Genomic DNA, 115,343 nt, shown 5'->3' on the forward strand with positions numbered 1-115,343 from the left:
AACTTTATATCAATAGAAGCAAACGCTTAATACAGGCGCTGCGGAGTTAATGCTAAGCTTTGATCATCATCATTAAGCCACATTTCGCCTTCAGAAATATTGCAGCTCAAACGCATGCTGCGTTTCACTAAACTGGCTAATAGCTGAATTTGCTCTTTAGGGAATTCCCACACTTCTAAGTTTTTATAACGACTCAAAGGCCCTTGGTTTTTCTGCCACCAGATAGGTACGCTGCGACCACCATAGGTATACAACTTAACGGTTTTGGCGCGACCACAAGCCTTCTTAATCCACTTTTCATCGGCTTCACCAAACTCAATCCAGAGTTCAATGTCACCACATAAACTTTTTTCCCATAACTCAGCTTCATCATCAACACACAAGCCTTTTGAAAAGGCTAAATGTTCTGAGGCATTCAAAGCAAAGGCAGCTAAGCGCACCATCATACGTTCATCAGTTTCAGAAGGATGCTGCGCTAAGGTCAAATGGTGAGTCTGGTAGTAAAAACGGTCCATATCTGCAATCTGCAGTTCGGTTTTAAAAATCGTGGCATTAGGTGCCATGTACAGCTCCAGCAATCAAGGTCAAACAATGAGGAGATTGCGCTGCCGCTAATGCCAAGGTATCACTATCTGCAATCAGCATAGTGCGATATCCAGCGCGTTGGCGCGAAAGCGCCGCCGATACTTCAATCAAGGCTTCGCGGTGGCAATCTCGGCGAATTAATTCATTAAGCTCCAAAGCCACCGGGGCGCGATGGAACAGGTATTCAAGCTGCTGCAGTAACGGTACGGCAGCTATAGGTAATAATTGAGGAACTAGCTGTTCATCTAATAACAATAGCGGTGGCAAAACGTAAGTCTTAGCGACCAATGCCTGTTGAAATAAGGACGGAGTATGATCATCAAACCTATCGCCATTCAGGCTAAAAAAATGCTCCCAGCAACGGCGTCTATCATCTTCATTTGAAAATGTTTGCTTCACTGCGCCGCGCTGCTCAGCCACAAAGTCTAATAACGGGGCTAACGAGGCGGGTAACGCTTGCTCTAAGCGGCTGCGAATAGTGCGCGCATACACAGGCGCCGCGCCTGCAGTACTGATGGCTACTTGTAAGCGGCCGCGATCAACTATCGCTGGAGTAATAAAACTGCACAGCGCAGGCGTGTCAACCACATTGACTAAAATCGAAAGATTGGCGGCTTTGGCGGCTAATTGCTGCTGCACTTCACTATCATCTGTGGCTAAATAAATTAGCTGATAGTGATGAGTAATATCGCCAGCCGCAGCGTGATGCGCTAACCATTGTATACGCTTGCTTGCAACTAGTTGCTCAATGGCTGGAGTAATCGCTGGCGAAATAACATCAATATTGGCCTGAGTGCGGGCAAGGAGCGTTAACTTACGTTCAGCGACGCTGCCGCCGCCCACCACTAAAATATTGAGCTGGTTAGTGTCCAGCATGATTGGGAAATACTGCATGTTTTCCTAGAGGCTAATACTGACAACAATCGTCTTAATGGTTAATCCTTAACCAGTGGCAGTTGGTGTTGCTGCCAAGCTTTGTAACCGCCAATCAGCGATGCCACATGGGTGTATCCCATTAATTGCAAATGATGGGCAGCCATGACGCTGCGATAACCGCCGCCGCAATACAGCAACAACGGCTTGCTCTTATCTGGCACTCTAGTTTCAATATCACGCTCGATAATGCCACGGCCCATATGGATGGCGCGTGGTAAATGATCGACTAACCATTCATGATCTTCGCGCACATCGACAAGTTGCCACTCATCTTCGGCCTGATATTGTTCTATGGTAATTTCTTTTACATGGGGACGAAAAAGCTCAACGATTTTTTCAAAACCTGGGTTATGTGCCATTACTCACATCCTTAGTGCGCTTCACTGCGCTCAGCACTGCATTGCCAACATAATTCAAAACTGGCATGGTTCAACTCATGACATTTTACACACTGCCATTGTGGGCGGTCAGCATCAAGATTGGCTAACTGTGATTCCGCCAATTCAAATTGCTCATGTGCAACCCATAATTCGACGGTTTGTAAGTCAACGGGTAGTTCACCAACGCCGCCCATTAAGGCTTCGCCGCGCAATTCTACCACAATCCCGGCTGACTCGAGTAATCCCTTCCAAGTGTGAGCCTGGAGTAAATTACCACCAGCAACTAAACGTTTACTTGTTTGCATTCGCCTTCCCTACTACTTATGTTGACTTCGAAGCGCATGATTGTTGCCATTAATCCGTTAACTAAACCTCAACTTCTGCCAGCATGTTGAGCGTGAAAGCAGGCGCTGTCAAGTACGAAACTTAGGCAAAAAAAAGCCGACTTAGTCAGTCGGCTTTTAATCAAATCAGCACTTAAGGCATCATAGGTGGTTGATCAGCACCTTCTTTCTCGACTTCAATTGGGAGCATATGCTCACGACTAACGCCAAGACGCATGGCTAAGTAACTCGCCACATAGATAGATGAATAAGTACCGAACAAAATACCCATTAACAGTGCAGTCGCAAAGCCATGGATCATAGTGCCGCCTTTTAAGAACAAGGCCACCACAGTGATCAAGGTAGTACCAGTAGTAATAATGGTACGACTCATAGTTTGAGTGATTGAAATATTAATCACATCATATGGCAGTAACTTACGGATTTTAATGAAGTTCTCACGGATACGGTCATACACTACGATAGTATCGTTAAGTGAATAACCCACAACCGTCAGTAAGCCTGCCAATACAGTCAGGTCAAACTCTAGTTGCAGCAGTGAGAACACCCCTAAGGTTAAAATCACGTCGTGTGCCAGTGACGCTACCGCGCCAGCGGCTAAGCGCCATTCAAAGCGGAATGATACATATACCAGAATACACAAGAGGGCCGCGATAACCGCTAAACCGCCCTGCTCTGCCAATTCTTTACCTACTTGTGGACCGACAAACTCCACTCGCTTTTGAATGACTTGGCTATCAAGTACTTGGGCTGCGCGCATGACTTCAGTCACTTGAGCATCACTTTCAATCCCTGGACGCACTTGCAAGCGCACTAAGATATCTTGTGTTGAACCGAAGTTCTGAACAATAGCACCACTGACTTTGTCATCGGTGAGCTGCGCGCGTAAATCGTTAAGATTGGCAGATTTAGAGAACTCTAACTCCACCACAGTACCACCGGTAAAATCCAATCCCCAGTTGATGCCTTTAGTACCTAAAGACACAAATGAAGCTACTACCAAAATTGCCGACATTATGCTGATCATTTTGGCATGTTTGAGGAAGTCGATAGTATTTTTAAATGCGCTAATTTGCATCATGTTAGTCGTCTCCCTTAAATCGATAATTTCTTCACACGTTTACCACCCCAGACTGCGTTCACAATAGAACGAGTACCGACGATTGCAGTAAACATGGAGGTGGCAATACCTATCATCAGGGTGACGGCAAAACCTTTAATGGCACCAGTACCCACAGCAAATAAGATTAAGGCTGTGATAAAGGTGGTTAAGTTAGCGTCAGTAATGGTTGAGAATGCGTTAGCATAACCTTCATGAATCGCTTGCTGTACACTGCGGCCAGCACGAAGTTCTTCACGAATACGCTCGTAAATCAGAACGTTACCATCAACCGCCATACCTACCGTCAGTACCATACCGGCAATACCAGGTAAGGTTAATACTGCGCCTGGGATCATAGACATAACGCCGACAATCATAATCAAGTTAGCGCATAAGGCTAAGTTGGCGATAAGGCCGAAAGCACGGTAGTAAACCATCATGAAAATCAACACGATAGCCATACCCCACACCATGGCTTGTATGCCTGATTCTATGTTCTGCGCGCCTAAGCTTGGGCCAATGGTACGTTCTTCAACAATAGAAACCGGAGCAATCAAGGCACCTGCACGCAGTAATAACGCTAGGTTTTGTGATTCGGCGTGATCAAGACCTGTGATGACGAAATTGCGTCCTAAACGGGCTTGAATGGTTGCTACCGAAATCACTTCTTCAATTTTCTTCATCTTGACGCTGCCGTCAGGATTACGCTCACCGGTATCTTTGTACTCGATAAACAAGGTAGCCATTGGCTTACCGATATTATCTTTGGTGACGTTAGAGAAAATGGTGCCGCCCTTCGCATCTAAATTAATCGCCACTTGTGGACGGCTATATTCATCAAACGTTGGCTGGGCGCCAGTGATATGGTCACCGGTCAGCATCACTTCTTTTTTCAGTACGACTGGACCACCTTCACGGCGCTGATAAATTTCACTGCCTGGTGGTACGCGGCCAGCGGCCACAGCACTAGGATCAGCTTTATCATCCACCATGTGGAATTCAATCGATGCCGTTGCCCCTAAAATTTCTTTGGCGCGGGCGGTATCTTGTACACCTGGCAATTCAACAATAATGCGCTCAGCGCCTTGACGTTGAACCACAGGCTCAGCTACCCCTAACTCGTTAACACGGTTACGTATGGTAGTGATGTTTTGCAGTAAAGCTTCTTCTTTAATCTGCTTTAAATAAGCTTCACTCATAGTCGCTAACAGGCTGAACTCGCCATTAGCAGAAGTGTCGGTGAACACCATTTCATTACTACGAGACTTTAAGAATTGTTCAGCTTTAACTAAGTTGTCTTCATCACGGAACTTAATTTCAATACCTTTGCCGGTACGGAAAATGCCCGCGTAACGAATACGCTCTTCGCGCAGTTGTGAACGGAAATCGGCAACCTTAGCTTCATCCATCTTACGAATGGCTTCATTCATGTCCACTTCCATTAAGAAGTGCACACCACCACGTAAGTCGAGACCTAATTTCATGGGTGAACCACCCACAGCCACAAGCCACTCTGGCGTCGCTGGAGCAAGGTTTAAGGCGACTGTGTATTTGTCCCCCAATTGTTTGGCAATGGCCTCTTTTGCAGCCAACTGTTGATCCGCATTGGCCACTCGTACTAAGAGTTGACCGTCGGCTAACTCAGAACGCTTAACCGCGATGCCTTCTTTGGTTAGTAAGTTGTCTACTTCAGTTTGTAACGCTGGTGTTGCGGCAACACCGCGCGTTCCTACCACCTGAACTGCGTGATCTTCGCCAAATAAATTCGGCAGCGCATAAAAAAATCCAACCGCGATGATCAAGAAGATCATCACGTTTTTCCACATTGGGTATTTGTTCAACACACAATCGCCCTCTTGGCTTATAACGACTGAATAGAGCCTTTAGGCAGTACAGCAGCAATATAATCTTTCTTGATAGTAATTTGAGTGCTGTCATTCAAGCTCAGCAGTACCATGTCACTGTCATCGGTAATTTTAGCAATCTTGCCAACAATACCGCCGCTAGTCAGAATTTCATCACCTTTGCCTAAAGAAGACATCAGGTTCTTATGCTCTTTAACACGCTTAGCTTGTGGACGATAAATCATGAAATAGAAAATCAAGCCGAAAATTACCAGCATGAAAACCAATTCCATAGTACCGCCAGTTTGGGCAGCGCCAGGGGCTGCTGCATGTGCATCTGCAATAAACATAATCTTTCTCTTCTCTAATTATCGTTAATGTTAATCAACTAACTTAGGTACTTCACGACCTTGACTGGTATAGAACTCAGTCACAAAGGCCTCTAATGTACCTGTCTCAATTGCCCCACGCAAACCTTCCATCAATTTCTGATAATAACGAAGGTTATGAATGGTATTTAGGCGAGCACCTAAAATTTCGTTACAGCGATCTAAGTGATATAGATACGCTCGTGAATAGTTTTTACAGGTGTAACAATCACACAGTGGATCCAGCGGTGCAGTGTCGTCACGATGACGCGCATTGCGGATTTTAATCACGCCTTCACTGGTAAATAAGTGACCGTTACGGGCATTACGAGTTGGCATAACGCAGTCAAACATGTCCACACCGCGGCGTACACCTTCCACTAAATCTTCTGGCTTACCAACGCCCATTAAATAGCGTGGCTTGTCAGCAGGTATTTGTGGGCACACGTGCTCAAGAATGCGGTGCATATCAGCTTTTGGCTCGCCTACGGCTAAACCACCAATGGCATAACCATCAAAGCCAATGTCAACCAAGCCATTTAAGCTCTCGTCGCGTAAATCTTCATACACGCCACCTTGGATGATACCAAACAGAGAATTTGGGTTTTCTAAACGCGCAAACTCATCTTTTGAACGCTTGGCCCAACGCAATGACATCTGCATGGATTTACGCGCTTCATCTTCTGTGGCTGGGTATGGAGTACACTCATCAAAAATCATGACCACATCAGAACCTAATGAGTTCTGAATTTGCATGGACTTTTCTGGGTCTAAGAAAATCTTTTCGCCATTGATAGGTGAACGGAAATGCACGCCGGCTTCGGTGATCTTACGAATATCACCCAGGCTGAATACTTGGAATCCGCCGGAATCGGTCAGAATTGGACGCTGCCAGTTCATAAAATCATGCAAGTCGCCATGTTTACGCATGACTTCTTCACCAGGGCGCAGCCACAAGTGAAAGGTGTTACCTAATAAAATGTCAGCGCCAGTGGCACGCACTTCTTCAGGAGTCATACCTTTAACTGTGCCGTAGGTACCTACCGGCATAAAAGCTGGGGTTTCTACTGTGCCACGATCAAAAATCAAACGACCGCGACGCGCACGACCATCAGTAGTATCTAATTCAAACTTCATAAATTACCTCGTCAGAGAAACAGTCTGACACTGGAGTTGGAAATAAATTCCTATAAGCTAGTGATATAAGAACAAATTTTATAAATTCAAGGGCATTATACAAAAATACCCACGCTCATTGAGCGCGGGTATTTTATCGCATTCTAAACCATTAAAGGGTTTTTTTAGTCACAAACATGGCATCGCCATAGCTGAAAAAGCGGTATTTTTCAGCAACTGCATGTTGATAGGCATTAATCACCTCATCAAATCCTGCAAATGCACTGACCAGCATGATCAAGGTCGATTCTGGTAAGTGGAAATTGGTAACCATGGCATCAACCACTTGGAACTGATAACCCGGGTAAATAAAGATATCTGTATCACCACTAAAAGGCGCTAACTCACCAGGGCTCGCTTTGGCCGCACTTTCCAGTGAACGTACTGAGGTAGTACCAACGGCAATAACGCGTTTACCCGCGGCTTTGGTCGCTTTCACTTTCTCAACCACATCGGCAGGTACGTTGGCCCATTCTGAATGCATTTTATGCTCAAGAATCGTTTCCACGCGCACTGGCTGGAAAGTACCCGCGCCCACATGCAAGGTCACAAAGGCCATATCCACGCCTTTGGCTTTGAGAGTGGCCAGCATAGCTTCATCAAAGTGCAAACCCGCGGTAGGTGCTGCGACTGCACCTGGATTTTGGTTGTACACGGTTTGATAACGTTCTTTATCGGCATCATCATCAGGACGGTCGATATAAGGCGGCAAAGGCATATGCCCTACGGCTTCAAGCACTTCTAAAATGGTGCTATCAGACTCAAGTGCCAACTCAAATAAGGTGTCGTGGCGAGCTACCATCATCATTTTTTCGCCGCCATCGAGAATGATCTCGCTACCTGGCTTTGGCGATTTTGAGCTGCGGACGTGGGCTAATACCCGCTTATCGTCCAACATGCGCTCAACTAAAATTTCTAATTTACCACCACTCGCTTTTTGGCCGAACAAACGCGCAGGGATCACTCGCGTATTGTTAAACACCATTAAGTCGCCTGGCTCAATATAATTGAGCAGATCAGTAAACTGCTTATCAGCCAGCGCGCCAGTGTTACCGTCTAAGGTTAACAAGCGAGAGGCGGTGCGCTCAGCCATAGGATAACGAGCGATGAGTTCATCGGGTAAATCGAAAGTAAAATCTGCGACGCGCATTCAAGCCTCTATTTGCTACCAAGATAATGCCTAGGTGAAGGCGGTATTTCGCGGCTAGTCTAGGGATTGACGGCCGTAAGATCAAGATTAGTGGTGTGAGTCACGCCCGATAAGGTAAATTTGTGGCAATGATGGGCAGATAAACTTGAGGTTAGCGCGCAAATAATCACCACATAGCAGCGACTAACCAGCTTACCTAACAAGAGCAGAAGCGGCGCCACTGTGCTGTGGCTTGGAGTCAATCGTTCACGCCAAACCAATAACCGCAGACTTATCATAAAATTAATGACCTTATATGACACAAGTTGACGTATTGAGTGTTTCTCGACAGCGAATATCATGATAACGTGAAATAAAGCCGTAGATTAAGAATCCATTATGAATTTCCTTGCTCATCTCCATCTGGCTGATTTCAGTAAAACGTCATTGGCAGCCAATTTAGCGGGCGACTTTGCTAAAGGCAACATAGCCGACCACCCTCAACATCTGCAACAAGGCATTTGGTTGCATCGCCAACTAGATACCATTACCGATGAACATGAAATCATTCATGAATTACTGGCGCAGTTTCCCAAAAGTCATCGTCGTATTGCGCCGATTTTAATCGATTTAAGTTTTGATTACTTTTTGGCTTACTACTGGGATGAGTATCATGCACTGCCGCTTAAACAGTTTTGTGACTATGCCTATCAAGAATTAGCAAACACCCCAGAACTGCCACCGGCCATGCAGGACATTTTAGTGCCAATGCAAAGCCAAGATTGGCTGGGCGCTTATCAGCATAGAGAAGGGTTAAATGCCGCTATTGCTGGCGTTGCCCGCCGATTTTCACAGCCACAACTGTTTGTGGGCGCAGAAGCCTTAGTGGAAAAAATGGATGTCCCGTTAGAAATTGCCTTCCGAACCTTGTATCCGCAATTAATGGCCTACAGTAAAATTTTAAGTCGTAAGACACCTACCGAATACTTGGATACCCGCCTTGATTAAGAAAAATGTTAACCCGTGGCGGCGCCGTGTCATTGAGTTAGGTCTGTTAGCTATCGCTATGTTTTTAATCAGCACTTATATGCAACGCCATATGATTTCAGGCGCAGCGCCTGAGTTATCGGGGCAAACTAGCTTACATGCGCCATTTATCTTGCAGAGCGACCCTGAACCGACCTTAATCTATTTTTGGGGAACTTGGTGCCCTGCGTGTCGTATGACATCTCCAGCGGTCAATGACTTAAGCAAAGATAATGCCGTCGTGAGTGTGGCTGTAAGCTCTGGCTCTAACGATGACATCAATCAATTCATGTTAAGCCATGACTATCAATTCGCTGTGATTAATGATGATGGTGAGCTATCTAAGCGCTGGGGCGCCCATGCATTACCGGCGATTTATATCGTGAAACAAGGTGAAGTGCAGTGGGTGACGTCAGGCGTTACCAGTGGCTGGGGACTAAAAGTGCGAATGTGGCTTAGCCAGTGGTTATAAGTCCTTAAGTAAAGGGTTGGATTTAGCTTGCTAGCATTAACTTAGTGTCTTCTTGAGTGCTTTAGTGGCTTATTAGCCAAGTTGTCATAGTCATACCCCCCCAAGGCTAAGATGCTTTAGCCTTGGGACAATGCTATTATGCCGTTAGCATAATTACGATCAGCCTTTATACCCATGCAAATTTTTGAATACTGCCCGCCTGCACTTCCTTGGCTAGATTTACGCTATATCGATGACGATATTATTGTTATCAATAAACCCTCTGGACTCTTATCCAACCCAGGACGCGCGGCTCACACTTATGATTGCGCTATTACTCGCCTGCAACGCCTATATCCTGAAGCGATTTTATTGCATCGCCTCGATTGCGACACCTCAGGTTTAATGGTGTTTGCCCGCAATAAAGCCACTGAGTCGCATATTAAAACGCAATTTCAAGACCGCAAAACGCAAAAGATATATGTCGCTGAAGTGATGGGAAAACTCAAAGATGCGAAGGGTTGTATTGATTTAGCCATGCGCGCCGATAAAGATAATCCCCCGTGGCAACTGATAGCCACCGATGGCAAGGCCGCCATCACCGACTGGCAAGTATTGGAGTATCGAGCGCATTCAAGCTTAGTGCAATTAATGCCGCATACCGGCAGAACTCATCAATTACGCCTACATATGCAAGCGCTTGGACATCCTATTTTAGGGGATGTGTTTTATGGTGACAGTGACTGCCAAAACGCTAGTCCAAGATTACGCTTACACGCGTGGAAGTTAGGATTTACTCATCCTCGCACTAAAGAGTGGCTGATGTTTTCCAGCCCGCAACCGTTTTAAATCTCAGGCTTGCGCCCATTAAAAAAGGCTAATCAGCAGTGTTGATTAGCCTTTTTTATAATGAGTGCTTTTATAATAAGTGCTTGATGACTTTAGGCGCGTTTTTTACTCATTGGCACTAATACCAAGCAGCCCTGCGCATCACACAGCTTTAAGTCGCCATAATCAGTCAGTAAGAAATACTCACCGAAAAAATTCGCTTCCACATCTTCTAGGCGCATATCGAAATTGATTTTAGTGGCTTTCATCTTGTCTAGACTATGACAGCCATCATCAGACCAAGTTTCAAGAAACCACTCTTCATCATTACGATACAGGCTGATTTTATCGCCAGCATCAGGACGCGGGTCAAACCATTGACCAACCAGTTGTCTTTGTTCCATCCATTGCCCCTGTATTTTCATCGCGGCTCGTTTTTGGATGGCAGGGCTATCATCTAATTGCCATTTGGCCCCCATAGAGGTTAACCACTGCCAAGGTGATGTTTTTAGCATAGATGACATAAACTCGCGATTCCTAATACTGAACGGGTAATTCGCGAAGTGTATCGATTTTAACCATAAAAAACTTGATGGACATCATGCTTTGACTAGTTTGCCATCGATTTGTGCAGTTTCTCCCATCTAGCGGTGAAGTATTGTCATTATCCAGAAAAATAACCGCGGCTGACTTCTCCCCTCCTCAAGGAGGTAGAGGATGTCAAAATAAATATTCCATTTTTAGCCACGCATTACGGCCAGGCTCATTAACTCTTGCCATCGGTAAACCTACATCATTAATCGCACCAGATTTACTGATATGCTCCGCATATTCACGATCAAACAAGTTTTCAACTCCAAAGCTAAAACGAACATGCTCACCACTGTGCCAAGCGGCATTCAATGCCAGAGTACCAAACCCAGCACTTTCAGCCAAATCTATCCCTGAAATATTTCCCTGACCAAGAGCAACACGTTTCTGATTATCCACCAATCGCCACAACAAGCCGAAGTGCCAATTTCCTACATTGTAATCCATCGTCAGACGCCCCTCTAAAGGCGAGACTTGAGCCAGCGCCATGTTATCGGTGTCATTTTTACCATGAGCATAAACAAGACTAATTTGGGAATCTAAATTCTCTGTTAGTTGCCAGGCTAAGCCTAATTCTCCGCCCCAAATCATTGCATCAATGTTGCGTGCGGTTTGGCTCTTATCGCCACTAGGAGTCTTAAATGCCTGAATCAAAATATAGTCTTTGATTTCACCGTAATAAAAGGCACTCGATAGAGTTACTACATCGTTATCATAGATCCATCCAAAATCTAACTGAGTGGTATTTTCTGGCGAAATATCAAAAGTCTTTGCTGTTGGTTGACTCAGTTTAGCTTTGGTTAATTCCCAATAATCAGGCATACGTTCAGCATGGCCTACGCCCATATAATATTGATGATAATCAAAAGCATACTCTATCCTGATAAAACCGCTGTAAAGGTCATCTTTTCGCTTCTGCTGTTGCGGCAAAAATAAGTCTGTCTGCCAGCGGTCATAACGCACCCCGGACACTAACCTTCCCTCATCCAAGAGGTATTCAAGTTCAGCAAATGATCCAAACTGCTGATAACTCAAATCATCACTTAACTTGCCCGCCATTAAGTCGTCAAGACTACTATCCAAGTTAGGCGCAACTTTAAAGATTTGATGAGTTGAATCCTGCATATCCATCCCAGTTGTCAGAGTGACATCGCCGATAGCAAACTCGCCCCACAAATGGCCACCATAAGTCGAACGGTTAACGTGAGCCCCTGAGTTATTGGGTAAATTTTTATCAAAATCATCCATCACATGATCATTGTCATTACTATAAGCTTGAAACTCTATCGACTGCAGGTAATCACCGTTAAACTCATGCTCCACCAACAAGGTGTAATTTTCATTTTCAATTTCGCGGGCTTTATAGGCACGATCTGCATACTCAGCATCACCGTCTGACTTGCCGTAGCTTACTTCAATCACAGTGTCATCTGTCGGCGTCCAACCTAAGGCCAAATCCATATTACGTCGGTCATAACTTGATTGCACAGGGTTACCGTTACCATCTTTATAATGAGAGCTAGACGATTGATTGGCATCTAAATCCATATAATAGCTTTCATCACCCGCGCGCAGGTCAACTATATAATCAAGCCGCTCAAAACTCCCCGCTGTCACACTGGCTCGCCCTGTAGGAACAGCTTCGACATACGTACGCCTATCTTTATTGAATAATACGGTTCCTGCGGAACCTACCGGGCCATGACGAACAGATTGCGGCCCTTTAATCACTTCAATACTGTCATAAGATTCGGGATAAATATAAGCGGTAGGGGGATCCATCCGTCCGCCACAAGCACCATAGGTTCTGTCTCTTCTACACAAATTATTAGCAAAAAATGGAACTTTCTTGACTGGCGATGATCAGATCATGCAAATTCACTCACTTCATCATTTTTAATGTCAATTTTTAACCCGAACAAATGGGCATATGATCACTTTCATCATGCTGAGCTAGGTGATAAACGACGAGCGGCAAGGTTAACCGTCGTCGCTGAACACATGGCGGTTGGCAGCGGTAAATCGGTTGCCAGATCTTGTAATGGTGAAGATGCCAAACTCGAAGGAGCCTATCGATTGATCCGCAATGATAATGTTAGCCCATCTATGATCAGAGCCGCCGGTTTTGCTCGCACCGCCCAAGCGATTGAAAATATAAATGAAATACTTGCTCTCGAAGACACGACAGCCCTGAGTTATAAGCACAGTGTGGCGTCTGAATTAGGGAAATTAGGCAAACCTACCGATAAGTCTCGTGGTTGGTGGGTTCATTCTGTCTTGCTACTGGATAGCCATACTTCTCGGACCTTGGGCTTGATCCACCAAGATTGGTGGTGTCGACCTGATAATCCCAACGAGGCCGATGAAAAAGAGAGCGGTAAATGGGCCGATGCATCCTATTTTACGCGGCAACGCTTGCAGGCTCACATGTCGCGAGTGATCTCAGTGTGTGATAGAGAAGCGGATATCATGCATTATTTATCGGATAAACAATCACATAGTGAACGGTTTGTGGTGCGGGCAAAACATGCAAGAAACCTAGTAGAATACGAGGCTAAGCTGTTTGAGCACATGGATAGTCATCCCGTTACCGGCGGATACACCATCGCCATCCCACAAAAAGGCATAAAGGAAGCCAGTGGGAAAAGCAAGAATCGTCCCTCGCGAACAGCCAAACTCACCCTCAAAGCCAGTGCGGTTAACATCAAACATAATCGTCAGCAGCATGCGATTAATGTGGTGTACGCACAAGAGCTCAATCCTCCCCAAGGTGAAGATGGACTATCTTGGATGCTACTGACCAGTGAGCCGATTGACACGTTGGCGCAGCAACTTCATGTGATTGATATTTATACCACTAGATGGCGCATTGAGGACTTTCATAAGGCGTGGAAAACCGGCGCGGGGGTTGAAAGGTTACGCATGACATCGCCAGACAACCTTGAGCGAGCGGCCTCGATACTTTGCTTTATTGGTGTGCGGCTACTGCAACTTCGGGAAGTGATGAGCCTGCCAATTTATCTGAGAAAAAGAGGGCAAATCGAAGCAGCGCAAAGCATGGAAAATCAAAGCTGCAGCAATGTCTTAGAGAATGATGAATGGCGAGTACTGATGCAGCTCTACAAGCCAAGGGGACATAAAGGCAAAGAAGCCCCAAATATGAAGTGGGCTTATCAATCCTTGGCCAAACTAGGAGGCTTTAATGATAGCAAGCGCACGGGAATGGCCAGCTGGTCCACGATTTGGGAGGGATGGGATGATCTTCAGGCTCAGGTAAAGGGGTATCGCTTAGCCAAAGCCCTATTTGAAGCCGGAGAAACGCTATGAGATCTGATCAAGAGACAGCCATAGGTTTGTTGACCGTCATCAACAATATTAATTCGCGAACCGCCAAGCCCTCGCAATGAAGGATCACCACCGCCTCCTCCTTTACGATTAATATTAAATCCTGGAATAGTCTTTAAAAAGCCGGCACCATCATAAGAAGGCAGTGGTAACCGCGGTTTTTTAGGATCAGTTGTCACGGTTAACGGATGGCGCATTAATTCACCTTTGACAACAATACGCTCATCACAGCCACCAAGTTTATTGCAGCCTATCTCTTCAGCAAACGAGGTCGTAGATATTCCAGCCAACACACCGGCAACAATATTGCTCAACATTTGCTTATTCATTTTTATCCTTAATGTAGAGACAATATTTCTCATAATTCTTTACCTAGACGCGGTTGTATTAATATTCCCGCATTCTATAGAGGGTGTTAATAAATGAGAAATTGAATATAATTAAGTGCGACAATAAGCATATTTCGACGATATCAAGATATTTAATTCTGAATTTATATAATAACGGCGTAAATCGAGAGTAGCATCGGTGTTGTTGTCAAAATCAAAGACGAAAGGTTCATTTATTTAGGCAACAACGCAGTTATTATTTAGTAAGGTATTTTAAGAAAAATTCTCAAAGCACCTAATCGACTAAACCAATTAATTGTTTGTAAAAAAGGCTTGATGAATTTCATCAAGCCTTTTTCGGAAAATATCAATCTAGACTACTTAGAAGAAATACCTAAATCAATCCATACGCTAGCTTTGCTAGGCTCTTCGCCTTTAGTCCACCACTTAGCCTGATACTTACGGCCTTTATGAGTGGTAATATCGTTGCCGTTATAAGCTACGCCTGCGTCCCAATCAAGCTGAACATTACTTACTAATAACCACTGTTCAGTAGTGCGTGAAGGCGCGTTACCTTGAGTCCAATACTTAGCTTTCCACAGCAAATCGTTATGGCTTACTGTTTCGCCACCATGATAAACAGTTGATGCGTTCCATTGCGGGTAATCACCAGCATCAGGATCAGTTGTGCCACCATCATCAACCACCGTCACAGTCACCGCTGTCGCAGCTTCTGCGCTTAGAGTTTCATCAGAAACTTTAACTGATACTGAAAATAACTTTTCTTTTTCAATAACTGGCGCAGTAATAGTAAGGGCGTCAGTGCCTTGACCTATCACTTTAAAACTAGTAGGGACTGTCCAATTATAAGTTAACTTGTCACCATCAGGATCGATAGCTTTAGCTTGTAAAGTAACCGTCTTACCACTTTCAACGCTAACGGTTTCAACCATAGTAACCTGTGGTGCTTGGTTAACGGCTGGCGCCTTGTTCGTGATAGTCATGGTATCAACAGCAGTTAAACCTTCAATGTCCTTAACAGTAAGGCTAAAGGTGTAAACTGTATCAAATTCAACCTCTGGAACTTCAACTATTAACACTGCCGAATCAGAGTTATTAACATCAAGAGTTATGCCGTTAATTTGCTTCCATTGATAGGTTAACTCGTCACCTTCTGGATCACGAGATTTTGAACCATCAATTTCAACAGTGACTTCGCCCTTAACCGTTAGATCTTCACCGGCATTAGCAATAGGCGCTTTGTTTGCCGGTGGGGCGATACCTTCACCGTGGCCTAAGCCTTCATGCATAGCATTAAGTAAGTCGCCGTTGTCTCCGTCAATTTCCCATGAGAAAATTCCGCCTAAGTCGTGCTTAAGAACATATTGACCTTTAGCAATAACTGACTGAGGATTATCATAAGTAATCAAGTCACCTGTTGATTTTTTAAATAGGTAAGGTGCTTCTGCTACTTCGTCATAGCCTTTTTCCCACTCTGAATCCATATGGTTATTAACGATATCACGATAATCTAATACACCATCTTCCCAAGTCCCCTTGATCTTACCTGTTGCAGTACCAGTAAAAGGGTTGCCATCTTTATAGTCATGTACTCCAGTCCAGCCACGACCATATTTGGCAACACCTAGCACTAACTTTTCAGAGTCAACGCCTTGGTTAAGTAATATTTGAGTGCCTTTATCAGCAGTGTATTTCGTGGTTTCCCAGTGACCATCATATAAAGCGGTTTGATGTCCTAAGTTAGTATTTTGCCAAGCACCGTTAAAGTCATAGCCCATCATAAAGATGTAATCCATGTACTGTTGAGCTTCGCCATAATCAACCACGGCAAGCTTATCGTAACCCACGTTAATAGCAGAAGTCAGTTGATACTTACGACCAGTTTCCTTAGATAACTGATCAAGCATTGCACGCAATTCTTTCATCAAAATAACGTAGGTTGCACCATCTTCAGGCTTACCTAAATGTATGTTTTCACCACCACCACCGGGAAATTCCCAGTCGATATCTAAACCATCGAAGAATTTCCAAGTTTTCAAAAACTCTTTAGCAGAATTAACGAAAACATCACGCTTTGTTTTGTCATCAAATTGGAAGAATGGATCTGATAATGTCCATCCACCGATAGAGGGCAGGATAACTAAGTCTGGTTGCGCTTGCTTAAGCGCCATTAACTGACCAAAGTTACCTTTATAAGGGTCGTTATAGTTCATAACTCCCCCCTGTGTCAGGATTGTTGTCACCCTTAAATAATCATTATTTTTAAAGACAGGGTGCGGCAAAAGAGAACGATATGGCTCGGTATTCACCAGAACGTAAAGAGGCGATCCTTAAAAAATTATTACCGCCTCACAATTTAACGGTCGCAGAGGTTGCTCGGGAAGAAGGCATTGCGGTGCAAACCTTGTATCATTGGCGAGATATTGTCAGAAAAGAAGGTCGCCCCGTGCCAGGTAAAACATTAACAACTGATGACTGGTCAGCTGAAGCTAAGTTTGCGGTACTCATTGAAACAGCCCCGCTATCGGAAGCCGAGTTAAGTCAGTATTGCCGTGAAAAAGGCTTGTTCCGCGAACAAGTACAGCAGTGGAAACAGGATTGTTTAGCTGGTTTTCAAACCTCAGAAGTACAAACCAAAACCATTAAACAGCAGGCCAAGGCTGACAGAGCCGAAATCAAATCATTGCAACGAGAATTGCGCTACAAGGAGAAAGCGCTGGCTGAAGCTGCTGCGTTACTGGTGCTCAGAAAAAAGCTCAATGCGCTCTGGGGGGACGACAGCGAGGAGAGCTAACTCCCTTGCCTGAGCGCATAGAATTGATTGCCTTAATTCAAGAGGCGTATACCAATGGTGCTCGCCTTTACAAGGCTTGTGCTGAAACTGGACTCAGTAAACGCACTTATCGACGTTGGTATCGAGCAGGCCAAGTGCAAGCCGATTTAAGACCAATAGCGGCTCGACCAGAACCGACAAATAAACTCGAAGCACATGAGCGACAACAGATATTAAGTGTGTGTAATCAAGAGGAATATGCCAGCTTACCACCGTCGCAAATTGTGCCGACATTATTAGATAGCGGAATTTATATCGCCTCAGAATCAAGCTTTTACAGAGTGTTAAATGCTCATGGTCAACTTAACCATCGTGGTCGCACTCAGGCTGCTGTTAATCGAAGTAAACCGTTAAGTTATCGGGCTGATGGGCCCAATCAAGTGTGGTCGTGGGACATCACTTATTTGGCTTCAACCGTCAAAGGCCAGTTTTATTATCTGTACATGTTTGAAGATATTTACAGTAGAAAAATAGTGGGTTACGAAGTTCACGAACAAGAATGCGGTGAGTACGCCGCCGCGCTAATCCAACGCTGCATGTTACGCGAGCAATGTTTTAATACGCCATTAGTGCTGCACTCTGATAATGGGGCGCCGATGAAGTCACTGGCCATGAAAGCCAAGCTAGAAGAACTCGGTATTACGGCATCATTAAGTCGGCCGCGGGTGAGTAACGACAACCCCTTTTCAGAGTCGTTATTTAAAACCTTAAAATACCGACCACAGTGGCCAAAATCGGGTTTTAGCAGTTTAGCTGGCGCAAGAGAATGGGTTGAGAAGTTTGTGAAGTGGTACAACGATGAGCATAAACACAGCCAGCTCAATTTTGTCTCACCAGGACAACGTCATGCTCAGCTAGATAACGCGATTTTAGCCAAGCGTAAGGAAGTGCTTGAAGCGGCAAAGGCAAGAAGACCGACTCGCTGGTCTAAAGACGTGAGAAATTGTGAGGCGGTTGGAGCCGTGACCCTAAACCCAGATAAAGCACCAATAGAAGGCGTAATAAATGCAGCTTAATATTTAAGCAAAGAGTGACAACTATCTTGAAAAACACCGACTCCCTCTTGTGGCTTTTGAATAGCAGCCCAAGGATCATGAATGGCTAGCTCAAAATTAGCGCGACCTTCACATGCTTTTTGCAAGGCTTGAAAGCTACCTTCAATACTTTTAAGGCTGTCATTAATGCCATCACCACCACACATAGGGGTAAAGCCATATAACAGGTGGGTTAGGTTTTTAGAAGGCATCTTATCAACTGGGAATTGGCGACCGTACACCCCCCACTCAACAAAATACGACCCAACAACCTTGTCAGTTTTATTAACGTATGGGCGGTTATTTTCAAGCATCTTAGTTTCAAGAGGCGCTAAATGGCTACCGTCAGTATCAGCAACGATAATTTCTTTAGTTTGGCTATAAGAGCAACCTTCATCATTACACAAGGCCACACGCATTTGATAGCGACCACCTTTTTTTACATCAAATGTAGCCTCACCTGCTGCGACAGAAATTCCTTTCCAAACTTCCTCACCGTCTAAGTACACCTTAGCAGTGTCACCGAGTTCACCATTCCATAAGTTCCAATTAACGGTAACTTTAGCAGCATCTTTAACCGTAACAAGTTTGTTGTAGGCGCTGGTTGATTGGTCGATATCGATGATTGCAAATTTTGTTTCACCCCAACCTAAAGTTGGCGTACCAGGCAGAGCCGCAAATGTATTTGCTGATAGCATAGAAGCAACAAAAATCGCTGCGGTGGATAGTTTAGTTTTCAAAGAATATTCCTTATTAGACAATGCAAATAAGGCAAACAAAGTGCGTAAGCAAGCAAATTAAATTGCTATGATTTTGGCGTCCCCGCTATCTTAGGTTTCCCCTTAGACCGGAAGCTTTGCGTCCCAGCCTTTCGACTGGTTTGCCTTTTTCTATAAAATCAGACATTAACGTAAGATTTGTAGCTATAGTAACATACTGTAACAGTAATATGAGAGCTTGATTTTTTTGGGAAAACAATAAATCGTGACCTACACCACAATAATAAATGACTCTCGATTTCCCAGCCCTACGTTACTAAAAATTAGGCTTTTTATCACATTGCCTGCCAATGAATCTGTTACAATTTATTTAGAGAAAATGCGTCATAATAAAGTACTGGTATTTTCATTGAATCACTTTTGGAATTGAGGAACTTTTATTGTAATTAGGCGAGATTGGTGTAACGGCTTATGAAGAACATCTCATAATTAGTTTACTGTGATTCCGATAAGTCATGGAGGCTCATTAGCCTAAAAGAAATAACAAAAGGGCTAGTCACTTAGTGACTAGCCCTTAATAAAAATAGCCGTTATGACAAACCAACCTGTATCACATCACTTAGCCTTGCTGGCGCTCTAGCGCTTCACAGGCTGCAGCGGTAAATACCACGTCAGTTGAGCTATTCAAGGCGGTTTCTGCCGCATCTTGAATAACACCTATGATAAAGCCTACAGCAACTACTTGCATGGCTACATCATTACTAATACCAAATAAGCTACAAGCTAATGGGATAAGTAGCAGCGAGCCACCCGCCACACCTGATGCGCCGCACGCCGATACTGCCGCGACCACACTTAATAACAGCGCAGTAAAGATATCAACTTGAATACCTAAGGTGTGCACTGCCGCTAAGGTCAGCACAGTAATAGTAATCGCCGCGCCGCCCATGTTAATGGTGGCACCTAATGGAATAGAGACTGAGTAAGTATCTTCATGCAGCTTAAGCTTGGAGCAAAGTGCCATGTTCACTGGAATGTTGGCCGCACTTGAGCGGGTAAAGAAGGCGGTGATACCACTTTCACGTAAGCACTGAAACACCAGTGGATAAGGGTTACGGCGAATTTTAGCAAATACGATTAATGGGTTAACTACTAATGCCATAATAGCCATCACGCCAAGTAACACAGCCAACAAATGGGCATAACCCGCTAACGCTGAAAAACCTGTTTGCGCGAAGGTGGCAGACACTAAACCAAAAATACCAAGTGGCGCTAAACGGATAATAAAACGCACCATCTGCGAAATACTGTGGCTCATATCGGCAAACACTTGTTTAGTCGACTGTGACGCTTGCGCTAAGGCAAAACCTAGACCCACACCCCAAGTAAGAATACCAATATAGTTACCAGTTAACAGTGCATTGACTGGGTTATCGACCAACTTGAACAGCAAGGTGTGCAGCACCTCACTTATGCCTTGTGGCGGCGTAGTGCCGGTTGCCGCGTTAATCAGTACTAAATCTGTTGGGAATAAAAAGCTCATTGCCACGGCAGTTAAGGCGGCGGTGAAGGTACCAAATAAATACAAGATCACAATTGGGCGCATGGCGGTTTTACTATTTTGCTTGTGGTTAGCAATCGATGCCGCCACCAAAATAAACACCAGCAAAGGAGCTATGGCTTTTAACGCGCCCACAAACAAGTCACCTAAAATAGAGGCGTGTGCCGCACCTTCTGGTGACCATGTGGCTAGCGCAACGCCGGCGATTATCCCCACTAAAATTTGCAATACCAAATTGCCATTGGCAATGCGGTAAAAAAATGAATCATTCTTATTCATGACTTAGGCCCAATCTTGTTATCGTTATGTTATTAATGTCGCGATGATAAACTGGCTTAAGCAGCAAAACGCTGCACTTTGTTTATGGCGAGTCTAGTTTTGTAACTAATGTCTTAGCCCTTGTCTAGCCTAGATCCCAATTAACTCACCATATTGCTGAAAATTAGCCGCTAGCGCCTGATTTCTGTGATATTTATCGCGGATCGCTGGTACCTAGTTAAAGATTGGTTAATGTAGCAGACCATTAACCACATAAAACCACAGTGCGCTTAGGCTAATACTTGAGACCAAGTGTTACAAAATTGTCAAAACGACGCTCACAAGAAAATATAAAGGGCACCCGATTAAGGTGCCCTTTAAGGAATACTCACAGTAAAGCTAGTTTAGATTTACATCACTGCGTTTTACATAATTGCGATTTACTGCAATTGATAAACCACATCAAAGGCAAATTGATCCCAACCATCGCGGCTAAATGCATTGGCATTGACATTGCGTACTTGGCTAATAGCGTGCACAGGCGCTGCGCCTTGCTCAATCAAGTATTGCGCCATCACTAAGCAAGTACAGTCTTGACCTGAGCCGCAGTGGATTAATACCACTAGACCATCGTCGCAAGCTTGCTTGATAAAGGCGATAACTGCTGGCAGGTGTGCCACAACATCTTCTAAATCTTGCGCGCTCGGGGTAATAGCATCCGGTAACGCAATGCACTCATAGCGAATGCCTGCGGCGCGAATACGCTCAGCGTCAGCGGCATCACCATCAATAACTGAAATAATTGCACCAATTCCGGCGTCTTTCAGTTCACCGATATTCCATGGGTTAAGGGTTGGGCCACTGCGTCCGGCAATCTGACCTTCCACTAACCAAAACATATGCAGCATAAACCACTCTGTTCAGTGAAGGAAAAACGCTACTATGCCAGCGCTTTGAAAAATCGGTTAGGATCCAGAGCGCATTTTTGGTTTCTTTTTGCGCTTTTGCGAGCTTGGAGCCACTTTTTCAGTAGGAAGCTCTGCTGCTTGCTGGTTATACAGCTCAAGACTCTTAGGGGTAAACCCCTTTAACTGCAAACGCTCAACGGCCAACTTATGCTTCTTTTCTATCACACCAAAATGCTGATATTCATCATGACAAATCAAGCTAATGGCAAGCCCCGCCTCCCCTGCTCGGCCAGTACGGCCAATACGGTGGATATAATCGGCTGGGCTTCGTGGCAATTCAAAGTTAATCACGGCCGGTAAATGCTGAATATCTAAACCGCGCGCTGCAATATCGGTGGCAATCAGTACAGGGATTTTGCCCGCCATAAAATCATCTAACGCTTGATGGCGTTTGCCTTGTGATTTATCGCCGTGGAACACTAAGCTGTCGATGCCAGCTTTTTGCAGCTTTTGCGCAAGGCGGTCACAACTTAATTTGGCATTCACAAACACTAGTACTGACGATAATTCTAAGCTCTTGAGTAAATGCGTCAGTAACGCTGACTTTTGCTCACGGTTAACTTCATACACCCGCTGCTCAATCTTGGGCTGAGATAACACAGATTCAATCTGGATATGCTTAGGCTGGTTTAACCAAGCATCTGCCAGGTGCTTAATGTCATCATCAAACGTCGCCGAAAACAGCTGTGTTTGACGCTGTTTAGGTAAGCTTGCTAACAACTGATTAAGCTCATCACTAAAGCCTAAATTTAATAAACGGTCGGCTTCATCTAACACTAAATGCTTAACTTGGCCGAGTTTTACCGCGTTGCATTCGATTAATTCCAATAAGCGACCAGGCGTAGCCACTAGAATATCGGCGCCATTGCGTAAACTTATCATCTGCGGGTTTATCGATACGCCGCCATGGGCCAAACGCACGCGCATGGCTGATTGCTGCTTATTGGCAAACTGAATACATTGAGTACTTAATTGGCGCGCGAGCTCGCGGGTTGGCGCTAAAATCAAGGCGCGGATATGATTGCCTTTTACGCCTGCGCTATGCTGTTGTAATTGTTGCAATAATGGCAGCACAAACGCTGCGGTTTTACCGCTCCCCGTCGCCGCTTGGGCAATCACATCTTGGCCAGACAAAATTAGCGGAATAACGCTGGTTTGGATGGGGGTAGGTTCAATAAATTCTGGGGCTAAATGCTTAGCAAACTCAGGCGCTATGCCTAATGATGTAAAACCGCTCAAGGGAAAATCCACAACAATAAAAGACCCGCTATCATACCTTGGATGGGCGATAGCGGCCAGTCATGTGCATGGCTAGCACTAAATTCAGCCAAGCTTGTCTGGCATAGCACCGTGAACTACTCGCAGCTAAAGCAGCGAGCTTCCAAGACAACAGCCTAAGCTGCTAACTTTTCTTTTTTGACGCTTCGTTGGACACTGCTAGTCGAGTTGTTGGCTCGGCTAGTCTTACGATTGCCTCCACGTCCACTATCTGACTTGGTTCTTAGAACCCCATCATCAGACAACACCGTTCCAGTGTCTAAAATTAGGTTAATTGCCCGTTTCTTAATGACCAGTGATGCGTTGTTATCTGCATTGTCAGTATTGCCACATTTGCCGCACACAAAGAGTTCTTGTGATTTACGGTTGTCGGGGTGAGTGTGGTCGCACTTAGCACACTCCTGACTGGTATACGGGGCGGGAATTTTGAATACAGCTTTACCCGCTTGGTAAGCTTTGTATTTGGTGTAGGTTTCTATCATGTGCCAGCCAACATTTAGGATGGACTTGTTTAGTCCGGCTTTTTGTTTGGCTTTATTTGGCAGATAGCGGCCTTGCTCGTTTTGCTTTGCCTTTGGCTTGTGCGTCATGCGTGAGGTACTTAGTGCATCGAAAACAATAACCTTTGCTTTGCTATCGACAAGCGAGCGGCTTGTCTTGTGCGCAAAATCATTGCGGATATTCGCTTTTTTAGCATGGTGAGTAGCAATACGATGCTTAGTTTTGTTGCGACGACTTGAGCCTTTTTGCTGACGTGCCAGTTTACGTTGCAGTCGTTTAATATAGCGTTCTGCTTTGGTCATGTTCTTTTTCTGATTATCGTAGAAATCGAACGTCATTGATCCAGCATGAACAGAAATTGCAATACCACGATCTACGCCGATCGTGTGTTCTTCCAGATACTCTTTTGTTGAGCCTTGCAGAAATGCTAGATGCTCAGAATTGCTAGATAGCTCCGACTCGTCTTTGCCATTCTCATAGCAGAAAGACACATAGTACTGAGGAATCCCCTGATAATTTACAAATAAATCATCAAATTAGGGTGGAAGCGCATCTTGTTGCATGATCAAATGGTTTCGTCAAAAACTACACTTGGACAACAAGATGCGCGAAGCCAATATCCTACAACATTCTTTACACCAATACTGCCCAGAACTTCACCTAAAACGATTAAACAGTTTGATGCTGGCCTCTAAGGCACTGATTGAATGTAAGACACTGACCTTGACTGAGTTAGGTCGAAATTTACCAACCACGGCTCGAACCAAGCACAACATCAAGCGCATTGATCGTTTGCTCGGCAACACGCATCTGCATCAAGAGCGGTTAGCGGTCTACCAATGGCATGCCAGCCTTATCTGTTCTGGTAACCCTATGCCGATTGTGCTCGTCGATTGGTCAGATATCCGAGAGCATAAACGCATCATGGCCCTGCGAGCCTCAATAGCCTTCAATGGCCGCTCTATTACCCTATATGAGAAATCCTATCCCCTATCAGAACAATGCTCTAAGGCCGCCCACAACGGTTTTTTAGCGGACTTAGCCAAGATTTTACCTTTGCATGTTACCCCTCTCATCGTGACTGACGCGGGGTTCAAAGTGCCTTGGTACAAAGAGGTTGAGGCACATGGTTGGTTTTGGCTAAGCCGTATTCGCGGTACAGTTCAATTTGCAGATATTGGTGCCGAAAATTGGCGTGCAGTGCGCAGTACACATGACTTGGCCAACGGTCAAGCGAAGAGCCTGGGTTGTAAGACCTTGACCAAAACTAACCCTATCAATTGCCATCTCTCGCTGTATCGTAGCAAACCTAAGGGCCGTACAAATCAGCGTTCAACCAGGACGAATTGCCACCATCCATCAGCAAAAACGTACTCAACAGCGGCGAGAGAACCTTGGGTGTTAGCCAGCAACTTACCACCAGGATCTCGGAGCCCAAAACAGCTGGTAAACCTGTACGCCAAACGTATGCAAATAGAGGAAACCTTTCGTGACCTCAAAAGCCCTGCATACGGCTTTGGCTTACGCCAAAGTCGTACCAACAGTCCAGAGCGATTCGACATCATCCTACTGATTGCGTTAATGGTTCAATGCCTGTTGTGGCTAGTTGGTTTACATGCACAGCAACAGGGCTGGGATAAGCATTTTCAGGCCAATACCATTGGGCATCGAACGGTACTCTCAACGATTCGCTTGGGATTGGAGGTACTCAGGCGGCCTGATTATCAAATCACGGAGAAAGAATTGCTGGCGGCGTGGGTATTATTCGCCAATCAGTTACTCAAATATGGCTATGCTATGGCCGATTTATGAGGGGATCCTTCAGCACATAGTATTGACCACGCTCTTTGCGCACATACAGCGAGTTCGGGATCTCGAACTTGTTATGCGCTTTAAAGGATAAGTAACCAATATTATTTGTTTTTGTGCCGATGAATAGACGCAGGTTTCCATCTTCGCAACGGTCGAAACGGAACACCTCGCGAGTTAAATGGATGCTGCCACGATCAGCCTTAGACTTGCGCTTAGGTCTCCCACACCCGCCTTTCATGAACTTCTGGTAAGTTTGATACCAGCTAACCGCACTGTTACGGATAATCTGGCTAGGGCATTTATACAGCCACGGCGTTAACTCTTTTGACTTGAATTGAGAAGCTTTCTGATCAATCGGCGCGTAAGTACCAATCGGGTAATACTTACGAGCAAACGTCCTGTAGTACCTTTCCTCATCAACTTTGGCATTCCATATACTACGCGCACAGCCCATCCACTGGCTTAATACCAGCTTTTGGTCTGATGTAGGGTTAGCGCGTAGCTTAATGCCAGTGAGCATTGCGTTTCCTTTGTTGCTTTCTGAACTCAGGCTATGACACTGCGCTTACAGTTGTCAATTCTTGATGTTGTTAAGCAGTACATAGAAAACCAGAATACGCCTTCTAGCGAAAAGGCGATTAGAACGTCCAAGTCCTTGAAAAAATTCTAGAGAAGTTACCACCCGCTAGACTCGCCCGTAAACGAGCGAGATTGCGCGGGCAACATGTTCAAGTCTCAATAAATACTCTTTGACATCAAGACCATGGGCATAGCCTGTGAGTTTACCATTACTGCCAATTACCCGATGGCAAGGGATCACTATGGCAATTTGATTGGCGCCATTGGCGGTACCGACCGCGCGAAATGCTTTGGGACGACCGACATTCACGGCTAAATCGGCATAACTGCAATAACTGCCATAAGGAATTTGCTGCAACCCTTGCCACACTTGGCGCTGAAACGTAGTGCCAGCAATATCAAGTGCGACCGTAAATTGCTGTAATTTTCCGGCAAAATAGTGGTTAAGCTCTAAGGTCAGTAAATCAAGATGCGCGGCTATCGCGCTTAAGTCATCTTGAAGATTAACATTCCAGTTGTTAGCCGCGCTGTTGACGTTAGAATGGTCAATCACTTCAGGGGTTAAGCGGCGAATACCATGCTTACTCGCTTCTGCCCACCATAGTCCCAAAGGCGTGGTTATTGGACGCGCTCTTAGCACTAACTCATTACTGTTTAAGTTAGCTTCAGCGTTATTTGTTAGGTTTTTCCTATTTTTCATGCCACATTCCCCGCTGCTAATGCCCAAATTTGGTGAGTCAAATAACTGCCCCATGGACGAATTTGCTGTTGCCATAAAGCGCTAAGCTCGGCAGGAGTAATACTTGCGTTAACCTGATGTATATCAATTTTATGCATAGCCATTGCAGCGTCATTATTGGCCGCTAACAGTGTGCTATCTTCCTCTACTGCTGCATGATCAATATTGAAGCTGCCAATATGTAAGCTGTCACCATTAACGCTCATCTTGCCACGATTAATTAATGCAGCTAGATACTTTTTAATAACGGCGTCCCCTACTAAAAATCTGTCGGTATCCCCTAATCCACGCATAGCACCATAATCACAAGTCCACGGGCCTATGCCTTTAACCTGCAGCCAATCAGCGGCTTGCGGCGCGGGACAATCAACCCATAACTGAGCTAAAGCCTGCAAACTTTGCTGGCGAGCCTTAGGGATTGGCAAAAATGATAAATCACTGGCAGCGATGGCCGTTGGCGTTGGAAAGAAACAATAACTTTCACCATTGACCTGCCAAGGTTCAGCGAATTTTGCCACTAGTAAATTAATGAGCTTCACCCCAAAACTAAGCGTCACTTGTTGCCCTAATACGGCGCGGCATAGCGCTTCAAAGGGCGTGACTGTCTGCACTAAGCGCAGCCCAGGTTTTGCGCTATGACCTAATAATTGCCGCAGGTGTTCATCAATAACATGGCTATCAGCATCCGCATCTAAAAAATGACGCGCCCATTGATGCAAAGCCAGTACAGGTAAGTGGTCACAGTCTGGATGCGGCCAAAATTTTAGTGCGAAGCGGCACTGTTCGCCTTGATGAGTGATCTCTACTAACCCTTTGATATGGTTGTTATCGATAGTGGTGGTATAGCGATTAATGCCATCACTCCTTGCCATGCCACTAATGCAGCGTTTGGCTAAAAAACTAATGGCATGCTGCCAGTCATAAGGCGGGCGATAACCCACATGAAATTGCACTAAATTGCTACAGTTATTAGGGTTAGAGATATGCTTATTTAACGCTCGGCGAATATCACTTGGGGTTTTACCGAGTTTAGTTTTGCAGGCGTCATTAAAACTGCGCATCGAATTAAAGCCGCTATAGACAGCCACTTGCTCGAAAGTTAAGTCACTGCGGTGCAACAATTGCTTAGCCATTAATAACTGCTGATGCAATCGAAATTGTGTTAATCCCATGCCTAAATATTGCTGACTTAATTGCCGTATATAGTGACTAGTGACCCCAAGTTGCTCAGCAATTTCTTCCATTCGATAAAACGCCCCTGTCACTGGAGAAACTTGTAAACATAACTGCGATGCTTGATGTAAATGTTTGGCAGATCCTAGCCATCGCAGGGATGCGGGCGCGGCGTCTGGGCAACATCGCAGGCACGGCCTAAAGCCTGCTGCCGCCGCATTAGCTGCGTGTAAAAAGTAACGCACATTGGCTTCATTAGCTGCTTTAGCTGGGCATATCGGCCGGCAATAAATACCTGTGGTAACCACGGCCACATAAAATTTACCATCAAAGCGTCTATCACGGCTTAAACGCGCACGCTGACAGAGAGTGTCACTCAGTGTTAATGGCTGACTCACACTGGCATTGCTCATAACCTCACCTTATTCGACCATATTCAATCTTAGTTATCTCATAGCGTAACCCGTTCCATGCACCAAACTAGCAAAAAACGGAACTGATACTGTTAAGTTAATGCTATCGATTAGTATCCATTTACGGTTATCTTAAAGCCATAGCTATGATGCTATCAATTACCACGATTCATCGGCACTGATGTCGGTGATTAAGCCAAGGAAAGCTATGTTCAAACTCTTCGAACATTGGACCGATCCCCTGCCCGAACAAGCTATAGAAACGCCACCCAATAGCCTACTGGCATTTTGCCGTTTTTATACCCGCGGCTTTGAAAAACCACTCATATTGATGTCAGTGCTAACGGCAATCATGGCCATGCTCGAAGTCAGTCTGTTTGGCTTTATGGGGCAATTAGTGGATTGGCTAGCGACAAGGAACCCAGATATCTTACTCAGCCAAGAAGGCGGTAAGTTATTGATAATGAGTCTAATACTCTTAGTGCTATTGCCACTAGTGACGCTATTTCATTCGTTAGTCGTGCATCAAACTCTACTTGGCAATTACCCTATGGCCATTCGGTTTTTGGCTCATAAGTATTTACTCAGACAATCGTTAGCTTTTTATCAGCAAGACTTTGCAGGCCGCGTTGCCACTAAAGTGATGCAAACTTCCCTTGCCGTGCGCGAAACCGTGATGAAGCTTCTCGATGTACTGGTGTACATCTTAGTGTACTTTTTATCTATGTTAGCCATGATAGCCAGCAGCGATTGGCGCATGGTGATCCCTATGCTGGTATGGCTTGGCGTTTATAGCCTTATTCAATGGTTTTATATTCCCAAATTAAAACAAGTGTCTGAACATCAAGCGGAAGCGCGCTCGTTAATGACAGGTCGCATCGTTGATAGTTACACCAATATTTCCATCATTAAGTTATTTGCCCATAACGAGCAAGAAGATGCCTATGCAAAGCAAGGTATGCGGGAGTTTTTAACCACTGTCTATCAGCAAATGCGTTTAGTGACTGGGCTGAATGTATTAGTGCATATCAGTAACTACTTGCTGGCATTTGCTGTCGCCGCCTTGGCCATTAGCCTGTGGATTGATAACGCCATCACCATTGGCGCTATTGCCGTGGCGATTAGTTTGGCACTGCGGCTCAACGGTATGTCGATGTGGATCATGTGGGAACTCAGCAGTCTGTTTGAAAATATGGGCACAGTCGCCGATGGCATGGCCACCTTAAGCCAAGAAACAGCAATTTGTGATAGTCCAAATGCTAAAGCACTAACGGTTAGTCAGGGGGCAATCAATTTTGAGTCGATTTACTTCAGCTATCATGCCAATTCGCTGTTTAATAATCTGAGCCTAAGCATAAAACCCGGGGAAAAAGTTGGCATAGTCGGTCGTAGCGGCGCCGGGAAATCGACCCTAGTGAATTTATTGCTGCGTTTTTACGACCTCAATCAAGGACGTATTAGCATTGATTGCCAAGATATTGCTCTGGTGCAACAAGATTCTCTGCGATCTCATATTGGCATGATCACTCAAGATACGTCCCTATTACATCGCAGCGTTCGCGACAATATCTTATATGGCAAGCCTAATGCTACCGCCGAGGAACTACAAAACGCTATGACTATGGCTCAAGTGGATGAATTTATTGATGGGTTATCGGATCCACAAGGCAACCAAGGATTAGAGGCTATGGTCGGAGAGCGCGGCGTAAAACTATCTGGCGGCCAAAGACAGCGAATTGCTATCGCGCGGGCGTTACTTAAAAATGCGCCAATTTTAGTGATGGATGAAGCCACCTCTGCGCTGGACTCAGAAGCGGAAGCCGCCATTCAACACAGCTTGACCCAATTGGTGCAAGGCAAAACGGTTATTGCTATTGCGCATCGATTATCAACCATAGCCGCTATGGATAGATTGATAGTGATAGATAATGGCGCCATTGTAGAGCAAGGCAATCATCAGCAATTACTCGCAGCCAATGGTATTTATGCCCAATTATGGGCGCATCAAACCGGTGGGTTTTTAGGAACTGATTAATGCCAGTGCTTACAAGAAATGACTTTACGATCAGTGCCGGCAAGTGACAGCCATGATTAACCTCATCAAATGGCAGATACAAAAAAACCACCGTAAGGTGGTTTAAATGTGGTATCCCCTAGGGGATTCGAACCCCTGTTACCGCCGTGAAAGGGCGGTGTCCTAGGCCTCTAGACGAAGGGGACCCTGGACTTAAGTGTTTATACTCTCTTAAACGAGTTAACATTTTCAGTTGCCTGAAAACTTGGTGGAGCTACACGGGATCGAACCGTGGACCTCTTGCATGCCATGCAAGCGCTCTCCCAGCTGAGCTATAGCCCCGAATTCTTGTCTACAACAAAAACTCAGAAATTGTGGTATCCCCTAGGGGATTCGAACCCCTGTTACCGCCGTGAAAGGGCGGTGTCCTAGGCCTCTAGACGAAGGGGACCCGGACTTAAGTATTTATACTCTTCTTAATACGAGTACAGGTTTTTTAAACACTGCAAAAATTTGGTATCCCCTAGGGGATTCGAACCCCTGTTACCGCCGTGAAAGGGCGGTGTCCTAGGCCTCTAGACGAAGGGGACCCGGACTTAAGTATTTATACTCTTCTTAAAGCGAGTACAGGTTTTTTAAACACTGCAAAAATTTGGTATCCCCTAGGGGATTCGAACCCCTGTTACCGCCGTGAAAGGGCGGTGTCCTAGGCCTCTAGACGAAGGGGACCCTGGACTTAAGTATTTATACTCTTCTTAAAGCGAGTACAGGTTTTTTAAACACTGCAAAAATTTGGTATCCCCTAGGGGATTCGAACCCCTGTTACCGCCGTGAAAGGGCGGTGTCCTAGGCCTCTAGACGAAGGGGACCCTGGACTTAAGTATTTATACTCTTCTTAAAGCGAGTACAGGTTTTTTAAACACTGCAAAAATTTGGTATCCCCTAGGGGATTCGAACCCCTGTTACCGCCGTGAAAGGGCGGTGTCCTAGGCCTCTAGACGAAGGGGACCCTGGACTTAAGTGTTTATACTCTCTTAAACGAGTTAACATTTTCAGTTGCCTGGAAAATTTGGTGGAGCTACACGGGATCGAACCGTGGACCTCTTGCATGCCATGCAAGCGCTCTCCCAGCTGAGCTATAGCCCCGAATTCTTGTCTACAACAAAAACTCAGAAATTGTGGTATCCCCTAGGGGATTCGAACCCCTGTTACCGCCGTGAAAGGGCGGTGTCCTAGGCCTCTAGACGAAGGGGACCCGGACTTAAGTATTTATACTCTTCTTAATACGAGTACAGGTTTTTTAAACACTGCAAAAACTTGGTATCCCCTAGGGGATTCGAACCCCTGTTACCGCCGTGAAAGGGCGGTGTCCTAGGCCTCTAGACGAAGGGGACCCTGGACTTAAGTATTTATACTCTTCTCAAAGCGAGTACAGGTTTTTTAAACACTGCAAAAATGTGGTATCCCCTAGGGGATTCGAACCCCTGTTACCGCCGTGAAAGGGCGGTGTCCTAGGCCTCTAGACGAAGGGGACCCTGGACTTAAGTGTTTATACTCTCTTAAACGAGTTAACATTTTCAGTTGCCTGAAAACTTGGTGGAGCTACACGGGATCGAACCGTGGACCTCTTGCATGCCATGCAAGCGCTCTCCCAGCTGAGCTATAGCCCCGAATTCTTGTCTACAACAAAAACTCAGAAATTGTGGTATCCCCTAGGGGATTCGAACCCCTGTTACCGCCGTGAAAGGGCGGTGTCCTAGGCCTCTAGACGAAGGGGACCCGGACTTAAGTATTTATACTCTTCTTAATACGAGTACAGGTTTTTTAAACACTGCAAAAATTTGGTATCCCCTAGGGGATTCGAACCCCTGTTACCGCCGTGAAAGGGCGGTGTCCTAGGCCTCTAGACGAAGGGGACCCTGGACTTAAGTATTTATACTCTTCTTAAAGCGAGTTCATCATCTCAGTTGCCTGAAAAGATGGTGGAGCTACACGGGATCGAACCGTGGACCTCTTGCATGCCATGCAAGCGCTCTCCCAGCTGAGCTATAACCCCTTAACTTTCATTACTTTTGAGTGCGCCGCTATTTACTAGCCTTGCCCTCAACTGCGAGCGCATTCTATGCAGCACACCCAAAAGTGTCAACGGGTTTTTTAGGAATTAGCTCTGTTTGCTACAAATTCCACCGCCTTGGATAATCTCTGCGCACAACGAGCCTTTCCAATCAGTAACATGGTTAAATCTAAACCAGGTGACTGCCCTGCTCCAGTCACAGCTACACGCAGTGGCATACCCACTTTACCCATACCTACGTTTAATTCAGTTGCAGTATCTTCAATAACTTGATGAATCGCTTCTTGAGTCCACTCAGTTAAGGCCGCTAATTTGGTTTGAACTAAGGTTAATGGCTCAAGCGCTACGCCACGTAAATGCTTTTTAGCAGCCGCTTCATCAAATTCCGCGAAATCTTCATAGAAGTAACGGCTAGATTGAGCTAATTCTTTCAGCGTTTTAGCACGCTCTGACAAAGCACTCACCACTTGCGCTAACTCAGGACCTTCACTCATATCAATTTGCTGATCATGCATGTGCCACAATAAGTGCTTAGCAACATACTCAGGATCCAGCGCTTTAATATAGTGCTGGTTTAACCAAATCAGTTTCTCAGTGTTAAAGGCAGAAGCGGCTTTATTGATATCGTCCAGTTTAAAGAACTCAATCATTTCAGCCATAGAGAATACTTCTTGATCGCCATGAGACCAGCCCAAACGCACTAAGTAGTTCAATAAGGCTTCTGGCAGGAAACCATCATCACGGTACTGCATCACGCTAACTGCGCCATGACGCTTAGATAACTTGGCGCCATCATCACCTAAAATCATAGCCACGTGAGCATATTCAGGGATTGGAGCACCTAACGCTTTAAGGATGTTGATTTGCTTTGGCGTGTTGTTGATATGGTCTTCACCACGAACCACACAAGTAATACCCATATCCCAATCGTCAACCACCACACAGAAGTTGTAAGTAGGAACGCCATCGGTACGCGCAATGATTAAGTCATCTAACTCTTGGTTAGCAATTTCAATGGTGCCACGAACATGGTCATCAAATATGACTGAGCCAGTTAATGGGTTTTTGAAACGCACTACAAAAGGTGAATCATCAGTGCGCGGCGCGCTGTCACGACAACAGCCATCATAACGCTGACGTTCGCCTTTAGCTGCTTGCTCTTCACGCATTAGCTCAAGACGCTCTTTCGAGCAATAACACTTATAAGCAGTTCCCTGCTCTAACATTTGCGCGATGATTTCGTTATAACGGTCAAAACGCTTGGTCTGATAGTAAGGACCTTCATCCCAAGTTAAGCCTAACCATTCCATGCCTTCTAAAATGGCATCACACGCTTCTTGGGTTGAACGTTCAATATCTGTGTCTTCAATACGCAGAACAAATTCACCTTGGTTGGCGTGTGCGTGGAGCCAAGAATACAATGCCGTACGGGCACCACCTACATGTAAGAATCCCGTTGGGCTTGGGGCGAAACGCGTTTTTGTTGTCATCGGACACTGACCTTCATTGATTAAGATTTACAGCTAAAGAGTAAAAGCTGTATCTAAACGATACTGTGGCGCCATTCTACCAGCCTAAGCTAGCACGAAAAAGGCTTGCAACCTTGCAAGCCCAAAAATAGCCTTAAAAATCTGACTTCAGGGATTTATCGCTACGACTTCCCTGCCTCATTAAGCTGACGCTCGACTTAGGTAAAATGTCATGGCGGTTTTGCACAGGTTTGATTCCTGTGCTTGACTAAGGGCATAACCCTAGTATGGAGATGCCGACATGCCTCACGTCAGTCAATCAGCCTCACTAAGCAGTATTATTGCCTACCTTAAACTAGTAAACGATTATGACGATGCCTCAGCACTCAAAGAAGCCAAAGAAGTGATGCATAACTTAATCGACATGCGCCACAAAGGTTTTATTACCGGTTGGTACTTTGATGAGCATGGCCACTTAGAATTGCTTCCCAGTGAAGCCGTGCTCAGAAAAATATCGCCACTTAAATGATTAACTCAAGCGAGTTAAGCGCAGACTCAAGAGCACTAACACGAATAAGATAGCGACAGACCCAAGTACTACCCCAAGCCAGCCCATCGCATGCCAGCAAGGCATTAATAGTGGCCCACCAGCTGCTGCGCCCAAATAGTAACTACATAAGTAGAGCGACGTTGCCTTGGCTTGATGCGATGACGCTGTCGTGACCACATAGCTATTGCACACGCTGTGAATTAAGAAAAAACCTAGGGATGAAAGCATGAATCCCAGCACTATCATTGCTATAGGGCTAAAACCACTGACACAAGTGCCAAGTAGCATAATCACCCCACCCATGGGCAGTAAGCGTTTATGGCCAAATCGATAAATGATCTTACTCGACTGAAACGACACCCAAGTCCCAGTTAAATAGCATAAGAAAATTAACGTGGTCTCAAAACGATTAAGCTCGTAAGGCGGCGCCATTAAGTGCAATTGAATAAAGCTGTATTGATTAACCATCACCATAAACGCAAGTGCGCCAATCACGTAAGTTAGCCGCAGTGACGGTTCAGATAAATGCAGCGTAAAGCCCGCCAAAGCTTTACAGGTAAATCCTCCTTTTACCGGCTTAGTAAAACTCTCAGGCAGCTTAGCTAACAGATAGATTGCCGGTAACACTAAAGCTAATGTCACCGCCACCAGCATCCTTAGTCCTTGTGACCAAGATAAGTATTGCGAAAACAACCCACCCAATAAACGGCCACTGATCCCGCCAAGGCTATTCATAGCAATATAGATAGCTGCAGCGACCAGCAATTGCTTACTGTCTAATTGCTCTTTAAATAACGCCATGGCAGTGGCTGGCAATACCGCCAACGTTAAGCCTTGCAGCAAGCGCACCAGTAATAGTGTTTCAAAGGAGTTAGCCAGCAAAAAGCATAAATCGATAAGTACCAGTAAGCCCATGCTCAGCATGATAGGTTTACGGCGACCCAACTTATCGGAAAAGACGGCGACTAACAGTAAGGAAATAGCCATGCTTAAGGTACCTACCGATAACAATAAACTGGCATGACTGGGTAATACTGAAAATTGCTCGCCAATGGCTGGCAGCATTCCTTGAAAGACATAAAGATTGATATATAAAGCTAATGAAGCAAGACTCAAGGCCAATATTAACCTTAACCCTTGCTGACCCGCCTGCTCGGCTTGATGAAATGCGCTAAACATGGTGCTTCCGACTAACAATGATAAGTAAGCCTAGCAAGCCCACAAAAATAACAATAATATATATTTACCCTGCCAAATATTGAAATTACTTATATTATGGAATTTAGACAACTGCAGCATTTTTGTAGCCTGATTCAATATGGCAGTTTTACCATGGCAGCAGAACACCTGCAGTTAGCCCAGCCCGCCTTAAGCCAAAGCTTAAAAAAACTCGAAACTGAATTGAAAGTAAAGCTGGTTAATCGCAGCGCCGGTAAATCTGATAAATCCATCAGCTTGACCGCAGAAGGTCAAGCATTGCATGAACATGCCAAGATTATTCTCGGACAAATGGAGCAAGCTCAGCGCCATATCAGCAGCATGGCATCCTTGTCATTAGGTGAAGTGCGAATTGCAGTCCCTGGCATGTTAGGTTCATTTTATTTACCTAGCCGCCTGATGGCTTTTAGGCATAATCATCCCAACATCAAATTATCCCTGTTTGAAGGCGGCACCCGCGATACCTTGCGCATGCTTAACCAAGAAGAAGTGGATATAGCCATTATCACAGCCGCAGATATGCAAGATAACTTTGATGGTCATTTTTTATTGCAAGAGCAAATGGTTGCGGCCGTGGGTTTTGATCATCCCTTGGCCGATTTTAACCAAGTGAGCCTAGCGCAATTTCTGGCCCATGACTTAGTGATGTTTAAGACTGGTTATTTCCATCGGGAGTGGTTATTAGAGCAAGCCAAAAAGCTTGAAATTAGCCCGCAGATAGCCTTTGAAACTAACTTAATCGCTTTGATTAAACAGTTAGTATCCCAAGGCTTTGCGGTAAGTAGCGTACTAAAAATGGCGGTCAATCAAGATGATAACATTCATGCTATCCCCTTCTCGCCGCCCATTAGTCTGGATTTATATATTGCCTGGAAAAAAGCCAAACCCTTAAGCTGCGCCGATACCGCCTTTGTGGAATTTTTACTTAAGCATGCTAAATAACCGCGTCGGCCTGTAATTCTGGTGCCGCCTTAATAAAGGCTGGCAGAGTTAAGCAATAATCGTTGACTCTAGTAATGTGCGGATATTCGCTCATGTCTATGCCAAAACGCAGCGCATTGTATACTTGCGGCACTAAACAAATATCAGCCAAGGTCGGGGTATCACCCACGCAGCATAGTGACAGCGAGCGGCTAAGCATCTGCTCCAGCGCGCTAAAGCCTTGCTTTACCCAAGTGTGATACCAAAGCTTACGCGCATCACTGTCTTGATTAAGCGAGTGCTCAAGGTATTGCAATACTCGTAGATTATTTAACGGGTGAATATCGCAGGCAATGAGCTGAGCTATGGCGCGCACTTGCGCGCGCTTGGCAATATCCTGCGGCAATATGGGAAGCTGTGGATAGCGCTCTTCTAAATATTCAATAATGGCCAACGATTGGGTTAATACTAAGGGGGCATTGCTGGGGCTATTGGTAGAAGTATTTATCTGACTACTCATAGCGCTATGAGTGACTTCACCATCTAAGTCATCACTTAAGCCATCATCAATTAAGGTAGGAACAAGTTGCTGCGGATTTAATGCTTTATATGCAGCCGTTTTCTGCTGGCCGCCCTCTTTGACTAAATGCACAGAAATATGCTGCGCTTGCAGCTGCTTAAGCCCTAGTGCAATCCTGACCCGATAAGCGGCGCTTGAGCGCCAATAGCCATATAAGGTTAACATCTTGCCTCCCACATTCGGGGCAATGCCCCGAATTATCCATATGTTTTACGGATGATATTGCACGATTTGCTGATCTATGGCGCCAAAAATACTGTCGCCGTTAGCATCAAGCATTTCAATGCGCACTGTGTCACCAAAGCTCATAAAAGGCGTCTGCGCTTTACCATCCGCTATCACTTCTAACATACGTTTTTCAGCTAAGCAGCTTGAACCTGCGCTTCTGTCATAGTTAGAAATAGTGCCAGAGCCAACAATGGCGCCAGCGCCTAACGGCCGAGTAAAGGCGGCGTGGGCAATAAGCTCGGCAAAACTAAAGGTCATATCGACCCCGGCATTAGGCTCACCAAATAACTCATTATTTAAATGAGTAATAAGAGGTAAATGCACTTTAGTGTCTTGCCATTTATCGGCTAATTCATCAGGAGTGATGGCAACCGGTGAGAAACTGCCTGAAGGTTTTGATTGGAAGAAGCCAAAGCCCTTGGCGAGCTCTCCAGGGATAAGATTACGCAAAGAAACGTCATTGACTAACATCAATAATTTAATGTGTTTGGCGGCATTAATGGCTAAGACGCCCATAGGCACATCATCAGTAATGACCGCTATCTCTGACTCAAAATCTATGCCCCAAGCTTCATCCGCTAAGGCAATGGGGTCGCGTGGCGCGATAAAACTATCTGAACCACCTTGATACACTAACGGGTCGGTCCAAAAGCTAGTTGGCATTTCTGCGCCACGGGCTTTACGCACTAATTCCACATGATTCACATAAGCACTGCCATCAAGCCATTGATAGGCACGAGGTAATGGCGATAAACATAACTGCTCATCAAAGGCCACTGCGTTATCCATTTTACCAGCGTTCAGCGCTTCATATAATTCGTGTAATTGCGGCGCTAATAAATCCCACTGATCCAGCAGTTGTTGTAAGGTATGAGCAATCGCTGGCACAGCAATCGCGCGGCGAAGATCGCGGCTCACCAACATCAATTGACCATCTTTACGACCGTTTCGATAACTCGCTAACTTCATAGGTACTCCTAACCTCTGCGCTCTGTCCAATAACAGGTTGAACCCTGATGGCATGACCTTAAACTTAGCTACATATCTACCTTAACTAGCAACAGATTCATATATGAGCTTGCCATTCAACGGTCAAAGCCATCACCTTATTTTCGTAAAGATAAACTTACACCTCTTGTTCTTCGGCACTTAAGCTTTCAACAGTACACCTTTAACAACCCATCTTTAAGGGCAAGCTATTAAGAACAAGATTTTTAGCAAATACGCTTTTAAAAATAACGTCTTAATACCCTTGCCATGGCTGCAACTCCCTGGCAATAGCCTTGTTTAGCAGCAACATAGGCGCGGATAGTTAACTTGATGAACTTTTAGGCTTATTAATTTGATAATCTCGTAATTTATTGGCGATGGCAGTGTGAGATACCCCCAATTTTTTAGCCAATTGCCTAGTACTCGGAAAGGCTGGATAGAGGCGCCTTAATAAATTGGCTTCAAATTGGCGCATGGCATCATCTAAGGTGCCATCAAACTCGTTATCAAAGTAGCCAAAACCTTCAGCGTAAGAAGGTAATTTAAGCTGCTCGACAGTGAGTTCTGTACTGCCATCCCACATAGATACCGCTCGAAACACCGCATTTTTAAGTTGGCGCACATTGCCAGGCCAAGCATAGGTAAGCAGATGATCGCGGCAATTGGCAGAAATTCGGCGCAGTGGGCTCGATAATTGCTGGCTATAGTGTTCTAAAAACATTTCGGTTAACGGGATAACATCCACGCGCCGCTCTCTTAACGCCGGCATATGAAAACTCAACACATGAATGCGGTAATATAAATCTTCTCGGAAACTGCCTTGCTGACATAACTCGGCTAAATTCTTTTGGGTTGAGCAGATAATTCGAACATCGACCCTCACCTCTTCATCGCCACCTATGCGTCTAAAGCAGCCATCTTGAAGGAGTCGCAATAATTTGACTTGCGCCGCCTTAGACATTTCAGCGATTTCATCCAAAAAGACAGTGCCGCCTTGAGCTTCTTCAAAAAATCCGCGTTTAACTAACTTGCCATTAGCCACAAAACCAAACAATTCTTCTTCAGCGGCGCTATCTGGCAGGGCGGCGCAGTTAATCGCAATAAACGGATAATCTCGGCGAAGACTGGCATCATGACAAGCCCTGGCCATTAACTCTTTGCCGGTACCGGTTTCCCCCGTGATCAGTAGCGGCGCGTCTAATTGCGCCATACGCCGCGCTTGATTGACCACCAGCTTCATTTTATCGCTGACGGCGAGCACAGTTTCAAAGCCTTGGGATTGATGCTGCAACGCATTAAATTGTTTGCCTAAACGGGCGAGAGATTTGAGTGACACCACAGCGCCAGTGAGAATATGCGCGTCTTGATCGTCAGGTAAATAGATGGGCAGCATTTCAGCGAGGAATTCACGTTCACCGATTTGCACGCGCGCGGTTTTAGCTAACACTTGCGGTTCACTAAGCCAGCGACTGAAGTTTTCACCTTGAACCCAATGATTTAACGGCTCTTCTAAAATTTCGGTTTCGCTCATGCCTAACGTCACTAAGGCGGACTCATTAACAATCCGGATACGGCCTTTAGCATCTAAGGAGAACACACAATCAGGTAAGGTTTTAAGCAGGGTCTTTAATGCGTAATGTTCTTGTTCTGAGGGCATAAAAGACACGGTACGGACGTCGCTGACACTATCGACTTTACGCAGTTGCGGCATAAGCGCACTTAAGGTATCAAAACTGACTTGCGCGAACTGAAGATAAAGAAAGCCTTTATTGCTGGCATCTATCGCCATTAAATTAATGCCATAACGCTCTAACACGACCAAGATATCTTTGGCTAATCCGACCCTGTCATGGCAGCTAACAACTAATCGCATGATACGCATCCTCTTGATAGCGAATTTTGCTGGCATCCGGCCAACATTCACTAGCATTTATCAGTGGTGGCTATACGTTAGAAGGTTTCGCTTAAAGTGGCAAGTATTGTTTACAGAGGTTTTTCCTAAGGCAAAAGAGGTGAGCCCTATCATTAGCCGCCCTATCATTAGCCGCCCATGAATCGGCGACTAATGATGGGTTACTAGATGTCATGTTATGGCTTGGACGTCAACACTCTTACTGCTATAGCCATATACGGTTACAGCCTTATACAGTTACAGTCAGATGCAGTTTCAGTCAGATACCGTCGTGATGAATAGCTACGAGTAATGACTCACTTCTACCCTTGAGTCAGCAAATCGGTTTTAGCCGCCATGATAAAGTCGTTTTTATGCAGGCCTTTAATGGAGTGCGACCACCAAGTGACAGTGACCTTGCCCCATTCAGTGAGAATACCTGGGTGGTGAAACTCAGCTTCAGCTAATTCAGCCACTTGATTGGTAAAGGCTAACGCTTGTTTAAAGTTTTTAAACTTATACACCCGCTCTAATTGCATAATGCCGTCACGTACTTGTACCTGCCAATCGGGAATGGCACGCACTAACTCAGCAAGCTCAGCATCGGTCACCTTAGGGGCATCGGCTTGGCAGGCTTCGCAGCCTAAAGTCGCTAATTCAGTCATAATGTTTCCTTATTATTCATGGGTTCATGTGAGCGTTAATGCCAGAAACTCTTAGTTAATGTATTGATTGAATTTGCCATTAACGCCCTAGGTAATTTTTTAGTGTGAGTTAAACCATGAGTATGGCAAACGCAGTTACACAGTTTGGCTTTTAGGGGCAAATCGCGGCGCAAACAAGCCTAATTGCCGTGCTTTAGCAACGCTTGCCATTATGTCCATCTTGCGAATTTCACCCAGAAAATCTATGTGCTCAATTTCATAATAAATCGGCTGAATAATGTCAATGCGATAGGGAGTGCGCAGCACATTAAGCAAATCAAACGGCTCGTACACAGGTTCGCCACTTAAGGCATATAAAGTTTCAGCCGGTGAGCTTAATATACCGCCGCCATAAATGCGCCTCTGCGTATCCACGCTAGGGCCTGAACTCGCACCCACATTAAGTAAACCAAACTCAACGGTAAACCAATAAAGCCTGGCTAAGTAAGGCCGCTCTTCTTTACTCGCCGCTAACCCTAATTGGCCATAATGCTCAGAAAAATCCGCAAAGGCTTGATTGGTCAATAATGGGCAATGACCAAAGATTTCATGAAAAATATCGGGCTCTTGCAAGTAGTCCATCTCTTGCTCGGTGCGAATAAAGGTCGCGACCGGAAAGCGTTTATTGGCCAGTAACTCAAAAAATCGGCCAAAAGAAATTAAGGCCGGAACCGCCGCCGTTTGCCAACCGCTAGTTCCTGCAAGCACCCGATCAATTTCAGCAAGTTGCGGAATTCTATCTTTTGGCAAGGCTAACGCATCCAGTCCTTGCATATAGGCATCACACGCTCGGCCGGGCAAGTTTACCGCTTGGCGCGCATATAAACGCTGCCATACGCTATGCTCTTGCTCTGGATAATGGATCAAGCCATCGGCATCAGCCTCTCTGGCAATATAACTCGTTGCCATCATAACCCTCGATAATTAACAGGTACGTCACATTTTCATCATCTGTTATCCGCTCGTGTTTGTTAATCATCCCCTTGATAAATAATGACTCAAAGCCTGAGCGCAAACGTCAACTTTTATTTACGAGACGGTTTTTCCCCGAATAATGGATGCGGATCCCACATCCTAATGCTAACTCGCTTGATTAATTGACCTGACAACATGCCTTTTTCAAACGGCTGCTTTACAATAGCCAAACTCATAATTGATTACGGACATCAAATGAAATCTCAAAAGATTAAAAAAGCAGTAATCCCAGTAGCAGGTTTAGGAACCAGGATGTTGCCTGCAACTAAAGCCATTCCGAAAGAAATGCTGCCCGTTGTAGATAAACCTTTGATCCAACACGTAGTCAGTGAAGCTATTGCTGCGGGTATTAAGGAAATCGTACTGGTGACTCATGCCAGTAAAAACTCCATTGAAAACCATTTTGATACCAGCTTTGAGTTAGAAGCTCAGCTTGAGCGCCGGGTTAAGCGCCAGTTACTCAATGATATTAAGTCCATCTGCCCTAAAGATGTTACTGTGATTAGCGTGCGTCAATCCCAAGCTAAGGGCTTAGGTCACGCTATTTTATGTGCTCGTTCCGTCGTCGGTAATGAACCTTTTGCGGTGTTATTACCCGATGTCATTATTGACCAAATGAGCTGCGATTTGAGCACGCAAAACTTAGCCGAAATGGTTGCGCGCTTTGATGAAGATGATTGTGGCCAAATCATGGTAGAAGGCGTCGATCACGCCTTAGTTAACCAATATGGTATTGCCAACGTTAACGGCCTGACACTCTCTCCAGGCGACTTTGCGCCCTTGGTCGAACTGGTTGAAAAACCACCATTAGATGAAGCGCCATCCAACTTAGCTGTGGTTGGCCGTTATGTGCTGCCTGCGGACATTTGGCCATTGCTGGCGAAAACACCAATAGGCGCTGGTGATGAAATTCAGCTGACCGACGCCATTGCCATGCTGATGGAGCAACAAACGGTTAATGCTTATTACATGCGCGGCAAAAGCCATGACTGCGGCAATAAACTCGGCTATATGAAAGCCAATGTTGAATATGCCTTACATCATGCAGCCATTGGTGATGAATTTAAAACTTACTTAAAACAGCTCGTCAAGGATATGGATTAATGACCATTTTAGTAACAGGTGGCGCGGGTTATATCGGTAGCCACACCTTAATTGAGTTATTAGCGGCCAACTATGATGTAGTGGTGCTTGATAACTTATCCAATTCCAGTACTGAATCCTTAAGCCGCGTTGAAGCCATTAGCGGTAAAAAAGTGAAATTCTATCAAGGGGATATTTTAGATAAACTCTTGCTGCAATCGATTTTTGGTCAACATCAGTTTACTGCTGTGATTCATTTTGCTGGTCTTAAGGCGGTGGGTGAATCTGTGGCTAAGCCGCTCAAATACTACCAGAACAATGTCACTGGCACCTTAATGCTGTGTGAAGTGATGGCAGAATATAAGGTTAAAAACCTAGTATTTAGCTCATCAGCCACTGTTTATGGCGATCCTGCGAGTTTGCCAATTACCGAAGACTTCCCGACGGGTGCCACTAACCCTTACGGTCAGTCTAAGTTAATGGTTGAAAATATCTTAGCTGACTTACACCATGCTGACCCAAGCTGGAACATAGCGCGCCTGCGTTATTTCAACCCAGTGGGCGCCCATGAAAGCGGCTTAATTGGTGAAGACCCTAACGATATTCCTAATAACCTGATGCCTTTTATTGCCCAAGTTGCCGTAGGTAAGCGCGAGTGTTTAAGTGTCTTTGGTGATGATTATGCAACGCCTGATGGCACTGGGGTGCGCGATTATATTCACGTGGTCGATTTGGCTTTAGGTCATATCAAGGCACTGGAAAAATTAGCCACCGACTGCGGTCTAGTGACGTTTAACTTAGGCACAGGTATCGGTTATAGCGTGCTTGATATGGTTAAGGCGTTTGAGAACGCCAGTGGCAAAACCATTAAGTATGCCGTTACTGCGCGCCGCCCTGGTGATATTGCAGCCTGTTATGCAGACCCAGCTAAGGCGCGTGAGCAATTAAACTGGCAAGCGCATCATACCTTGCAAGATATGGCCACCAGCAGTTGGCATTGGCAATCAAGCAATCCTAACGGTTATCCCAAGTAAGCCGTTAGCCTAAGCTTTTATAGTAAGTAGTATATTTAGGGGGCCTGTCCCCCTAATTTTTTAAAGAACACTATGGCAATTTATGGCAATTGATGCACAAAAACGGCGTTTGTTTAGACGCCAACCATCTAGCAGTATTCGCCCGCCTTATAGTCGCACTGATGCTGACTTTACCGATCTCTGTAATCGCTGCCAGCTTTGTATTCCAACCTGTGACACCGGCATTTTAATCGCGGGCGATGGCGGCTTTGTTGAAGTCGATTTTACTAAGGGCGAGTGCACCTTTTGCGGTAAGTGCCAACAAGTGTGCGAGGCGCCAGTATTTAACCCTGAGCAAGCTAAGCCTTGGTCTCATTTAGCCGTGGTTGCCCATCATTGCTTGGCCTTTGAAGGCGTAATGTGTCAAACCTGTCGCGATAATTGCGATGTCACGGCCATTCGCTTTGATTTACACGCAAAACCTGCTCCAACACCACACATTAATCCCGACTTATGCAATGGTTGCGGCGCCTGTGTGGCCAGTTGCCCGGTGCAAGCTATCACGATGAAAGTTCCGACTAGCACTGATTAACTAGGCTAGTGTTACCGCTAGTTTTGGGCCTAATGCTAGACCACAGATAAATATCGCTAGTATTTTCAGCAATTTGTATAGCAATGCAGCAAAGGGTTGCGTCACTCGCCACAGTCAATTATTTATGGTTTTAAAGCCAGCACAGACAAGGTAACATCCGCGCTCCTGTCGATAATGGTTATAAATCTATGTTCAAACGTAATAAATCCACTTCTGAGTTAACTTATATTGCCAAAAGCACTTGTATTAGCGGTGACACTGAATTTGCTGGCGATGCCTTAATCGGTGGCCAACTTAAAGGGCAAGTGATTTCTCAAGGCCAAATTACCATAGAACATGAAGGCACTATCCAAGGACAGGCGCAGTGTTATGAAATGCGTATTGCCGGTCACTTTATAGGCCAATTAAGCTGCGAAAAAGTCATCATTATGAGCACTGGCACCTTAGAGGGCGAAGTGGCGAGTAATCAGATGGAAATTCATGAAGGCGGCCAATTTATTGGCATGAGAATTAAAGAAACCGTTAACTTATTAGAAGGCACTCAGTTGTTTGATGATGAGAAGCTTAAAAAACTGCAAGAATTATCTGCCGCTTAAGCGTAAATGCCCCTCACAGCCATAGCTATCGTTGAGGTAGCTAGGCTGCAGCGCACATCGATTGCGCTTAACTCCCTTTGTTAAATATCCTACTTAGACATCTTTTACTTAAGTATTTCCTGGCTGATATGCGCTTGCTGAAATTGTCGCAGTAACTGCTTAGCCTCAGGCAGTGAGCGATCAAAGCTATCGGCCGGAATATACAAGTGATAACCCAAGATTTGATTTAGCTTTTGCGCTCTGTGGCCAAACATGGCTAACACTCCGCTATAGTGCTCAGCGCCCAAGACTAACGGCGTAAACTCAAGTGCCATTTGGTGCTCATAATCATTCAAATCTTCATCTTGGGTGGCAGCTGTCATGAGTAACGGCCGCTGCTCGGTTAACAAGCCGGTAGCGAGCCGCGGCGAAATATTATCAAGCACAGGATTTAAGTGTTTAAGCTTAATGCCAAGATAAGGCAGTTCTACTTGGTTAAAATCTTGCTCCACCCTCAAGGTATCAAGGCGCTGCACATTCGACCAGGCAATAAATACTGAGCCGCGGCGATGATAAAAGGTCAAGCCTTCACTTGTTAGCTCAAGGCTAATGTCAGGCTCCCGCCATTTAGTAACACCTATCACTAGCCCTAATACCCCTAACGTAAACAGTACCAAAGCAGGCCCAAACCATTGAGGCAGCAGTAAAAAAAGCATAAGTCCGAGCGTAAATAGCACGCCCCCCGCCACACTCATGGTAATGGCATTACGCTTAATTTGAGGACGAAGACAGACATTAGTCAGCATGAGTCAGCTCCTTGGTTGCATTGTCATTTTGCCAGTGCGATTTTAACCACCACCAACTTTTACCGACATATTCATGAATTGCGCGCTGTGAATCGAGTAAGTTATCCGCGCTTAACACCCACCAGCGCCCGCCGCGGCCATAGTAATCCGCTGGCGCCGCTACCGGATGAGTGCCTTGCCTCTCAAAAATTGCCATGGCTCGCGGCATATGTGTTGCCGAAGTCACTAGCCTAAATGGCGCGTCACCGATTTCCCAGCGTAAATGCTGCGCTTCTTCTATGGTGTCTTTGGCCAGTGGCAAGCTAATGATCCGCCCTTTCGAGAAACCTAATTCAATGGCAGCTGCCGCCATCACATCGCTATGCGGCTTTTGATTATCATCGCCCGCAAAACCACTGGTAATTAACAGGCAATCTTTACCTAATCTGGTTTGATGTAAGCCTTCATTTAAGCGCATTAAGGCGGTGGGTGATAATTGCTGCAGCGCGGTGACAGGCAAACTGTCATCATGACCACTGCCCAGCACCATCACCACGCAAGAGTCAGTAATAGCTTGCTGTTGATAAGGGTACTGCTGCTCTAATGGCTCAACTAATAAACGGCTGCCGCCCTGGCTACTAACAAACACTAGCAAGCCAATCGCGAGTCCTAAGGGCAAGCGCCATGACGCTTTATTGCGGCGCAGTAGCCAAGCTAACAAGCACAGCAATAATAAGGTTAATGGAATAGGCATGATTAACTGACTAATGATTTTTTTAAGCGTAAACATCCCTAATTTTCCTAAGCTATTTTCTAGTTATGGCCATAACCAAGCAGCACCTCTAACGCCTGATGCATTGCCATGCTGGTTCGGCACTATCTTGGTATTACATTCTCGCCCAAACACTTGGGAAGCTAAATGCGCATTGGCATATGGGTATAATTCAGCAATATCTGACATGCCGCCACCCAGCACAATAATATCTGGATCCAATACATTAACTACATGAGCTAAAGCGCGGCATAGCCTATCACAATATCGCTGAAAAACCGCTAATGCATCAGACTCTTGTAACCGCATACGGGCGATAATTTCAGGCCCAGTAAGGCGCAATCCAGTCGTTACAAAATAATCCTAACTAAAGCCAGTGCCAGAAATAAAGGTGTGAACTACTCGCAGCTAAAGCAGCGAGCTTCCAAGACAACAGCCTAAGCTGCTAACTTTTCTTTTTTGACGCTTCGTTGGACACTGCTAGTCGAGTTGTTGGCTCGGCTAGTCTTACGATTGCCTCCACGTCCACTATCTGACTTGGTTCTTAGAACCCCATCATCAGACAACACCGTTCCAGTGTCTAAAATTAGGTTAATTGCCCGTTTCTTAATGACCAGTGATGCGTTGTTATCTGCATTGTCAGTATTGCCACATTTGCCGCACACAAAGAGTTCTTGTGATTTACGGTTGTCGGGGTGAGTGTGGTCGCACTTAGCACACTCCTGACTGGTATACGGGGCGGGAATTTTGAATACAGCTTTACCCGCTTGGTAAGCTTTGTATTTGGTGTAGGTTTCTATCATGTGCCAGCCAACATTTAGGATGGACTTGTTTAGTCCGGCTTTTTGTTTGGCTTTATTTGGCAGATAGCGGCCTTGCTCGTTTTGCTTTGCCTTTGGCTTGTGCGTCATGCGTGAGGTACTTAGTGCCTCGAAAACAATAACCTTTGCTTTGCTATCGACAAGCGAGCGGCTTGTCTTGTGCGCAAAATCATTGCGGATATTCGCTTTTTTAGCATGGTGAGTAGCAATCCGATACTTAGTTTTGTTGCGACGGCTTGAGCCTTTTTGCTGACGTGCCAGTTTACGTTGCAGTCGTTTAATATAGCGTTCTGCTTTGGTCATGTTCTTTTTCTGATTATCGTAGAAATCGAACGTCATTGATCCAGCATGAACAGAAATTGCAATACCACGATCTACGCCGATCGTGTGTTCTTCCAGATACTCTTTTGTTGAGCCTTGCAGAAATGCTAGATGCTCAGAATTGCTAGATAGCTCCGACTCGTCTTTGCCATTCTCATAGCAGAAAGACACATAGTATTGACCACGCTCTTTGCGCACATACAGCGAGTTCGGGATCTCGAACTTGTTATGCGCTTTAAAGGATAAGTAACCAATATTATTTGTTTTTGTGCCGATGAATAGACGCAGGTTTCCATCTTCGCAACGGTCGAAACGGAACACCTCGCGAGTTAAATGGATGCTGCCACGATCAGCCTTAGACTTGCGCTTAGGTCTCCCACACCCGCCTTTCATGAACTTCTGGTAAGTTTGATACCAGCTAACCGCACTGTTACGGATAATCTGGCTAGGGCATTTATACAGCCACGGCGTTAACTCTTTTGACTTGAATTGAGAAGCTTTCTGATCAATCGGCGCGTAAGTACCAATCGGGTAATACTTACGAGCAAACGTCCTGTAGTACCTTTCCTCATCAACTTTGGCATTCCATATACTACGCGCACAGCCCATCCACTGGCTTAATACCAGCTTTTGGTCTGATGTAGGGTTAGCGCGTAGCTTAATGCCAGTGAGCATTGCGTTTCCTTTGTTGCTTTCTGAACTCAGGCTATGACACTGCGCTTACAGTTGTCAATTCTTGATGTTGTTAAGCAGTACATAGAAAACCAGAATACGCCTTCTAGCGAAAAGGCGATTAGAACGTCCAAGTCCTTGAAAAAATTCTAGAGAAGTTACCACCCGCTAGACTCGCCCGTAAACGAGCGAGATTGCGCGGGCAACATGTTCAATGCAATCATAACGGCCGCAGTAACAAGCGCGCTGCTGAAACTCAGCCGGTGTTAACCACGGCAGCGGATTATGACCCCATTCACCGCCAAGGCCATTGTTACCTAAGTGCACTTGCCCATTGATGACTAGCCCTGCGCCGCAGCCCGTGCCGAGAATGACGCCAAACACGACCTTTTCCCCTTGCCCTGCCCCGTCAATGGCTTCTGATAAGGCAAAGCAATTGGCATCATTGGCTACACGCACCGGCCGCTTGATAAGCGCTTGTAAATCTTGCTGCAGACCTTGGCCATTAAGCCAAGTAGAATTGGCATTTTTAATCAGACCCGTAAGGTGAGACACAGTGCCAGGAATACCTATGCCTATGCCGGTATCAGCGCTTATTGTGAGTGGCTGATGGCTGAGATCGATAGCGCCTTGGCCACTATCACTATTCTTGCCATTGTCACTGTTACTGTCATTGCCACTAACAAACTTACTGCCTAATTCACCCGCAAACTCAGCAACTAAATCACTGACGAGGGCAGCATATGTGTTCACCTTAGGCATTAGTATGTCATTCACTTGGGCTTATTTAGCTGACTTTATTTAGCCGCTGCATTTAGCTGCTTTATTTAGCGGAATGTCTTGCCAGCCACTGCGGCCCAAAAGCAATAAACTCTGGATTGCGAATACTCTCTTTCTGGTTATAGCGCAGGCTCTGCAAGGTATCTTTCACTAACACTTGTCCGCCAGCCGCTTCAAGCACGGCTTGCGCCGCGGCCGTATCCCATTCACTCGTAGGTCCAAGGCGCGGATAAATATCAGCACTACCTTCGGCTAGTAAACAAAATTTTAAGGAACTGCCGACCGCAAGGATTTGATGCTCAGAGTATTGAGCAATAAAGGTTTCAAAATCTGGGCTCGGGTGCGAGCGACTGCCAACAATAATCGGCGGACGCCCTGCAATAGCTAATGCTTGATCGGAGGCATATTGACCATGAGCGGGGTTATCACTAGCCAGTGCAAGTAAAGATAATGCTGGGTCTTCTCCGGTTTGCTTCCAAGCCCCAAGGCCTTTGGCGCCAAAGTAGCACTGACCTAACGCCGGTGCGTACACTACGCCAGCATGGGCATACCCCGCAATGATTAAGGCAATATTGACCGTAAATTCACCATTTTTTTTAATGAATTCCTTAGTGCCATCAAGGGGGTCAATTAAAAAATAGGCAGGCCAAGATTGACGTTCTTTCCAATTAGAAAGGCTAGATTCTTCAGAAATAATCGGCAATTGCGGCAAAAGGTCATTGAGGCCAGTCATCAAGTACTCATGACTGGCGAGATCGGCGGCCGTTAATGGCGAATTATCGGCTTTACTGACAAGTTGCACATCATGGCTGTGATAATGCGCCATGATGCGCTCACCTGCGCTTTTGGCTAAATCAACTAACTGCAACAAAAAGGCTTTATCTATCATATCACTTGCCATCATCTGGTGAATAAGTGGCTAAGATTATGCCATTATCCGTTTGATTTATTGATAACAAATTATCATTAGCCGCGACTAAATAGCCTAAGTGGCGTGAGTTTAAGATTACGCCTTACTGTTATTCGCGTAATGAAGCAAAGTCTTGTAAATGTTGATGCCCACGAGCCTCTAAAAAGTCCAAGATGGCATTAACGCTGCGATTAAGTAAGCGCTCTTCGGGGAAGTTTACTGCATCTAATAAGGCGCGACTTGCGGTTAAGCCACCAAGAGCCAAGGCTAAGTGCGCGTCCGAGCCCATCACTAAGGTAGCGCCTAAGTCTCTGGCACTCTCGGCTAATACTAAGCAGTTGGCTTTACTGCCGCGCCTTGACGCCAGAAAAGACGAGTTGTTAATCTCAAGCGCCACATTAAATTCTACCGCAGCTTTTACCACTTCCACTATATCTATGGGGTACACAGGGTTACCTGGGTGAGTAATCACATCCACTTGACCGCTTGCCATAGCCGCAATTAATGCCTTGGTATGAATGAGTTTATTTTGCGGCGTAAATACTGGCTCATGCAGTCCCGCCAAGATAATATCTAGTTTTTTGAGGTGGTCAGCGCCAAAATCAATCTCACCTTCAGTGTTTTTAATATTGGCCTCGATACCTCGCAAAATCCCCACACCTTGATGAATGCGCGGCAACACGCGTAAATTAACGAAGTGCCAATAATGGGGCGCATCAGCCATGGCAGGCCCATGATCTGTGGTGGCAAATAACTTCATGCCCTTATGTTTAGCGCTGGCAATATATTCTTGGATAGTGGAATAGGCATGAGTTGACGCTATGGTATGGCTGTGAATATCAACAGGGTACTGCATAGAACATCCTTGGTTCAGCTAGAATCTCTCCCAATATACTATGTAACTGACGATAATTAATGCGATTAAGCCCACTAAAACGCTAGTATTTTTATAGCGATGAGTCCAAGATAAGTGCGGTTATGTTAAGGAGACCTCTCATGATTAACGCGAGTAGATATCAGCACTTAGCGATTGCTGTGGGTTTAGGTTTCATCCTGTTGGGATGCCAACCTAAAGAAGCGCCCGTCAGCGTCACCGAAACCAGCACGCCACCACCCAAGGTTCAAGCCGACAGTAGTAAAACTGCTCTCGACTGGCCAGGACAATATTCAGGCACCCTACCTTGTGCCAGCTGCGAAGGCATTAAGACCATAATAACTCTTAACGCCAATGACCAATATGTTATCAACGCAACTTACTTAGGCAGTAATACCGAGCCATTTAGTGAGAAAGGTGAATTTAGTTGGAATGCGGCGGGTAATATCATCAAGCTTGCCAATGGCAATCAGTATCTTGTAGGCGAAAACCGCTTATTGATGCTAAATAATGACGCCAAGCAAGTGACCGGGGATTTAGCGAGCTTTTATGAGCTGAAAAAACTGACGCCTTAGACTAATGATTAGTCGTCTAAGCCAAATGGTTAACATAAGCTTTAAAAATTAGCTCTTAGCTAAATATTATAATGACACAGAGTAGTTCATCTCTCTGTGTCATTATCAATTTGCCTTTTAGTCATTAAGTTAATTTACAGGCTAGATAGTCGGTTAATGCAATAATCACTAGCGGGTTAAGATAAAAGACCTTAGTTCATCAGCACTCATTGACCGCGCATAATACCAGCCTTGATGTACATAAATACCTAATGATTGTAAAATACGAACCTGCTCTGCTGTTTCAACTCCTTCAGCTATTACACCAGCATTCATATCCCTAGCAATATCAACATAAGTAGCCACAAGCGACTCTTTACTATCGGCAGTACCTAATAAACGGACAAATGCTTGATCAATTTTAATCGTATTCAGAGGCAGTTTCTGCAAATACAGATGACTGCCATAACCAGTGCCAACATCATCAAGTTTGACCTTACACCCATAAAATTGACAAGCAGCTACAAAGGCTTGAGTTTGTGGCCAATCGGTGATGGGCAAGCGCTCTGTCAGCTCAAAGGCTATGCTTTCCAATGGGTAATCCTGATGGTGCCATTTTTCGAGTAAGTTTAGCACTAAGCCTGATTCAATATCTTTAACGCTGATATTAATGCTACACCAAGGTAATTGCCTCGATACTAATAATGATTTCAACTCTATAAACATACGTTCTAATACCCACAAGGTCACAGGGATCATCGTAGGGCTTTTTTCGAGATGATGAATGAATTCAATAGTAGGAATTTCACGCCCGTGATGATGCCAACGTAGAAAAGCTTCAACCCCCACAACCTCAGATGTACGACTATCAATGACTGGCTGGTACTCTAGTTTGAACTCTTCATTTTTCAATGCCTTTGAGAATCGATATTGCCAATATGCAGAGATAAACTTGTCTCGGGTTTGAAAACCGACCCAAGCAAGGAACGATGATATGCCTAGTAGCAAAATAAAATAAAATAACCAGAGATAATTTTGAACCAACCGACTCGAACTTAAGGTGAATGATAATGGGGTAGTATCATTATCAACGTTGACAGTTTGGCCAACATCCCTAGTCTGTCCCAGAGAAAACCAACGATTGTAACCCACCGACACAACTGTACTAGACAGGTGCCAACTACTGTCAAGTAACGATCTAAATCGTGAACTTAATGTCAAACGTCTAAGCACTGAAATGCCTTTACCATCTACCCCAACGTAAAGAGTGGTTCTATTGTGAAGATCTTTGAGTTGGTATAAGGTAACACCTTTGACATAACTAGCTACTTCGCTAACGTTTTCAGGTTTAGATACTACGCCTAGAGCAGAACAATATTGTTGTCGGCTTTTGATGTAAACAACTGGTATGTAATACTCATCTCTTTCAAATACTTTTTCTTTCAAAAAATCGACCAATTCGCTGCTACAGTATTCAGTATTTACAGTCGTCAGTTCATCAGCAAGAGTTTTTATTTGAATGTATGCTTTTTGCATATATTGTTCGTAAAACAAATCCAACTGTTCCGCTTTATTCAGCAACAATTGTGTCAAAGTGTATTTGCTAAGAAATAACGATACACCTAGTAACGTTATGAGCGACACTCCGACAACCAGTGATAAAATACTGTTTTTTTGAAAGTGAGACTGAAATTGCATCATAATTTACTTTTTAGTATAAACATAAGAAAAATCGAAACTGCAAATACATTCATAGTTAATGCCAACAAAAAAATAAAAACGTATCCACTCAACGGTTGTATTTTAAATAATTACCGTTGCGCGCATCACTTAATACTATGTTAGAATTTTAAATCGCAGCCATACATTAGTCATTCATTGTTTAGCGGGTTAAGAATGATAATCTTTAACATGATAACAGAGCTGCACGAATATAGCCATCAATGGGTCCCCGATGCTGAGGAATCCCCTGATAATTTACAAATAAATCATCAAATTAGGGTGGAAGCGCATCTTGTTGCATGATCAAATGGTTTCGTCAAAAACTACACTTGGACAACAAGATGCGCGAAGCCAATATCCTACAACATTCTTTACACCAATACTGCCCAGAACTTCACCTAAAACGATTAAACAGTTTGATGCTGGCCTCTAAGGCACTGATTGAATGTAAGACACTGACCTTGACTGAGTTAGGTCGAAATTTACCAACCACGGCTCGAACCAAGCACAACATCAAGCGCATTGATCGTTTGCTCGGCAACACGCATCTGCATCAAGAGCGGTTAGCGGTCTACCAATGGCATGCCAGCCTTATCTGTTCTGGTAACCCTATGCCGATTGTGCTCGTCGATTGGTCAGATATCCGAGAGCATAAACGCATCATGGCCCTGCGAGCCTCAATAGCCTTCAATGGCCGCTCTATTACCCTATATGAGAAATCCTATCCCCTATCAGAACAATGCTCTAAGGCCGCCCACAACGGTTTTTTAGCGGACTTAGCCAAGATTTTACCTTTGCATGTTACCCCTCTCATCGTGACTGACGCGGGGTTCAAAGTGCCTTGGTACAAAGAGGTTGAGGCACATGGTTGGTTTTGGCTAAGCCGTATTCGCGGTACAGTTCAATTTGCAGATATTGGTGCCGAAAATTGGCGTGCAGTGCGCAGTACACATGACTTGGCCAACGGTCAAGCGAAGAGCCTGGGTTGTAAGACCTTGACCAAAACTAACCCTATCAATTGCCATCTCTCGCTGTATCGTAGCAAACCTAAGGGCCGTACAAATCAGCGTTCAACCAGGACGAATTGCCACCATCCATCAGCAAAAACGTACTCAACAGCGGCGAGAGAACCTTGGGTGTTAGCCAGCAACTTACCACCAGGATCTCGGAGCCCAAAACAGCTGGTAAACCTGTACGCCAAACGTATGCAAATAGAGGAAACCTTTCGTGACCTCAAAAGCCCGGCATACGGCTTTGGCTTACGCCAAAGTCGTACCAACAGTCCAGAGCGATTCGACATCATCCTACTGATTGCGTTAATGGTTCAATGCCTGTTGTGGCTAGTTGGTTTACATGCACAGCAACAGGGCTGGGATAAGCATTTTCAGGCCAATACCATTGGGCATCGAACGGTACTCTCAACGATTCGCTTGGGATTGGAGGTACTCAGGCGGCCTGATTATCAAATCACGGAGAAAGAATTGCTGGCGGCGTGGGTATTATTCGCCAATCAGTTACTCAAATATGGCTATGCTATGGCCGATTTATGAGGGGATCCTTCAGTCCCCGATGTCGCTTAATTGGTCAGCATCAACAAAGTTTTTACATCTTCTCACAAAAATCCACAGAAAATAATCAGAAGTTGACTTCTTAGCACCTGAACTTTATCGAGACAATAACTCTAGCACCACATTTAATTACATTTCAAGTTAAAAGTAGCGCTAAAAACTCATCATTTACAACTAGATTGCAAGATCTGAATAATTAAAAAAACGGGACTTAAATTTGACTTTTATCATGAATTAAATTGATGTGGTGGTTTTTAAAATAGTAAATCCACAGCCATTTACAAAAGCCAACTTTGTGATAAAGGTTTAAATAATTGATGCTGATATTTGATTGGTTTACGTCAAGGTGTATATTGTCGAGCATCAGCATACCCACCTCCTATAATTTACTAGAGCCTTAAATGAAATTACATATACTTTTAATGTTGACAATATTAACAAATGCATGCAGTTCATTCCCAAACTCTTCCAGTAAAATTAATAACGTTCAAGAACAAGATTTAAAACATAATATTAATGCTCTCGACAAAGTATTGTCCGGTGATGAAATCACACGTTTTTTCGCAAGTTATTACAGCCTACAAAAACACATTAACAACAATCAAAAAGCAAGTGTCATGACCAACAACGATCAAACAAAATGCTGGGAACCTTTTGAAACAGCGATCAATAATCTAGCTTTGCAACGCCATAAGGACATTAAAAAAGTTTCATATGGGAACCATCCTAAAGAGGCCCTATTTATCGCATCTGATTCGTCAATAATAATTCATCAACTCAAACAAATGGCCAATGAAACATGCGGAACTGAAAAAAATATTAGTGCCATATCGAAATACCGACAACAATTATCAGCACTATCCACTCAAGTACAAAACAATAAACAAACAGCTTGCGCAGCATATTCAAACATTCGTATTCAAGAACTCACTTCACCAACTATAGATAAATTAAAAAATGAAGAGATTTTTATTTTAGAGCACTTGTGCCAGTAATATCTGTCTAACTTAAACATTAAAAATTTAGAATTCCAGACATACTAAATATTGATTAATCCAGCAAAAAATATGTAACCTTTTGCAATTAACCATCAGCATATTGCCGATATGCGCACCCTATCACTTACCATTAATTGAACAAGGCCAATAAATCACTGCGATCGCCTTGCCACAGCCCTAAATTATCTTCGGTCAATATGCTATCGGCGAGCCCTTGTTTTTGGCTTTGCATTAACTGGATTTTCTCTTCAACGGTATCTTCAGCAATTAATTTATACACAAACACAGGTTTTTCTTGGCCCATGCGATGGGCTCTATCTGTGGCTTGGCGCTCAGCGGCAGGATTCCACCAAGGATCAAAATGAATCACAGTATCGGCAGCGGTTAAATTTAACCCTGTGCCACCCGCCTTTAAGCTAATAAGAAATACTGAGCTGTCGCCCATTTGAAATTTATCTATCTCATCTTGTCTGAGTTTAGTTTTGCCAGTGAGCTTGCTATAGCGAATATCAGCCACATGTAACCAGTCTTCAATATGATCAAGCATGCTGGTAAATTGACTAAAGATAAGAATCTTACGCCCTTCTTCTATCATTTCTGGCAAGTGCTGCTGCAGCCAAGCCAACTTAGCATTAGAGTGCACCTGCTGCGCTTGCTCAAGCTTGACTAATCTTGGGTCACAGCAGGCTTGACGCAATTTAAGCAAGGCATCGAGGACTTCAATATGACTCTTAGCCATGCCCTTTTCAGCAAACAGCAATCTAACGCGCTTTTCCATCAACACACGTATGCTTTCATATAAGTTACGTTGATCTTTCTCAAGCGCTAAGTAACAAACTATCTCGGTTTTTTCAGGTAATTCACTGGCGACTTGCTGTTTAGTGCGACGCAATAAAAAGGGAGCAATACGCTGGCCTAATTGCTGCGCCCTTTGAGTGTCGCCATCTTTTTCAATGGCTTGTTTAAAGTATTGATTAAAGCTCTTAGAGTCACCCAGTAACCCTGGCAGCACAAAGTCCATTAAGGATTTAAGTTCACCTAGGTGATTTTCCATCGGCGTGCCAGATAGACACAACTTCATAGTGGCCGTCATAGCTGCTAACAACTGCGTGACTTTAGCTTTGGCATTCTTAATATGCTGCGCTTCATCTAACACTAATAAATCAAATTTTTGCTTGAGGTAAAAATCGCTATCACGCTGAATTAATGGATAACTGGTAATGATGACATCGGCATCTTCCAGATTTTCAAACTGAGCTTTGCGTTTAGTGCCATGCAGGACTAGCACTTGTAAATCCGGCGTAAAGCGCGCGGCTTCACGTTGCCAATTACCCAGCAAACTGGTTGGGCACACAATTAAAGTCTTATTAGCAGGGCTTAGTTGCTGCTCGCGATAAATAAACGCCAGCGTTTGCAAGGTTTTACCTAGCCCCATATCATCAGCCAAAATGCCGCCAAAGCCGTACTGCTTTAAAAAACACAGCCAATTTAAGCCAGCGCACTGATAATCGCGCAGTTCTGCTTGTAAGCCTAGTGGCGGCTCCACTGTTTCAATTTCTGAAAAGGTGCTGAGCTTAGTCATTAGGTCGCCAAGGCGCTCACTGTAATTAACTTGGACATTTTCAAGCGGTAATGAATTAAGCACGTTCACCCGACTAATAGGTAAGCTCACTTGCTCATCTGACTTATGCAAAAACTCCAGCATAATATTAATCAGCGGTTTCACTTGCTTAGCCGCCACTTGGAGACGCTCGCCTTCACGGGTTTCTAGCACTAACGTCTGGTTATCTTTAGGCTCACCGTATTGATTGACCCATTGCTTGATGAGTGGAATAAGATCCAGTTCAGCGCCATTAATATCGGCACTTAACGCCAGTGAAAACCAATCATTGGTGGGTTCTTCTATTTGCAATTGCAGCGTTGGTGAATACAGGTTTAAGCTGAACTCATCACTGGTCACCACTTCAAAACCAGCCTCAATTAATTCAGGCACTTGGTTATCAATAATCGCAAGCCAAGGCTCAGTAGACTTTGGCAACTCACCTAAACTGAAATTCACTTCTTTAGTGTGAAAATGTGTGTTCTCCCTAAATCCAAGCGCCAGCACTTGCTGCAGATATTCATGTTCTGCCGTGAGTTGGCGATGAATATTGGCGTGACTCTTGCCTTTAGAGATCAAAGTTATAGCTTCTGCTTTTGCGGGGTAACTAACAGCATAAGTGCCATAGATAAAATCAAGCTTAGCGACGGGGTGCAAGCTGCCATCGAGATTGGTTACCGAGGTAAAAGTTAAGCGGGGGCGCACAGCGCATGTAATCTCAGTCAACTTGATTTTGACCGGCAAATTTAGGCTAGGGAGCGGGACATAGCGGCTTAATGCTAAGCCAACCTCTGTCATCTTGTTAGTAGCCACACTTGGCATATGCAGCAGCTTTAGCAACAATTCGCCATTTATTGGGGTCGTGATTAGGCCTAACTGATTACGATTAAGATCCATATAAATAGGCGGCTCTGTGGCAATCAGCTCCCAAGACTCGCTCGCATCCAACACTAATTGCAACTGATAATCTTGATTATCAAGCATTTGCCATTGGGTCACTAACTTAGCTGGCGCACATAAGGCAAGAGGCTCGCGGCAGTTTTCCCAGAACAATCTTTGAGTCGCAATCAATTTGGGTAAGATAAATTGCCCAAGTTCGCCTTCAAGTGGTAAACGGCCTGTATGAGTGGCCGCTGACTGCAACCATTGCACTAATTGTTTATCCGCTTTAGTTAACCAATATGGCAGTGCACTTTTAAAATCTGTGAGGGTTATCTTAGTGCCCTTACCTAACACGCCTTTTTTGCCAATTTTGGTATGACGCAGCTCAACATAAGCGCCAAGCTTATCTGTGCCCAATACAAAAATGAGCTCTTTTGATAGCTCATGGCCGCGCTCAATTGCATCGACATCATCGCTGCTTAATTGCTTTAACCAGTGATCTAACGGGCTAGTTTTCACCACATTTTGCGGTGCACTGTGCTGAATTAACTGAATAATAATCGCAGCGACATGTTTACAATTATGAGCGACAGGGCAAGAGCAGTAACCATTAATGATGGGTTTATTGGCTGAGCGATATAGAGAAATTTCCTGCTCATAAGAAGAATGATGACTGCCAGAGACTATGCCAGTGATATTACTGAAATCGTTATTAGCAACGCATTCAACCACCTTGCCTAAGCGCACATATTCGTACGCCTTAACAATGGATTGCGGCGAAAACGCACCATTAAGCTGAGCGACGGTAATCGGAAACGCGGGCGAAGTTTGAGTAGCAGTATGCATGGCAGTAAACAAGGGACACCTGGATAAAACACTAACAAATAGGATTAATGCTACTGACTTATGTTTTCAAATACCAGAAATTACCGCGGATTTAGTGGTAGACGCACAAAACACCAGCTAAAACACCAACAGTAACAGGCAGATTGACTGCATTAACCAAAATACCACGCCGAAAGGTCTAATAAATCATCGTAATTGTTGAGCTTAAAATGGTCACAATTGATTGGCTTAGCATTTCATGGATTTTAAGAGAATTTTATGGCGGCAGTAAAACTCACACCATCTAAGTCTTTTTCAGATAACAAAGGTTCAGCCACTAACGGCCACTCAATCTTTACCTCTGGGTCATTCCACACAATACACTGCTCAGATTGCGGATGGTAATAGTCAGTGCACTTATACACGCATTCTGCCTGCGGGCTAAGAACATAGAAGCCATGGGCAAACCCTGGTGGGATCCACAGCTGGCGGCCATTGTCAGCTGAAATAATAACGCCAACCCACAGGCCAAAAGTGGGGGATGATTGGCGTAAATCGACAGCAACATCAAACACTTCACCCGCAATCACTCTGACTAACTTGCCTTGGCTGTGCTCTGTTTGATAATGCAATCCCCGAAGAACACCTTGGCACGAGCGCGAGTGATTATCTTGCACAAAGTGACAAGGCTTACCTGTCACGGCTTGTTCAAACTTAGCTTGATTCCATGTTTCCATAAAAAAACCACGATCATCACTGAACACCTTAGGCTCAATGATTTTCACCTCTGGAATGCGGGTATTAATAATCTTCATCGTTAATCGTATTTCATCATTAAGGGCTCTTTGCACACACACTTGCCATGCCAATTATTGTTCACACATAGCGCTCTAGGCTTTGCAACGCCACCAGCCAATCACTAGGCTCAATGCCGAAGTGAGTGCGTATGTTAGTGCTATCTAATCGTGAGTTCTTAGGCCGCTGCGCTAATGTCGGGTATTGTGCGCTGTTAAGGCGCTCAAGATGAGGCTTTACTGTGATAACCCCTTGAGCATAGGCGGCATCAAGCACTATTGCGGCAAATTCGTACCAGCTTACATAGGGCATACCTGAATAATGATACACCCCATATTCGACGGCATCACCTTTGGCTATCCGCATGGCCATGCTAATTAGCACCTGAGCAATATCCCCCGCATACGTGGGGCCACCAAACTGATCATCAACAATACTTACGCTGTCTCGACTGGCGCCTAGCCGCAGCATGGTTTTAACAAAATTATGGCCATAAATTCCAAACGCCCAAGACGTTCGCAGAATGATATGTTTAGTGCAGGCTTGCGCGACTGCCTGCTCTCCGGCCAGTTTACTGGCACCATAGACACTTAGTGGCATGGTGACATCAGTGTCGAGATATTCACCATCCTTACTGCCATCAAACACATAATCCGTTGAAATGTGTAGGATTGCCGCACCGACCTGCTGCGCGGCTTCAGCTAGGAATTTGGCACCATCGCGATTCACCGCATAAGCCAACTCACGCTCAACTTCAGCTTGATCAACCGCTGTATAGGCCGCCGCATTAATAATGATGATCGGCCTAAACTCAGCCACCACAGCGTTGACCGCACCTCTATCCGTAATATCAAGGTCATTGCGAGCCAGCGCAAATACCGTATGGTTGTGACTGGATTTCAGTTGCTCGGTGAGGTAACAACCGATTTGCCCCTGACATCCAGTGATTAATACACGCATCAATTCACAACCTTTATTTATGCTCATGCACTAAGCGCGTTAAATACTGACCGTATTCATTCTTCAGCATCGGCTGCGCGAGTGTTAGCACTTGCTCATCCGTCAACCAGCCATTGCGCCAAGCGATTTCTTCAAGGCAAGCCACTTTTAATCCTTGAACGCTTTCTATGGTTTGCACAAAACTGGAAGCTTGATGCAGGCTTTGATGAGTGCCAGTATCGAGCCAAGCAAACCCTCGACCTAACAGTTCGACTGTTAGACTGTTATCATGCAAATACAACTGATTTAGCTCTGTAATTTCAAGCTCATTCCTTGCTGATGGGGTGAGTGACTTAGCGAAATCAATGGCGCGACTATCAAAAAAGTAGAGCCCGGTAACCGCATAATTGGATTGGGGAACGGCCGGTTTTTCTTCAATGGATAGCGCGTTCATATTGAGATCAAATTGCACCACCCCAAATCGCTCAGGATCTTTCACTTGATAACCAAATATGGTCGCCCCGTGGCGTTTATTAACGGCGTTACGAAGGGTGACACTAAATGATTGACCGAAGAAAATATTATCCCCCAAAATTAAACACACATTGTCTTGGCCAATAAAATCTTCAGCAATAATCAAGGCTTGTGCAATTCCATCCGGACTTGGCTGCACAGCATACTCAAGACGGATCCCAAACTCGCTACCATCGCCTAATAATCGTTGGAAACTGGCATTATCTTCAGGAGTGGTGATGACTAAAATGTCACGAATACCCGCCAACATTAATGTTGATAATGGGTAATAAATCATCGGTTTATCATAGACGGGCAACAGCTGTTTAGAGACCCCCCGAGTTAATGGGTAAAGGCGCGTTCCTGAGCCACCAGCTAAGACAATACCTTTCATAGATTACTCAATTCAAAATTACTCGATTTTAGTGTTAAATTTTAGGTTTTAGTTTTTAAGTGTTAGGTTCTAAGCTCGAAGCATTTGCCGCAAAGGTGCCTTAAATGTCAGGCCCTAAAGCTTGCTGTTAGACAAAAACCATTAGTTAGCGCCACCAGGCTGTCGAGAGTATGAGCCATCTAATACTCGCGAGCACCATTGATGGTTACTGAGATACCATTCAACGGTTTTACGAATACCGCTATCAAAGCTTTCTACTGGCTTCCAGCCTAACTCACGTTCAATCTTAGATGCATCAATCGCATAGCGAACATCATGCCCGGGGCGATCGCCCACATAAGTGATGAGGTCAAGATACTGGTTAAAACCGGCGGGTTTGGTCGGTGCCAACTCTTCGAGCAAGCGACAAATGGTTTGCACCACCTCAATGTTAGCTTTCTCATTATGGCCGCCAATATTATAGGTTTCGCCCACAACCCCTTCGGTGGCGACTTTATACAGTGCCCGCGCATGATCGTCGACAAATAACCAGTCACGAATTTGATCACCTTTACCATAAATAGGTAACGGCTTACCTGCGAGCGCATTCAATATCACCACAGGGATGAGCTTCTCAGGAAAATGATAAGGGCCATAGTTATTAGAGCAGTTGCTGACGATTGTCGGTAAACCATAAGTGCGTTGCCAAGCCCGCACTAAGTGATCACTCGCGGCTTTAGATGCAGAATATGGGCTGCTGGGTGCGTAAGACGTGGTTTCAGTAAAGAGCGGCAGCTCAGTGGCCGAGTCGTTAGGATGAGGCAGATCCCCATACACTTCATCGGTCGAAATATGATGGAAACGAAACATAGCTTGGCGTTTAACGTCAAGCTCTCGCCAATAGTGGCGCGCGGCTTCTAATAACGTGTAAGTGCCAACTATATTTGTCTGAATGAAATCATTAGGGCCGCTAATGGAGCGATCAACATGCGACTCTGCTGCCAAATGCATTACGACATCAGGTTGATGCAGGGTAAACACCCTATCTAGCTCAGCTCGGTTAGCAATATCAACCTGCTCAAACGCGTACCGGGGATTGTTATCAACACTGATTAGCGATTCAAGATTGCCAGCATACGTCAGTTTATCAAGATTAATGACGCTATCTTGGGTATTGTGGATAATATGCCTAACGACGGCAGAGCCAATAAACCCCGCGCCACCGGTGACCAAAAATTTCATAGTTAACCTGACAATAAAATGCGAACGCAGGATATCAAGGGAGCATGTCGCGACAGTTTATCATTTGCTATGTCACAGTAACACCTCGCCGTCATCCGAGTGGCTGACTCACGACCTATGGTAAATCTGATATGAAGGCTTATAAGGATAAGCGCGCCGTATTAGCCCCTAGCCCCCACGCCAATGGCCACAGAGTGCACTGAGTGAATGGTTAATTAATCCAGATCCATGCGGGCGCCACTGGCTAGCATAATCTTTAACCACTGTGCCGCGATAACCACCCGAGCCCCTGCTCTGCAAAAACAAATAGTTTATCGCTATAACCTTGAGCTATGACACTGCGGATTATTTCAGGGTCGATATTTAAATAATCATGAACGAGTGCATTACGAAGTCCTATCACTTTACGCCAACCATTCAATTCATCAGGCGGTTGTGCCCCTCGTTGACACAAGATCTCAAATGCTTGATAGGCATCCTGCGGACTATGTCCAGCAAGTGCCTTAGCCCAATGTTTCGCAATACCGATACAGGCTTCAATTGATACCTGTAACGTCCGCTCTGCAGCACGATATTCAAGATTAGATAAAGCACGCTGACTAAGTAATTGACGCAATTCTTCAAGCTCAGCTTGATAGCAGCTAAGGCTTAAACGCAATGAGGTAATATAGGCATTATCCGGCATAATACAACCGTCCCCTTATTGGCTTTGGGCGGAATAATCGAGTTCCATTTGCGACATAATGCGAGACTCTTCTTGCATTCTTCGACCATCATCTCGACTAAAGATAAGTGTGTTTGCATTAATGATCCCGAAGGCAAGAGGGATAGGAGCAAGATTGATATCGACCACTGACAGCTTGCCTTCTGCGAGCCCCAGTGCCCTTTGCCAATCCATAGCGAGCAACTCAGGTCTAATACGAGTATCAAGCACACTGTCTGCTTTCACCGGATCGAAAGCAACGGCTAAATCCCAATCGCTATGTTCGCTAGCATTTCCTTTCGCCTGCGAACCATACAGCCATAATACTGCCACCTCTGACTGGTTTACGGCTAAGGCTTTTAGTTGTTGGAAGTGCTGGCTCTGTTCGATAGTCATGGGTTAGGCTTTAGCGTGGAGATGTCGTAAGTGTACCAATCCTGAGTCGGACTTAACAGGGTAGATTAAATACGCTTTATTGCATTCTTAAATACTTCATTACGCTCCCGCTTACCCACAGATACAACTGATACAATAATTTGCTCATCTCTAACTTCATAAACTAAGCGATAACCAGCACTACGCAGCTTGATTTTGTAGCAATTTTGCATTCCACTTAGCTTGGATGATGGCACATGTGGATTATCAAGCCTCTCTAATACTCTTTTTTTAAACTTTACTTTGATTGTTGGGTCTAGCTTTTTCCACTCTTTCTCGGCTTCAACCTTAAATACCAGCTTATAAGTCATTCAAAGAAACCTCGACCTCATCTGAATGCTGACGCTCGCGAACCAACTGAGCTAATTCAATATCTTCCAGCTTGTCCATTAACAGCTCATATGCCTCGGCAGGGACGCAATAAAAAGCTGGCTGATTTCTATTCAAAACAGCAACAGGAAAACCATCGGCACCCTCGACTACCGCCATTGGATTTTTCTTTAGCTCGCTGATGCTCGTTGCATTATCTGCAAGAATTGGACGTATCATCATAACACCTCAAACAATGACCATTTAATTGACCTATTGTAGATCACCAAAAAAAAGACCGCAATAAAGCCCTTTTAACCAGTCATTATTGCTATTGCTTATTTGCAATCGTAGTGAAAACTGTTGTAAGCGTCTAGCCAAAGACACCTAGCAATTTATCTTTGTTTGATATTCCACGGCAGTAATGAATCAACCTCACTTGGATTGCATGCCAAACTTTGCAAGCACTTGGCAATATATTCGTGCACGATAAGGTCGTTGGTTTTTGCGGTTTCGATTAGACTGTAAAGAATTGCACTGGCGCGGGCTCCCCGTGGCGTATTTGAAAATAGCCACGCCTTGCGACCTATCACAAAGGGTTTTATTGCTCTTTCAGCACGATTGTTATCTATGCTAAGGCGGCCGTCATCTAAGTAACGCCTGAATTTTTCAAATTGATTCAGTCCGTATTGGATAGCTTTACCCAACGCCATTTTCGGTGGGATTTTATCTTGACGCTGTAACAGCCATTGATGAAGTTCATTTATGATGATTTTGGATTTTTGCTGACGTATCACATATTTCTCGCCAGCAGATTTACCTTTAATTTGTTGCTCAATACCGTAAAGTTTACCGATAAGGTTCAGTGCCACATCTGCTTTGCCTGCTTTCTTATTATTCCCTTTAGCCTCGATAAACTTTCGACGAATATGCGCCAAACACGCGACCAGTGTTGCATCAGTTTGAGCATACGCTTGATAGCAGTCCATTTGCAGAAAACCTGAGAATCCCTCAAGAAAGTCAACGGCACATTGGCCTGCACGGCTGTTATGATAGTCATATAGCACAATGTTGGTGTTGCCCTTGGGGGAATCGTCACCGCAGCAGTATAGCCACATGTAGCTAGTCAGTTTATCTGCTTTCAATACCTTAAGCGGGGTCTCATCAGCATGGATAATGTCTTGCTCCAGTAAACTGACTTTCAGCCTTTGATACAAAGGCTCAAGCAAATCGGCGCAACGTACCATCCAACTCGACATGGTCTTACGATTGAGCGCAACACCTATTTCCGCAAACAAGGTTTCTTGACGATATAAAGGCAGTCCAAACTGATACTTACAGGTGATGATATGGCTGAGTAAAATCGGCGTGGCCATACTTTTGGGGATAGGCGTCGCTGGCATCGGAGCGTTTTTAATTACCGTTTCGATACCTTGCTGCTCACATTGGCGGCAAGCATATTTTGGCCGAAGGGTTTTAATGACGTTAATGTGGGCGGGAACGAATTCCAGTGTTTCACTTTCACTTTGCCCCATTTGATGTAATGGGTCTTGGCAACAGTCGCAGTATTTGTTGGCATCATCAATATCGACTGGCATTGTAGCTAACTCGGCTTCAACCTCATTAAAGACTTCTCCCGCGCCTGGCAGCTTTTCTGATTTTTTGGCAAACTCTCTCGCCAACCTCGCGTTGTATTGGGCTAATAACTCATGGATTTGCGCACTTTGCTCAGCAATCAGGGCTTCTTTTTCTGCCAATGCTTGCTGCAACTCAAGCAGCATTTGCTTGAGTTGTGCGGGGTCGTCAGGTAATTCATGAGGTAAGGTTTTCATGCCTGCAATCTATCAGAAATAGCAAGCCGAATAAGGGGTTAACGACTAATCTGTGTCACGTTTGCTGTCAACGATCCTTCACTGTAAAAAGATCGTATTGATTTAACGAAAAGACTGATAGTGTAGTGACTCATGTCCAATCACATCAAAGCCTGATAACAACCATGAGAGCTCCTGCTCAGTTAAGCAGTAAGCTTGATGGTCAACGTTACAGGGCCATTTAAATCTTTGCTTTTCTAGCCGTTTATACCAAAGAGCAAACCCCGTTTTATCCCAATACAGCAATTTGAGCTTATTTTTAGCTTTATTACAAAACACAAATAGTGCGCCAGTATAGGCATCATGTGCTAATTCAGCTTCAACAATGGTCACGAGGCCATCGATGGATTTACGAAAATCCACAGCATCACGATGCAAATAAATGGCAGGCGGTTCGATAAACATTTTCATGAGGAGAGTTCTCGCAATAATTGTGCGAGAAAACTCGGCGAGGTTGAGTGAGGTAAATGCAGTTGGGTCACTTTATGGTCGGTGACTTTGCGTTGTGAAATGTTGGCACACAGAAACGCGCTCTCAGTCGGTGCAAAGCGCTTTTTGTAAGCATAAAAGCTAGATGTCGATAATTTGTGTTTACGCCAATAAGTGCTGATATTTAAGCCACTTTGTTGCTGCGCAAGAATGAGCTCTTGCCACTGCAGCTGATCACGAAAGGTTTTCATTATGTGTCTCCAAATAAAACTTGGGAACAACATAAATCAGTCGCAGGGTGAAAGGTATGTGCCTTTGCCTAGACGCTTACGCTGAGATGGCCAGAAGCCCTAGTCAAATTGGACAGATTTGCAGTGTTAATCTTAGACGATCTAGGCTACGTGCAAAAAAGTACAGAAGAAACTAGCGTCTTGTTCGAGCTTATCGCGCATCGTTATGAAAGATATAGCCTAATAATAACCTCAAACCAATCATTCGAAGATTGGGATAAGTTATTCAGTAACACAGTGATGACCGTAGGGGCAATCGATAGGCTGATCCACCACGCGAAAATTTTGCAATGCAAAGGAGAAAGCTACAGGCGAAAAGAAGCCCAAAACAAACTAAATTAAACCGAGTCTCAACCGGCCAAGCTAATTGACGCGCTATAGGAAGCACACTACTCTCCGATTACGAATTCTTCTAACGCTCGGTTAAGGGGCAGCCAACGCCACTACCAAGCTTCCGCATAACACCGTAATCACAAAAACCAACGCATAGTAAAAATGCAACGCGTTGGCTGCCCCTCTTGAACCGTTTTTATATTCGTAGCCTATTGATTAAAAAGCTGTTCTACCGTTTTCATTGGTAAGAACATACGAATACGCCCATTATGTTCGCATAACACTTCAAAGCCGAACTTCGTATAGAACGCTTGAGCGGAATCTGTCAGACAGTCCACAACAATTGCGTATACCCTCATGTGATGATTCACTTCCCACAAGTACTTCAGCGCGCGAATTAGACTAACTTTTCCGAGCCCAGAGCCATGAAACTCTTTGTGCACAGCTAATTGAGCCAAAAGAAAAACAGGTATTGGATACCTAGGAAGTTTTTTTACTCGTTGTGTCGGCAAAGTTTCTCGACTGATTGAACTTGGTGCAACACTATAAAATGCACAAATAGCGAATTTTTTATTTAGCAGTGGTTGAGCACTAGGTAAAACCATTGTTCGGCTAATACCTGCTTGCATGTGCTTTGCAGCTTGAATTTTAATAAATGTGTTTAGCCCTTGCTCACCACAGTCAAATGAGTCGCGGTCATGCTTTGATTTACTAAATTCTACAAACTCTTTGCCCCAACTCACTTGATACCGCTCTTTTCTGTAAATTTAACAGCTTCAAGCAAAGCTTGATTCGGTGCTTTTACTTTATTACACGCAACCATAAACTCGTCAAAAAGACTGTCTTTAACCATAAGACTTTCATGCTCCTCAATAACATGAGTCGCATTTTCATCCATAAGTCTCACCACATATTCAGTGAGACTTTTTAAACCAAGTAAAGCCGATGCTTTTTCGGCTTTTGCCTTGATTTCTTCATCAAGGCGGATATCTAAACGTGCCGTTGCCATAACCCCTCCTGCGTACGGATACATTCCGCAAACTGAGAGATTATAGTCCAAACTTAAAGCACATTCAATTGTACGGAAAGTTTACGGAACGAGTGAGAATATAACGCCGCCATAAACGTAAGGGAGCACCGTATCCGGCAAGGATTAGTGGAGCAGAACCGCAGTCTGGCGGATATGAAAAAGAAGCCAACTCAGAAGCCGACCGCCCGCTGGATCTTTTTGCGCTTTGGTGGGGTGCACGAGTACCAGTTGGGAGAGGCTCCACCTAAGGTGACAGGGCTAACGGCCGACCAGCAGGTCATTTTGGAGGTATTGGGTGAGCGCTACCAGCAAATTTATTCCTAAATCAGGTGCGGAATGTCGAATCAATGACAATTTTCAGATGTTAAAATCCGCATCTTCAAGTTGATTGGGTATAAAGCGTGATTGAGTGGCGTTAGACGTTTGCTCAGGCACGCTTGGCTGGTACTGTTGCACGCGCTATTTGTAGTGCCGAAATTCATCAAGAATTTCGTCATTAAACATAGCAAGATCAAAAAAGTCGTTGAAACTCCCCAGTTGGTTACGTTGGTTCAATTCCTTTTGTATCGCTTGTACTGTTTTAATCTTAGTGACTTTTGCAAGTAACTCTGTAGTTTCAATCGTAAGCAATTCACCATAATGTGCTAACTCCTTAGCACGTGACGCTTTTGAACCACTACCAAAACGTTGCCAAATAGTACTTTTTATATCATTGCCACTCCGCATTGATTGATAATCTTGGTTTAATATATCAATTTTAACCTGCAAAGCAGCCTCAATACGTTTCATCATATCGGGATCGGCCTCAAGTTTATACTCTGGCAGATATTCAAGAGCCAACATCAGCAAGGCTACAGCATCCTTGCTTTTCTTGGCTTGAGACAGTTGCTGCATCAACTCTTTTTTCAGCGCCCTTTTAGAGGGATCAAGCTCTTTATCAGGATGAAATTGATTCGCCAATTGTCGATACAATTTGGTCATGGTTTTATCGCCAAATAGCTCAAGGCTTAATGCTTGCTCTGGTTGAGTAGATTGAAAGATAAAATCATCATCCTCATCATGTTCAAACGCATTCTCAGTGCCGTCATCATCAGAAGCTTTATTGTACTGCTCAGCCAATTTTCGCTCAAAAAATGCCTGAAACTTCGCCGGTTCATCAATAAATTCATACAGCTGCGCATTGTCTATATCTAAATCAAAGCCAAGCATAGATTCTAACTCTTCACGAAAAGCATCAAGCTCGTGCTGACCTATCTCTTGCTTAGGCAACGTGGTTTGAAAAGCAATAAGCAAGCTAGTTAAGTTATTGCGTATTTCGTTAGTATTGATAGGGTTAAACGGATTCGATTCAATAATTCTTAATTCTTCTTCGATCCATTCTAGCAACACCTCTCTTTGACGACCCTTAATAGATTTACGCGGCACAAAAGTCAATAAATGACACACCCATTTGGCTGAGGCATCACATACTAGCTGCTCTTTTTCAAGTAATTTCGAGGTGAACTCGTGGTAAAAAAGCTCTAATTTGGTTCGATATCGTTTATTCCTTAATTGTTTTTTTTCGAAGTCTTGCCACAATTTTCCTAGTTTTTCCCTACGGTTACATGATTTACTTGGAACCGAAGGATTGATAATGTTCATTAATGACATAAATATTTTCTTCTGATGAAATGTTTACAACCCAAAATGCATAAACTCGCCAAACTTGCTAAAAATGTAGACGGTTGACGGCACGTTCAATAACAGCTTTTACACTCTTGCAAATTAAAGCAATCTACCTTCAGCATCGTACGTCCCTTGCACAGAGGAAACCCTGACGATTTACCAATAAATTACCAAATTAGGGTGGAAGCACATCTTGTTGCATGAGCAAATGGTTTCGCCAAAAACTACACTTGGATAACAAGATGCGCCAAGCTAATATCCTACAACATTCTTTACACCAATTCTGCCCAGACCTTCACCTTTACTTAATCGATTTGAAAATGCGGATTTTAACATCTGAAAATTGTTGTCATTGATCCGCGAAATCCCCCTGTTTTCGGCAGTCTTTCTTTAAAAAATTGAGTCAGAGCAGCCCTAAAGTCGCGCTTAGTTTTAAAATAAACACTATTTCTGGCATGCTCATTCATCACCTTCCACGGCCTCTCTATCGGGTTCAGATTTGGGCTGTAAGGCAGAAAATGACGCAGCGCTATCATAAGCAACGCAGCCATTTCTTTGACCTTCGTTGAGCGGTGATATCCTGCGCCATCTAAATAATCGAGTTAATTCTTAAGCTCCTGTCTATGACCCCCCTCCCTCAAGTCCATGAAGTATTACAAGCAAGGTGTAATTCGCTAGTCTCTTACGGAACAAGTGTTCGGAACAAGCAGAATACGCAACGATAATATCTCGATGTGATCGCGACCTCTATGTTACATCTAGATGAATGTGCGCTGACTAACAAAAACAAATTAAATTAAACCATACCAATCAATTACATAGGCAGAGATCACCATTGACACCAGATTAATTATTCCATATATTAATCATCAGCTAAAATTGCTGACACATTGAAAAAGGCAAACCAGTTGAAAGGCTGGGACGCAAAACCACCGGTCTAAGGGGCGTTTGTACCTATGATAGCGGGGATGCCATTGGTATCAGACTTGTCGCCTTGTGCGGCAAGTCTAGTAATGCGTGTTGCCTTATTGAATTTCTATGCTCAATAAGGAAGATATATGTTTAAAACTCGTTTCTCCCCTCTCGCCTTAGTGATAGCTAGTGCATTGGTGCCGTTAGCGGCGCAGGCCGAAGTCACTATGCAGCAAGCTGCCGAACAAACGTTTAGCGTCATTAAAGCCATGAAACAGCGCGGTGAAGCTAATGATGGCGTGATTGTTGATGGTAACAAACGCTTTATTGTCTATAACGACTATCGTTTTGAACTGCATGATGATAATTACCCTAAATTTCCTTTCCCTTATGGCGGCGAAGAAGCCCTAGCCCCTTATTATGCCGCGTTCCCATTTTTAAATGATAAATGGGACATAGTGATGAATAATAACTACGGTTTTTATTTCATTCATGATGATTTTGGCAGCATGAGTAGCGACACTCAGGGTTGTTTTGTCGAATATTTTCCAGAACCCAGTTTCAGCGAAGATAAGATAATGCGCTTTGAAAAGACTGAGTGTATCAGCGCGCCTATGATTACTGACTTTGCCCTGTCTGGCATATTTGATATTGGTGCCACTGCCACTTGGCAAGGCCATGTGGAAGGTAATCACTATCAGCTGAGTTTAAGTTCACCGTCAACTAAAACGCAAATGTTTAACGCCACCGCCCCTGAGTTCTACCTAGGTAATCTGTCACCAAACACTGATTATCAATTAGCCCTGGAAGCTTGTAATACCACAGGGTGTGTAGCCGTAGAACCGATTACACTCACCACCAAAACCAGTCAAGCGGGTTTTCATGATGGTATTCGCCACTTAAATCACCTTGATGGTGAAATTGCCGCCCATGTGTCCTTGATGCAAAGTCACAGCTTAACCGCCCCCTTTGGCAATGATGAGTTAAATGCGCCGGATGTCGTGATCAACCGTGCTGCCATGCTGCTAGTGACGCCAGAGCTTAACGACATTAACCAGTTATGGGTTGAGGTGTATTTTGAAGGCGAGCTTATCGCGCGCGAAATCATGCAGTCGCCCGCCAATCAGCCCAAAACTGACCAATACGCCGTTGACGGTCGGCCAATGGTCATTTTTGGCCATGATGTCTGGAGCTTGCCGCTTCAATGGAATTGGATGACCCCAGGCTTATCCCTTAAGTTTATCGATAATCATGGCCGCAGTTCAGAATTGGCGCAGCACAGTATTACCTTTGGCGGCGCGCCTGAGTTAGTCATCCAAAACATCGACATGGGCATGTTAACTAAGCCACGTGGCCGCAATACCATGGCTAACAATACTGCTGAACATGCCAGTGATTATTTTCAAAAAATCCCAGTATCTAAATTAGTGATGGGCCAATATGCCCCTGCCCATTTTGAAACTGTCACTATGCCTAATGGCAAAGTGTACACTGAACGCAGTGACACTGATGGTGGCTGGCATAGCGGTGATATGCGCGAAGCCATTGGTAAAGCGTTAATTTCAACGGGTATTAATAATGCTAACGTCGGCATTACTACCTCAGGGGGGTATTCACAGGCCTACAATCGCCGTTTTAACCAACTGACAGCGCACACTAATGTCGGCGTTTACACCCATCCAGACAATGGCTCAAACAAAACCGTAGTGCATGGCGGTAGCGGTGGTGGTGGCATTTTAACCTTGGAAGCAACCACAGGTAATGAATGGTCTCATGAAGTGGGACATAACTTTGGCAGAAGCCACTATCCGAGCATGGCCTCAGTGCATGATATGCAAAGCGGTTGGGGCTGGGATCAGGTATTTAACCGCTTTATCGGCAATATCGATTGGCGCGGTGCGCCAGCGATATCAAGTGCGGGCGGCGAAACCTCATTACCATATTTAGAGACATTCCGCTTTTTGCATGACGCCCAAGCCGGTGGTGAAAAGCAAAAAATTGGTTTAGTCAGTAACTTTACCCTTGAACACCCAACTCAAGCACGCCGCACGCAAGCTTGGTTAAATAGTGGCTTTAACCAAACACCTGACGGTAATTATCACTATGCCACATGGGATCAAGCGCAACAAACCTATGTAGAAGCCAACACTACAGCACCAGCACCAGTAAAAACCGGCATACCTGTGACAACCTTAGTGGGTATTTACGATCCTACGGGTGTGAACCCAAGTCAGATTTATCCAGTACTTTACGGCAACTACGGAAATGTGTTTGATTTACCACCCGCAACCGATTATGAAGCACCTGACTCAGGTCCAAGCATCAAAGGCGGCTGGAATGAATATCGCGACCTAACGCCAGAACAGTTATCCTTATCTAGCTGGAAAACCATTATCGATAATGGCAGCCATAAACGTTTGTGCCAATTTAGCTTTACCACGACTACAGCAGAAACGGTTAATTTAGTTGGTCATGTCGAACCCGCCACCAATACTTGTCGTGCGAGTGATGATATGCGTTGGAACCTTGCTGGCACATGGCAGGATATGGCATCTTTAGCTGGTGATTATTCAGTACTCTACCCTTATGGCCGTGGCAATGTTGTCTATACACCGACACCTGATATCGGTGAAGTGAAACTATGCTTACTTACTGATATCAACACTCCTAGCCATAATGGCGCGGGTTTTATTCAGGGCAACAAATGTGTTCAAATACCTGGAATAACCCATAGTAACCGCAATGCGTGGAGTTATAGCCTCAGCCAGAACCGGATTGAACAGCCACAATACACTTATGTTAATGTGTGCCGACTTGATGTGATCAGTAAAAATGGTCAGAGCATGAATTATGACTTAGCCGGCAACCGCTTAGGGGCAAATGAAAGTAATAAGTTCCACATCAACTTGCCACAGCAAGAACTCAGTAATGTAACGCTAAGTTGCCAAGACGCTGAGGGTGTCACCATCCTCGATAGCTTAACGCCATCATTAACCACTGGGATTGAAGACTTACCAGAAGCAGTGATCATAGGTCAGGAACACGGCTATCAAGTATTAGATTCAGCTATTGGTAAAGGCTGGTTTGATCACTCCGATGCCATGGACTTAGATAGCTTATCAATCCGCGATAAAAATGTATTGGCCACCATGAGAGTGCGCGACCAACAACTGCCTTTATGTCGCTTTGATCTTACCATCAATGGCAAGGTAGAAACTGTGCACGGTTATGTCGAGCGACTAGTGACTAACGAGTACCGTTGTACTGGCGGCGATGATATTAGTGTGGTACAAGCGGGTAAAGAGCAGCGCCTTGAGTCCACTGTTAACCAATTCCAGTGGTTATCTTTGTGGAATCCAGAGCATACAGGTGAGCGCGTACCTGCCAAAAACAGTCATGAAAATCTATGCAGTGTGATAAGTGATAGTTTTTACGGTGCAGGCTTTATCAATGCCGGTAATCAATGCGTGCAAGTGAAAGGCATTAAATGGTCAAACGGCAATGATTGGATATTTAGTAGTAAGCATGGCCAATACTCTTATAAGTAGCCACAGATAATGCGCTCACTACGAATGTAGTAGCCAAAACTAAAGTATCATCAACGATAAACAGCCAGTGAGTAATACCACTGGCTGTTTTTTTTGCCTGCTAGGAATTGTGGCGTATTTGAAAATAGCCACGCCTTGCGACCTATCACAAAGGGGTTTATTGCTCTTTCAGCACGATTGTTATCTATGCTAAGGCGGCCGTCATCTAAGTAACGCCTGAATTTTTCAAATTGATTCAGTCCGTATTGGATAGCTTTACCCAACGCCATTTTCGGTGGGATTTTATCTTGACGCTGTAACAGCCATTGATGAAGTTCATTTATGATGATTTTGGATTTTTGCTGACGTATCACATATTTCTCGCCAGCAGATTTACCTTTAATTTGTTGCTCAATACCGTAAAGTTTACCGATAAGGTTCAGTGCCACATCTGCTTTGCCTGCTTTCTTATGATAGCCGTCCACTTGCAGAAAACCAGAGAATTCCTCAAGAAAGTCAACGGCACATTGGCCTGCACGGCTGTTATGATAGTCATATAGCACAATGTTGGTGTTGCCCTTGGTGTGGGGCGGTAATAAAGTTTCATACTGAGCTATCCAGTAGCACTTTATTTTAGGAAGCCCAAAACGCCACTAAATAATAAAGTATCATGCTGAAACGAAAAAAAGCTCCGAAGTCAATTACGTCGCCCCTAAAGGGGTGAGCTTGTAAAAGCTAAGTTGACAAGTGATTACCCATCAAACTGTATAAAAAATCGCTACCGCAAAAAAGCAAATTCCTATAGCATTATTCATACCCATTTACACGGATGTGGCAGCGGCCAAGTCCAACAAGCGATTTATGCCCAGCAAACAGCGCAGCGCATAAATACTAAGACGTTAGGCATTATGAGAAAACAGTACCACCTCAGAAACAGCAACAAAGGGCTTCAGGCCTGGGATGTTGATAATCTAATTTGCCTCACAAAAGACCTAGAGGTTACTGAGCATTTACTAAATGACATACGTGAATTAGATGAGCCCTACTGGTATAGCTTGGAAGGTGAGAAACCAACCTGCAAATCCATTGCAGATCACATCCGTCTAATTGAAGCTACTGACCTTTCCTATCCAATAATTCTCTGCCCTGACGGGCGAGTTATGGACGGTATGCACAGAGTGGTAAAAGCTTTTTTAGAGGGGCGTAAATTCTTACTTGCATATCGTCTGCCAGTTTTGCCAGAACCAGATTATGTGGGGGTTGATCCAGATGACCTGCCTTATGAATAAGCTTAACAAATGGTTCAAATCGTTCGCTTCGCTCACTGGGACGGACTAAAGCCCGCGCCTTAACCAAATGTTATCTCCATAGAAATTTTAATCCGAAACTGACAAGTTAGAGCAAAGGAGCTATCACGCTTTTGTCCAAAAATGAGCCAGTGAATCACTCTACACCAGACTGATTCAACTGTAGAAGCGATTCTGTGTGGTTGCGAATATTTCGAATGTTGACATTTTTCGAATATTGCGGATAATGACGGTTGGAACAAATTTTTCCAATATTTGAGAGATTAATTATGAACATGACTACTTTACCGAACGCAGAACAAATCGCAATGGCTCGGTTGGGCAGCCAGGAGTTATCTGCTGTTATTGAAAGTAACGGTGAGGCTCAACAAATAAGTGTAATTGATAAACAAGGTCAATCACATGATGTCATTTTACCTTCTAGCGTATTGAAAATGATGATTGAAATGTTGACGCAATTGGGACAGGGTAATTCTGTTAACATCACTCCCATACATGCCGAAATGACCACACAACAAGGCGCTGATTTTTTGAATATGTCACGACCAACATTTATCAAGTTATTAGATTCACGTGAAATATCATTTACTCGAGTCGGTAATCGAAGAAAAGTGCCATTTTCTGCGGTGATAAAATATAAGCAGCAACTGGAAATTCAACGTTTGTCAACACTTGATGAGCTTTCCAGATTAGATCAGGAATTGGGTATGGGTTACTAATGGCTTCGTATACTGTTGTTTTTGATGCGTGTGTCATGTATCCCGCGCCACTTCGTAGTTATTTGATGTATTTAGCAAATGCGGGCTTATTTAGGGCTCGCTGGACTGAGCAAATCCATGATGAATGGATGCGTAATGTATTGCTGAATAATCCACGCATCACAGAAGCAATGTTAGAACGAACGAAACAACTGATTAATGAAAATGTACCTGATTGCCTTATTGAAGGGTATGAGCCGTTAATTAAAGGATTAACACTGCCTGATATGAATGATAGGCATGTGGTTGCTGCGGCTTTAAAAGGGCACGCAGAGGCCATCATAACGTTTAATCTTAAGGATTTTCCTGAGTCAGAACTCAATATACTTGAACTATCAGCTATCCATCCTGATGAGTTTTTGTGCGACATGTTTGAGTTAGATCCAAGCTCTTGTATCAAAGCTGCTCAACAGCAAAGAAGTAGCTTAAAGAATCCCGCGATGACAGTATCAGAGTTTTTAAATTGCTTACAAAAGCAAAAATTACCGGTTTTTGTTTCGAAGCTGAGACCATTTGAATTAATGCTATGAACCTTACCCTTCGATGAATCAGACTTACCTAGTCTGATTCACGCACCAAATACTAAGATTTTGTGCAGCCTTCTTGCTAACCAATTTTTGCCCATTTCCGAGTTAACAAAATGATATGTTTTATCGCCCGAAAGAGCATTGAAATTAGCTCGGCAGATACTCAGTTAGATGCAGAATAACCTTATGCTATACCGAAAACTAGTCTCGCCGAAGGCGGTTTTGTTCCCAAAAATTAGAAAAAAATAACTAATTTATAATTACTGGGAAACAGTTTTAATATTGAACCTTCCTTCTATTTTAGGCTTTTATTATTGTGGCAATTTCTACAGGACACCCTGCTTTTCTGCACACGCCCTCATCACAAAAGCGGCAAATACGTCTGGCTTCAACAACATTGTCTGTCATTGATGAAAGGATCTTTTCTAATATAGGAACAATCGTTTCTTTTTCGTTCTCACCAAGAATATCAAGAATACTACTTGTTATTTTTTCACGTGCTAAAAGTATTTTATTTGCACGATCTCGTCCTGCATCAGTAACGCATAAAACAACAGCTCTAGCATCTATTTTACTTCGATGTCGATCTACAAACCCATCATGTACTAGATTATTCACAAGGCGAACAGATCCTGAATGAGTCAGCCCAAGCACTTTACTTAGCATCTCTATACCATCATTGGGATGATTATTAATGGCAACTAAAGCGGCTTCATGGCTTAGGCTACGCCCATCGAGCTCTGCTACTTCCATTTCTATATTAGAAGCTATTGTTGTTGCACATGCACCAAGTAGGTTCTTTAAATAATTATTATCAGTCATAGAAGTATTGTATATGACTGAGTCATAAAAAACGATAGACAAAATACAAATAGTCTGCAATACTTCCAAAAAATACATGAGTCACTCACACATTTTCGTGTGTGTTAATGATTATCTAAGAGCTATTAACTTTATTTTTATTGATAACGAGCTAATAATGAAAATTGATACTGAAGTCCTACATTATGAAAAAAAATTCAAAACCATTCTTGGTAAAAAAATGGCTTATATTGAACACGGAGTTGGTGATCCAATCGTATTTTTACATGGTAATCCAACATCTATATTTTTATGGCGAAATATTATTCCGTACCTTGAAGGCGGTGTTTTTCAAGATAGTTGTCACTCTTTGCTTAAATATTAAGCTGCATTTATTACGCCTTCTATTGGTGCTTTATCTGGGTTTAGGGTCACGGCTCCAACCGCCTCACAATTTCTCACGTCTTTAGACCAGCGAGTCGGTCTTCTTGCCTTTGCCGCTTCAAGCACTTCCTTACGCTTGGCTAAAATCGCGTTATCTAGCTGAGCATGACGTTGTCCTGGTGAGACAAAATTGAGCTGGCTGTGTTTATGCTCATCGTTGTACCACTTCACAAACTTCTCAACCCATTCTCTTGCGCCAGCTAAACTGCTAAAACCCGATTTTGGCCACTGTGGTCGGTATTTTAAGGTTTTAAATAACGACTCTGAAAAGGGGTTGTCGTTACTCACCCGCGGCCGACTTAATGATGCCGTAATACCGAGTTCTTCTAGCTTGGCTTTCATGGCCAGTGACTTCATCGGCGCCCCATTATCAGAGTGCAGCACTAATGGCGTATTAAAACATTGCTCGCGTAACATGCAGCGTTGGATTAGCGCGGCGGCGTACTCACCGCATTCTTGTTCGTGAACTTCGTAACCCACTATTTTTCTACTGTAAATATCTTCAAACATGTACAGATAATAAAACTGGCCTTTGACGGTTGAAGCCAAATAAGTGATGTCCCACGACCACACTTGATTGGGCCCATCAGCCCGATAACTTAACGGTTTACTTCGATTAACAGCAGCCTGAGTGCGACCACGATGGTTAAGTTGACCATGAGCATTTAACACTCTGTAAAAGCTTGATTCTGAGGCGATATAAATTCCGCTATCTAATAATGTCGGCACAATTTGCGACGGTGGTAAGCTGGCATATTCCTCTTGATTACACACACTTAATATCTGTTGTCGCTCATGTGCTTCGAGTTTATTTGTCGGTTCTGGTCGAGCCGCTATTGGTCTTAAATCGGCTTGCACTTGGCCTGCTCGATACCAACGTCGATAAGTGCGTTTACTGAGTCCAGTTTCAGCACAAGCCTTGTAAAGGCGAGCACCATTGGTATACGCCTCTTGAATTAAGGCAATCAATTCTATGCGCTCAGGCAAGGGAGTTAGCTCTCCTCGCTGTCGTCCCCCCAGAGCGCATTGAGCTTTTTTCTGAGCACCAGTAACGCAGCAGCTTCAGCCAGCGCTTTCTCCTTGTAGCGCAATTCTCGTTGCAATGATTTGATTTCGGCTCTGTCAGCCTTGGCCTGCTGTTTAATGGTTTTGGTTTGTACTTCTGAGGTTTGAAAACCAGCTAAACAATCCTGTTTCCACTGCTGTACTTGTTCGCGGAACAAGCCTTTTTCACGGCAATACTGACTTAACTCGGCTTCCGATAGCGGGGCTGTTTCAATGAGTACCGCAAACTTAGCTTCAGCTGACCAGTCATCAGTTGTTAATGTTTTACCTGGCACGGGGCGACCTTCTTTTCTGACAATATCTCGCCAATGATACAAGGTTTGCACCGCAATGCCTTCTTCCCGAGCAACCTCTGCGACCGTTAAATTGTGAGGCGGTAATAATTTTTTAAGGATCGCCTCTTTACGTTCTGGTGAATACCGAGCCATATCGTTCTCTTTTGCCGCACCCTGTCTTTAAAAATAATGATTATTTAAGGGTGACAACAATCCTGACACAGGGGGAAGGTCAAGGACGTTTAATTGCTATTGATATGATTGGAATGGGGGATTCAGACAAGCTTGATAACACCGAAGATGGCAGTTATTCTTTAAAAGAAAATACACGCTACACTTCAGCGTTATTGAAAGAATTAGGAGCTGTCTCTTCTACACAAATTATTAGCAAAAAATGGAACTTTCTTGACTGGCGATGATCAGATCATGCAAATTCACTCACTTCATCTTTTTTAATGTCAATTTTTAACCCGAACAAATGGGCATATGATCACTTTCATCATGCTGAGCTAGGTGATAAACGACGAGCGGCAAGGTTAACCGTCGTCGCTGAATACATGGCGGTTGGCAGCGGTAAATCGGTTGCCAGATCTTGTAATGGTGAAGATGCCAAACTCGAAGGAGCCTATCGATTGATCCGCAATGATAATGTTAGCCCATCTATGATCAGAGCCGCCGGTTTTGCTCGCACCGCCCAAGCGATTGAAAATATAAATGAAATACTTGCTCTCGAAGACACGACAGCCCTGAGTTATAAGCACAGTGTGGCGTCTGAATTAGGGAAATTAGGCAAACCTACCGATAAGTCTCGTGGTTGGTGGGTTCATTCTGTCTTGCTACTGGATAGCCATACTTCTCGGACCTTGGGCTTGATCCACCAAGATTGGTGGTGTCGACCTGATAATCCCAACGAGGCCGATGAAAAAGAGAGCGGTAAATGGGCCGATGCATCCTATTTTACGCGGCAACGCTTGCAGGCTCACATGTCGCGAGTGATCTCAGTGTGTGATAGAGAAGCGGATATCATGCATTATTTATCGGATAAACAATCACATAGTGAACGGTTTGTGGTGCGGGCAAAACATGCAAGAAACCTAGTAGAATACGAGGCTAAGCTGTTTGAGCACATGGATAGTCATCCCGTTACCGGCGGATACACCATCGCCATCCCACAAAAAGGCATAAAGGAAGCCAGTGGGAAAAGCAAGAATCGTCCCTCGCGAACAGCCAAACTCACCCTCAAAGCCAGTACGGTTAACATCAAACATAATCGTCAGCAGCATGCGATTAATGTGGTGTACGCACAAGAGCTCAATCCTCCCCAAGGTGAAGATGGACTATCTTGGATGCTACTGACCAGTGAGCCGATTGACACGTTGGCGCAGCAACTTCATGTGATTGATATTTATACCACTAGATGGCGCATTGAGGACTTTCATAAGGCGTGGAAAACCGGCGCGGGGGTTGAAAGGTTACGCATGACATCGCCAGACAACCTTGAGCGAGCGGCCTCGATACTTTGCTTTATTGGTGTGCGGCTACTGCAACTTCGGGAAGTGATGAGCCTGCCAATTTATCTGAGAAAAAGAGGGCAAATCGAAGCAGCGCAAAGCATGGAAAATCAAAGCTGCAGCAATGTCTTAGAGAATGATGAATGGCGAGTACTGATGCAGCTCTACAAGCCAAGGGGACATAAAGGCAAAGAAGCCCCAAATATGAAGTGGGCTTATCAATCCTTGGCCAAACTAGGAGGCTTTAATGATAGCAAGCGCACGGGAATGGCCAGCTGGTCCACGATTTGGGAGGGATGGGATGATCTTCAGGCTCAGGTAAAGGGGTATCGCTTAGCCAAAGCCCTATTTGAAGCCGGAGAAACGCTATGAGATCTGATCAAGAGACAGTCCTAAAGGAGGCCGCTGTGTGATAAGGCCTGATACTTGTAGACACTTAAGTTAGGCTGCAGAGTTAACAAAGTATTTAAGGTTTCAAAATACTTTTTCTAATCTGATAGAAATGAGCCGGTGAATCAGTCTGCCTCAGACTGATTCACGCCAGGCACAACAGCGCCCGATTTCACCCCGTTTTTCCTTCCAGCGGGGCGTTTTTTGCCTTACCATGAATCAAATCTCAAGAGAACTGATTTACACCTCGGTTAAAGACGCTTTTCTGCTGTTGAATACACTGCTAATCGTTCACGCTTGCCTACAGCGACTACAAACACGGTAATGCGTTCATCTTGCACTTGATATACCAAGCGATAACCTGATGTGCGCAATTTGATTTTGTAACAGTCAGGGAGATCTCTAAGTTTGTTGGCCTCGATATGAGGATGTTGTAGGATCTCGGCCAGTTTCTTTTTTAATTGCTGTCTAATGGGATCTCCGAGCTTCTTCCATTCCTTTAGTGCGCGGGGATCAAACTCTAACTTATAGATCATCGAGCGACACTTCAATCCCCCTTAGAGGGTTTGCTAAACGTTCTTTAACTAAAGCAATCAAGGCTTCATCTTCTGCGGTTAGCAGCACAGACTTGAATGGCAAAGTTTCCCTTGTGGCGACATATTCAAGCATTTGACGCAACGCCTCAGAAGGTGTGATGCCTAGTTTATCCAACGCAGCATAAGAACGCTCTTTAAGCTCATCATCTATACGAATACTAATTGTTCCCATACCAACCTCAATATGTAATGGCGTTTGTACACACATTGTAGTAAATCGGTACACTAAAGACAATAAAGTGTCAGCTTGTAACTGAACGGCCATTCTAATTGTCGCGCTATAGTAAAGGCAAAAAACGTTTACCCTCACGTGAGCCAGAGCCACTAGCCGTTCCTGTAAAGGCAAATGAATGCTGGTCAATGGATTTTATGAGCGATAACTTGTTTTCAGGAAAGTCGTTCAGAACTTTTAATGTGATTGATGACTACCATCGTGAAGCTTTAGCGATAGAAGTGGACTTAAGCTTACCAGCGCAACGGGTCATACGAGTGCTGGATAGAATCGCAGCCTATCGTGGTTACCCAAAGCGCTTAAGACAAGATAATGGGCCAGAGTTTATCTCACATGCACTTGAGATGTGGGCCGAACAACACGGTATCAAGTTAGACTTTATTAAGCCTGGTAAGCCAACTCAAAATGCATTTATTGAACGATTTAACCGGACTTATCGAAATGAAGTATTAGACTGCTATTTGTTCAATAGCTTGACTGAAGTTAGGGAAATCACAGATAGTTGGCTTGAAGAATATAATTATGATCGGCCACATGAATCACTGAACGATCTACCGCCCAAGATGTATGAGCGATTAAATGAGGAAAACTCTCTTAAAATATGATCTATATAAGGGATGGTTACAATGGATTTATATTCACGCCGGATTGTGGGGTGGCACATAGACAAACGCATGACCACGGATTTGATATCTAAGGCATTAATGAAAGCTTACAACCTGCGCCGACCGGTAAGAGGGTTGGTATTTCACAGTGACCGAGGCTCGCAATATACCAGTAAGCAATTCGGTAGGCTGCTCTCGAGTTATGGTATCCGAGCCAGCATGGGTGATGTTGGCGCGTGTTGGGATAATGCCGTTGTTGAGCGTTTCTTTGGTAGCTTAAAACACGATTGGATTTTTAAGGTTAGTCAACCAACAAATGAGTTTATGAAGTCGGATGTGGCCGCTTATATGAGGTATTACAACTTAGATCGCCTTCATTCAGCTAATAATGATTTATCACCAGTAGAGTTTGAAAATTCTCAACTAAAAGTGTCCAGTTTGAGTTGACCAGTACAAGACCAGCCCAGTGCAACAAAAACATCTGCGATCTAACCAAAAAATCCCCGCAGCTAATCATAAACTAACGGGGATGAAATTATCTAAAGAGTAGTATACAACTCTGATATTTGTTCTTACCGATTAGAAATAGCCTAAATATTGCCAATGGTGATTACTAACATCTACACCAGGACTAGAACTAGGGTGAGGAAAGTAGCTATACCACTCTGTTTTTAAGCGATAATAGTGGGTTTTTCCTCCATAATTATAATCGTAAATATCTCCGACGGTGCCGTACTTACCGTTACTGCCCCATTGGCCGAATTCATTTTGGCGGTACCAATCTAAGACATCTTGTTCAAAGGTTTGTTGATCTTTCCAAGAAGCTAATTTTGCAGTTAGTGAACTATCTGTCGCTAAGAAATACCAATCCGTATTGGACTCTTCACTAGTGGGAAATTCGCCTCCTTGACCTGCTACTTTTTGCATAAAGTATGCATGGTTACCATCCGAAAGTGTATCAACAAAAATAGCGAAAGGTTGCAAGGTCATCATACGTTGATCCCAGCTAAATAATGAATCAACACCGTAATAGCGTTTGATACGCGTAGCATGATCATTCACCTCGCGATCAAGCAAAATTGGGTTCAATTCCAAATTTACATACGTCTCAGCTGAACCTAAGTATTTCCAATCTTCGTTACTCATTTGCGCTCTTGGCAGTGCACCTGCATTCACATGCTTCATAAGAAAGTAATCACGCGAATCGGTATCAAGATTCCATTGGCTATACAAAGCGCCTACAAACCGAGCTTTTGCATGAATTCCGTCATTAATACGGTAGTTACCAGCAAACAACTGATATACCTCTAACGATAATAATCTACGCTCAAATTCATCTATCGAGGCGAAATCGCTATTTCTTAACTCAGGCACTAGATCGAACGTAGGAGAGTTTTCAACTCCTATATCGTAACCCTGTCCTTTACCAAAGGTGACGGCTCGTGCTGGATATTCATTATTCGCAGTAAAGGTTCTTGTTGCCAGTTTAACCTGTCCTAACATATCGTGACCTGGTTTTTGCTCTGACACATATTCCTCAACAAATGCATCAATATATCCGACAAATGTCCAGTCTTTATTAGACCCACCTACATCAGGGAAGTACCAATAACTGCTTCTTTCCAGACGAAACAGTTCAATACGACCATTACGATGATAAGAAAAGATGTCACCGACTGTACCCTGGCGATCATTCTCACCCCAGTCAAAGAAACGGTCTTGGTTAAAGTTCTCAAGTAACTGCTCAATGACCATATCTTGTAAAGCACGTTCAGGACAGTGGATAGACATAGATTGTGGCTTTGCAGCGCGGGCTAGGTTAATATGGAATTTATTACTGGTTCCATCATAACGCGTACCATGCAGAGCAATTTTCTGCTCTTTGCCATCAATATACGTCACAGATGCCCAACATTGACCGATTTTTGGAGACGGCAAATCATAAACTTGCCCCGAACTTCCATACATTGGCGGATAAATGTGACTCGTGTTACTATTTTGTGGATCGTAGTAACCCACCATTGTCATAACATCCACACCCTGTAGCACAGGCTTTAGCTTGGTCGTAGTTGACACTGGAGATAGCGTTTGCTGCTCAGCATCCCAACTGACGTATCCACTTGGGCTATCCATATCCAAAAAGTCATAACCTGTTAAATAATCTTGCATCACTTTAGAGGTGTAGCCGGTGAACAAAGGATAATGATTTACGCGTGAGTCAGAATCTCCTCCCGCCATTGGGTCTTTTCCAAAGCCAACAATATTAGCAAAATTTCTTTCACCCGATCCATTGTCATACCACACAACGTTATCGGTCATGCGCCCCCGATAAGCATCATAGCCCCAGCCACTTTTGGTACTATGGTAATAGACATCTGGACCACCAGGCCAATGCCACAAACTGAACGCATGACCAATTTCATGCGTAACTTCATTGCCAATTGAATCAACCAATAATGCCATGCCGTTGCCACCCGATAAACCGTGAGTGATATTTTCAATAGCACCATCCTTATTCATATAGCGACCAATAGAATGCCCGATCACGACAGAAGGATAATTTGCCGGATGCCATTGTTGCGTGCCAGCGGTACTGGTAATACCATAGTTAGCATTATTGATCCCAGTTTGGATTAATGATTTAGTGATCTCTTCACGTAGATCACCTGAGTAAACATCTGGATGTTCATAGTAACTGTATTCTTCTTCGACCTCACCGCGTGCGGTAACAACTTTGTCGAGTTGCACGGGTAAATACTGACTGATTGTCAGGGTTGAAAAAGGAAAACGTTGGAATAGTTCAGCTCCATAATTACCAACATGCGTTTCCAGTGGTTTCGACGCAGGGGGTTCTGTTAACATGCCAATACGGATCATTGGCATATCAACATGGATTGGCGCACCAAACTCTATTGAATCTGCTGATAGTTCCCCTTCGCGACCATCATAGGTCATAAAAGTAAAACTCAGCCCTTGCTCAACCCAGTGCCAGGGTAAAACGCTTGAATAAGAGCGCTTAGAAAATTGAATATCAGGACGATCATCCTGACCTACCCGGTCGGTTTTCATCAACTGAGTTGGATTAGTCAAAACACGTTTTTCAACCAACATCCCCTCTTTATATACCCGCATCACAACCGTCTTCTCATCGAGGCTGTCTTTTTCAGGGGTCAGAACAAGCAATGCTTCACGATGTGTTACTAACTTTTGCTGTGATTTATCGGCATTGCTCGTCGGTTCTGAGGTTTGATTTTGAATGAAGCGAACCTGAGCAGCAAAATTACCTACCAAATGATTTTCTACTGGTAATTCATCAATAAATCCTAAGGCATCTATCGTTCTTTTATCAATAGGCAAACAGTCTTCATTTTCAGTAAAAATTAATTGATTTGAATGGGTCGCAGCAAGATAGCGAATGTTACATTTCTTATTGTCATCGAGTGGCGTGTAGCCAAATTGGTCATGGAAAATAAATACCCCATCCCACTCATTAATCAGCCTCCATGGAGCTTTGACAAAATCAAACATGGCAGCGGCAGAATTATCGGCATATTCATCTCCAGCGATGAACGGAAAGAACATGGGATTACCATTAGGCTGTATTTCATAGCGGTATTCACCGTATTTAAGGCGTTTTTTGCCATCAACAATTTCGATATTAGTCGGATCGGCAGCCAGAGCTTTTACCTCATTTATACGCGCTTGGACTTGATCTTGCATCTGCTGCATTAGCAACTGACTGGAAGGAGAACTGGTATTAGCAATTGTACTCGCCGACATGCTCATCAGCAAACTGCTAATAGCAAGAGTTAATGGTTTTATTTTCATTGATATTCCTTAATGAGTTTAAAAACTGTCAATAAGGCAAACAAAGCGATTACAAATATCTAGTCAAGCAAAAGTCCGAAAATAAAGACACGAAGTATAAATCTAAATCTAAATCTAAACAAATATTTGCTATTTAATTATTCTGCAACTCCGCTATCTTAGGTAATCCCCTTAGACCGGAAGCTTTGCGTCTCAGTATTTCTACTGGTTTGCCATTAATTTAATTATATCTTAACTTGGAATTAAAACGCCATTTTAAATTGATCCACCCCACGCCGGTTGGTAATCCTTGTTCTGGTCTAATTCCATCGGACACTTAATTTTGAGACAGTATGGTCAATAAATTAAGAGGTCGATATGCTGTCTCTTCTACACAAATTATTAGCAAAACATGGAACTTTCTTGACTGGCGATGATCAGATCATGCAAATTCACTCACTTCATCATTTTTAATGTCAATTTTTAACCCGAACAAATGGGCATATGATCACTTTCATCATGCTGAGCTAGGTGATAAACGACGAGCGGCAAGGTTAACCGTCGTCGCTGAACACATGGCGGTTGGCAGCGGTAAATCGGTTGCCAGATCTTGTAATGGTGAAGATGCCAAACTCGAAGGAGCCTATCGATTGATCCGCAATGATAATGTTAGCCCATCTATGATCAGAGCCGCCGGTTTTGCTCGCACTGCCCAAGCGATTGAAAATATAAATGAAATACTTGCTCTCGAAGACACGACAGCCCTGAGTTATAAGCACAGTGTGGCGTCTGAATTAGGGAAATTAGGCAAACCTACCGATAAGTCTCGTGGTTGGTGGGTTCATTCTGTCTTGCTACTGGATAGCCATACTTCTCGGACCTTGGGCTTGATCCACCAAGATTGGTGGTGTCGACCTGATAATCCCAACGAGGCCGATGAAAAAGAGAGCGGTAAATGGGCCGATGCATCCTATTTTACGCGGCAACGCTTGCAGGCTCACATGTCGCGAGTGATCTCAGTGTGTGATAGAGAAGCGGATATCATGCATTATTTATCGGATAAACAATCACATAGTGAACGGTTTGTGGTGCGGGCAAAACATGCAAGAAACCTAGTAGAATACGAGGCTAAGCTGTTTGAGCACATGGATAGTCATCCCGTTACCGGCGGATACACCATCGCCATCCCACAAAAAGGCATAAAGGAAGCCAGTGGGAAAAGCAAGAATCGTCCCTCGCGAACAGCCAAACTCACCCTCAAAGCCAGTGCGGTTAACATCAAACATAATCATCAGCAGCATGCGATTAATGTGGTGTACGCACAAGAGCTCAATCCTCCCCAAGGTGAAGATGGACTATCTTGGATGCTACTGACCAGTGAGCCGATTGACACGTTGGCGCAGCAACTTCATGTGATTGATATTTATACCACTAGATGGCGCATTGAGGACTTTCATAAGGCGTGGAAAACCGGCGCGGGGGTTGAAAGGTTACGCATGACATCGCCAGACAACCTTGAGCGAGCGGCCTCGATACTTTGCTTTATTGGTGTGCGGCTACTGCAACTTCGGGAAGTGATGAGCCTGCCAATTTATCTGAGAAAAAGAGGGCAAATCGAAGCAGCGCAAAGCATGGAAAATCAAAGCTGCAGCAATGTCTTAGAGAATGATGAATGGCGAGTACTGATGCAGCTCTACAAGCCAAGGGGACATAAAGGCAAAGAAGCCCCAAATATGAAGTGGGCTTATCAATCCTTGGCCAAACTAGGAGGCTTTAATGATAGCAAGCGCACGGGAATGGCCAGCTGGTCCACGATTTGGGAGGGATGGGATGATCTTCAGGCTCAGGTAAAGGGGTATCGCTTAGCCAAAGCCCTATTTGAAGCCGGAGAAACGCTATGAGATCTGATCAAGAGACAGGTCGATATGAGTTTAAAAAAATCACATAAAAGTTATCCGCAGACATTCAAAGACGAAGCCGTCTTAATGGTGCTAGAACAGGGCTATAGTATTGCTGAGGCAGCAAAGTCTCTTGGGATTAGCACAAGCCTGCTTTATAACTGGAAGGAAAAACACCAAGCATTGCAACAGGGTATCGCCCTACAAGAATCTGAACGTGATGAGTTAAAGAGATTACGTAGAGAAAACAAAGAACTACGCATGGAGAAAGAAATTCTAAAAAAGGCAAGCGCCTTCTTTGCGAGAGAAATGAAGTAAAATTTCGCTTCATTAAACAGTTATCTAACCAGTTTCCTACTGCGCTGTTATGCCGAGTAATGAGTGTCAGTAAGTCAGGCTATTACGATTGGCATAAACGCCCTGCAAACGTGATAAGTCTTGAAACACTGAAGCTTTATCGCCTTGTTCGAAAGCTATTTAAGCAAAGTCGAGGCAGCTTAGGTAATCGTGAAATGGTGAAGAAATTGCGCAAGGAAGGCTACCAGGTTGGTCGCTATCTCGTTCGTAAAATGGTTCTGTCGCAAACTGAGATCTTGCTGTTATATTTTAAGGGCGCAGGATCTCTCAGATACAATTATGCAGCTAAAGAATAAAATTGTTCCCATGGTGTCATCTTTTCGGTGGTGTTCATTTGCCCTTGCTTAATCATGGACCAAAGTTCAACGCCAGCAAGCGTTGATTCGGCACCTTCCCAAGACTTCCAACCCAAACATTGATGCATTTTACCTTTCACTTTCCGGTGGCTTTGCTCAACAATATTATTCAGATATTTTATGGCTAAAACCTCAATCATAAACAACATGCAACCAGACAGCCAAAGACGAATATTAATGGACTCTAATGCCGCAGCATTCGCCCCACTTTGATCAATGACGACCTTTTCAGGTAAGCCATGTTGGTTGATAGCTTTATTGAAAAACACCCGAGCAGCAGGTTCATCACGGGTCTCACTCAAATAAAAATCAATAATAGTGCCGTATTTATCCACAGCGCGATAATAGTAAACCCAGCGACCTTTAATCTTTATGTAGGTTTCGTCCATTCGCCACGCCCCTGATACTCGACGCTTTCTCTTCCTGAATACGGCTTCGAGTTGCGGCGCATATTTGATAACCCAACGGTTCAGTGTTGAGTGGTCAAAATGGATATTACGTTCAGCGAACATCTCCTCAATTTCACGGTAACTTAGTTTATAGGCCTGGTAATATCGTAGGGCTTGCATGATGATATCTGTTGGGAAATGGCGTCCAGAAAAGTTTAGTGACATTGATGATGTTAGTTAAGAGAGTATCGCTCATGATAAACCTGTTCCTCAGTTTGCGACAGAACCCAAAATAGACCCCTGAGCTCAACCACGACGGATGTTAACAACATTGCCAGCGCCATTATAAGTGTGCCAATTACTTGACGATCGATGACTCTTGGCCACCAAAATAAGAGCAACTTGCAGACAAATGAATATCGCCACCAACACTCAATAACAATAAAACCCACGCCCCCCTCACAATTCACCCCTTTAGATATAAGAAGGCAGCAATGTTGTATATGACAACAACAGATGAGTAGCGAGATAATAGTATAGATTCGACACTAAATGATGATTAAATATACCAACAACAATTTTCATAATATAAATTGTTAATTATAACAACTGTATATTTACAACTAATATTTGCCACACTTGATACTAATTATTTATTAATTAGCAATTACCTTGATTAATTTAACTTAACCTTCTATCATGCCGCGCTTGATTAGCAATTCATGAACAACAATGTGTATACAAAGAATAGTAGCAGGGTTAATCGTATTGCTTAGCTTACATGTAAATGCACACAGCCAATACCCTAGTGAAATTAAACAAAATGTATTGAGTGAAATTACACAAGTAGAGAATACATTAACCAATATGTACGACAAGCCCATGTGCTACGTCAAATTACAGAATAACCAACCCACACCTGAGCGTTACTGTTTAAAAGCCCATGAATCAGTGAAACTTAAAACCTTAGTACGCAACTTAAAAGATAAGGTTGCGATCAATGAAATTTGTACTTTATCTGACAACCTTACCAATACTGTGAGAACGCAAGTTTGTACTACTGTAAAAACATATTATCCCTACTCATACTTGCAGCAAGCTTTAGCACCGCAGCCTACGACCGAGTAAGAACCGCTTCTGGCGCTGAATGTCAAAGTAATAGTAAAGGCCACATCAATCTGACCGCCGATGTCTATTCAGAAGAAAGTAATCGTTACTACGGTAATTTACCAGTTGAAGATAAAGGCGCCAAAGTCGGTATTAGCATTAACTTTGGCGGCAGTAAAAGGCTTGATTGTTCAGCCATGTATAACAATGAAGTTGAGTTTCAAAAGCTAGAACTTCAACGATTAAAAGAAGAACTCGCAATATTAAAACAACAACAAAACTTGCGTAGCTTAAATATTCCAAACCCACTCAACATCCATTAATTAGAGTAATTATCATGACTAAATCAATGCTTGCTATGCTGATCATTGCAGCCTCTTTTAACGCTGCCGCCATTAACGATACCGCGCCAGGGGCAGCCAAACCAATTGGCTCTCTAACGGTTAAACACGAAGTTCCAGAATTGTGTGGTTTTACCATGCCAGATAGCACGGCTGCATTTGTTTTCGGCAAAAACACCGCTGAAGATACTTTAGCTATCACTGCAACATCGAATTTCAATACTAATTTTAAGATCACCGTGTCAAACTCTGGCAAGGGTGCGCAAATTGAACAACAAAAAACAGTTTGGGTGGCCAACGTTAGCCAGATCACCACAGCTATCGGCGCTGACGGCATGCCAGGCTCTAACGAGGCATCCTCCGAGAAGGTCATTTTGCAAGATTCAGTAGAAGCCACCGTTGGTGGTAGTGGTGAAATTACTGGCTTAGAAATGACGTTATATCCCCATGCGCCACATGTTCTCAATGGCGCATTGATCACTGCGGGTAATTACGACATGACATCAACATTTACCATGAAGTGTGTTGGATCATCAGCCCGATAATCACCACAGTGAAGGTCGGTATTCACTGACCTTCAGTTTCCGCACTGATTAAGTGCACTGAATGGGTTGAGCATATTCGTCCTAAATATGCTTGCCGCCACTGTGATAAATCCCCTCCCCCATTAAACAGGCCCTCATGCCCGCCACGCCAATTAATAAAAGCATGAACACGGCGAGCTTGTTAGGTAATCCCCCTAAAAATAATCGCTCCTAAAAGTAGAATTTTCTCGTAAGTTAAACGCAGGAGATTCTGCCATGAAAAAATCACGATATACGGATAGCCAGATTATAACGATCCTTAAGCAATCAGAAGCTGGTACGCCTGTGCCTGAGCTTTGTCGAGAGCACGGTATCAGTAGCGCCACCTTTTATAAGTGGCGTGCTAAATACGGCGGTATGGATGCATCATTAATGGCTCGAATGAAAGAGTGATCTGATCCAATACTTTTGGACACCACGCTAAGTGAGTAAAATGACTTAACGAGGTGAATATGACAATCAAAAAACCCCGCAAGACCCACACTGCTGAATTTAAAACTGAAGCCCTGAAACTAGCCGAACGTGTCGGTGTTGCTGAAGCTGCTAGGCAGCTCAAAATCTACGAATCACAACGTTATAACTGCCGCTCTGCCATTGAGAAGAAATCGACAACTAGCCAGCGCGAAGCCGAGCTTGCTGCTGAAGTTGCCAAGTTAAAACGCCTGTTAGCCGACCAAGCTGAGGATTTAGCCATCCTAAAAAAGGCGGCCACCTACTTCGCGAAGAATCAAAAGTAGAACGATTCGAATTTATGCTCGAACACCAGCACCAGTTTCGCCTAAAGCCAATGGCGACAGTGCTTGGCGTGACGCGAAGTGGGTATTATGCCTAGCGAAAATCAAGCAAAGTGCCGAGTACACGCTTGCTCAAACAGTACAGCCGTGATGAGCAAATCAAAGCTATTTTTGTCCAGAGCAAGGAACGCTCTGGCGCTCGGCGTATTCAAGTCGACCTCGCGGAAGATTACGAGCGCGCTAATTTGAAAACCATAATGAACAGCATGACAAGACAGAATTTAGTGGCTAAAGCAGCCCGTAAATTCAAAACAACCACTGACAGCGATCACCAGCTTTCGGTAGCGCCAAATCTGCTCGAGCAGAACTTCGATGCCAGCGGCCCGAACCCAAAATGGGTCGGTGATATCACGTATCTGATGACAAGCGAAGGCTGGCTATATCTGGCGGTGATTATCGATTTGTACTCGCGCGCCGTGATTGGCTGGTCGATGAGTAATCGCATGACGGCTAAGCTGGCTTGTGACGCGCTGACAATGGCACTGTTTCGTCGTGGGTTTCCAAAAAAAGTGATTGTTCATAGTGACCGAGGCAGCCAATATTGTTCACATGCGTATCGAGATCTGATTGAAAAAAATCAGCTTATCCAAAGCATGAGCCGCAAAGCCTGCTGCTGGGACAACGCCTGTGCAGAGAGCTTCTTCCATTCATTGAAGGTTGAGGCCATTCAGTACGAGCCGATCATGGACCGGGAAACCATGAAGCACACAGTGTTTGAGTGCATAGAAGTTGATTACAACAAAACCAGAAGGTATAGTTCACTTGGCTATTTAAGCCCTGAGAATTTTGAATTGAAAATAGTGCTTAGTTAAGTGTCCAGAGTTAGCGGATCAGATCACTCCTCTTGATTACACACACTTAATATCTGTTGTCGCTCATGTGTTTCGAGTTTATTTGCCGGTTCTGGTCGAGCCGCTATTGGTCTTAAATCGGCTTGCACTTGGCCTGCTCGATACCAACGTCGATAAGTGCGTTTACTGAGTCCAGTTTCAGCACAAGCCTTGTAAAGGCGAGCACCATTGATATACGCCTCTTGAATTAAGGCAATCAATTCTATGCGCTCAGGCAAGGGAGTTAGCTCTCCTCGCTGTCGTCCCCCCAGAGCGCATTGAGCTTTTTTCTGAGCACCAGTAACGCAGCAGCTTCAGCCAGCGCTTTCTCCTTGTAGCGCAATTCTCGTTGCAATGATTTGATTTCGGCTCTGTCAGCCTTGGCCTGCTGTTTAATGGTTTTGGTTTGTACTTCTGAGGTTTGAAAACCAGCTAAACAATCCTGTTTCCACTGCTGTACTTGTTCGCGGAACAAGCCTTTTTCACGGCAATACTGACTTAACTCGGCTTCCGATAGCGGGGCTGTTTCAATGAGTACCGCAAACTTAGCTTCAGCTGACCAGTCATCAGTTGTTAATGTTTTACCTGGCACGGGTCGACCTTCTTTTCTGACAATATCTCGCCAATGATACAAGGTTTGCACCGCAATGCCTTCTTCCCGAGCAACCTCTGCGACCGTTAAATTCTGAGGCGGTTGCATGCTTCGGATGAATCCGAACACTCATTTCGGTCTAATCCGATCACTCATTTCGGTTTAATCCGATCACCTGTTTCGGTTTTATCCGATCATTTTTAGCTATTTTCCGAAATCGCTGTTCGGTTTGCCGGAACCGGTGATCGGAATGCCGAAATGCCGTTCTTTTTATAACCAAATCAACTGGTAAGCTCGTCCTAATTTTAATGTACTTAGGAAAAGCTAACCATGGCTAGAAAGAGAACAGATATGAGCAAAATTAAAGATATTTTGAGACTTCGCTTTGATGCAGGGCTCAGCTTAAGAGACATCAGTAAGTGTTGCGCTATTGGCCCCGCCACGGTCAGCGAAATCCTCTCACGCTTTGCCGCCAGCGGTTTAGGTTGGCCGTTACCCAATGACACCAGTAACACCGAACTCGAACAAGCGGTCTATAAAGGCAAAAATTCCTCTAGGCATAAGCGCCAACCTGACTACACGTTGATGCACCAGGAACTAAAGCGTAAAGGTATGACCAAACTGCTGTTATGGCAGGAATATCGGGATGTGGATACTGCCACAGCTTATGGCTATACGCAGTATTGTGAACACTATCAAACTTGGATAAAAAGTCTGAAGCGTAGTATGCGGCAGCTTCACATTGCCGGTGATAAGTTATTTATTGATTACTGTGGCCCTACTGTCGCCATTCTTAATCCTGATACTGGCGAAGTCAGATATTATGCGCAAATCTTCGTTGCTACCTTAGGGGCTTCTAATTACACCTATGTTGAGGCTGGACGCTCTCAGCAACTTGAAGACTGGATCATGGCTCACGTCCGTGCATTCGAGTTCTTGGGGGGCATTCCGCGTTTACTCGTGCCAGATAATCTGCGTTCTGCGGTAACCAAAGCACATCGTTACATGCCGGTTATCAATGAGAATTATGCCCGCATGGCTCGTCATTACAGTACCGCTATCATGCCAGCCAGGCCTTATAAACCAAAGGACAAATCAAAGGCTGAAAATGCGGTATTAATTGTTGAGCGCTGGATCCTAATGCGTTTACGCCATGAACACTTTTACACGCTTAGCAGTTTAAATCAGCGGATCCGTGAACTGTTACATGATCTTAATCATCGTCAACAACGGGTGCACCCTGGTTCTCGTTACGAGCTCTACAGCCAATTTGATAAGCCTGCCTTGATGCCGTTACCTGCTTACCCTTACGAGTACATCGATAGTAAACAAGCCCGTGTCGGGCCGGATTATCACATAGTTTATGCGAAACACGCGTACTCGGTTCCCCATAATCTAGTGAGCCATACCGTTACCATTGAGGCTACCACGCAAATCATCTGTGTGTACTACCAAGGGAATATCGTGGCACAGCACCCCAGAAAACATCAGGACGGAGGCTTCACCACCGTTAAAGAGCATATGCCTGATGCGCACACCAAACAGCGCTGGAGTAGTGAAAGGTTACTGGGTTGGGCTGACAGCATTGGTAGCGGCGTCAGAGCGGTTATCGCCTTCCAGCTTGAGCATCGTCAACATCCGGAGCAGGCAGTTAAAAGCTGCTTGGCTATCTTGAGTCTGGCCAAAAAGTACAGTAACGAACGACTCGAAGCCGCGAGCCAGATGTCGCTGCTACTGGAGCAGCCGTACCTGAAAGTGATAACAAATCTGCTTATGAATAACAAAGAGCAATGCTCAGTCGCAAGTGTTACAGATGAACAGCCTGCACTGACCCACCATAACATCCGCGGCCAACATTATTACCAATAAGGAACCCCATATGAGTTTAGCGACATTACATGAGCAACTACGCGCATTACGGCTTGGCCACTTCACCCAGGCGTTGCAGCAGCAACAATCACAACCCGATACGTACATGGATATGAGCTTTGAAGAGCGACTGAGTTTGTTGGCAACACATGAACTGCTTTGCCGTGATAACACTAAAGTACAACGGTTAACAAGGCAGGCTAAATTACGTATTGATGCACGAGCCAACCACATAGACTACCGTGCCAATCGAGGGCTGCGTAAAGATAAAATTGCCGCCTTACTCAATGGCCAATATCTGCACTACAACCAAAACATAATCCTAACAGGGGCAACTGGCTGCGGTAAAACCTATCTTGCCTGCGCACTAGCCACGCAAGCTTGTAACCAACACCAGAGCGTACGTTACTATCGGCTCGGAGAGTTATTGGATGAGCTACAACTCGGTCGGGTCGACGGTTCATACCGCCAGCAGCTTAACGCCTTGGCTAAACGCAAATTGCTAATACTGGACGACTGGGGCATGGAAGCATTAACGGCACGTCAGGCCAATGATTTATTGGACGTAATGGAAATACGTTACCAGCAATCAAGTACCATCATAGCAAGCCAAATACCGGCCAGTGAGTGGTACAAACTGATCCCGAGTCCAACTATTGCAGATGCACTATTAGATCGGTTATTACATAACAGCCACAGAATTGAATTAACAGGAGAGTCGATGAGAAAACTAGACCAATCCGATCACTTAGCGTAAAAATACAGTTATAAAAAAGACGGTTTATAGGTGATCGGATAACTCCGGAATCACTGTTCGGAATCACCGAAATACGCAGCGGTAATAATTTTTTAAGGATCGCCTCTTTACGTTCTGTTGAATACCGAGCCATATCGTTCTCTTTTGCCGCACCCTGTCTTTAAAAATAATGATTATTTAAGGGTGACAACAATCCTGACACAGGGGGGCTTGCTGCCGTTGTTATATGAAAAGCTGAAGCAGGTCGTGAAGGATGTCGTGCCACCAAGTTATGCGGCGATACTAAAGAGCTACGTAAATGTAGACCCATACGAATGTATTTTATGCGGAGGCCGCATGGTATTTAGCCGATTTGAGGCAGGAGTGAAGCTCCACAGGTTAATTTTAGGGTTGGGAGCGTTGGCAAAATTAAAACGGGTGGAAGCTTAGTAGGATAATTGCGCCTAGAATTTGAGGTTTAGAGCAAATATCACCCAATTGGTAAATGCGGATAGTTAATTGATAGCACATTATTAACTGCCGTAAGGCAAATCTAAGAAGGCTGGAGGTGGTGCCCAGGGAAAAGCTGATTATCGAAAACTTTCAAATTCTTTACCGTTGAAAAACTGCCGTTTGGCTTTGAAATAGCCCTGTTGCAATACTGAATAGGCTGCCACAGAAAACGTTCGGGTATTGTCGAGTAGTTCGCGCTCTTTAACGCTTAAGTCAAAATACAATCGACGATCGTCATCTGAGAAATGAGGTAATCTAAAAAGTTCATCTATTTCATCGGTTGACAAGATAGATAGCCGCCAAGCATTATTTTTCATGGTAACCCCCTTATTTCACGGCATCAGATAATTTCACGCTCCGCGAGATGAGCAAGTGGAACCATGCTTTTATGTAAGACCCCAAATACAACGAATTTATGCTCATGTTGGATGTAGTAGATGACATAGCTTGAATAAGGGAAACTAAATACATTCATGCGCACCTCGGATCTATTTTTCCCAAGGGTTGGTGTTTCAGCCAGCAGCTGAATCGTTTGTCTAAGTCCTGATAAATAGGTCTTCGACTGAGTCGTTCCCCATTGGGCTAACGTAAAGCGGTGAATACCTATCAGATCAGATTGTGCATCGGGCGTTAAATGATAAGTTACCGGCATTAGTCATACTGCCCTGCGGCCAGCTCATCAAAAAAGGTATTACCATCAACCAAATTGCCCATGTTGATGTCAGCCATAGCTTTCACCGCTTTGGATTGAAGCAAATGTAATTTTAGTGTCTCGATACTTTGGTACGCATCAGCTGAAATAACAACGGCCACAGGCTTGCCATTTTTATTAATTTGGATTGGAGCTTGTTGAGCTTTGAGCAACAAATCTCCAAAGTGAATTTTTGCTTCATTGGCTGAAAGAGTGTTCATTTGTCACCTTTAAACGAATCGTTCGATTTACTCAGTTTAAACCAGTTGAGAGATAAAAGTCAAAATCGCATCTCATCGAAATGTACACTATTTGACAGCGATGGATATTATCTATCAAAACTACTATCATAAATGAATTATCAAAACATTTAACGAGAAATGATAATTTATGTCCAGAGTTGGTTATGCCAGGGTAAGCTCCAGAGGTCAAAGCTTAGAGGTGCAACTCAGCAAGTTACACCAAGCTGAGTGCAACAAGATATATCAAGAAAAACGCAGTGGTAGGACAACTGAACGGTCGGAATTTCAATCTTGCATGAGTTATTTGCGTGAAGGGGATACCTTGGTGGTAACTCGACTAGATCGCCTTGCTCGCTCAGTTGTTCACTTAGCTCAGATGGCTTCGCGTTTCCAAAATGAAGGTATCGATTTACTCGTTATTGACCAGAATATTGATACCAGCACCTCAACAGGGCGACTCATGTTCAATATGTTGGCTGCGATTGCAGAGTTTGAAAATGACTTACGAACAGAAAGGCAGGCTGAAGGCATAGCAAAAGCCCATGAAAATGGTGTCAAATTTGGTAGACCTGTAAAACTCACAAACATCTTAAAACAAGCAATTTATGATAAAAGAGCTGAAGGGGCGACCATTGGCCAACTTGCCAAGGAGTATCAGCTCGGCGAAGCATCTATTTATCGCGCCATTAATTCTGTGAAGAAGACGATAACATAGCCTTCCGAAACATGTTGATATCGGTATAACTCTTTGAATACAAACCAAACACAACAAAAGGTCTTACATTGAACTCACGTGATTTTGTTGTCATTGAAGATAATGGCTCATTTAAAGCAACGAAAAATAATAATTACTGGATTGTAGAAAAAGGGGCGATGTTAGTGACCGGTACTTTTGAAGGACGTGAGTTACTTGAGTTCACATCCCGACCGATACAAACGAAATCAGCCCTGGTTGATTGGATTTTACGAGTCTATTTTTAAGATAAAACATCCCATGACGAAAAAACGCACAACAATAGAAGATGATCTGATCCGCTAACTCTGGACACTTAACTAAGCACTATTTTCAATTCAAAATTCTCAGGGCTTAAATAGCCAAGTGAACTATGCCTTCTGGTTTTGTTGTAATCAACTTCTATGCACTCAAACACGGTGTGCTTCATGGTTTCCCGGTCCATGATCGGCTCGTACTGAATGGCCTCAACCTTCAATGAATGGAAGAAGCTCTCTGCACAGGCGTTGTCCCAGCAGCAGGCTTTGCGGCTCATGCTTTGGATAAGCTGATTTTTTTCAATCAGATCTCGATACGCATGTGAACAATATTGGCTGCCTCGGTCACTATGAACAATCACTTTTTTTGGAAAACCACGACGAAACAGCGCCATTGTCAGCGCGTCACAAGCCAGCTTAGCCGTCATGCGATTACTCATCGACCAGCCAATCACGGCGCGCGAGTACAAATCGATAATCACCGCCAGATATAGCCAGCCTTCGCTTGTCATCAGATACGTGATATCACCGACCCATTTTTGGTTCGGGCCGCTGGCATCGAAGTTCTGCTCCAGCAGATTTGGCGCTACCGAAAGCTGGTGATCGCTGTCAGTGGTTGTTTTGAATTTACGGGCTGCTTTAGCCACTAAATTCTGTCTTGTCATGCTGTTCATTATGGTTTTCAAATTAGCGCGCTCGTAATCTTCCGCGAGGTCGACTTGAATACGCCGAGCGCCAGAGCGTTCCTTGCTCTGGACAAAAATAGCTTTGATTTGCTCATCACGGCTGTGCTGTTTGAGCAAGCGTGTACTCGGCTCTTTGCTTGATTTTCGCCAGGCATAATACCCACTTCGCGTCACGCCAAGCACTGTCGCCATTGGCTTTAGACGAAACTGGTGCTGGTGTTCGAGCATAAATTCGAATCGTTCTACTTTTGATTCTTCGCGAAGTAGGTGGCCGCCTTTTTTAAGATGGCTAAATCCTCAGCTTGGTCGGCTAACAGGCGTTTTAACTTGGCAACTTCAGCAGCAAGCTCGGCTTCGCGCTGGCTAGTTGTCGATTTCTTCTCAATGGCAGAGCGCCAGTTATAACGTTGTGATCCGTAGATTTTGAGCTGCCTAGCAGCTTCAGCAACACCGACACGTTCGGCTAGTTTCAGGGCTTCAGTTTTAAATTCAGCAGTGTGGGTCTTGCGGGGTTTTTTGATTGTCATATTCACCTCGTTAAGTCATTTTACTCACTTAGCGTGGTGTCCAAAAGTATTGGATCAGATCACATTGGCTTGCCGCACGTTTATGCTCAGTGAAACGTGCTTTCGCTATCAAGCGCAGTGCTGTAATGACAATGCTCTGATAGCGAATTGGCTTATTAAGCTGACCGACGATGAAAACGATTGGGGCTTCGGTCTATGCTTTGATTATTTACGTAACGTTAAAGGTAAACCATGGGATCATAAGCGGGTATACCGGATTTACTGCGAACAGGCATTGAACCTACGTATTAGCCCAGGGCAGGATTGAAGTGGTCACGAGGCCATCGATGGATTTACGAAAATCCACAGCATCACGATGCAAATAAATGGCAGGTGGTTCGATAAACATTTTAATGAGGAGAGTTCTCACAATAATTGTGCGAGAAAACTCGGCGAGGTTGAGTGAGGAAAATGCAACTTGGCATTAGCAAACTCTAACGCGATAGTTGTTTGTGGTTGCATGAGTTCGAGTTGGGTCACTTTATGCTCGGTGACTTTGCGTTGTGAAATGTTGGCACACAAACGCGCTCTGAGTCGATGCAAAGCGCTTTTTGTAAGCATAAAAGCTAGATGTCGATAATTTGTGTTTACGGCAATAAGTGCTGATATTTAAGCCACTTTGTTGCTGCGCAAGAATGAGCTCTTGCCACTGCAGCTGATCACGAAAGGTTTTCATTATGTGTCTCCAAATAAAACTTGGGAACAACATAAATCAGTCGCAGGGTGAAAGGTATGTGCCTTTGCCTAGACGCTTACAACTAACCAAGTCATTTTAATCCCCCCAGAAGTCAAGTTGACAAATTTGACACTTTTTGGTGTCATTATTGTATACTTGCACCCCGCAAAGATTAAGTCTACATTTATGACATGTTTAAGTGTCATCCTTGACAACTAGAGGCGTATTGTGAAAAAGGCTGAGGCAATTAAAAAGCTCTTAGAATATGACAAGCGTGGTCGCTGTGTTTTTACTAATTCAGATCTGGCGAAAATCTTTCATCAAGATAATGAACGAGCATTGCGTGCGGGAATTAAACGTTTGCAAGACGATGGCTTACTCACCCGAATCATTAATGGTGTGTACTTATACAATTTAGCGCAGTCGAAAGGCAGCGATACGTTGGAGCAAATTGCTAAAACCATTCGACGTGGAGAATATAACTACATTAGCCTAGAGTCTGCACTTTCTGATTTTGGAGTTATTTCGCAAATTCCAGTAGATCGCTTAACTGTTATGACAACGGGACGTTCCGGTGAATTCAAAACACCTTTGGGTACAATTGAATTTACGCATACGAAACGAGATCCAATGGATATTATAGAAAATACCAGTTTAGTCGGCAGACCACTTAGGTTAGCAACGAAACAAACTGCATACAGAGACTTAAAACGAGTTGGCAGAAATACACATTTAGTAAGCAAGGATGGGCTATATGAAAATTGATCAAGAAAATTTCGCGCAATTGGTAAATAAAGTAATGCAGGTTGAAAATGTATCTCATATGCGTTCAGTGATAGAGAAAGAGCTCTTACACTACGATATTTTATTTGCGCTAGAGAAAGGTGGACTTCTAGACAAACTAACTTTTCAAGGTGGCACGTCGTTACGACTTTGTTATGGAGGCAATCGTTTCAGCGAAGATCTGGATTTTGCTGGCGGGAAGGATTTCAGCTCAGTAATGTTGGCAGACATGAAACATTGTATAGAAAAGTACATTGGCGAACGCTACGGGCTTGAAGTGACAGTAAAAGAACCAAAGGATCTAAAGCAAGATCCTAAATATTCTGAATTGAGCATTGATAAGTGGCAAATAGCGGTAGTGACTTCTCCTGAGAGAAAAGATCTGCCAAAACAAAAAATCAAAGTAGAAGTGGCAAACATTCCAGCCTATACAAGAGAGCCCCAACCTCTTCAAATAAACTATGATTTTTTGCCTGATGGATACAGTGATATGCTAATTTTGACAGAAAGCTTGGATGAAGTCATGGCGGATAAAATCATTTCCTTGCCTGCCACGACAAAGTATGTCCGCCACCGAGATATATGGGATTTAGCTTGGTTACAGCAACAAGGCGCGACACTCAATATGGACTTAGTTAAAAACAAGGTGTCAGATTATAAACTTGAGCACTTCAACAACATGTTGGATAACTTTCTCGACCGACTTCCTGGTATTATATCGAGTGAAGCGTTCATTGCAGAAATGAAACGTTTCTTACCAACAGATGTATTTGATAGAACCCTAGCTCAGGATAAGTTTCAAGTTTACCTGCAAAATACTTTGGCGAAACTATTTAACACTGTGAGTAACGAATTACTAGGCAACGTTACTCATAATGAATTTAGAATGTAAAAAATTAGGTCCACAAAGCAGTGACTTTGTAGACCCAAACCTTTTAAAGGTCTTTATTCAGTTAATCAAGTGCCCTCTAACACGGCGCTAATTGCTGGAACAGTTGTACCAATAACTTCTTGAGTGCTGGCAACGACAGACATAACACTTTCAACGACTGTTGGCGTGTTGTAGAGACCCATACCGCCACCAATGCCCAAGGCAAAAACCATCAAGCTTTGGCGAGCGATACCGCCCACAATGCCCACCAGAACCATGGCTCCCGCTACGATCCGTCCCACAGTACCTTGGGTCCAATCGTTTAGGGTATCCCACACATCGGTGAAAGCATCACCACCGGTGCCCGCAAATCAGGGCTCCGAAATCATTAACACCATCAACCCAAGCGCACCACTGGTCATTAGGCGCTGAGTTTGAATGGTGAGGCCTATTAGGCAGCTGCCAACAAATGCCAGAATTTCCTTTTATATTTAAGGGTTTTCTGCGCCTGTCTTCGTTGGTATGAGACTGTAAATAGCCAATATTCGTGCCTGTGAGACAGAATTGTCTGCGATGAAAAAGTGACCATTGACAATGCTTAGCGTCGTCTATTGACTGTCCGCCGTGTGGTTATCCCCCCCAAAAAATAATCACGGGTAAACGTAGTCAAGCTCTGTGAGCGAAGATAAGTTGCTCGCTGGCGGTTGCTAAACGACAGCCGTATTCGTCAGTTATCACTGGCACTGGAAGCCCAACACCCCACTAATATCAGTTACATCTGAAAATCTGGTTCATTATCGTTAGCGTTAACGAGCCCTTTCTTCACCTCAAGCAAGATACCAATCATTACCGATCCATTCCCGTGTGCACTTGGAGCACAGCTCACGGCTACGCGCAGCCTATCCTTATTTGTTGGGCGTATGCTCGGCGTAAATTTATCGTAAGCGAAAAAACAGCAAGAAAAAACAGCAAGAAAAAACAAAACAGGCAAGGCAGATACGGTATTGTTCCTCATCCATGAACTGTATGCATTTAAATATTCAATAGTTGTTACCCGCACACTTTGAGAATCAAGCCATGGGCTGTATATTACACCCCAACACAATTCGTTAAACAAGAAAGCTGTTATCCAAGGTTTTCCTAATACAGCTGAAATAATAAATATCTCTTATTCGACGATATTTCCATCCGAAGGCTTGTCGATTAAATAACCCGTGAGACTATGACTGTAGTGAAATTAATGAGAATAAATAAAATGAATATCAGTAAACTTTTAAGTGTTGCCATTATTGCTGCGGCCATGACAGGCTGTGTATCTCGTGAAGTTGTATCAGTCGAGAGCTTTGAAAACCCTATCATGGCCGACGACTCTATTGCCCTGACACTAGCCAAGTTGTCTCGAAACAATCCGAAATACAAAGATTACGAGGTAGACGAAGAAGTTATACAGGGTGGCTATGGTCTGGGAGATGGGGTATTTGACTTGGCCACTGGCGCGTTGGGTGTTGGGTTATCCAATGGCATTGGATTTAGTGGCGGCTTGACCTCATTGGGTATGGGGTTATTAATGTCAAACCCTCAAGCGCCTTCTGAATATGTTGGGTTGATGGTTTTTTTGGAGGACACCCCCGACGCATCGAAACGCTACATCGATGAGTACCTGACGCCTATTTTTTCAAAGGTATTTGAGATAGGCGATATAAAGATTGAAGGTCACAAGGTCACTTTGAAGTATTTCGACAAAGACCCAGAAACTTATTGCCACAAGTCAAAGAAAGAGGACATGTGTAACTATCCTATGCGATTGATACCTAAAGTCAGAGTTTCAGGCGCACAGTTGAATTACTACTTGAAAACCGAAAAATTTGACGAAAACAAAATGTACATCAACATAGTCATTGAAGGTAGAGATGCTGCCAAAGCAAACATGATTGGCTTGAAAAACGCATACCTCTACCTACCAACCAAAAGAGGCTCTAGCCCTGTTGCCACCGAGAGCAATATGTACCGATACCAACGCGACGACCTACCGTTGTATATCGACCTTGAGAGCGGCAAAGCTTACTTACCGCTCAAGGCAAAAAAGAAGTAGCTACCAAACGCGCAATAAAAAGGGCTGAATCACTCAGCCCTTTTTTGTTGTTACTCGGAAACTATGGATTACTTGGCGAATTCAAGTCCGAAGTGCAACGCTAGGCCGCCTTTCTTAGCTCTGCAAACACCACCGAAGGTTATCTGAACCCTAGGCACTTGCTGGCCTGCTGTTCAGTGCTAACAGCTTTTCAAGTTTAGCAATACGCTGTTTAAGGGCGAGTTCATTTTTCATAGCGCCTATGTTAAGGCACAACGACAGGCTTTCCCGTGCTAACTGAACATCCTTTGATTATCATCAATTGATCGCAAATATTAACGTAGTTGCTTACCCATCACATCAATTGTGCTGTGGCCAATGACATCATAACCCCCTAATAACCCATGTAATTGCTGCTCGGTTAATGTCATGGTGGGTGACATGAGTTTGAGCCATTTGAACTTATGCTTGTCTAATCGCTTATACCACAGCGCAAAGCCGGTGTTATCCCAATAAAGTCATTTGAGTTTGTCACGGCCGTTATTGCAAAACACAAATAGTGCACCATTAAGGACGGGCAGCTCTAGCTCTGCTTCGACTTAAGCCGCCAAACCGTTAATTGATTTACGAAAATCGACAGCATCGGCACATAAATAGACGGAAGGCACATCAACAAACATCTTCATGCCATTAGCCCCTTAATGATGGTAACGATATTCATTGTTGCTAAATCAGCGGTAAGAGTGGGTTGGCCGGTTCGCGTATCAAACAGCACAGGATGTTGATGCGTTTGCGTGCAGACTTCAGTCGTGGTTTGTTTTAGTTGTATAAAGCGTGATTGAGTAGCGTTAGACGTTTGCTCTGCCACGCTTGGCTGGAACTGTTGCTTACCCAGTTAAGCGCGCTGTTTATAATAAGTGGTAATCGAGACATTATGTTGCCCCCTTAAGATATAAACACACCTTTAGCGCATAACTATATATGCGACCACATTAGATTTATTTGGGTGAATTTCGAATGATTGGATACGCTAATTTGTTCAATGAAACCTATAATGGGGCAAAACCGAGTTAGCTGAAGTATGTTCGATCTGCAATCACAAAGTCCAAAAATGGTTACTTTATCGCGGAAGAAACGCATTAAAGTAACCAAAATGGAACATTATTGGCAAAGCTATTTTAGAAGGATACGCTCAATTATTCCCCGAAATTTCTTCCGTCGCCTCCTGGCGTAATTTCTGGGCATCCATTCCGTTTAGTCGTTCAATGGCTCTATCTGCGGCACTTTGACGGTTTCCATCCACGTTTAGGGTACTTCCTGAGCGAGTGAGGCTTTCCAGATCCAGTGACGGTATTTCAGGTAGGTTGCCTGTTAACGACCTGATGGTTTTATGCTTTAGCATAATTGCCATCCCTACCCGGTATTTTGGACTGACAAGCCAATACTTTAGAGACGAGCGTGAGTGTATATTGACGATTTTCAAGACATTCATTGCCAGGATTATTCAATGTTGGCATGTAAACTATAAAAAAATCATCGACATTGCCAAAACCTCGACTACGTTATATAGAGGAGAGCTTTGTAATATGGTTTTTCTTGAGTAAAAGCTCAGATGATTTAACTATGCACTGTTGGCTTTTTATCCTGAACTCAGGATAAGTCATCATCAAGGCTAAGATATCCCTAACCAAGGAAAGAGGGGGACGCTTTATTTGGTAAACAGAAACACTAAAGAGAGGCCGCGATCTCTCCTATTACCCTTATGTGACAAGGGCGCCATAGCCTGCATGCAAACCATGCCGCTCATTGGCTCCGCGTTGATCATTTAAGCGTAAAGGAGAATACATTTGACGTCATTTAATCAGTTAGCCCAACAAAATCGTCAAAAAAACTCGGGAGGACGCTATCCCGATGCACTTGCTCACACCATCACGCTGGCAATCATGCTACGCAAAATTGCTCAAGAACCAGCTAATGAGCGGGCGGCGATGTTAATTGTGGCTCTATTTCTTTGGCTAACTCAATCTTGGAACAATATCAAAAAAGTCAGCGATATTCCGGATTTTATCAGGATTTCAGGGACAACCAAATGCCAAGAAAATGCCTTTCGAACCTATTGCGATGGTGCAAACTCTTCAGCTGAATATGCACATAATTATGGGAATGACCAAAAAAAGATTTATTTATGGCAGCCAATACCTAAGTATTTTAACGACTTTTTTCAAAACTTTATCAGTAACCAAAATTATCATACCCCTTTTCTTAATCCCAAAACAAAGAAACGCCTGCTTAACATTATGCGAAAAAAATGGAGGATGCCCCCGCCGCTAAAACTTAAGCCACGAGTTCGAAAGGACGTCTTTCATCAGTACCTGATCGATTGCGCACTAGCTGATAACACACTGACAGCGTTAATTCGGAATCAGATAGTCTCCCACAATCGAAAACATCACAAACTAGCCGACCATTACCAGAACAGCGATAGCGACCGAATGCGATATCAACTGTACAATGCATATAATCGTTATTTGTCTCGACTCATAAAAGAGGCTCGAACTGCCAACTTATACCAACACTTTGATCTCATTAATGCTAGTTTGTCCACGAACCTCATCAATGAACATTCCAAAGTCGCCAGCTACCTCATGCAAAAAGGACACATCACACAAACTGTGTTTGAAACAAGCAATGGTAGCAAACAAAGGATCTGTAGTTTACCACTGAAAATTGGGAGTAAACGTTGTTTAGATGAAGCTGCTGTCGTTCACTTTTTTTCCAAATTAGTTGACCTAGTAGGCTCAAAACCCAAACGCTCTGATGATAAAATGCTGTGGTTCTCCTACTATTGCACGGCAACCTATCGACTCGCCTTACTATTCATTTTGCTCACGGGTTGTCGCCCAACACATAGTCTTAGTATTTTAAAGTCCTATTATTGGGGTGATGACATTTTGTTTATCAAGGACAAAGGTCTGCTTAGGCAAGTGATTGTTTGTGACTATCTTCAGACTGAAATCCGCCATTATAAAAAACTGCAGTCCTCAGTCTTCGACTTGTTCGGCGTTAACGCAACTCTTGATGAACTGTGGTTTGGCATCGATGACCATGGCCAACCTTTCCGATTGTCGAATCGAATACTACGTCAATTTATGCATCAACATTGGCCAGGCGTCGTTCCTTACCAACTACGCCACTTCTTTGCGCAAAGCGCAGTCACACAAATTTCCGCGGCTCGATTATTAGATCAGGACATAGATCGCCTGATGGGACACGCGAGTATGGGTGAACACCTAGGAAGCGATCAGATGCTACCTAACACCTTTAAACTCATAAAAACTTATCTCAATGAGTATGCTGTTCGGCTAAGGTTGAAGGAGTTTACCTATGACTAGCCCTAGTACTCAAATACTGGCACATTCAGTTCAAACTCACTTTGAATCGTTAGGCTTAGAATGCGCGACTATTGAGGATCTCAATTGGGTTCTCAAACGATGGCCACTGTCAAAAGATCAAAAAAGATACATAGATATGTCTGACATTCAGCCAATTGAAAAACTAATTACAACGATATCAACTGGCAAGAAACGACTCTACCAAAGCGCACTTAACAATCTACTATATTATCTCCAAGATGCACTTCAGTGGATTATCCCCGAAGCGAAACAAACAACTCTTCGTGATACTAATTACGAATGGTTTACATCCATGGCGAGCGGGAGTCAGCATGCGAAACAATTGTTTGAACTATATCAGAGCCAAAAAGCGCACTATTTGTCTAAACGGGGGACACCTTCTCCAATATTGATAACACTGATGATCGGTTTTGAGATTGCACCACTCTCTTTAGGCCACATCAGCCAAATATTGAATAATTCAGACTCGATCCGCACAGACATGCCAAGTCTATGTCTTCGTGTACATCATCTAACCCCATCAAAGGATGGAACTCCGGTACCATTTACCCACTATCACTTACCATTGTTAGCTTATCGTCTGTTAAACGATTATTACGCGCAATCAGCCTCTAAATTGAGCACAGTAGATCTTTACCAACTGCTAAAAAATTGGTTAAACACCCATAAACTCCCCGCCATTACCCAATCGACATGGTCACTAAGGTTTCAGCTGAGTTGGTATGTCCGTCACCGCTTACCTCCTATCTTCATCAAAGATCTTGCTATTGCGGAACGCCATGTCAGCTTACCCACTGAATATAAAGCATCTTGTATCAAACAAGATGAGATTTATAAAATTGACTGGGATTTAAAATGGTTTGCACAACTGACACAATCAACCACTAACACCGATTGGCCTCATCGCAATTTAATCTCTTCTCATTATTCGTCAAAAATTAAGCCTACGGCACCGGAGGTTAATCTTAACAATCTATTACCGCGTCTTTTGTATGAATATACCGAACAGCTGCTTACTTCAGGCGGGGTAAAAAAGAACCGTTTAGCATCCAGTACTATCAAAAAATATACCAGCCTTGAAAATGAACTAGGCTCCCATCCGCTGTCGCATGCGGATGCCAGTAACGTAGATGATGCTAATCGATGGGCACAAGCTATCTATGACAGCATCACTGTTGATGCAACACGGCAAACCTTTATATATTTTTTACGTTTTCTGAATGTTCATGAGCTAACAGACGGCATTGATCTGTCTTTATTCTCCTCACCAACTATTCCTCCATCGGTCAGTCCTGGAAGGTTAGATTTGGGTCAATTGGATAAGCTCATAAATACGCTAATCACAAGCAACTCGACAAATCCTTTTCGCAGTTTATTTGCCGTTATTGCAACACTATTAGGTTTCTTTGGCATGCTAAGGCGTGGTGAAGTACTGCGACTACGACGTCGAGATCTTGAGTTTTCTCCGACAACAGGTTTACTGTCATTAACCATAATGAATACGGCCGAAGGGCGGACTAAAAACGGGCAGTCACGTTGTGTTTACACCACTATTCCTCAGTCATATCGCGAACTATTTGAGGTGTTCTTAGAAATCAAAGCAAATGCTGAAAATGATGCACCATTACTTGGTTTTGAAGGTGAAAAATATCATTCAAGACAACTCTATTATCTCTTGCCCATCACACGAGCTCTTAGAATGCATTTCGGCACACACATAAATTTCCATCACTTACGTCACAGTGGTGTCCATCTCCTGATGGTCCAAGCGTTGCATTTTTTTAGTGATACGCCACCTGATTTACGTGGTGAAAGTCCTATTGAGCTGGAAGTTATGTCTAACGAGGCTATTGCTACCCGATTTGACTACTGGTTGGAACAACGAAAGCCTAAAGACGTTAACGTAGGTATTCTCATTGATGAAATCTGTGGCCAAATTGGACATACGCATTATGCCACCACACGATGGTCTTACCTTCACGACATTGATTGGTTACTTCCTATCATCAGCACCGCACACCAAGGTTTTATCAAGAGACACTATACTCATGCTGAGTTGTGTTACTTATTTAATTTATCACCCAAATCGAATGATCTATCAAGACGACTTAAAGCATTAAGCTCTGACTACGCTCAAAAATCTCTGGGCGAAAAACGGAATCAACTAATAACGTTGACCGATACTGAACTCCGAGTCGAGATCCTAAAAAAATCAGCAAAGATAATATCGTCGACCCCTTTCAAGCATTATATCAATTGGAAAAACTCGATTAACACCAGCAGAGAAACCATACTCGGGTTTCTATTTCAATCGATGCTCGACCAAAAAACTCTGGATTTTACCGAGCTCAGTCAAATTTGGAGCCTTGGATGTCAACATGACTTTCATCCCATAAACAAAACACAACAAACGGCGCTACGCAATCTGCCAAAGATTTGCTTATCCGATCAAAAGGATTGTCTTCAGTTCAATATTGCGTGCAATTCGAAGAATGCTGACAATTTTAGAAATGCGTTTAGACACAAACAGTGGGAATGGCTCAATGTTGACTTTGTGCTAAATGCTAATAATAAACTCGACCATACCCGTCAAATGTTGATAATCAAAAATAATTACCTCGAGAATAAAGAAAACGTGGATATCAAAAAGCACCCAAAGGGTGAAACATCACTCACAATTAAATTAACGCCAAAATATCCACTGTCAAAGCAAACACTTAATTTTATTTTACAATTTGTCAATTCACTTCAGTCCATTAAGGATATCGCTTCATGAAGATCATTATTCCAGCGAATAAACGTGCCTTATTAGACGCAGTATTAAAGCGAATCAATACGAAATACCAGAATAATGCCGTCACTGTCATTATTAACAAAATCAACGGTACGATCCAGTTCATCTCTGGTCAATTCCCCTTATGTAGTGAATGCAGTTTTCCCATCAGTCAACATCTTAGCGAACTGAAAGATGTCAAACTTTCTATAGATGGCAGTTTTGCAAAACAAATAACTCATTATTTTTCGGAAGGCCAAGATATCGAACTGAAGTTTAAAAACATAGGTTCAGATCCAGTGTTCGTTGAACTTGTCGACACTACATCTATTGCTAATGATCTGGCTATTCGTAGCTGTAAATGCCAAACCGCGCAAGATATGCACATTACTTACGTCACTGATCCCCACAACCCACCTTGTATGACAGTCACCAAAACTGATGTGGAACAAATTGTTAATGCGGCAGCAAAGAACCTACCATTTGAGTTCATTGAATTTAATAAAGAAAAGAAATACATAAGAATACAAAGACAAGACACTGTCGAAGACAAACTATTGCCAGAAGAAATAACACTGCCAGGCACCTTAGTTTTTACCGCTACAATTAAGGAGCAAGTGGAGCAACTCTGCCAAATCACAAGTAGTAACCAGATTGAGATTACTCAAGAAAATGAAAATATGATTTTTAAGACACCAGAGTACTCATTAACCTGCTCACTAGCTGGTGTCCAAGAGTTCTACCGAAAAACGCCAGTCACATCCAAGATCATCAAATCTGTAGCTTTAAACTTATTCACCCTTAAAGAAGAACTCAAGCATTGCGTCGATTTATATCCACAGATCAAAACACACAATACTGTCTTATTCTATTTGAATGAGGATAACGCCGCTATTGTGGTACTGACAGATTATTACGAGTTTATACATCCTATGTATGTGTTCAAAGTAATCAATGAAGAAAAAGATTCTGGCTCATTGTTTACTTTCTCTCCGCGTGATTTTAAGGACATTCAAATTGAGAATTCGAATGAACCTCAAAAATCACGACTAGAAATATTAAAAGACTCTCACGGTAAACTGAGCCTAAGGATTTGCTGTTGGTTCAAAAAAACTCATCGTTATTACACCCTTGCTATCGAAAATGATGAACGGGAACTAGATAAAGTGAAGACTATGCTTAACGATATCAAACAAAAACAAGTACAAAAAAAATTACAAAAACAAGCAAATACAACGTCTCAAGCGCAAAAACGACAAGGCGAGCTCTTTGATTTTGGAATTTAAAACTACCTTACTTACAAATTACCCCGTCGAGATTGGCCTAGGTCAACACTAAGTTTATTAAAGGAGCAGACTATCAAAATAAACGAAATACTGGACAAATACACAGTGGTCACTATAGTGATAGGTAGTAGTTAACCAATAGTGCAGTGTTGTGGAGTATTGGTATTTAAGTAAGACGAATAGAAACTAGCAGAAAGAGGAAGTAGTGAGAAAAGCTAAACAGGTTAACTTACGCGATTAACAAGCGCTTGGTAACCACTAGGATGACAAAAAAAGCAGTTGGGGCAGAGTGGCGGCAACCACCCTACCCCGTACCGGCTGCGACGACTATTAACCCAACCCAGCCGATGAGAAATTCTAACGAATTCCATTGGTAAGGGACAGATCTATTTAATGCCCTGCAATCAATGGAGGCCGCTATGGCTCATATTCGTGTCCGTCCCAATGGACGTATTCAGTTTGACTTACACCTCTATGGCTGCCGTTTTCGTGAAGGCACCAAAATGATAGCCACACCTAAAAACCTAGCGAGCGCCAAAGCCACGCTAAAACAAATGAATGCTGAAATTGATTTAGGCAGCTTTCAATATCGAGATTATTTCCCGAAAAGTAAGAAAGTCGCCAAGTTTGAACAACTGCAGCGAGACAAATACCCCGACCGCCAATATCCATTTTTTGATACTTTTGCTAATCAATGGTTTGAGCGGCAAAAATCTAAATGGAAAAATAGTTACCGTGATACCGTGCGTCTGACACTTGATAAATACTTAATCCCGAATTTCGGTAATACCTTGGTCAATGAACTGACGCTCACACACGTTGATTTTTTCCGGCAAGGATTAGTCGAGGGGGAGAAAAGTGATGGCACGCGGCTGCTATCCAATCGACGTATCAACAATATTCTATGGCCGTTGGTCGCGATTGTGAGTCTAGCTGCAGAAGAGTGTAAGTTTGAATATCCATTGCGGCGCTACCGCTCGCTCAAAGAAGAAAAAGCGGAATCGCACCCAATGACGATTAATGAGGTACGTCAATTTCTATTGCACGTTCCCAAAGAGTGGAAGGATTATTTTATTGTCCGCTTTTGGACTGGGATGAGAAGCTGTGAAGTGCATGGATTAGAATGGCAACATATTGATTTTGACCACAGACTCATTCGTATAAGACAAAATTGGGTCAATGGCGAAACCTGCGATGTTAAAACACCAAAATCACGGCGTGAACTTAAGATGTGTGATACCGTCTTTGCGGCTTTTAAGCGGATGAAAGATGCAGGACTAGCAGAGTCGAATTTCGTGTTTAATGGCCCCTCTGGCACGCCTTTAGAAACCCACTTTGTCAGTAGGAAACTATGGTATCCAACCCTTAGAAAGGCAAAGTTAGCATTAAGACGTCCCTATGAGACACGCCATACTGCGGCGGTATTGCATATTGCCGCGCATGAAAACCCGCTATATGTGTCACAAATGCTAGGCCACAGTGATACTCGGCTACTGTTTGAGGTATATGCGCCTTATGTCGCCAATGCTTCTAGGACTGATGGTCAGGCGTTTGATTCATTGATGCAAAGTGAAGGATTGGCCTAATAAGCTAATTACGTAAGTAAATCTGTAACGCTGTTGTTAATCAGGAACAAAAACCTAAAAAAAAGCCCGATAGAAGCTATCGGGCTTTTGAGTGAAGTAACTACTTATCAAGCAATCTAAGAATGTAACTGTTGGTTCTTAATCCATCATTTAGCTTAAGATTGCAGACATCAAGCATAGTTAAATCATTGGCGTTATTGGCGTTATTGGGTTACCAGGTTTACACCTGTACTAACTTAGCCACAGCAGTTTTAAAGTCTTCTGCAAATTGTGGATGACGCAGACCATACTCAACAAACGCCGTCATATAACCAAGCTTGTCGCCACAATCATGAGATTTACCAGTCATATGGAAAGCTTCAACTGTTTCGCTCGCAATCAACATATCAATTGCATCTGTCAGTTGGATTTCATCGCCAGCACCTAAAGGTGTTTTTTCTAGCAAAGGCCAAATACTTTCAGATAATACATAGCGACCAACTACGGCTAGATTAGATGGCGCTTCATCAACCTTAGGTTTTTCAACCATGCGATGAATTTTTACTGACTCGCCACCACATAAGCCTTCGCCTTGGCAATCAGCGATACCGTATTTATTGACGTCTTGTGGAGCAACTGGTGCCACCATAATTTGACTAGCATTGGTACGCTTAAATCTTGCCAGCATTGCCGCTAAGTTTTCACTTGACTGGTTGGCTGTGTATTCATCTAAAATCACATCGGGTAACACGACGGCAAATGGCTCATTACCAATCACAGGGCGGGCACACAAAACCGCATGTCCTAACCCCTTAGCCTCACCTTGACGAACATGAATAACGGTGACGCCTTTAGGGCAAATATTTTGTACTGCATCAAGTAACTGACGCTTAACCCGCTTTTCCAACTGCGCTTCTAATTCATAAGAAGTATCAAAGTGGTTTTCAATCGAATTTTTACTGGCATGAGTTACCAATACTATTTCTTTGATCCCTGCTCGTGCACATTCATCCACTATGTATTGAATTAATGGCTTATCAACTAAAGGTAACATTTCTTTAGGTATAGCTTTGGTGGCAGGCAACATACGAGTACCAAGACCTGCAACGGGAATAACTACTTTCATTTTATATCCATTAAAATCAAAATTAACCAATGATATTGATTGACTAAGAAACCAAATTAACTACTTTAGCTATGGTTTTTTCATAGTTAAGTTTCTGTTTCCATACAAGGTCGCAGATTCCATCGGTGGGATTAAAGCCTGTAGGTGCTGCAAGTAAGATCTCACGGATTTGCTCGTGATCAAATTCATGACAAGCTGTATCAAGTTTACTTAAAATGCGTTCAAGATCAGCCCAAACTAAAAATGATTCATTAGCTGTCATGATACGTT

99 protein-coding genes, 15 tRNA genes, 17 pseudogenes and 3 riboswitches (1 of these 134 only partly in view) are annotated in these 115,343 nt (G+C 44.0%); of the genes and pseudogenes, 45 read left to right on the forward strand and 86 right to left on the reverse strand.

Annotated features, from left to right (window positions below; genetic code table 11):
- Positions 1-26: 26 nt before the first annotated feature.
- The 9 genes from FJQ87_RS13345 to queA form a co-directional block, all read right to left on the reverse strand.
- On the reverse strand, positions 27-563 hold the full coding sequence (locus FJQ87_RS13345; RefSeq protein WP_140933057.1) for a YaeQ family protein: 537 nt from the start codon (positions 561-563) through the stop codon (positions 27-29).
- Positions 553-1,479, reverse strand: coding sequence for a bifunctional precorrin-2 dehydrogenase/sirohydrochlorin ferrochelatase (locus FJQ87_RS13350; RefSeq protein WP_140933058.1), 927 nt, complete (start codon positions 1,477-1,479; stop codon positions 553-555). Before FJQ87_RS13350 ends, FJQ87_RS13345 begins: the two co-directional genes overlap by 11 nt.
- Before the next feature lie 41 nt (positions 1,480-1,520).
- Positions 1,521-1,880, reverse strand: a complete 360-nt coding sequence (locus tag FJQ87_RS13355; RefSeq protein ID WP_140933059.1) for a rhodanese-like domain-containing protein — start codon at positions 1,878-1,880, stop codon at positions 1,521-1,523.
- An 11-nt stretch (positions 1,881-1,891) separates the two neighbouring features.
- Positions 1,892-2,206, reverse strand: coding sequence for a DUF2007 domain-containing protein (locus FJQ87_RS13360; RefSeq protein ID WP_140933060.1), 315 nt, complete (start codon positions 2,204-2,206; stop codon positions 1,892-1,894).
- A gap of 172 nt (positions 2,207-2,378) precedes the next feature.
- Positions 2,379-3,326, reverse strand: coding sequence for a protein translocase subunit SecF (gene secF, locus FJQ87_RS13365; RefSeq protein WP_140933061.1), 948 nt, complete (start codon positions 3,324-3,326; stop codon positions 2,379-2,381).
- A gap of 14 nt (positions 3,327-3,340) precedes the next feature.
- Positions 3,341-5,191 (reverse strand): protein translocase subunit SecD, encoded by a 1,851-nt coding sequence (secD, locus tag FJQ87_RS13370; RefSeq protein ID WP_140933062.1) that lies wholly within the window; start codon positions 5,189-5,191, stop codon positions 3,341-3,343.
- Between the two features lie 17 nt (positions 5,192-5,208).
- The gene (yajC, locus tag FJQ87_RS13375) at positions 5,209-5,541 is read right to left on the reverse strand and encodes a preprotein translocase subunit YajC (RefSeq protein ID WP_140933063.1); all 333 of its coding nucleotides are present in this window, start codon (positions 5,539-5,541) and stop codon (positions 5,209-5,211) included.
- Between the two features lie 30 nt (positions 5,542-5,571).
- Complete coding sequence (gene tgt, locus FJQ87_RS13380; protein ID WP_140933064.1) at positions 5,572-6,696, reverse strand: tRNA guanosine(34) transglycosylase Tgt; 1,125 nt, start codon at positions 6,694-6,696, stop codon at positions 5,572-5,574.
- Between the two features lie 151 nt (positions 6,697-6,847).
- Positions 6,848-7,885 carry a tRNA preQ1(34) S-adenosylmethionine ribosyltransferase-isomerase QueA gene (gene queA / locus FJQ87_RS13385; RefSeq protein ID WP_140933065.1) on the reverse strand — a complete coding sequence of 346 codons (1,038 nt, stop codon included), beginning with the start codon at positions 7,883-7,885 and terminating at the stop codon, positions 6,848-6,850.
- A 378-nt stretch (positions 7,886-8,263) separates the two neighbouring features.
- Between queA and FJQ87_RS13395 the strand changes: the two genes are divergently transcribed.
- The 3 genes from FJQ87_RS13395 (at position 8,264) to FJQ87_RS13405 (ending at position 10,190) form a co-directional block, all read left to right on the forward strand.
- Positions 8,264-8,872: an ACP phosphodiesterase gene (locus FJQ87_RS13395; protein WP_140933067.1), complete on the forward strand. Its 609-nt coding sequence runs from the start codon at positions 8,264-8,266 to the stop codon at positions 8,870-8,872.
- Positions 8,865-9,362: a protein disulfide oxidoreductase gene (locus tag FJQ87_RS13400; protein ID WP_240778723.1), complete on the forward strand. Its 498-nt coding sequence runs from the start codon at positions 8,865-8,867 to the stop codon at positions 9,360-9,362. The genes FJQ87_RS13395 and FJQ87_RS13400 overlap by 8 nt, the downstream gene beginning before the upstream one ends.
- A gap of 174 nt (positions 9,363-9,536) precedes the next feature.
- A complete protein-coding gene (locus FJQ87_RS13405) occupies positions 9,537-10,190 on the forward strand; it encodes an RluA family pseudouridine synthase (protein ID WP_140933068.1) in 654 nt (217 codons plus the stop codon).
- Positions 10,191-10,282: 92 nt separating this feature from the next.
- On the opposite strand, the gene FJQ87_RS13410 is transcribed toward FJQ87_RS13405, so the two are convergent.
- Entirely contained in the window at positions 10,283-10,693 is a 411-nt protein-coding gene (locus tag FJQ87_RS13410) for a hypothetical protein (protein ID WP_140933069.1), read from the reverse strand.
- 196 nt (positions 10,694-10,889) lie between these two features.
- The gene (locus tag FJQ87_RS13415) at positions 10,890-12,584 is read right to left on the reverse strand and encodes a TonB-dependent copper receptor (RefSeq protein ID WP_276613143.1); all 1,695 of its coding nucleotides are present in this window, start codon (positions 12,582-12,584) and stop codon (positions 10,890-10,892) included.
- Positions 12,585-12,659: 75 nt separating this feature from the next.
- Here FJQ87_RS13415 and FJQ87_RS13420 point away from each other — a divergent pair, with 75 nt between their 5' ends.
- Positions 12,660-14,087, forward strand: coding sequence for an IS4 family transposase (locus FJQ87_RS13420; RefSeq protein WP_140930426.1), 1,428 nt, complete (start codon positions 12,660-12,662; stop codon positions 14,085-14,087).
- On the opposite strand, the gene FJQ87_RS13425 is transcribed toward FJQ87_RS13420, so the two are convergent.
- The gene (locus FJQ87_RS13425; protein WP_240778725.1) at positions 14,030-14,467 is read right to left on the reverse strand and encodes a TonB-dependent receptor plug domain-containing protein; all 438 of its coding nucleotides are present in this window, start codon (positions 14,465-14,467) and stop codon (positions 14,030-14,032) included. The two genes, FJQ87_RS13420 and FJQ87_RS13425, sit on opposite strands and share 58 nt — an antisense overlap.
- A gap of 344 nt (positions 14,468-14,811) precedes the next feature.
- Positions 14,812-16,674: pseudogene (locus tag FJQ87_RS13430) on the reverse strand (glycosyl hydrolase family 18 protein); the annotation flags it as partial.
- A gap of 74 nt (positions 16,675-16,748) precedes the next feature.
- On the opposite strand from FJQ87_RS13430, the gene FJQ87_RS13435 reads away from it, so the two are divergent.
- Positions 16,749-18,304 (forward strand): IS3 family transposase gene (locus tag FJQ87_RS13435; RefSeq protein WP_140933072.1). Its coding sequence is split into 2 segments (ribosomal slippage): positions 16,749-17,211 and positions 17,211-18,304, totalling 1,557 coding nucleotides; the frame shifts between segments, so codons are not numbered across the junction.
- Between the two features lie 2 nt (positions 18,305-18,306).
- Here FJQ87_RS13435 and FJQ87_RS13440 read toward each other — a convergent pair.
- From FJQ87_RS13440 to FJQ87_RS13460, 5 genes and pseudogenes are all read right to left on the reverse strand, one after another.
- Positions 18,307-19,020 (reverse strand): annotated as a pseudogene (locus tag FJQ87_RS13440) (chitinase N-terminal domain-containing protein); the annotation flags it as partial.
- Between the two features lie 114 nt (positions 19,021-19,134).
- Positions 19,135-19,217: riboswitch (cyclic di-GMP riboswitch) on the reverse strand.
- A 443-nt stretch (positions 19,218-19,660) separates the two neighbouring features.
- Complete coding sequence (gene sstT / locus FJQ87_RS13445) at positions 19,661-20,881, reverse strand: serine/threonine transporter SstT (protein WP_140933073.1); 1,221 nt, start codon at positions 20,879-20,881, stop codon at positions 19,661-19,663.
- 419 nt (positions 20,882-21,300) lie between these two features.
- Positions 21,301-21,768, reverse strand: a complete 468-nt coding sequence (locus FJQ87_RS13450) for a dual specificity protein phosphatase family protein (protein WP_140933074.1) — start codon at positions 21,766-21,768, stop codon at positions 21,301-21,303.
- A gap of 57 nt (positions 21,769-21,825) precedes the next feature.
- Entirely contained in the window at positions 21,826-23,067 is a 1,242-nt protein-coding gene (locus FJQ87_RS13455) for a DEAD/DEAH box helicase (protein ID WP_140933075.1), read from the reverse strand.
- Between the two features lie 155 nt (positions 23,068-23,222).
- Positions 23,223-24,098: a transposase gene (locus FJQ87_RS13460; RefSeq protein ID WP_240778729.1), complete on the reverse strand. Its 876-nt coding sequence runs from the start codon at positions 24,096-24,098 to the stop codon at positions 23,223-23,225.
- 112 nt (positions 24,099-24,210) lie between these two features.
- On the opposite strand from FJQ87_RS13460, the gene FJQ87_RS13465 reads away from it, so the two are divergent.
- Complete coding sequence (locus FJQ87_RS13465) at positions 24,211-25,419, forward strand: IS4-like element IS10A family transposase (protein WP_206194401.1); 1,209 nt, start codon at positions 24,211-24,213, stop codon at positions 25,417-25,419.
- Here the strand turns inward: FJQ87_RS13465 and FJQ87_RS13470 are convergent.
- From FJQ87_RS13470 to FJQ87_RS13480, 3 genes are all read right to left on the reverse strand, one after another.
- Positions 25,403-25,939, reverse strand: coding sequence for a helix-turn-helix domain-containing protein (locus FJQ87_RS13470; RefSeq protein ID WP_240778730.1), 537 nt, complete (start codon positions 25,937-25,939; stop codon positions 25,403-25,405). The genes FJQ87_RS13465 and FJQ87_RS13470 overlap by 17 nt on opposite strands.
- 165 nt (positions 25,940-26,104) lie before the next feature.
- Complete coding sequence (locus FJQ87_RS13475; RefSeq protein ID WP_140933077.1) at positions 26,105-26,698, reverse strand: methylated-DNA--[protein]-cysteine S-methyltransferase; 594 nt, start codon at positions 26,696-26,698, stop codon at positions 26,105-26,107.
- Entirely contained in the window at positions 26,695-28,323 is a 1,629-nt protein-coding gene (locus FJQ87_RS13480) for an Ada metal-binding domain-containing protein (RefSeq protein ID WP_140933078.1), read from the reverse strand. Before FJQ87_RS13480 ends, FJQ87_RS13475 begins: the two co-directional genes overlap by 4 nt.
- Positions 28,324-28,531: 208 nt before the next feature.
- Here FJQ87_RS13480 and FJQ87_RS13485 point away from each other — a divergent pair, with 208 nt between their 5' ends.
- Positions 28,532-30,358, forward strand: coding sequence for an ABC transporter ATP-binding protein (locus FJQ87_RS13485; protein ID WP_140933079.1), 1,827 nt, complete (start codon positions 28,532-28,534; stop codon positions 30,356-30,358).
- Between the two features lie 109 nt (positions 30,359-30,467).
- Here FJQ87_RS13485 and FJQ87_RS13490 read toward each other — a convergent pair.
- The 16 genes from FJQ87_RS13490 to gltX all read right to left on the reverse strand — a co-directional run bounded on the left by FJQ87_RS13490 (position 30,468) and on the right by gltX (position 33,901).
- Positions 30,468-30,543 (reverse strand) — tRNA-Glu (locus tag FJQ87_RS13490).
- 60 nt (positions 30,544-30,603) lie between these two features.
- Positions 30,604-30,679: transfer RNA gene (locus tag FJQ87_RS13495), tRNA-Ala, on the reverse strand.
- Positions 30,680-30,712: 33 nt separating this feature from the next.
- Positions 30,713-30,788 (reverse strand) — tRNA-Glu (locus tag FJQ87_RS13500).
- A gap of 63 nt (positions 30,789-30,851) precedes the next feature.
- A tRNA-Glu gene (locus FJQ87_RS13505) sits at positions 30,852-30,927 on the reverse strand.
- Positions 30,928-30,990: 63 nt separating this feature from the next.
- Positions 30,991-31,066, reverse strand: a tRNA-Glu gene (locus FJQ87_RS13510).
- A gap of 64 nt (positions 31,067-31,130) precedes the next feature.
- Positions 31,131-31,206: transfer RNA gene (locus FJQ87_RS13515), tRNA-Glu, on the reverse strand.
- Between the two features lie 64 nt (positions 31,207-31,270).
- A tRNA-Glu gene (locus FJQ87_RS13520) sits at positions 31,271-31,346 on the reverse strand.
- 61 nt (positions 31,347-31,407) lie between these two features.
- Positions 31,408-31,483, reverse strand: a tRNA-Ala gene (locus FJQ87_RS13525).
- Positions 31,484-31,516: 33 nt separating this feature from the next.
- Positions 31,517-31,592, reverse strand: a tRNA-Glu gene (locus FJQ87_RS13530).
- Between the two features lie 63 nt (positions 31,593-31,655).
- Positions 31,656-31,731: transfer RNA gene (locus FJQ87_RS13535), tRNA-Glu, on the reverse strand.
- 64 nt (positions 31,732-31,795) lie between these two features.
- A tRNA-Glu gene (locus FJQ87_RS13540) sits at positions 31,796-31,871 on the reverse strand.
- 60 nt (positions 31,872-31,931) lie between these two features.
- Positions 31,932-32,007: transfer RNA gene (locus FJQ87_RS13545), tRNA-Ala, on the reverse strand.
- Between the two features lie 33 nt (positions 32,008-32,040).
- Positions 32,041-32,116, reverse strand: a tRNA-Glu gene (locus FJQ87_RS13550).
- A gap of 63 nt (positions 32,117-32,179) precedes the next feature.
- A tRNA-Glu gene (locus FJQ87_RS13555) sits at positions 32,180-32,255 on the reverse strand.
- 62 nt (positions 32,256-32,317) lie between these two features.
- Positions 32,318-32,393, reverse strand: a tRNA-Ala gene (locus FJQ87_RS13560).
- Between the two features lie 98 nt (positions 32,394-32,491).
- On the reverse strand, positions 32,492-33,901 hold the full coding sequence (gene gltX / locus FJQ87_RS13565) for a glutamate--tRNA ligase (protein ID WP_140933080.1): 1,410 nt from the start codon (positions 33,899-33,901) through the stop codon (positions 32,492-32,494).
- Between the two features lie 280 nt (positions 33,902-34,181).
- Here gltX and FJQ87_RS13570 point away from each other — a divergent pair, with 280 nt between their 5' ends.
- On the forward strand, positions 34,182-34,409 hold the full coding sequence (locus FJQ87_RS13570; protein WP_140933081.1) for a hypothetical protein: 228 nt from the start codon (positions 34,182-34,184) through the stop codon (positions 34,407-34,409).
- Here the strand turns inward: FJQ87_RS13570 and FJQ87_RS13575 are convergent, their stop codons facing one another.
- Positions 34,410-35,609, reverse strand: a complete 1,200-nt coding sequence (locus tag FJQ87_RS13575; RefSeq protein ID WP_140933082.1) for an MFS transporter — start codon at positions 35,607-35,609, stop codon at positions 34,410-34,412. It lies immediately after the preceding gene.
- A 96-nt stretch (positions 35,610-35,705) separates the two neighbouring features.
- On the opposite strand from FJQ87_RS13575, the gene FJQ87_RS13580 reads away from it, so the two are divergent.
- Positions 35,706-36,590, forward strand: a complete 885-nt coding sequence (locus FJQ87_RS13580; RefSeq protein ID WP_140933083.1) for a LysR substrate-binding domain-containing protein — start codon at positions 35,706-35,708, stop codon at positions 36,588-36,590.
- Here FJQ87_RS13580 and maiA read toward each other — a convergent pair.
- From maiA to phhA, 5 genes are all read right to left on the reverse strand, one after another.
- The gene (gene maiA / locus FJQ87_RS13585; protein WP_140933084.1) at positions 36,583-37,314 is read right to left on the reverse strand and encodes a maleylacetoacetate isomerase; all 732 of its coding nucleotides are present in this window, start codon (positions 37,312-37,314) and stop codon (positions 36,583-36,585) included. The two genes, FJQ87_RS13580 and maiA, sit on opposite strands and share 8 nt — an antisense overlap.
- 45 nt (positions 37,315-37,359) lie before the next feature.
- Positions 37,360-38,346 (reverse strand): fumarylacetoacetate hydrolase family protein, encoded by a 987-nt coding sequence (locus FJQ87_RS13590; protein ID WP_140933085.1) that lies wholly within the window; start codon positions 38,344-38,346, stop codon positions 37,360-37,362.
- A 343-nt stretch (positions 38,347-38,689) separates the two neighbouring features.
- A complete protein-coding gene (gene tyrR, locus FJQ87_RS13595; RefSeq protein WP_140933086.1) occupies positions 38,690-40,240 on the reverse strand; it encodes a transcriptional regulator TyrR in 1,551 nt (516 codons plus the stop codon).
- 341 nt (positions 40,241-40,581) lie between these two features.
- On the reverse strand, positions 40,582-40,923 hold the full coding sequence (locus tag FJQ87_RS13600) for a 4a-hydroxytetrahydrobiopterin dehydratase (protein WP_140933087.1): 342 nt from the start codon (positions 40,921-40,923) through the stop codon (positions 40,582-40,584).
- A gap of 135 nt (positions 40,924-41,058) precedes the next feature.
- Positions 41,059-41,871: a phenylalanine 4-monooxygenase gene (phhA, locus tag FJQ87_RS13605; protein WP_140934124.1), complete on the reverse strand. Its 813-nt coding sequence runs from the start codon at positions 41,869-41,871 to the stop codon at positions 41,059-41,061.
- Positions 41,872-42,132: 261 nt separating this feature from the next.
- On the opposite strand from phhA, the gene galU (FJQ87_RS13610) reads away from it, so the two are divergent.
- From galU (FJQ87_RS13610) to FJQ87_RS13625, 4 genes are all read left to right on the forward strand, one after another.
- Positions 42,133-43,041 carry a UTP--glucose-1-phosphate uridylyltransferase GalU gene (gene galU / locus FJQ87_RS13610; protein ID WP_140933088.1) on the forward strand — a complete coding sequence of 303 codons (909 nt, stop codon included), beginning with the start codon at positions 42,133-42,135 and terminating at the stop codon, positions 43,039-43,041.
- Positions 43,041-44,054, forward strand: a complete 1,014-nt coding sequence (gene galE, locus FJQ87_RS13615; RefSeq protein WP_140933089.1) for a UDP-glucose 4-epimerase GalE — start codon at positions 43,041-43,043, stop codon at positions 44,052-44,054. The genes galU (FJQ87_RS13610) and galE overlap by 1 nt, the downstream gene beginning before the upstream one ends.
- Before the next feature lie 82 nt (positions 44,055-44,136).
- Positions 44,137-44,625 (forward strand): ferredoxin-type protein NapF, encoded by a 489-nt coding sequence (gene napF, locus FJQ87_RS13620; RefSeq protein WP_140933090.1) that lies wholly within the window; start codon positions 44,137-44,139, stop codon positions 44,623-44,625.
- A 188-nt stretch (positions 44,626-44,813) separates the two neighbouring features.
- A complete protein-coding gene (locus FJQ87_RS13625; RefSeq protein WP_140933091.1) occupies positions 44,814-45,221 on the forward strand; it encodes a polymer-forming cytoskeletal protein in 408 nt (135 codons plus the stop codon).
- A gap of 104 nt (positions 45,222-45,325) precedes the next feature.
- Here the strand turns inward: FJQ87_RS13625 and FJQ87_RS13630 are convergent, their stop codons facing one another.
- The 7 genes and pseudogenes from FJQ87_RS13630 to FJQ87_RS13660 form a co-directional block, all read right to left on the reverse strand.
- Entirely contained in the window at positions 45,326-46,006 is a 681-nt protein-coding gene (locus tag FJQ87_RS13630) for a DUF2982 domain-containing protein (RefSeq protein ID WP_140933092.1), read from the reverse strand.
- Entirely contained in the window at positions 45,996-46,775 is a 780-nt protein-coding gene (locus tag FJQ87_RS13635; protein ID WP_206194346.1) for an ElyC/SanA/YdcF family protein, read from the reverse strand. The genes FJQ87_RS13630 and FJQ87_RS13635 overlap by 11 nt, the downstream gene beginning before the upstream one ends.
- Before the next feature lie 27 nt (positions 46,776-46,802).
- Positions 46,803-47,099 (reverse strand): ROK family protein, encoded by a 297-nt coding sequence (locus FJQ87_RS13640; protein WP_276613144.1) that lies wholly within the window; start codon positions 47,097-47,099, stop codon positions 46,803-46,805.
- A gap of 95 nt (positions 47,100-47,194) precedes the next feature.
- Positions 47,195-48,574: an RNA-guided endonuclease TnpB family protein gene (locus FJQ87_RS13645; protein ID WP_140933094.1), complete on the reverse strand. Its 1,380-nt coding sequence runs from the start codon at positions 48,572-48,574 to the stop codon at positions 47,195-47,197.
- A gap of 207 nt (positions 48,575-48,781) precedes the next feature.
- A pseudogene (locus FJQ87_RS18865) lies at positions 48,782-49,150 on the reverse strand (ROK family protein); the annotation flags it as partial.
- A 244-nt stretch (positions 49,151-49,394) separates the two neighbouring features.
- Positions 49,395-50,240 carry a 3'(2'),5'-bisphosphate nucleotidase CysQ gene (gene cysQ / locus FJQ87_RS13655; RefSeq protein ID WP_240778733.1) on the reverse strand — a complete coding sequence of 282 codons (846 nt, stop codon included), beginning with the start codon at positions 50,238-50,240 and terminating at the stop codon, positions 49,395-49,397.
- A gap of 130 nt (positions 50,241-50,370) precedes the next feature.
- Complete coding sequence (locus FJQ87_RS13660) at positions 50,371-51,117, reverse strand: phosphatase (RefSeq protein WP_140933096.1); 747 nt, start codon at positions 51,115-51,117, stop codon at positions 50,371-50,373.
- Between the two features lie 140 nt (positions 51,118-51,257).
- Between FJQ87_RS13660 and FJQ87_RS13665 the strand changes: the two genes are divergently transcribed.
- Positions 51,258-51,710, forward strand: coding sequence for a copper resistance protein NlpE (locus FJQ87_RS13665; RefSeq protein ID WP_168195199.1), 453 nt, complete (start codon positions 51,258-51,260; stop codon positions 51,708-51,710).
- Positions 51,711-51,878: 168 nt separating this feature from the next.
- Here the strand turns inward: FJQ87_RS13665 and FJQ87_RS13670 are convergent, their stop codons facing one another.
- Entirely contained in the window at positions 51,879-53,282 is a 1,404-nt protein-coding gene (locus tag FJQ87_RS13670) for an EAL domain-containing protein (RefSeq protein ID WP_168195200.1), read from the reverse strand.
- 470 nt (positions 53,283-53,752) lie between these two features.
- Between FJQ87_RS13670 and FJQ87_RS13675 the strand changes: the two genes are divergently transcribed.
- Together FJQ87_RS13675 and FJQ87_RS13680 are read left to right on the forward strand one after the other, a co-directional pair.
- Positions 53,753-54,961 carry an IS4-like element IS10A family transposase gene (locus FJQ87_RS13675; protein WP_206194401.1) on the forward strand — a complete coding sequence of 403 codons (1,209 nt, stop codon included), beginning with the start codon at positions 53,753-53,755 and terminating at the stop codon, positions 54,959-54,961.
- Between the two features lie 419 nt (positions 54,962-55,380).
- Positions 55,381-55,974, forward strand: coding sequence for a hypothetical protein (locus FJQ87_RS13680; RefSeq protein WP_140933099.1), 594 nt, complete (start codon positions 55,381-55,383; stop codon positions 55,972-55,974).
- A 133-nt stretch (positions 55,975-56,107) separates the two neighbouring features.
- Here FJQ87_RS13680 and FJQ87_RS13685 read toward each other — a convergent pair whose 3' ends face one another.
- The 12 genes from FJQ87_RS13685 to FJQ87_RS13735 all read right to left on the reverse strand — a co-directional run bounded on the left by FJQ87_RS13685 (position 56,108) and on the right by FJQ87_RS13735 (position 67,144).
- Positions 56,108-59,305 carry a DEAD/DEAH box helicase gene (locus FJQ87_RS13685; protein WP_140934127.1) on the reverse strand — a complete coding sequence of 1,066 codons (3,198 nt, stop codon included), beginning with the start codon at positions 59,303-59,305 and terminating at the stop codon, positions 56,108-56,110.
- Between the two features lie 245 nt (positions 59,306-59,550).
- The gene (gene rfbC, locus FJQ87_RS13690; protein WP_140933100.1) at positions 59,551-60,099 is read right to left on the reverse strand and encodes a dTDP-4-dehydrorhamnose 3,5-epimerase; all 549 of its coding nucleotides are present in this window, start codon (positions 60,097-60,099) and stop codon (positions 59,551-59,553) included.
- Positions 60,100-60,160: 61 nt separating this feature from the next.
- Positions 60,161-61,066, reverse strand: coding sequence for a dTDP-4-dehydrorhamnose reductase (gene rfbD, locus FJQ87_RS13695; protein WP_346763952.1), 906 nt, complete (start codon positions 61,064-61,066; stop codon positions 60,161-60,163).
- Positions 61,053-61,925, reverse strand: coding sequence for a glucose-1-phosphate thymidylyltransferase RfbA (rfbA, locus tag FJQ87_RS13700; protein WP_140933101.1), 873 nt, complete (start codon positions 61,923-61,925; stop codon positions 61,053-61,055). Before rfbA ends, rfbD begins: the two co-directional genes overlap by 14 nt.
- Before the next feature lie 141 nt (positions 61,926-62,066).
- Complete coding sequence (rfbB, locus tag FJQ87_RS13705) at positions 62,067-63,146, reverse strand: dTDP-glucose 4,6-dehydratase (protein WP_140933102.1); 1,080 nt, start codon at positions 63,144-63,146, stop codon at positions 62,067-62,069.
- Between the two features lie 256 nt (positions 63,147-63,402).
- The gene (locus FJQ87_RS18870; protein ID WP_240778735.1) at positions 63,403-63,831 is read right to left on the reverse strand and encodes a DUF86 domain-containing protein; all 429 of its coding nucleotides are present in this window, start codon (positions 63,829-63,831) and stop codon (positions 63,403-63,405) included.
- A gap of 15 nt (positions 63,832-63,846) precedes the next feature.
- Positions 63,847-64,245 carry a nucleotidyltransferase domain-containing protein gene (locus tag FJQ87_RS18875; protein WP_240778737.1) on the reverse strand — a complete coding sequence of 133 codons (399 nt, stop codon included), beginning with the start codon at positions 64,243-64,245 and terminating at the stop codon, positions 63,847-63,849.
- A 65-nt stretch (positions 64,246-64,310) separates the two neighbouring features.
- Positions 64,311-64,595, reverse strand: a complete 285-nt coding sequence (locus FJQ87_RS13715; protein ID WP_140933103.1) for a type II toxin-antitoxin system RelE/ParE family toxin — start codon at positions 64,593-64,595, stop codon at positions 64,311-64,313.
- The gene (locus FJQ87_RS13720; RefSeq protein ID WP_140934129.1) at positions 64,585-64,833 is read right to left on the reverse strand and encodes a type II toxin-antitoxin system Phd/YefM family antitoxin; all 249 of its coding nucleotides are present in this window, start codon (positions 64,831-64,833) and stop codon (positions 64,585-64,587) included. The genes FJQ87_RS13715 and FJQ87_RS13720 overlap by 11 nt, the downstream gene beginning before the upstream one ends.
- Positions 64,834-64,988: 155 nt before the next feature.
- On the reverse strand, positions 64,989-66,425 hold the full coding sequence (locus FJQ87_RS13725; RefSeq protein WP_140933104.1) for an IS66 family transposase: 1,437 nt from the start codon (positions 66,423-66,425) through the stop codon (positions 64,989-64,991).
- 102 nt (positions 66,426-66,527) lie between these two features.
- Positions 66,528-66,875 carry an IS66 family insertion sequence element accessory protein TnpB gene (gene tnpB, locus FJQ87_RS13730; RefSeq protein ID WP_140933105.1) on the reverse strand — a complete coding sequence of 116 codons (348 nt, stop codon included), beginning with the start codon at positions 66,873-66,875 and terminating at the stop codon, positions 66,528-66,530.
- Complete coding sequence (locus FJQ87_RS13735; protein WP_140933106.1) at positions 66,872-67,144, reverse strand: IS66 family insertion sequence element accessory protein TnpB; 273 nt, start codon at positions 67,142-67,144, stop codon at positions 66,872-66,874. Before FJQ87_RS13735 ends, tnpB (FJQ87_RS13730) begins: the two co-directional genes overlap by 4 nt.
- Positions 67,145-67,237: 93 nt before the next feature.
- On the opposite strand from FJQ87_RS13735, the pseudogene istB (FJQ87_RS13740) reads away from it, so the two are divergent.
- A pseudogene (istB, locus tag FJQ87_RS13740) lies at positions 67,238-67,525 on the forward strand (IS21-like element ISSba11 family helper ATPase IstB); the annotation flags it as partial.
- Positions 67,526-67,725: 200 nt separating this feature from the next.
- Here istB (FJQ87_RS13740) and FJQ87_RS13750 read toward each other — a convergent pair.
- Positions 67,726-68,259, reverse strand: coding sequence for a GNAT family N-acetyltransferase (locus FJQ87_RS13750; RefSeq protein ID WP_140933107.1), 534 nt, complete (start codon positions 68,257-68,259; stop codon positions 67,726-67,728).
- Positions 68,256-68,525, reverse strand: coding sequence for a DUF1778 domain-containing protein (locus FJQ87_RS13755; protein WP_140933108.1), 270 nt, complete (start codon positions 68,523-68,525; stop codon positions 68,256-68,258). Before FJQ87_RS13755 ends, FJQ87_RS13750 begins: the two co-directional genes overlap by 4 nt.
- A 123-nt stretch (positions 68,526-68,648) precedes the next feature.
- Here FJQ87_RS13755 and FJQ87_RS13760 point away from each other — a divergent pair.
- A pseudogene (locus tag FJQ87_RS13760) lies at positions 68,649-68,870 on the forward strand (IS1634 family transposase); the annotation flags it as partial.
- 135 nt (positions 68,871-69,005) lie between these two features.
- Here the strand turns inward: FJQ87_RS13760 and FJQ87_RS13765 are convergent.
- Positions 69,006-70,196, reverse strand: coding sequence for a J domain-containing protein (locus tag FJQ87_RS13765; RefSeq protein ID WP_140933109.1), 1,191 nt, complete (start codon positions 70,194-70,196; stop codon positions 69,006-69,008).
- Positions 70,197-70,544: 348 nt separating this feature from the next.
- Positions 70,545-70,804: pseudogene (locus tag FJQ87_RS13770) on the reverse strand (transposase); the annotation flags it as partial.
- Positions 70,805-71,099: 295 nt separating this feature from the next.
- A riboswitch (cyclic di-GMP riboswitch) is annotated at positions 71,100-71,187 on the forward strand.
- Positions 71,188-71,269: 82 nt separating this feature from the next.
- Here FJQ87_RS13770 and FJQ87_RS13775 point away from each other — a divergent pair.
- Complete coding sequence (locus FJQ87_RS13775) at positions 71,270-74,671, forward strand: M66 family metalloprotease (protein WP_140933110.1); 3,402 nt, start codon at positions 71,270-71,272, stop codon at positions 74,669-74,671.
- Positions 74,672-74,721: 50 nt separating this feature from the next.
- Here the strand turns inward: FJQ87_RS13775 and FJQ87_RS13780 are convergent, their stop codons facing one another.
- A complete protein-coding gene (locus tag FJQ87_RS13780; RefSeq protein WP_240778739.1) occupies positions 74,722-75,213 on the reverse strand; it encodes an IS66 family transposase in 492 nt (163 codons plus the stop codon).
- A 177-nt stretch (positions 75,214-75,390) separates the two neighbouring features.
- Between FJQ87_RS13780 and FJQ87_RS13785 the strand changes: the two genes are divergently transcribed.
- The 3 genes from FJQ87_RS13785 to FJQ87_RS13795 all read left to right on the forward strand — a co-directional run bounded on the left by FJQ87_RS13785 (position 75,391) and on the right by FJQ87_RS13795 (position 77,245).
- Positions 75,391-75,939: a hypothetical protein gene (locus tag FJQ87_RS13785; RefSeq protein WP_240778740.1), complete on the forward strand. Its 549-nt coding sequence runs from the start codon at positions 75,391-75,393 to the stop codon at positions 75,937-75,939.
- A gap of 251 nt (positions 75,940-76,190) precedes the next feature.
- Positions 76,191-76,676, forward strand: a complete 486-nt coding sequence (locus FJQ87_RS13790; RefSeq protein ID WP_240778741.1) for an excisionase family DNA-binding protein — start codon at positions 76,191-76,193, stop codon at positions 76,674-76,676.
- A complete protein-coding gene (locus tag FJQ87_RS13795; RefSeq protein WP_140933111.1) occupies positions 76,676-77,245 on the forward strand; it encodes a PIN domain-containing protein in 570 nt (189 codons plus the stop codon). Before FJQ87_RS13790 ends, FJQ87_RS13795 begins: the two co-directional genes overlap by 1 nt.
- A 297-nt stretch (positions 77,246-77,542) precedes the next feature.
- On the opposite strand, the gene FJQ87_RS13800 is transcribed toward FJQ87_RS13795, so the two are convergent.
- Positions 77,543-78,142 carry a MarR family winged helix-turn-helix transcriptional regulator gene (locus FJQ87_RS13800; RefSeq protein WP_240778742.1) on the reverse strand — a complete coding sequence of 200 codons (600 nt, stop codon included), beginning with the start codon at positions 78,140-78,142 and terminating at the stop codon, positions 77,543-77,545.
- 79 nt (positions 78,143-78,221) lie between these two features.
- Here FJQ87_RS13800 and FJQ87_RS13805 point away from each other — a divergent pair, with 79 nt between their 5' ends.
- Entirely contained in the window at positions 78,222-78,428 is a 207-nt protein-coding gene (locus FJQ87_RS13805; protein WP_240778743.1) for a hypothetical protein, read from the forward strand.
- Here the strand turns inward: FJQ87_RS13805 and FJQ87_RS13810 are convergent.
- Positions 78,425-79,980, reverse strand: a protein-coding gene (locus tag FJQ87_RS13810) for an IS3 family transposase (RefSeq protein WP_140933072.1) whose coding sequence is annotated in 2 segments (ribosomal slippage) — positions 78,425-79,518 and positions 79,518-79,980 — 1,557 coding nt in all. Because the reading frame shifts where the segments join, the coding sequence is not laid out codon by codon here. The genes FJQ87_RS13805 and FJQ87_RS13810 overlap by 4 nt on opposite strands.
- Positions 79,981-80,030: 50 nt before the next feature.
- Between FJQ87_RS13810 and FJQ87_RS18780 the strand changes: the two genes are divergently transcribed.
- Complete coding sequence (locus FJQ87_RS18780) at positions 80,031-80,246, forward strand: hypothetical protein (RefSeq protein WP_206194347.1); 216 nt, start codon at positions 80,031-80,033, stop codon at positions 80,244-80,246.
- Positions 80,247-80,282: 36 nt separating this feature from the next.
- Positions 80,283-81,710: an IS4 family transposase gene (locus tag FJQ87_RS13820; protein ID WP_140933112.1), complete on the forward strand. Its 1,428-nt coding sequence runs from the start codon at positions 80,283-80,285 to the stop codon at positions 81,708-81,710.
- A gap of 269 nt (positions 81,711-81,979) precedes the next feature.
- Here the strand turns inward: FJQ87_RS13820 and FJQ87_RS13825 are convergent, their stop codons facing one another.
- A complete protein-coding gene (locus FJQ87_RS13825) occupies positions 81,980-82,264 on the reverse strand; it encodes a type II toxin-antitoxin system RelE/ParE family toxin (RefSeq protein ID WP_140933113.1) in 285 nt (94 codons plus the stop codon).
- Entirely contained in the window at positions 82,254-82,496 is a 243-nt protein-coding gene (locus FJQ87_RS13830) for a type II toxin-antitoxin system RelB/DinJ family antitoxin (RefSeq protein ID WP_140934134.1), read from the reverse strand. Before FJQ87_RS13830 ends, FJQ87_RS13825 begins: the two co-directional genes overlap by 11 nt.
- A 113-nt stretch (positions 82,497-82,609) precedes the next feature.
- On the opposite strand from FJQ87_RS13830, the pseudogene FJQ87_RS13835 reads away from it, so the two are divergent.
- A pseudogene (locus FJQ87_RS13835) lies at positions 82,610-83,161 on the forward strand (integrase core domain-containing protein); the annotation flags it as partial.
- 21 nt (positions 83,162-83,182) lie between these two features.
- Positions 83,183-83,608 (forward strand): annotated as a pseudogene (locus FJQ87_RS13840) (IS3 family transposase); the annotation flags it as partial.
- A 132-nt stretch (positions 83,609-83,740) separates the two neighbouring features.
- Here the strand turns inward: FJQ87_RS13840 and FJQ87_RS13845 are convergent.
- Complete coding sequence (locus FJQ87_RS13845) at positions 83,741-86,989, reverse strand: M66 family metalloprotease (protein WP_140933114.1); 3,249 nt, start codon at positions 86,987-86,989, stop codon at positions 83,741-83,743.
- A 140-nt stretch (positions 86,990-87,129) separates the two neighbouring features.
- Positions 87,130-87,213: riboswitch (cyclic di-GMP riboswitch) on the reverse strand.
- A gap of 228 nt (positions 87,214-87,441) precedes the next feature.
- Between FJQ87_RS13845 and FJQ87_RS13850 the strand changes: the two genes are divergently transcribed.
- Both FJQ87_RS13850 and FJQ87_RS13855 read left to right on the forward strand, forming a co-directional pair.
- Positions 87,442-88,869 carry an IS4 family transposase gene (locus FJQ87_RS13850; RefSeq protein ID WP_140932605.1) on the forward strand — a complete coding sequence of 476 codons (1,428 nt, stop codon included), beginning with the start codon at positions 87,442-87,444 and terminating at the stop codon, positions 88,867-88,869.
- Between the two features lie 24 nt (positions 88,870-88,893).
- Positions 88,894-89,441: pseudogene (locus tag FJQ87_RS13855) on the forward strand (transposase); the annotation flags it as partial.
- Positions 89,442-89,500: 59 nt separating this feature from the next.
- Here the strand turns inward: FJQ87_RS13855 and FJQ87_RS13860 are convergent.
- The gene (locus tag FJQ87_RS13860; RefSeq protein WP_140933115.1) at positions 89,501-90,193 is read right to left on the reverse strand and encodes an IS6 family transposase; all 693 of its coding nucleotides are present in this window, start codon (positions 90,191-90,193) and stop codon (positions 89,501-89,503) included.
- An 827-nt stretch (positions 90,194-91,020) separates the two neighbouring features.
- Between FJQ87_RS13860 and FJQ87_RS13865 the strand changes: the two genes are divergently transcribed.
- The 4 genes and pseudogenes from FJQ87_RS13865 to FJQ87_RS13880 all read left to right on the forward strand — a co-directional run bounded on the left by FJQ87_RS13865 (position 91,021) and on the right by FJQ87_RS13880 (position 93,606).
- The gene (locus tag FJQ87_RS13865; RefSeq protein WP_140933116.1) at positions 91,021-91,398 is read left to right on the forward strand and encodes a hypothetical protein; all 378 of its coding nucleotides are present in this window, start codon (positions 91,021-91,023) and stop codon (positions 91,396-91,398) included.
- Positions 91,399-91,412: 14 nt separating this feature from the next.
- Entirely contained in the window at positions 91,413-91,961 is a 549-nt protein-coding gene (locus tag FJQ87_RS13870; RefSeq protein WP_140933117.1) for a hypothetical protein, read from the forward strand.
- 255 nt (positions 91,962-92,216) lie between these two features.
- Positions 92,217-92,390, forward strand: a pseudogene (locus tag FJQ87_RS13875) (transposase); the annotation flags it as partial.
- A 62-nt stretch (positions 92,391-92,452) separates the two neighbouring features.
- Positions 92,453-93,606: pseudogene (locus FJQ87_RS13880) on the forward strand (IS3 family transposase).
- 32 nt (positions 93,607-93,638) lie between these two features.
- On the opposite strand, the pseudogene FJQ87_RS13885 reads toward FJQ87_RS13880, so the two are convergent.
- Positions 93,639-94,324, reverse strand: a pseudogene (locus tag FJQ87_RS13885) (IS3 family transposase); the annotation flags it as partial.
- A 222-nt stretch (positions 94,325-94,546) separates the two neighbouring features.
- Between FJQ87_RS13885 and istA the strand changes: the two are divergent.
- A complete protein-coding gene (gene istA, locus FJQ87_RS13890) occupies positions 94,547-96,085 on the forward strand; it encodes an IS21 family transposase (RefSeq protein ID WP_140933034.1) in 1,539 nt (512 codons plus the stop codon).
- Between the two features lie 10 nt (positions 96,086-96,095).
- The gene (gene istB, locus FJQ87_RS13895) at positions 96,096-96,842 is read left to right on the forward strand and encodes an IS21-like element helper ATPase IstB (protein ID WP_140933032.1); all 747 of its coding nucleotides are present in this window, start codon (positions 96,096-96,098) and stop codon (positions 96,840-96,842) included.
- Positions 96,843-97,429: 587 nt separating this feature from the next.
- Here istB (FJQ87_RS13895) and FJQ87_RS13900 read toward each other — a convergent pair.
- The 3 genes and pseudogenes from FJQ87_RS13900 to FJQ87_RS13910 all read right to left on the reverse strand — a co-directional run.
- A pseudogene (locus FJQ87_RS13900) lies at positions 97,430-97,651 on the reverse strand (DUF4158 domain-containing protein); the annotation flags it as partial.
- A 23-nt stretch (positions 97,652-97,674) separates the two neighbouring features.
- The gene (locus FJQ87_RS13905; RefSeq protein WP_140933118.1) at positions 97,675-97,986 is read right to left on the reverse strand and encodes a type II toxin-antitoxin system RelE/ParE family toxin; all 312 of its coding nucleotides are present in this window, start codon (positions 97,984-97,986) and stop codon (positions 97,675-97,677) included.
- Positions 97,986-98,246, reverse strand: a complete 261-nt coding sequence (locus FJQ87_RS13910) for a type II toxin-antitoxin system Phd/YefM family antitoxin (RefSeq protein ID WP_140933119.1) — start codon at positions 98,244-98,246, stop codon at positions 97,986-97,988. Before FJQ87_RS13910 ends, FJQ87_RS13905 begins: the two co-directional genes overlap by 1 nt.
- Before the next feature lie 169 nt (positions 98,247-98,415).
- On the opposite strand from FJQ87_RS13910, the gene FJQ87_RS13915 reads away from it, so the two are divergent.
- Entirely contained in the window at positions 98,416-98,982 is a 567-nt protein-coding gene (locus tag FJQ87_RS13915; protein ID WP_140933120.1) for a recombinase family protein, read from the forward strand.
- A 68-nt stretch (positions 98,983-99,050) separates the two neighbouring features.
- Positions 99,051-99,248 (forward strand): hypothetical protein, encoded by a 198-nt coding sequence (locus FJQ87_RS13920; protein WP_140933121.1) that lies wholly within the window; start codon positions 99,051-99,053, stop codon positions 99,246-99,248.
- 68 nt (positions 99,249-99,316) lie between these two features.
- Here the strand turns inward: FJQ87_RS13920 and FJQ87_RS13925 are convergent.
- Positions 99,317-100,470 (reverse strand): IS3 family transposase gene (locus tag FJQ87_RS13925; RefSeq protein ID WP_140933122.1). Its coding sequence is split into 2 segments (ribosomal slippage): positions 99,317-100,227 and positions 100,227-100,470, totalling 1,155 coding nucleotides; the frame shifts between segments, so codons are not numbered across the junction.
- Positions 100,471-100,528: 58 nt separating this feature from the next.
- On the opposite strand from FJQ87_RS13925, the pseudogene FJQ87_RS18880 reads away from it, so the two are divergent.
- Positions 100,529-100,765, forward strand: a pseudogene (locus FJQ87_RS18880) (IS3 family transposase); the annotation flags it as partial.
- Between the two features lie 225 nt (positions 100,766-100,990).
- On the opposite strand, the gene FJQ87_RS13930 reads toward FJQ87_RS18880, so the two are convergent.
- Complete coding sequence (locus FJQ87_RS13930; protein ID WP_140933123.1) at positions 100,991-101,185, reverse strand: hypothetical protein; 195 nt, start codon at positions 101,183-101,185, stop codon at positions 100,991-100,993.
- 228 nt (positions 101,186-101,413) lie between these two features.
- On the opposite strand from FJQ87_RS13930, the gene FJQ87_RS13935 reads away from it, so the two are divergent.
- Together FJQ87_RS13935 and FJQ87_RS13940 are read left to right on the forward strand one after the other, a co-directional pair.
- Positions 101,414-101,950, forward strand: coding sequence for a DUF6088 family protein (locus tag FJQ87_RS13935; protein WP_025441427.1), 537 nt, complete (start codon positions 101,414-101,416; stop codon positions 101,948-101,950).
- Positions 101,940-102,860 (forward strand): nucleotidyl transferase AbiEii/AbiGii toxin family protein, encoded by a 921-nt coding sequence (locus FJQ87_RS13940; RefSeq protein ID WP_140933124.1) that lies wholly within the window; start codon positions 101,940-101,942, stop codon positions 102,858-102,860. Before FJQ87_RS13935 ends, FJQ87_RS13940 begins: the two co-directional genes overlap by 11 nt.
- Positions 102,861-102,925: 65 nt before the next feature.
- Here FJQ87_RS13940 and traA read toward each other — a convergent pair.
- Positions 102,926-103,261, reverse strand: a pseudogene (gene traA, locus FJQ87_RS13945) (TraA family conjugative transfer protein).
- Positions 103,262-104,094: 833 nt separating this feature from the next.
- On the opposite strand from traA, the gene FJQ87_RS13950 reads away from it, so the two are divergent.
- Positions 104,095-104,931 carry a hypothetical protein gene (locus FJQ87_RS13950; protein ID WP_140933125.1) on the forward strand — a complete coding sequence of 279 codons (837 nt, stop codon included), beginning with the start codon at positions 104,095-104,097 and terminating at the stop codon, positions 104,929-104,931.
- 314 nt (positions 104,932-105,245) lie between these two features.
- On the opposite strand, the pseudogene tnpB (FJQ87_RS13955) reads toward FJQ87_RS13950, so the two are convergent.
- The 3 genes and pseudogenes from tnpB (FJQ87_RS13955) to FJQ87_RS13965 all read right to left on the reverse strand — a co-directional run.
- Positions 105,246-105,416 (reverse strand): annotated as a pseudogene (tnpB, locus tag FJQ87_RS13955) (IS66 family insertion sequence element accessory protein TnpB); the annotation flags it as partial.
- 176 nt (positions 105,417-105,592) lie between these two features.
- On the reverse strand, positions 105,593-105,778 hold the full coding sequence (locus FJQ87_RS13960; protein ID WP_140933127.1) for a hypothetical protein: 186 nt from the start codon (positions 105,776-105,778) through the stop codon (positions 105,593-105,595).
- Positions 105,779-106,102: 324 nt separating this feature from the next.
- Positions 106,103-106,393: pseudogene (locus FJQ87_RS13965) on the reverse strand (hypothetical protein); the annotation flags it as partial.
- A 364-nt stretch (positions 106,394-106,757) separates the two neighbouring features.
- Here FJQ87_RS13965 and FJQ87_RS13970 point away from each other — a divergent pair.
- From FJQ87_RS13970 to FJQ87_RS13985, 4 genes are all read left to right on the forward strand, one after another.
- Positions 106,758-108,302, forward strand: coding sequence for a hypothetical protein (locus FJQ87_RS13970; protein WP_140933128.1), 1,545 nt, complete (start codon positions 106,758-106,760; stop codon positions 108,300-108,302).
- 136 nt (positions 108,303-108,438) lie between these two features.
- The gene (locus FJQ87_RS13975; RefSeq protein ID WP_140933129.1) at positions 108,439-111,099 is read left to right on the forward strand and encodes a site-specific integrase; all 2,661 of its coding nucleotides are present in this window, start codon (positions 108,439-108,441) and stop codon (positions 111,097-111,099) included.
- Positions 111,096-112,382, forward strand: a complete 1,287-nt coding sequence (locus FJQ87_RS13980; RefSeq protein WP_140933130.1) for a hypothetical protein — start codon at positions 111,096-111,098, stop codon at positions 112,380-112,382. The genes FJQ87_RS13975 and FJQ87_RS13980 overlap by 4 nt, the downstream gene beginning before the upstream one ends.
- A gap of 419 nt (positions 112,383-112,801) precedes the next feature.
- Positions 112,802-113,968 (forward strand): DUF3596 domain-containing protein, encoded by a 1,167-nt coding sequence (locus tag FJQ87_RS13985; RefSeq protein ID WP_140933131.1) that lies wholly within the window; start codon positions 112,802-112,804, stop codon positions 113,966-113,968.
- 220 nt (positions 113,969-114,188) lie between these two features.
- Here the strand turns inward: FJQ87_RS13985 and galU (FJQ87_RS13990) are convergent, their stop codons facing one another.
- A complete protein-coding gene (galU, locus tag FJQ87_RS13990) occupies positions 114,189-115,073 on the reverse strand; it encodes a UTP--glucose-1-phosphate uridylyltransferase GalU (RefSeq protein ID WP_140933132.1) in 885 nt (294 codons plus the stop codon).
- A 43-nt stretch (positions 115,074-115,116) separates the two neighbouring features.
- A protein-coding gene (locus FJQ87_RS13995) for a nucleoside-diphosphate sugar epimerase/dehydratase (RefSeq protein WP_140933133.1) crosses the window boundary here: on the reverse strand, positions 115,117-115,343 show its final stretch. Its footprint extends 1,708 nt past the window's final position; the window shows 227 of its 1,935 coding nt (coding positions 1,709-1,935); its start codon lies off the right edge, out of view; it ends in the stop codon at positions 115,117-115,119.

It is taken from the genome of Shewanella sp. SNU WT4 (assembly GCF_006494715.1).
GTDB lineage: Bacteria > Pseudomonadota > Gammaproteobacteria > Enterobacterales > Shewanellaceae > Shewanella.

What these genes read in the sequence shown, in the direction of transcription:
- FJQ87_RS13345 (WP_140933057.1), bottom strand. Translation starts at nt 563, where the DNA reads ATGGCACCTAATGCCACGATTTTTAAAACCGAACTGCAGATTGCAGAT.
- FJQ87_RS13350 (WP_140933058.1), bottom strand. Translation starts at nt 1,479, where the DNA reads ATGCAGTATTTCCCAATCATGCTGGACACTAACCAGCTCAATATTTTA.
- FJQ87_RS13355 (WP_140933059.1), bottom strand. Translation starts at nt 1,880, where the DNA reads ATGGCACATAACCCAGGTTTTGAAAAAATCGTTGAGCTTTTTCGTCCC.
- FJQ87_RS13360 (WP_140933060.1), bottom strand. Translation starts at nt 2,206, where the DNA reads ATGCAAACAAGTAAACGTTTAGTTGCTGGTGGTAATTTACTCCAGGCT.
- secF (WP_140933061.1), bottom strand. Translation starts at nt 3,326, where the DNA reads ATGATGCAAATTAGCGCATTTAAAAATACTATCGACTTCCTCAAACAT.
- yajC (WP_140933063.1), bottom strand. Translation starts at nt 5,541, where the DNA reads ATGTTTATTGCAGATGCACATGCAGCAGCCCCTGGCGCTGCCCAAACT.
- tgt (WP_140933064.1), bottom strand. Translation starts at nt 6,696, where the DNA reads ATGAAGTTTGAATTAGATACTACTGATGGTCGTGCGCGTCGCGGTCGT.
- queA (WP_140933065.1), bottom strand. Translation starts at nt 7,885, where the DNA reads ATGCGCGTCGCAGATTTTACTTTCGATTTACCCGATGAACTCATCGCT.
- FJQ87_RS13395 (WP_140933067.1), top strand. Translation starts at nt 8,264, where the DNA reads ATGAATTTCCTTGCTCATCTCCATCTGGCTGATTTCAGTAAAACGTCA.
- FJQ87_RS13405 (WP_140933068.1), top strand. Translation starts at nt 9,537, where the DNA reads ATGCAAATTTTTGAATACTGCCCGCCTGCACTTCCTTGGCTAGATTTA.
- FJQ87_RS13410 (WP_140933069.1), bottom strand. Translation starts at nt 10,693, where the DNA reads ATGTCATCTATGCTAAAAACATCACCTTGGCAGTGGTTAACCTCTATG.
- FJQ87_RS13420 (WP_140930426.1), top strand. Translation starts at nt 12,660, where the DNA reads ATGTCAATTTTTAACCCGAACAAATGGGCATATGATCACTTTCATCAT.
- FJQ87_RS13425 (WP_240778725.1), bottom strand. Translation starts at nt 14,467, where the DNA reads ATGAGAAATATTGTCTCTACATTAAGGATAAAAATGAATAAGCAAATG.
- sstT (WP_140933073.1), bottom strand. Translation starts at nt 20,881, where the DNA reads ATGAATAAGAATGATTCATTTTTTTACCGCATTGCCAATGGCAATTTG.
- FJQ87_RS13450 (WP_140933074.1), bottom strand. Translation starts at nt 21,768, where the DNA reads ATGCTGCATATGTTTTGGTTAGTGGAAGGTCAGATTGCCGGACGCAGT.
- FJQ87_RS13465 (WP_206194401.1), top strand. Translation starts at nt 24,211, where the DNA reads ATGCGCGAAGCCAATATCCTACAACATTCTTTACACCAATACTGCCCA.
- FJQ87_RS13470 (WP_240778730.1), bottom strand. Translation starts at nt 25,939, where the DNA reads ATGCTCACTGGCATTAAGCTACGCGCTAACCCTACATCAGACCAAAAG.
- FJQ87_RS13475 (WP_140933077.1), bottom strand. Translation starts at nt 26,698, where the DNA reads ATGAAAAATAGGAAAAACCTAACAAATAACGCTGAAGCTAACTTAAAC.
- FJQ87_RS13480 (WP_140933078.1), bottom strand. Translation starts at nt 28,323, where the DNA reads ATGAGCAATGCCAGTGTGAGTCAGCCATTAACACTGAGTGACACTCTC.
- FJQ87_RS13485 (WP_140933079.1), top strand. Translation starts at nt 28,532, where the DNA reads ATGTTCAAACTCTTCGAACATTGGACCGATCCCCTGCCCGAACAAGCT.
- gltX (WP_140933080.1), bottom strand. Translation starts at nt 33,901, where the DNA reads ATGACAACAAAAACGCGTTTCGCCCCAAGCCCAACGGGATTCTTACAT.
- FJQ87_RS13570 (WP_140933081.1), top strand. Translation starts at nt 34,182, where the DNA reads ATGCCTCACGTCAGTCAATCAGCCTCACTAAGCAGTATTATTGCCTAC.
- FJQ87_RS13575 (WP_140933082.1), bottom strand. Translation starts at nt 35,609, where the DNA reads ATGTTTAGCGCATTTCATCAAGCCGAGCAGGCGGGTCAGCAAGGGTTA.
- FJQ87_RS13580 (WP_140933083.1), top strand. Translation starts at nt 35,706, where the DNA reads ATGGAATTTAGACAACTGCAGCATTTTTGTAGCCTGATTCAATATGGC.
- maiA (WP_140933084.1), bottom strand. Translation starts at nt 37,314, where the DNA reads ATGTTAACCTTATATGGCTATTGGCGCTCAAGCGCCGCTTATCGGGTC.
- FJQ87_RS13590 (WP_140933085.1), bottom strand. Translation starts at nt 38,346, where the DNA reads ATGAAGTTAGCGAGTTATCGAAACGGTCGTAAAGATGGTCAATTGATG.
- tyrR (WP_140933086.1), bottom strand. Translation starts at nt 40,240, where the DNA reads ATGCGATTAGTTGTTAGCTGCCATGACAGGGTCGGATTAGCCAAAGAT.
- FJQ87_RS13600 (WP_140933087.1), bottom strand. Translation starts at nt 40,923, where the DNA reads ATGACTGAATTAGCGACTTTAGGCTGCGAAGCCTGCCAAGCCGATGCC.
- phhA (WP_140934124.1), bottom strand. Translation starts at nt 41,871, where the DNA reads ATGGCAACGAGTTATATTGCCAGAGAGGCTGATGCCGATGGCTTGATC.
- galU (WP_140933088.1), top strand. Translation starts at nt 42,133, where the DNA reads ATGAAATCTCAAAAGATTAAAAAAGCAGTAATCCCAGTAGCAGGTTTA.
- galE (WP_140933089.1), top strand. Translation starts at nt 43,041, where the DNA reads ATGACCATTTTAGTAACAGGTGGCGCGGGTTATATCGGTAGCCACACC.
- napF (WP_140933090.1), top strand. Translation starts at nt 44,137, where the DNA reads ATGGCAATTGATGCACAAAAACGGCGTTTGTTTAGACGCCAACCATCT.
- FJQ87_RS13625 (WP_140933091.1), top strand. Translation starts at nt 44,814, where the DNA reads ATGTTCAAACGTAATAAATCCACTTCTGAGTTAACTTATATTGCCAAA.
- FJQ87_RS13630 (WP_140933092.1), bottom strand. Translation starts at nt 46,006, where the DNA reads ATGCTGACTAATGTCTGTCTTCGTCCTCAAATTAAGCGTAATGCCATT.
- FJQ87_RS13635 (WP_206194346.1), bottom strand. Translation starts at nt 46,775, where the DNA reads ATGTTTACGCTTAAAAAAATCATTAGTCAGTTAATCATGCCTATTCCA.
- FJQ87_RS13645 (WP_140933094.1), bottom strand. Translation starts at nt 48,574, where the DNA reads ATGCTCACTGGCATTAAGCTACGCGCTAACCCTACATCAGACCAAAAG.
- cysQ (WP_240778733.1), bottom strand. Translation starts at nt 50,240, where the DNA reads ATGATAGATAAAGCCTTTTTGTTGCAGTTAGTTGATTTAGCCAAAAGC.
- FJQ87_RS13660 (WP_140933096.1), bottom strand. Translation starts at nt 51,117, where the DNA reads ATGCAGTACCCTGTTGATATTCACAGCCATACCATAGCGTCAACTCAT.
- FJQ87_RS13665 (WP_168195199.1), top strand. Translation starts at nt 51,258, where the DNA reads ATGATTAACGCGAGTAGATATCAGCACTTAGCGATTGCTGTGGGTTTA.
- FJQ87_RS13675 (WP_206194401.1), top strand. Translation starts at nt 53,753, where the DNA reads ATGCGCGAAGCCAATATCCTACAACATTCTTTACACCAATACTGCCCA.
- FJQ87_RS13680 (WP_140933099.1), top strand. Translation starts at nt 55,381, where the DNA reads ATGAAATTACATATACTTTTAATGTTGACAATATTAACAAATGCATGC.
- FJQ87_RS13685 (WP_140934127.1), bottom strand. Translation starts at nt 59,305, where the DNA reads ATGCATACTGCTACTCAAACTTCGCCCGCGTTTCCGATTACCGTCGCT.
- rfbC (WP_140933100.1), bottom strand. Translation starts at nt 60,099, where the DNA reads ATGAAGATTATTAATACCCGCATTCCAGAGGTGAAAATCATTGAGCCT.
- rfbD (WP_346763952.1), bottom strand. Translation starts at nt 61,066, where the DNA reads ATGAGCATAAATAAAGGTTGTGAATTGATGCGTGTATTAATCACTGGA.
- rfbA (WP_140933101.1), bottom strand. Translation starts at nt 61,925, where the DNA reads ATGAAAGGTATTGTCTTAGCTGGTGGCTCAGGAACGCGCCTTTACCCA.
- rfbB (WP_140933102.1), bottom strand. Translation starts at nt 63,146, where the DNA reads ATGAAATTTTTGGTCACCGGTGGCGCGGGGTTTATTGGCTCTGCCGTC.
- FJQ87_RS18870 (WP_240778735.1), bottom strand. Translation starts at nt 63,831, where the DNA reads ATGCCGGATAATGCCTATATTACCTCATTGCGTTTAAGCCTTAGCTGC.
- FJQ87_RS18875 (WP_240778737.1), bottom strand. Translation starts at nt 64,245, where the DNA reads ATGACTATCGAACAGAGCCAGCACTTCCAACAACTAAAAGCCTTAGCC.
- FJQ87_RS13715 (WP_140933103.1), bottom strand. Translation starts at nt 64,595, where the DNA reads ATGACTTATAAGCTGGTATTTAAGGTTGAAGCCGAGAAAGAGTGGAAA.
- FJQ87_RS13720 (WP_140934129.1), bottom strand. Translation starts at nt 64,833, where the DNA reads ATGATACGTCCAATTCTTGCAGATAATGCAACGAGCATCAGCGAGCTA.
- FJQ87_RS13725 (WP_140933104.1), bottom strand. Translation starts at nt 66,425, where the DNA reads ATGAAAACCTTACCTCATGAATTACCTGACGACCCCGCACAACTCAAG.
- tnpB (WP_140933105.1), bottom strand. Translation starts at nt 66,875, where the DNA reads ATGAAAATGTTTATCGAACCGCCTGCCATTTATTTGCATCGTGATGCT.
- FJQ87_RS13735 (WP_140933106.1), bottom strand. Translation starts at nt 67,144, where the DNA reads ATGAAAACCTTTCGTGATCAGCTGCAGTGGCAAGAGCTCATTCTTGCG.
- FJQ87_RS13755 (WP_140933108.1), bottom strand. Translation starts at nt 68,525, where the DNA reads ATGGCAACGGCACGTTTAGATATCCGCCTTGATGAAGAAATCAAGGCA.
- FJQ87_RS13765 (WP_140933109.1), bottom strand. Translation starts at nt 70,196, where the DNA reads ATGTCATTAATGAACATTATCAATCCTTCGGTTCCAAGTAAATCATGT.
- FJQ87_RS13775 (WP_140933110.1), top strand. Translation starts at nt 71,270, where the DNA reads ATGTTTAAAACTCGTTTCTCCCCTCTCGCCTTAGTGATAGCTAGTGCA.
- FJQ87_RS13795 (WP_140933111.1), top strand. Translation starts at nt 76,676, where the DNA reads ATGGCTTCGTATACTGTTGTTTTTGATGCGTGTGTCATGTATCCCGCG.
- FJQ87_RS13800 (WP_240778742.1), bottom strand. Translation starts at nt 78,142, where the DNA reads ATGTATTTTTTGGAAGTATTGCAGACTATTTGTATTTTGTCTATCGTT.
- FJQ87_RS13805 (WP_240778743.1), top strand. Translation starts at nt 78,222, where the DNA reads ATGAAAATTGATACTGAAGTCCTACATTATGAAAAAAAATTCAAAACC.
- FJQ87_RS13820 (WP_140933112.1), top strand. Translation starts at nt 80,283, where the DNA reads ATGTCAATTTTTAACCCGAACAAATGGGCATATGATCACTTTCATCAT.
- FJQ87_RS13825 (WP_140933113.1), bottom strand. Translation starts at nt 82,264, where the DNA reads ATGATCTATAAGTTAGAGTTTGATCCCCGCGCACTAAAGGAATGGAAG.
- FJQ87_RS13830 (WP_140934134.1), bottom strand. Translation starts at nt 82,496, where the DNA reads ATGGGAACAATTAGTATTCGTATAGATGATGAGCTTAAAGAGCGTTCT.
- FJQ87_RS13845 (WP_140933114.1), bottom strand. Translation starts at nt 86,989, where the DNA reads ATGAAAATAAAACCATTAACTCTTGCTATTAGCAGTTTGCTGATGAGC.
- FJQ87_RS13850 (WP_140932605.1), top strand. Translation starts at nt 87,442, where the DNA reads ATGTCAATTTTTAACCCGAACAAATGGGCATATGATCACTTTCATCAT.
- FJQ87_RS13860 (WP_140933115.1), bottom strand. Translation starts at nt 90,193, where the DNA reads ATGTCACTAAACTTTTCTGGACGCCATTTCCCAACAGATATCATCATG.
- FJQ87_RS13870 (WP_140933117.1), top strand. Translation starts at nt 91,413, where the DNA reads ATGACTAAATCAATGCTTGCTATGCTGATCATTGCAGCCTCTTTTAAC.
- istA (WP_140933034.1), top strand. Translation starts at nt 94,547, where the DNA reads ATGGCTAGAAAGAGAACAGATATGAGCAAAATTAAAGATATTTTGAGA.
- istB (WP_140933032.1), top strand. Translation starts at nt 96,096, where the DNA reads ATGAGTTTAGCGACATTACATGAGCAACTACGCGCATTACGGCTTGGC.
- FJQ87_RS13905 (WP_140933118.1), bottom strand. Translation starts at nt 97,986, where the DNA reads ATGCCGGTAACTTATCATTTAACGCCCGATGCACAATCTGATCTGATA.
- FJQ87_RS13910 (WP_140933119.1), bottom strand. Translation starts at nt 98,246, where the DNA reads ATGAACACTCTTTCAGCCAATGAAGCAAAAATTCACTTTGGAGATTTG.
- FJQ87_RS13915 (WP_140933120.1), top strand. Translation starts at nt 98,416, where the DNA reads ATGTCCAGAGTTGGTTATGCCAGGGTAAGCTCCAGAGGTCAAAGCTTA.
- FJQ87_RS13930 (WP_140933123.1), bottom strand. Translation starts at nt 101,185, where the DNA reads ATGAAAACCTTTCGTGATCAGCTGCAGTGGCAAGAGCTCATTCTTGCG.
- FJQ87_RS13940 (WP_140933124.1), top strand. Translation starts at nt 101,940, where the DNA reads ATGAAAATTGATCAAGAAAATTTCGCGCAATTGGTAAATAAAGTAATG.
- FJQ87_RS13950 (WP_140933125.1), top strand. Translation starts at nt 104,095, where the DNA reads ATGAATATCAGTAAACTTTTAAGTGTTGCCATTATTGCTGCGGCCATG.
- FJQ87_RS13975 (WP_140933129.1), top strand. Translation starts at nt 108,439, where the DNA reads ATGTCTGACATTCAGCCAATTGAAAAACTAATTACAACGATATCAACT.
- FJQ87_RS13980 (WP_140933130.1), top strand. Translation starts at nt 111,096, where the DNA reads ATGAAGATCATTATTCCAGCGAATAAACGTGCCTTATTAGACGCAGTA.
- FJQ87_RS13985 (WP_140933131.1), top strand. Translation starts at nt 112,802, where the DNA reads ATGGCTCATATTCGTGTCCGTCCCAATGGACGTATTCAGTTTGACTTA.
- galU (WP_140933132.1), bottom strand. Translation starts at nt 115,073, where the DNA reads ATGAAAGTAGTTATTCCCGTTGCAGGTCTTGGTACTCGTATGTTGCCT.